Annotated in this window: 107 protein-coding genes and 1 pseudogene; 56 read left to right on the top strand and 52 right to left on the bottom strand. The window is 66.7% G+C overall.

The genetic code is table 11. The features are described from left to right. On the bottom strand, positions 1-461 hold a 461-nt coding region (locus ACFOJE_RS05785), incomplete at its 3' end, for a MauE/DoxX family redox-associated membrane protein (protein WP_377813342.1). 2 nt (positions 462-463) lie between these two features. Next, positions 464-1,609: an amine dehydrogenase large subunit gene (locus tag ACFOJE_RS05780; protein ID WP_377813341.1), complete on the bottom strand. Its 1,146-nt coding sequence runs from the start codon at positions 1,607-1,609 to the stop codon at positions 464-466. 301 nt (positions 1,610-1,910) lie between these two features. Here ACFOJE_RS05780 and tsaD point away from each other — a divergent pair, with 301 nt between their 5' ends. Beyond that, positions 1,911-2,936, top strand: a complete 1,026-nt coding sequence (tsaD, locus tag ACFOJE_RS05775) for a tRNA (adenosine(37)-N6)-threonylcarbamoyltransferase complex transferase subunit TsaD (protein WP_377813340.1) — start codon at positions 1,911-1,913, stop codon at positions 2,934-2,936. A 59-nt stretch (positions 2,937-2,995) separates the two neighbouring features. Here the strand turns inward: tsaD and plsY are convergent, their stop codons facing one another. Then, a complete protein-coding gene (gene plsY / locus ACFOJE_RS05770) occupies positions 2,996-3,565 on the bottom strand; it encodes a glycerol-3-phosphate 1-O-acyltransferase PlsY (RefSeq protein WP_377813339.1) in 570 nt (189 codons plus the stop codon). Positions 3,566-3,728: 163 nt separating this feature from the next. On the opposite strand from plsY, the gene folB reads away from it, so the two are divergent. Together folB and folK are read left to right on the top strand one after the other, a co-directional pair. Further along, entirely contained in the window at positions 3,729-4,082 is a 354-nt protein-coding gene (gene folB / locus ACFOJE_RS05765) for a dihydroneopterin aldolase (RefSeq protein ID WP_377813338.1), read from the top strand. After that, positions 4,073-4,621 carry a 2-amino-4-hydroxy-6-hydroxymethyldihydropteridine diphosphokinase gene (gene folK / locus ACFOJE_RS05760; protein WP_377813337.1) on the top strand — a complete coding sequence of 183 codons (549 nt, stop codon included), beginning with the start codon at positions 4,073-4,075 and terminating at the stop codon, positions 4,619-4,621. The genes folB and folK overlap by 10 nt, the downstream gene beginning before the upstream one ends. A gap of 11 nt (positions 4,622-4,632) precedes the next feature. Here folK and ACFOJE_RS05755 read toward each other — a convergent pair whose 3' ends face one another. From ACFOJE_RS05755 to ACFOJE_RS05690, 14 genes are all read right to left on the bottom strand, one after another. Next, positions 4,633-6,435, bottom strand: a complete 1,803-nt coding sequence (locus ACFOJE_RS05755) for a SulP family inorganic anion transporter (RefSeq protein ID WP_377813336.1) — start codon at positions 6,433-6,435, stop codon at positions 4,633-4,635. Next, on the bottom strand, positions 6,429-8,135 hold the full coding sequence (locus tag ACFOJE_RS05750) for a TIGR01244 family sulfur transferase (protein ID WP_377813335.1): 1,707 nt from the start codon (positions 8,133-8,135) through the stop codon (positions 6,429-6,431). The genes ACFOJE_RS05755 and ACFOJE_RS05750 overlap by 7 nt, the downstream gene beginning before the upstream one ends. A gap of 23 nt (positions 8,136-8,158) precedes the next feature. After that, positions 8,159-9,025, bottom strand: coding sequence for an MBL fold metallo-hydrolase (locus ACFOJE_RS05745; protein WP_377813334.1), 867 nt, complete (start codon positions 9,023-9,025; stop codon positions 8,159-8,161). Between the two features lie 113 nt (positions 9,026-9,138). After that, positions 9,139-10,422 carry a multifunctional CCA addition/repair protein gene (locus ACFOJE_RS05740; protein ID WP_377813333.1) on the bottom strand — a complete coding sequence of 428 codons (1,284 nt, stop codon included), beginning with the start codon at positions 10,420-10,422 and terminating at the stop codon, positions 9,139-9,141. A gap of 112 nt (positions 10,423-10,534) precedes the next feature. Further along, complete coding sequence (locus ACFOJE_RS05735; protein ID WP_377813332.1) at positions 10,535-12,100, bottom strand: SpoVR family protein; 1,566 nt, start codon at positions 12,098-12,100, stop codon at positions 10,535-10,537. Next, the gene (locus tag ACFOJE_RS05730) at positions 12,097-13,371 is read right to left on the bottom strand and encodes a YeaH/YhbH family protein (protein ID WP_377813331.1); all 1,275 of its coding nucleotides are present in this window, start codon (positions 13,369-13,371) and stop codon (positions 12,097-12,099) included. Before ACFOJE_RS05730 ends, ACFOJE_RS05735 begins: the two co-directional genes overlap by 4 nt. 97 nt (positions 13,372-13,468) lie before the next feature. After that, positions 13,469-15,391: a PrkA family serine protein kinase gene (locus ACFOJE_RS05725; RefSeq protein WP_377813330.1), complete on the bottom strand. Its 1,923-nt coding sequence runs from the start codon at positions 15,389-15,391 to the stop codon at positions 13,469-13,471. 296 nt (positions 15,392-15,687) lie between these two features. After that, positions 15,688-16,014: a thiosulfate sulfurtransferase GlpE gene (gene glpE / locus ACFOJE_RS05720; protein ID WP_377813329.1), complete on the bottom strand. Its 327-nt coding sequence runs from the start codon at positions 16,012-16,014 to the stop codon at positions 15,688-15,690. A 101-nt stretch (positions 16,015-16,115) separates the two neighbouring features. After that, positions 16,116-16,946 carry a symmetrical bis(5'-nucleosyl)-tetraphosphatase gene (locus ACFOJE_RS05715; protein ID WP_377813328.1) on the bottom strand — a complete coding sequence of 277 codons (831 nt, stop codon included), beginning with the start codon at positions 16,944-16,946 and terminating at the stop codon, positions 16,116-16,118. Then, the gene (gene apaG / locus ACFOJE_RS05710; RefSeq protein ID WP_377813327.1) at positions 16,946-17,326 is read right to left on the bottom strand and encodes a Co2+/Mg2+ efflux protein ApaG; all 381 of its coding nucleotides are present in this window, start codon (positions 17,324-17,326) and stop codon (positions 16,946-16,948) included. The genes ACFOJE_RS05715 and apaG overlap by 1 nt, the downstream gene beginning before the upstream one ends. Positions 17,327-17,367: 41 nt before the next feature. Further along, positions 17,368-18,198: a 16S rRNA (adenine(1518)-N(6)/adenine(1519)-N(6))-dimethyltransferase RsmA gene (gene rsmA, locus ACFOJE_RS05705; protein ID WP_377813326.1), complete on the bottom strand. Its 831-nt coding sequence runs from the start codon at positions 18,196-18,198 to the stop codon at positions 17,368-17,370. A 148-nt stretch (positions 18,199-18,346) separates the two neighbouring features. Further along, positions 18,347-19,351, bottom strand: coding sequence for a 4-hydroxythreonine-4-phosphate dehydrogenase PdxA (gene pdxA / locus ACFOJE_RS05700; RefSeq protein ID WP_377813325.1), 1,005 nt, complete (start codon positions 19,349-19,351; stop codon positions 18,347-18,349). Then, positions 19,348-20,643: a peptidylprolyl isomerase gene (locus tag ACFOJE_RS05695; RefSeq protein WP_377813324.1), complete on the bottom strand. Its 1,296-nt coding sequence runs from the start codon at positions 20,641-20,643 to the stop codon at positions 19,348-19,350. The genes pdxA and ACFOJE_RS05695 overlap by 4 nt, the downstream gene beginning before the upstream one ends. Continuing rightward, entirely contained in the window at positions 20,624-23,356 is a 2,733-nt protein-coding gene (locus ACFOJE_RS05690; protein WP_377813323.1) for an LPS-assembly protein LptD, read from the bottom strand. The genes ACFOJE_RS05695 and ACFOJE_RS05690 overlap by 20 nt, the downstream gene beginning before the upstream one ends. A 129-nt stretch (positions 23,357-23,485) precedes the next feature. Here ACFOJE_RS05690 and ACFOJE_RS05685 point away from each other — a divergent pair, with 129 nt between their 5' ends. The 6 genes from ACFOJE_RS05685 (at position 23,486) to trpE (ending at position 29,094) form a co-directional block, all read left to right on the top strand. After that, positions 23,486-24,508, top strand: coding sequence for an aminoglycoside phosphotransferase family protein (locus tag ACFOJE_RS05685; protein WP_377813322.1), 1,023 nt, complete (start codon positions 23,486-23,488; stop codon positions 24,506-24,508). Next, positions 24,505-25,179 (top strand): N-acetylmuramate alpha-1-phosphate uridylyltransferase MurU, encoded by a 675-nt coding sequence (gene murU, locus ACFOJE_RS05680; RefSeq protein ID WP_377813321.1) that lies wholly within the window; start codon positions 24,505-24,507, stop codon positions 25,177-25,179. The genes ACFOJE_RS05685 and murU overlap by 4 nt, the downstream gene beginning before the upstream one ends. A gap of 1 nt (position 25,180) precedes the next feature. Continuing rightward, the gene (locus tag ACFOJE_RS05675) at positions 25,181-25,930 is read left to right on the top strand and encodes a molecular chaperone DjlA (protein WP_377813351.1); all 750 of its coding nucleotides are present in this window, start codon (positions 25,181-25,183) and stop codon (positions 25,928-25,930) included. Positions 25,931-26,064: 134 nt separating this feature from the next. Further along, positions 26,065-26,739: a ribulose-phosphate 3-epimerase gene (rpe, locus tag ACFOJE_RS05670; RefSeq protein ID WP_377813320.1), complete on the top strand. Its 675-nt coding sequence runs from the start codon at positions 26,065-26,067 to the stop codon at positions 26,737-26,739. Continuing rightward, positions 26,736-27,437, top strand: a complete 702-nt coding sequence (locus tag ACFOJE_RS05665; protein ID WP_377813319.1) for a phosphoglycolate phosphatase — start codon at positions 26,736-26,738, stop codon at positions 27,435-27,437. Before rpe ends, ACFOJE_RS05665 begins: the two co-directional genes overlap by 4 nt. 181 nt (positions 27,438-27,618) lie before the next feature. Then, entirely contained in the window at positions 27,619-29,094 is a 1,476-nt protein-coding gene (gene trpE, locus ACFOJE_RS05660; RefSeq protein ID WP_377813318.1) for an anthranilate synthase component I, read from the top strand. A gap of 43 nt (positions 29,095-29,137) precedes the next feature. Here the strand turns inward: trpE and ACFOJE_RS05655 are convergent, their stop codons facing one another. From ACFOJE_RS05655 to ACFOJE_RS05610, 10 genes are all read right to left on the bottom strand, one after another. Continuing rightward, positions 29,138-29,740: a hypothetical protein gene (locus tag ACFOJE_RS05655; protein WP_377813317.1), complete on the bottom strand. Its 603-nt coding sequence runs from the start codon at positions 29,738-29,740 to the stop codon at positions 29,138-29,140. A gap of 214 nt (positions 29,741-29,954) precedes the next feature. Then, on the bottom strand, positions 29,955-30,350 hold the full coding sequence (locus ACFOJE_RS05650) for a GNAT family N-acetyltransferase (protein WP_377813316.1): 396 nt from the start codon (positions 30,348-30,350) through the stop codon (positions 29,955-29,957). 79 nt (positions 30,351-30,429) lie between these two features. Next, entirely contained in the window at positions 30,430-31,212 is a 783-nt protein-coding gene (locus tag ACFOJE_RS05645; protein WP_377813315.1) for an IclR family transcriptional regulator, read from the bottom strand. Between the two features lie 85 nt (positions 31,213-31,297). Beyond that, positions 31,298-31,978, bottom strand: coding sequence for a sarcosine oxidase subunit gamma (locus tag ACFOJE_RS05640; RefSeq protein ID WP_377813314.1), 681 nt, complete (start codon positions 31,976-31,978; stop codon positions 31,298-31,300). 2 nt (positions 31,979-31,980) lie between these two features. Continuing rightward, positions 31,981-34,887: a 2Fe-2S iron-sulfur cluster-binding protein gene (locus ACFOJE_RS05635; RefSeq protein WP_377813313.1), complete on the bottom strand. Its 2,907-nt coding sequence runs from the start codon at positions 34,885-34,887 to the stop codon at positions 31,981-31,983. Beyond that, positions 34,884-35,192 carry a sarcosine oxidase subunit delta gene (locus ACFOJE_RS05630; RefSeq protein ID WP_377813312.1) on the bottom strand — a complete coding sequence of 103 codons (309 nt, stop codon included), beginning with the start codon at positions 35,190-35,192 and terminating at the stop codon, positions 34,884-34,886. The genes ACFOJE_RS05635 and ACFOJE_RS05630 overlap by 4 nt, the downstream gene beginning before the upstream one ends. A gap of 10 nt (positions 35,193-35,202) precedes the next feature. Next, positions 35,203-36,444: an FAD-dependent oxidoreductase gene (locus ACFOJE_RS05625; protein ID WP_377813311.1), complete on the bottom strand. Its 1,242-nt coding sequence runs from the start codon at positions 36,442-36,444 to the stop codon at positions 35,203-35,205. Positions 36,445-36,480: 36 nt separating this feature from the next. Beyond that, positions 36,481-37,386 (bottom strand): bifunctional methylenetetrahydrofolate dehydrogenase/methenyltetrahydrofolate cyclohydrolase FolD, encoded by a 906-nt coding sequence (gene folD / locus ACFOJE_RS05620; protein WP_377813310.1) that lies wholly within the window; start codon positions 37,384-37,386, stop codon positions 36,481-36,483. Continuing rightward, a complete protein-coding gene (purU, locus tag ACFOJE_RS05615; protein ID WP_377813309.1) occupies positions 37,383-38,249 on the bottom strand; it encodes a formyltetrahydrofolate deformylase in 867 nt (288 codons plus the stop codon). Before purU ends, folD begins: the two co-directional genes overlap by 4 nt. Positions 38,250-38,552: 303 nt before the next feature. After that, positions 38,553-39,851: an NAD(P)/FAD-dependent oxidoreductase gene (locus tag ACFOJE_RS05610; RefSeq protein WP_377813307.1), complete on the bottom strand. Its 1,299-nt coding sequence runs from the start codon at positions 39,849-39,851 to the stop codon at positions 38,553-38,555. A 130-nt stretch (positions 39,852-39,981) separates the two neighbouring features. On the opposite strand from ACFOJE_RS05610, the gene ACFOJE_RS05605 reads away from it, so the two are divergent. After that, positions 39,982-40,803, top strand: coding sequence for an IclR family transcriptional regulator (locus ACFOJE_RS05605; protein ID WP_377813306.1), 822 nt, complete (start codon positions 39,982-39,984; stop codon positions 40,801-40,803). Positions 40,804-40,816: 13 nt separating this feature from the next. On the opposite strand, the gene ACFOJE_RS05600 is transcribed toward ACFOJE_RS05605, so the two are convergent. Next, a complete protein-coding gene (locus ACFOJE_RS05600) occupies positions 40,817-41,692 on the bottom strand; it encodes an NAD(P)-dependent oxidoreductase (protein ID WP_377813305.1) in 876 nt (291 codons plus the stop codon). Between the two features lie 415 nt (positions 41,693-42,107). After that, positions 42,108-43,040, bottom strand: a complete 933-nt coding sequence (locus tag ACFOJE_RS05595; protein WP_377813304.1) for a LysR family transcriptional regulator — start codon at positions 43,038-43,040, stop codon at positions 42,108-42,110. Positions 43,041-43,159: 119 nt separating this feature from the next. Between ACFOJE_RS05595 and ACFOJE_RS05590 the strand changes: the two genes are divergently transcribed. The 9 genes and pseudogenes from ACFOJE_RS05590 (at position 43,160) to ACFOJE_RS05550 (ending at position 50,377) form a co-directional block, all read left to right on the top strand. After that, the gene (locus tag ACFOJE_RS05590; RefSeq protein ID WP_377813303.1) at positions 43,160-43,342 is read left to right on the top strand and encodes a hypothetical protein; all 183 of its coding nucleotides are present in this window, start codon (positions 43,160-43,162) and stop codon (positions 43,340-43,342) included. 14 nt (positions 43,343-43,356) lie between these two features. Next, positions 43,357-43,911: a pyridoxamine 5'-phosphate oxidase family protein gene (locus ACFOJE_RS05585; protein ID WP_377813302.1), complete on the top strand. Its 555-nt coding sequence runs from the start codon at positions 43,357-43,359 to the stop codon at positions 43,909-43,911. Next, positions 43,911-44,529, top strand: a pseudogene (locus tag ACFOJE_RS05580) (glutathione S-transferase family protein). The gene ACFOJE_RS05585 and the pseudogene ACFOJE_RS05580 overlap by 1 nt, the downstream one beginning before the upstream one ends. Next, positions 44,526-45,041, top strand: coding sequence for an HPP family protein (locus ACFOJE_RS05575; protein ID WP_377813301.1), 516 nt, complete (start codon positions 44,526-44,528; stop codon positions 45,039-45,041). The pseudogene ACFOJE_RS05580 and the gene ACFOJE_RS05575 overlap by 4 nt, the downstream one beginning before the upstream one ends. A gap of 108 nt (positions 45,042-45,149) precedes the next feature. Then, a complete protein-coding gene (locus ACFOJE_RS05570; RefSeq protein WP_377813300.1) occupies positions 45,150-45,584 on the top strand; it encodes a YsnF/AvaK domain-containing protein in 435 nt (144 codons plus the stop codon). Positions 45,585-45,643: 59 nt separating this feature from the next. Then, positions 45,644-46,507 (top strand): YsnF/AvaK domain-containing protein, encoded by an 864-nt coding sequence (locus ACFOJE_RS05565; RefSeq protein WP_377813299.1) that lies wholly within the window; start codon positions 45,644-45,646, stop codon positions 46,505-46,507. A 114-nt stretch (positions 46,508-46,621) separates the two neighbouring features. Further along, positions 46,622-47,686 carry an alpha/beta fold hydrolase gene (locus ACFOJE_RS05560; protein ID WP_377813298.1) on the top strand — a complete coding sequence of 355 codons (1,065 nt, stop codon included), beginning with the start codon at positions 46,622-46,624 and terminating at the stop codon, positions 47,684-47,686. A gap of 105 nt (positions 47,687-47,791) precedes the next feature. Further along, positions 47,792-49,189, top strand: coding sequence for a cation:proton antiporter (locus ACFOJE_RS05555; RefSeq protein ID WP_377813297.1), 1,398 nt, complete (start codon positions 47,792-47,794; stop codon positions 49,187-49,189). A gap of 468 nt (positions 49,190-49,657) precedes the next feature. Then, positions 49,658-50,377 carry a type 1 glutamine amidotransferase gene (locus ACFOJE_RS05550; protein ID WP_377813296.1) on the top strand — a complete coding sequence of 240 codons (720 nt, stop codon included), beginning with the start codon at positions 49,658-49,660 and terminating at the stop codon, positions 50,375-50,377. 87 nt (positions 50,378-50,464) lie between these two features. Here the strand turns inward: ACFOJE_RS05550 and ACFOJE_RS05545 are convergent, their stop codons facing one another. Further along, entirely contained in the window at positions 50,465-51,064 is a 600-nt protein-coding gene (locus ACFOJE_RS05545) for a helix-turn-helix domain-containing protein (protein ID WP_377813295.1), read from the bottom strand. A gap of 233 nt (positions 51,065-51,297) precedes the next feature. On the opposite strand from ACFOJE_RS05545, the gene glnT reads away from it, so the two are divergent. The 6 genes from glnT to ACFOJE_RS05515 all read left to right on the top strand — a co-directional run bounded on the left by glnT (position 51,298) and on the right by ACFOJE_RS05515 (position 57,694). Next, positions 51,298-52,632 (top strand): type III glutamate--ammonia ligase, encoded by a 1,335-nt coding sequence (gene glnT, locus ACFOJE_RS05540; RefSeq protein ID WP_377813294.1) that lies wholly within the window; start codon positions 51,298-51,300, stop codon positions 52,630-52,632. A 57-nt stretch (positions 52,633-52,689) separates the two neighbouring features. Next, complete coding sequence (locus ACFOJE_RS05535) at positions 52,690-53,595, top strand: class II glutamine amidotransferase (protein ID WP_377813293.1); 906 nt, start codon at positions 52,690-52,692, stop codon at positions 53,593-53,595. An 11-nt stretch (positions 53,596-53,606) separates the two neighbouring features. Next, the gene (locus tag ACFOJE_RS05530; protein ID WP_377813292.1) at positions 53,607-54,290 is read left to right on the top strand and encodes a GltB/FmdC/FwdC-like GXGXG domain-containing protein; all 684 of its coding nucleotides are present in this window, start codon (positions 53,607-53,609) and stop codon (positions 54,288-54,290) included. 61 nt (positions 54,291-54,351) lie between these two features. Continuing rightward, positions 54,352-55,677: an FMN-binding glutamate synthase family protein gene (locus ACFOJE_RS05525; RefSeq protein ID WP_377813291.1), complete on the top strand. Its 1,326-nt coding sequence runs from the start codon at positions 54,352-54,354 to the stop codon at positions 55,675-55,677. Positions 55,678-55,876: 199 nt separating this feature from the next. Then, positions 55,877-57,205: an ammonium transporter gene (locus ACFOJE_RS05520; protein WP_377813290.1), complete on the top strand. Its 1,329-nt coding sequence runs from the start codon at positions 55,877-55,879 to the stop codon at positions 57,203-57,205. 87 nt (positions 57,206-57,292) lie between these two features. Further along, the gene (locus ACFOJE_RS05515) at positions 57,293-57,694 is read left to right on the top strand and encodes a cupin domain-containing protein (protein ID WP_377813289.1); all 402 of its coding nucleotides are present in this window, start codon (positions 57,293-57,295) and stop codon (positions 57,692-57,694) included. 33 nt (positions 57,695-57,727) lie between these two features. On the opposite strand, the gene ACFOJE_RS05510 is transcribed toward ACFOJE_RS05515, so the two are convergent. Beyond that, on the bottom strand, positions 57,728-58,042 hold the full coding sequence (locus ACFOJE_RS05510; RefSeq protein ID WP_377813288.1) for a DUF2845 domain-containing protein: 315 nt from the start codon (positions 58,040-58,042) through the stop codon (positions 57,728-57,730). 225 nt (positions 58,043-58,267) lie between these two features. Further along, positions 58,268-59,647 (bottom strand): hypothetical protein, encoded by a 1,380-nt coding sequence (locus ACFOJE_RS05505; protein ID WP_377813287.1) that lies wholly within the window; start codon positions 59,645-59,647, stop codon positions 58,268-58,270. A gap of 1,007 nt (positions 59,648-60,654) precedes the next feature. Between ACFOJE_RS05505 and ACFOJE_RS05500 the strand changes: the two genes are divergently transcribed. The 7 genes from ACFOJE_RS05500 to ACFOJE_RS05470 all read left to right on the top strand — a co-directional run bounded on the left by ACFOJE_RS05500 (position 60,655) and on the right by ACFOJE_RS05470 (position 67,256). Next, complete coding sequence (locus ACFOJE_RS05500) at positions 60,655-61,203, top strand: dimethylamine monooxygenase subunit DmmA family protein (protein ID WP_377813286.1); 549 nt, start codon at positions 60,655-60,657, stop codon at positions 61,201-61,203. Further along, positions 61,200-62,144, top strand: a complete 945-nt coding sequence (locus ACFOJE_RS05495; RefSeq protein WP_377813285.1) for a PDR/VanB family oxidoreductase — start codon at positions 61,200-61,202, stop codon at positions 62,142-62,144. Before ACFOJE_RS05500 ends, ACFOJE_RS05495 begins: the two co-directional genes overlap by 4 nt. Before the next feature lie 11 nt (positions 62,145-62,155). Then, a complete protein-coding gene (locus ACFOJE_RS05490; protein ID WP_377813284.1) occupies positions 62,156-63,178 on the top strand; it encodes a heme-dependent oxidative N-demethylase family protein in 1,023 nt (340 codons plus the stop codon). A 139-nt stretch (positions 63,179-63,317) separates the two neighbouring features. Then, complete coding sequence (locus tag ACFOJE_RS05485) at positions 63,318-64,451, top strand: aminomethyltransferase family protein (protein ID WP_377813283.1); 1,134 nt, start codon at positions 63,318-63,320, stop codon at positions 64,449-64,451. Positions 64,452-64,653: 202 nt separating this feature from the next. Next, positions 64,654-64,998: a DMT family transporter gene (locus ACFOJE_RS05480; RefSeq protein ID WP_377813282.1), complete on the top strand. Its 345-nt coding sequence runs from the start codon at positions 64,654-64,656 to the stop codon at positions 64,996-64,998. Positions 64,999-65,109: 111 nt separating this feature from the next. Next, a complete protein-coding gene (locus ACFOJE_RS05475) occupies positions 65,110-65,970 on the top strand; it encodes an EamA family transporter (protein ID WP_377813281.1) in 861 nt (286 codons plus the stop codon). Positions 65,971-66,131: 161 nt separating this feature from the next. Beyond that, entirely contained in the window at positions 66,132-67,256 is a 1,125-nt protein-coding gene (locus ACFOJE_RS05470) for a S1C family serine protease (RefSeq protein WP_377813280.1), read from the top strand. A gap of 21 nt (positions 67,257-67,277) precedes the next feature. Here the strand turns inward: ACFOJE_RS05470 and ACFOJE_RS05465 are convergent, their stop codons facing one another. Next, positions 67,278-67,715: a DUF2267 domain-containing protein gene (locus ACFOJE_RS05465; protein ID WP_377813279.1), complete on the bottom strand. Its 438-nt coding sequence runs from the start codon at positions 67,713-67,715 to the stop codon at positions 67,278-67,280. Between the two features lie 243 nt (positions 67,716-67,958). On the opposite strand from ACFOJE_RS05465, the gene ACFOJE_RS05460 reads away from it, so the two are divergent. Together ACFOJE_RS05460 and ACFOJE_RS05455 are read left to right on the top strand one after the other, a co-directional pair. Then, positions 67,959-69,128, top strand: a complete 1,170-nt coding sequence (locus tag ACFOJE_RS05460) for a zinc-dependent alcohol dehydrogenase (RefSeq protein ID WP_377813278.1) — start codon at positions 67,959-67,961, stop codon at positions 69,126-69,128. A gap of 10 nt (positions 69,129-69,138) precedes the next feature. Further along, positions 69,139-69,666, top strand: a complete 528-nt coding sequence (locus ACFOJE_RS05455) for a hypothetical protein (RefSeq protein ID WP_377813276.1) — start codon at positions 69,139-69,141, stop codon at positions 69,664-69,666. A gap of 132 nt (positions 69,667-69,798) precedes the next feature. Here ACFOJE_RS05455 and ACFOJE_RS05450 read toward each other — a convergent pair whose 3' ends face one another. Next, positions 69,799-70,218, bottom strand: coding sequence for a hypothetical protein (locus tag ACFOJE_RS05450; protein ID WP_377813275.1), 420 nt, complete (start codon positions 70,216-70,218; stop codon positions 69,799-69,801). Between the two features lie 553 nt (positions 70,219-70,771). Here ACFOJE_RS05450 and ACFOJE_RS05445 point away from each other — a divergent pair. Further along, positions 70,772-71,644: a hypothetical protein gene (locus tag ACFOJE_RS05445; protein ID WP_377813274.1), complete on the top strand. Its 873-nt coding sequence runs from the start codon at positions 70,772-70,774 to the stop codon at positions 71,642-71,644. A 229-nt stretch (positions 71,645-71,873) separates the two neighbouring features. Then, positions 71,874-72,494, top strand: a complete 621-nt coding sequence (locus ACFOJE_RS05440) for a nucleoside triphosphate hydrolase (protein ID WP_377813273.1) — start codon at positions 71,874-71,876, stop codon at positions 72,492-72,494. Between the two features lie 265 nt (positions 72,495-72,759). On the opposite strand, the gene ACFOJE_RS05435 is transcribed toward ACFOJE_RS05440, so the two are convergent. Both ACFOJE_RS05435 and norV read right to left on the bottom strand, forming a co-directional pair. After that, on the bottom strand, positions 72,760-73,878 hold the full coding sequence (locus ACFOJE_RS05435) for an FAD-dependent oxidoreductase (protein ID WP_377813272.1): 1,119 nt from the start codon (positions 73,876-73,878) through the stop codon (positions 72,760-72,762). A gap of 24 nt (positions 73,879-73,902) precedes the next feature. Next, the gene (gene norV, locus ACFOJE_RS05430; RefSeq protein ID WP_377813271.1) at positions 73,903-75,297 is read right to left on the bottom strand and encodes an anaerobic nitric oxide reductase flavorubredoxin; all 1,395 of its coding nucleotides are present in this window, start codon (positions 75,295-75,297) and stop codon (positions 73,903-73,905) included. A gap of 367 nt (positions 75,298-75,664) precedes the next feature. Between norV and ACFOJE_RS05425 the strand changes: the two genes are divergently transcribed. From ACFOJE_RS05425 to ACFOJE_RS05395, 7 genes are all read left to right on the top strand, one after another. Next, positions 75,665-76,117, top strand: a complete 453-nt coding sequence (locus ACFOJE_RS05425) for an RrF2 family transcriptional regulator (protein WP_377813270.1) — start codon at positions 75,665-75,667, stop codon at positions 76,115-76,117. Positions 76,118-76,420: 303 nt separating this feature from the next. Then, positions 76,421-76,834, top strand: a complete 414-nt coding sequence (locus tag ACFOJE_RS05420; protein WP_377813269.1) for an archease — start codon at positions 76,421-76,423, stop codon at positions 76,832-76,834. Between the two features lie 118 nt (positions 76,835-76,952). Then, the gene (acsA, locus tag ACFOJE_RS05415) at positions 76,953-78,710 is read left to right on the top strand and encodes an acetate--CoA ligase (RefSeq protein ID WP_377813268.1); all 1,758 of its coding nucleotides are present in this window, start codon (positions 76,953-76,955) and stop codon (positions 78,708-78,710) included. Then, entirely contained in the window at positions 78,710-79,687 is a 978-nt protein-coding gene (pdhA, locus tag ACFOJE_RS05410; protein WP_377813267.1) for a pyruvate dehydrogenase (acetyl-transferring) E1 component subunit alpha, read from the top strand. Before acsA ends, pdhA begins: the two co-directional genes overlap by 1 nt. Further along, positions 79,684-80,661 (top strand): alpha-ketoacid dehydrogenase subunit beta, encoded by a 978-nt coding sequence (locus tag ACFOJE_RS05405; RefSeq protein ID WP_377813266.1) that lies wholly within the window; start codon positions 79,684-79,686, stop codon positions 80,659-80,661. Before pdhA ends, ACFOJE_RS05405 begins: the two co-directional genes overlap by 4 nt. A gap of 103 nt (positions 80,662-80,764) precedes the next feature. Beyond that, entirely contained in the window at positions 80,765-81,925 is a 1,161-nt protein-coding gene (locus ACFOJE_RS05400; protein WP_377813265.1) for a dihydrolipoamide acetyltransferase family protein, read from the top strand. A 10-nt stretch (positions 81,926-81,935) separates the two neighbouring features. Then, positions 81,936-82,184 (top strand): acyl carrier protein, encoded by a 249-nt coding sequence (locus tag ACFOJE_RS05395; protein WP_377813264.1) that lies wholly within the window; start codon positions 81,936-81,938, stop codon positions 82,182-82,184. Here ACFOJE_RS05395 and ACFOJE_RS05390 read toward each other — a convergent pair. Next, entirely contained in the window at positions 82,181-83,170 is a 990-nt protein-coding gene (locus ACFOJE_RS05390) for an aldo/keto reductase (protein WP_377813263.1), read from the bottom strand. The two genes, ACFOJE_RS05395 and ACFOJE_RS05390, sit on opposite strands and share 4 nt — an antisense overlap. A gap of 152 nt (positions 83,171-83,322) precedes the next feature. On the opposite strand from ACFOJE_RS05390, the gene ACFOJE_RS05385 reads away from it, so the two are divergent. After that, positions 83,323-84,252, top strand: coding sequence for a ZIP family metal transporter (locus tag ACFOJE_RS05385; RefSeq protein WP_377813262.1), 930 nt, complete (start codon positions 83,323-83,325; stop codon positions 84,250-84,252). Positions 84,253-84,344: 92 nt separating this feature from the next. Continuing rightward, a complete protein-coding gene (locus ACFOJE_RS05380) occupies positions 84,345-85,775 on the top strand; it encodes an RtcB family protein (RefSeq protein WP_377813261.1) in 1,431 nt (476 codons plus the stop codon). Here ACFOJE_RS05380 and ACFOJE_RS05375 read toward each other — a convergent pair. From ACFOJE_RS05375 to ACFOJE_RS05345, 7 genes are all read right to left on the bottom strand, one after another. After that, complete coding sequence (locus tag ACFOJE_RS05375) at positions 85,765-86,091, bottom strand: hypothetical protein (protein WP_377813260.1); 327 nt, start codon at positions 86,089-86,091, stop codon at positions 85,765-85,767. The genes ACFOJE_RS05380 and ACFOJE_RS05375 overlap by 11 nt on opposite strands. A gap of 90 nt (positions 86,092-86,181) precedes the next feature. Next, positions 86,182-86,613, bottom strand: coding sequence for a GNAT family N-acetyltransferase (locus ACFOJE_RS05370; protein ID WP_377813259.1), 432 nt, complete (start codon positions 86,611-86,613; stop codon positions 86,182-86,184). 237 nt (positions 86,614-86,850) lie between these two features. Then, positions 86,851-87,183, bottom strand: coding sequence for a hypothetical protein (locus ACFOJE_RS05365; protein WP_377813258.1), 333 nt, complete (start codon positions 87,181-87,183; stop codon positions 86,851-86,853). 116 nt (positions 87,184-87,299) lie between these two features. After that, on the bottom strand, positions 87,300-87,887 hold the full coding sequence (locus ACFOJE_RS05360; protein WP_377813257.1) for an NAD(P)H-dependent oxidoreductase: 588 nt from the start codon (positions 87,885-87,887) through the stop codon (positions 87,300-87,302). Positions 87,888-88,192: 305 nt separating this feature from the next. Then, on the bottom strand, positions 88,193-89,512 hold the full coding sequence (locus ACFOJE_RS05355; RefSeq protein WP_377813256.1) for an ammonium transporter: 1,320 nt from the start codon (positions 89,510-89,512) through the stop codon (positions 88,193-88,195). Between the two features lie 106 nt (positions 89,513-89,618). After that, a complete protein-coding gene (locus ACFOJE_RS05350; RefSeq protein WP_377813255.1) occupies positions 89,619-91,961 on the bottom strand; it encodes a DUF1989 domain-containing protein in 2,343 nt (780 codons plus the stop codon). A 174-nt stretch (positions 91,962-92,135) separates the two neighbouring features. Beyond that, positions 92,136-93,506 carry an NAD(P)-binding domain-containing protein gene (locus tag ACFOJE_RS05345; protein ID WP_377813254.1) on the bottom strand — a complete coding sequence of 457 codons (1,371 nt, stop codon included), beginning with the start codon at positions 93,504-93,506 and terminating at the stop codon, positions 92,136-92,138. A 332-nt stretch (positions 93,507-93,838) separates the two neighbouring features. Between ACFOJE_RS05345 and ACFOJE_RS05340 the strand changes: the two genes are divergently transcribed. The 6 genes from ACFOJE_RS05340 to trpC all read left to right on the top strand — a co-directional run bounded on the left by ACFOJE_RS05340 (position 93,839) and on the right by trpC (position 99,173). After that, on the top strand, positions 93,839-94,960 hold the full coding sequence (locus ACFOJE_RS05340) for an ATP-binding protein (RefSeq protein WP_377813253.1): 1,122 nt from the start codon (positions 93,839-93,841) through the stop codon (positions 94,958-94,960). Then, a complete protein-coding gene (locus tag ACFOJE_RS05335; RefSeq protein WP_377813252.1) occupies positions 94,957-95,634 on the top strand; it encodes a response regulator in 678 nt (225 codons plus the stop codon). The genes ACFOJE_RS05340 and ACFOJE_RS05335 overlap by 4 nt, the downstream gene beginning before the upstream one ends. After that, positions 95,631-96,437, top strand: coding sequence for a PAS domain-containing protein (locus ACFOJE_RS05330; protein WP_377813251.1), 807 nt, complete (start codon positions 95,631-95,633; stop codon positions 96,435-96,437). Before ACFOJE_RS05335 ends, ACFOJE_RS05330 begins: the two co-directional genes overlap by 4 nt. A 299-nt stretch (positions 96,438-96,736) precedes the next feature. Then, positions 96,737-97,330 carry an aminodeoxychorismate/anthranilate synthase component II gene (locus ACFOJE_RS05325; RefSeq protein WP_377813250.1) on the top strand — a complete coding sequence of 198 codons (594 nt, stop codon included), beginning with the start codon at positions 96,737-96,739 and terminating at the stop codon, positions 97,328-97,330. Next, positions 97,330-98,376, top strand: a complete 1,047-nt coding sequence (gene trpD, locus ACFOJE_RS05320; RefSeq protein WP_377813249.1) for an anthranilate phosphoribosyltransferase — start codon at positions 97,330-97,332, stop codon at positions 98,374-98,376. The genes ACFOJE_RS05325 and trpD overlap by 1 nt, the downstream gene beginning before the upstream one ends. Then, positions 98,373-99,173 (top strand): indole-3-glycerol phosphate synthase TrpC, encoded by an 801-nt coding sequence (gene trpC / locus ACFOJE_RS05315; RefSeq protein ID WP_377813248.1) that lies wholly within the window; start codon positions 98,373-98,375, stop codon positions 99,171-99,173. Before trpD ends, trpC begins: the two co-directional genes overlap by 4 nt. Positions 99,174-99,318: 145 nt before the next feature. On the opposite strand, the gene crp is transcribed toward trpC, so the two are convergent. Then, positions 99,319-99,963, bottom strand: coding sequence for a cAMP-activated global transcriptional regulator CRP (gene crp / locus ACFOJE_RS05310; RefSeq protein WP_377813247.1), 645 nt, complete (start codon positions 99,961-99,963; stop codon positions 99,319-99,321). A gap of 237 nt (positions 99,964-100,200) precedes the next feature. Between crp and ACFOJE_RS05305 the strand changes: the two genes are divergently transcribed. Further along, on the top strand, positions 100,201-100,623 hold the full coding sequence (locus tag ACFOJE_RS05305; protein ID WP_377813246.1) for an OsmC family protein: 423 nt from the start codon (positions 100,201-100,203) through the stop codon (positions 100,621-100,623). A gap of 224 nt (positions 100,624-100,847) precedes the next feature. After that, entirely contained in the window at positions 100,848-101,636 is a 789-nt protein-coding gene (gene speD / locus ACFOJE_RS05300) for an adenosylmethionine decarboxylase (RefSeq protein WP_377813245.1), read from the top strand. Positions 101,637-101,711: 75 nt separating this feature from the next. On the opposite strand, the gene coq7 is transcribed toward speD, so the two are convergent. The 5 genes from coq7 to hemJ all read right to left on the bottom strand — a co-directional run bounded on the left by coq7 (position 101,712) and on the right by hemJ (position 105,260). Beyond that, positions 101,712-102,359, bottom strand: coding sequence for a 2-polyprenyl-3-methyl-6-methoxy-1,4-benzoquinone monooxygenase (coq7, locus tag ACFOJE_RS05295; RefSeq protein ID WP_377813244.1), 648 nt, complete (start codon positions 102,357-102,359; stop codon positions 101,712-101,714). Between the two features lie 139 nt (positions 102,360-102,498). Beyond that, a complete protein-coding gene (locus ACFOJE_RS05290) occupies positions 102,499-102,837 on the bottom strand; it encodes a histidine triad nucleotide-binding protein (RefSeq protein ID WP_377813242.1) in 339 nt (112 codons plus the stop codon). Positions 102,838-102,903: 66 nt separating this feature from the next. After that, the gene (locus tag ACFOJE_RS05285; RefSeq protein ID WP_377813241.1) at positions 102,904-103,692 is read right to left on the bottom strand and encodes an SDR family NAD(P)-dependent oxidoreductase; all 789 of its coding nucleotides are present in this window, start codon (positions 103,690-103,692) and stop codon (positions 102,904-102,906) included. 109 nt (positions 103,693-103,801) lie between these two features. Beyond that, complete coding sequence (locus tag ACFOJE_RS05280; RefSeq protein ID WP_377813240.1) at positions 103,802-104,716, bottom strand: DUF805 domain-containing protein; 915 nt, start codon at positions 104,714-104,716, stop codon at positions 103,802-103,804. A 115-nt stretch (positions 104,717-104,831) separates the two neighbouring features. Beyond that, positions 104,832-105,260 (bottom strand): protoporphyrinogen oxidase HemJ, encoded by a 429-nt coding sequence (hemJ, locus tag ACFOJE_RS05275; protein ID WP_377813239.1) that lies wholly within the window; start codon positions 105,258-105,260, stop codon positions 104,832-104,834. Between the two features lie 132 nt (positions 105,261-105,392). On the opposite strand from hemJ, the gene argC reads away from it, so the two are divergent. Together argC and erpA are read left to right on the top strand one after the other, a co-directional pair. After that, the gene (gene argC, locus ACFOJE_RS05270) at positions 105,393-106,427 is read left to right on the top strand and encodes an N-acetyl-gamma-glutamyl-phosphate reductase (protein ID WP_377813238.1); all 1,035 of its coding nucleotides are present in this window, start codon (positions 105,393-105,395) and stop codon (positions 106,425-106,427) included. Positions 106,428-106,885: 458 nt separating this feature from the next. Next, a complete protein-coding gene (gene erpA / locus ACFOJE_RS05265; protein WP_377813237.1) occupies positions 106,886-107,236 on the top strand; it encodes an iron-sulfur cluster insertion protein ErpA in 351 nt (116 codons plus the stop codon). A 76-nt stretch (positions 107,237-107,312) separates the two neighbouring features. Here erpA and ACFOJE_RS05260 read toward each other — a convergent pair whose 3' ends face one another. Both ACFOJE_RS05260 and ACFOJE_RS05255 read right to left on the bottom strand, forming a co-directional pair. Next, entirely contained in the window at positions 107,313-108,404 is a 1,092-nt protein-coding gene (locus ACFOJE_RS05260) for an anhydro-N-acetylmuramic acid kinase (RefSeq protein ID WP_377813236.1), read from the bottom strand. 2 nt (positions 108,405-108,406) lie between these two features. Next, complete coding sequence (locus ACFOJE_RS05255) at positions 108,407-109,825, bottom strand: peptidoglycan DD-metalloendopeptidase family protein (protein ID WP_377813235.1); 1,419 nt, start codon at positions 109,823-109,825, stop codon at positions 108,407-108,409. A 227-nt stretch (positions 109,826-110,052) separates the two neighbouring features. Here ACFOJE_RS05255 and tyrS point away from each other — a divergent pair, with 227 nt between their 5' ends. After that, complete coding sequence (gene tyrS, locus ACFOJE_RS05250; RefSeq protein ID WP_377813234.1) at positions 110,053-111,252, top strand: tyrosine--tRNA ligase; 1,200 nt, start codon at positions 110,053-110,055, stop codon at positions 111,250-111,252. Positions 111,253-111,359: the final 107 nt, after the last annotated feature.

The following is a 111,359-nucleotide window of genomic DNA, read 5'->3' as shown; positions in this document are numbered from 1 at the left end:
AGGACGCCGGCGAACACGGCGGCCGCCGCGGCGTAGGCGCCCAGCAGCCGGCTGCCGCCGGCGGCGGCCAGCAGCGCCAGCGCCGCCAGCAGCGCATTGCGGATCACCAGGCTCCAGGACAGGCTCTGGGCGGTGCCGCCGCAGCCGCAGTCGATCCTGCGCCGGCCACGGGCGACGTTGACGCCGATGGCCAGGGCGTAGAGCGACAGCAGCGCGGCGGCCGCGGCGGCGCCCAGGGCGGACTGGCTGGGCCAGGCCAGCAGGGCGACCACGGCGAACTCGGCACCGATCAGCAGGCGGGCGACGGGCTCGACCAGGCGTTCCGGCAGCAGCCGGTAATCGGCGACGAAGCCGAGGAAGCGCCCGTAGTCGGCGACCTTGTGCCAGCCGGCGCGCAGGAACAGGAGGATCAGGAAGACCGTCGCGGCCAGCGCCGCCATGCTCCAGAGACTGTCCTGCATGATCATTCGCTCGTTGAACCGAGAAGGGTGAACTCGCCGATCTCCTCGACCTTGTCGGTCAGCTTGGCGGCGAACTTGGCGTCGGGATCGATCTCGAAGCGCTGCACTAGGCCTTCTTCGTTCATGCCGAACAGCACCGGCTGCTCGCCCTCGGTGACGGTGATGGAGATCACCTTCTCGACGGTGGAGCGGTACAGCACCTTCTTCGCCTTGAGGTCCACGGCCCAGATTTCCTCGGCCTCGTTCTTGTGGCTGCCGTCCTCGGCGTCCGGGTGCATGGCCACGAAGAGCACGTTGTGCGCCGGGTTGTAGGCGGTGACCTCGAAGCCGCCGGGGGCCCAGTTGCCTTCGATGCCCTTGGTGAAGGAGAACTTGTCCTTCAGCTTCGGCGCTTCGCCGGCGTCCGAGACGCGATAGAGGTTGCCGTTGTAGGAGGTGAACAGCAGGTCTTTGCCGACCCGCTCGGCGTGGATGAACAGGGGATCGGCGTCCACGTCGAAGATCTTCTCGCTGCGCTTGCCCGGGGTGAACCGGCCGTCGGCCTCGAAGGTGTAGGTGGTGGCGGCGCCGTCGCCGCACAGGCTGCTGAACTTGTTGCCCTTGGGCGCCGGATAGATGCCCCAGCAGCCGGGGGTGGGGATCTCGCTGATGGCCTTGCCGCGGATCAGGTCGACCACGGTGACCGAGCTGGCCGGGGTCGCGTTCTGGACCAGGGCGTAGCGCTCGTCCGCGGTGAGCTGCAGCAGGCTGGAGTAGGGCGCGATCTGGGCCATCTTGCTGGAGACGGGGATTTCCCGCTTCACGCTCAGGGTATCGACGTCGAACTCCTGCAGCACCGCTTCGGTCGGTCCGTACATGATGCGCTTGGCATAGGCCGAGGCGGTGTAGGCGGTCTTGCGGTCCTTGGTCAGCTTGAACTGGCTGATCAGGCCGACGCTCAGGATGCCCTTGTGCGACAGATCGTCCGCCGACAGCACGTTGACCCGGCTGGGGCCCTTCCAGTTCTGGTCGAGGATGAAGACATTGGCCCCCGGCTTGATGGTTTTTTCCACGGTCAGGGTTTCGGGAACGAGACTGCTCTCGGCATGGGCCATGCTCATGGCCAGGAGGCCTGCTACGGTCCCTAGGGTGACGCCTAACACTCGCATGTTGATCTCCACTCGTAAGGCTCGGCCACAGTGTGTTGGTCGAGCGGTCTGGGTCTGGGAGAGACCAAGCAATGCTTATGCCATATAAAATATGGCTTTATAGGTTAAATGTGTTGCGGCGCGCACCTTTGTTGGGCATGGCATTGTGCTATGGCGCTAAAAATGGGCGAGCCCGTGCCCGCGGGGTGCGCATGTCGGTGCACCGGATGCTCCGGCGGGCGAGCGAAAAGCGCTGGCCGGGGTGGCGGGCTGACGCTTATCATGCGCGCCTTTCAACATGCCTAGGCTGAGGGCCGGACCCATGCTTGTACTGGGGTTGGAAACCTCCTGCGACGAAACCGGCGTCGCCCTTTACGACAGCGAACGCGGCCTGCTGGCCGACGCGCTGTTCAGTCAGATCGACCTGCATCGCATCTACGGCGGCGTCGTCCCCGAACTGGCTTCGCGCGATCACGTCAAGCGCATGCTGCCGCTGATCCGTCAGGTGCTGGATGAGTCCGGCTGCAAGCCCGGGGAAATCGACGCGGTCGCCTATACCGCCGGCCCCGGGCTGGTCGGCGCCCTGCTGGTCGGCGCCTCCTGCGCCCAGGCATTGGCGTTCGCCTGGGGCGTCCCGGCGCTCGGCATCCACCATATGGAAGGCCATCTGCTGGCGCCCATGCTGGAGGAGCAGCCGCCGGAGTTCCCCTTCGTCGCCCTGCTGGTTTCCGGCGGCCACACGCAACTGGTGCGGGTCGACGGCATCGGCCGCTACCAGCTGCTCGGCGAGTCCCTGGACGATGCCGCCGGCGAAGCCTTCGACAAGACCGCCAAGCTGATCGGCCTGGGCTATCCGGGCGGGCCGGAGATCGCCCGGCTGGCGCAGGGCGGCACCCCGGGCCGCTTCGTCTTCCCGCGGCCGATGACCGACCGGCCGGGACTGGATTTCAGCTTCAGCGGTCTGAAGACCTTCGCCCTGAATACCTGGCAGCAGTGCCGCGAGAGCGGCGACGACACCGACCAGTCGCGCTGCGACGTCGCCCTGGCCTTCCAGCAGGCGGTGGTGGAAACGCTGACCATCAAGTGCCGGCGCGCCCTCAAGCAGACCGGCCTGAAACGCCTGGTGATCGCCGGTGGGGTGAGCGCCAACCAGGCCCTGCGCCAGTCCCTGGAGAAGATGCTCGGCGAGCTGAAGGGACAAGTTTTTTACGCCCGTCCACGTTTCTGCACCGATAACGGCGCGATGATTGCTTATGCCGGTTGTCAGCGTTTGCAGGTGGGCCAGCAGGACGGTCCGTCCATCCAGGTGCATCCGCGCTGGTCGATGGAGTCCCTGCTGCCGGTCTAGGGCCGGGAAGGCGGATCGCCCGGTTGGCCGCTATCGTCTAGCAGGTGGTCGTTGGCCCGCTAGAAGCGTCTTTCCTTGCCGGCCCACAGATCGCGCATGTTCTGGCGATGCCGCCAGAGGATCAGCGCGGTGAGGATGGCCAGGGGCATCAGCGCCTTGGGCAGTTGCCAGGCCATCAGCGGCAGGCAGAGCGGGGTGGCGATCAGGGCGGCCACCGAGCTGGTGCGGGTGAGGAGGAGGACCAGCAGCCAGCTGCTGATGGAGATCAGGGCGGCGCCCGGATAGACCCCCAGCAGCACGCCGGCGGCAGTGGCCACGCCCTTGCCTCCGCGGAAGTGGAAGTACAGCGGATACATGTGGCCGATGACCGCAGCCAGGCCGATCCAGGCCTGCTGCTCGGCCTTGAAGCCGGCCAGGTTGGCGAGCACCACCGGGATCAGTCCCTTGGTCAGGTCGCCGAGCAGGGTGAGAATCGCCAGTCGCTTGCCGGCGCCGCGGAGCATGTTGCTGGCGCCGGGGTTGCCGGAGCCGAAGGTGCGGGGGTCCGGCCCGCCGGCCAGGCGGCTGATCAGGATGGCGAAGGGCAATGAGCCGAGCAGATAGGCGAAAACCGCCAGTAGCCAGAACATGGGGTCCATTCCGGGGCAGGTTGGCCTCAGATTCTAGCGGGGGTATGGGGGTTGGCACCAATTTTTTCGCATTGCAGCATGGCCTGCGTTGTCGCAGGCCGATTGGTGGCGTCTATGACAATAATCAATGATGACGGGCGCAGGGTCTGTCGCGAGGTCGATCGTGGATAAAGTGTTTATCGAGGGCCTGGAGGTCGACACCGTGATCGGTGTCTACGACTGGGAGCGCGGCATTCGCCAGTGCCTGCGTCTGGATCTGCAGCTCGGCTGGGATACTCGGGCACCGGCTGCCGAGGACGACGTCGCCAAGGCTCTCGACTATGCCGCCGTATCGGCGCGAATCCAGGCCTTCGCCGGGGAGGCGAGCTTCTTCCTGGTGGAAACCTTCGCCGAGCGCCTGGCCGAGGTGCTGATGGCCGAGTTCGGGATTCCCTGGCTGCGCCTCAAGCTGACCAAGCCGGGCGCCGTCCCGGCGGCCAGCGGGGTGGGAGTGGAGATCGAGCGCGGATGTCGCTGACCCCTGTGCTGCTCGGGCTCGGCAGCAATATCGAGCGCGTCGCCCATCTCACCTCCGGTCTCGACACGCTGGCCGGCCTGCTGCAGGACATGCGGTGTTCGCCGGTGTTCGAGAGTCTGCCGGTGGGCATCAAGAGCGGGTGCTTCTATAACCTGGTGGTGGCCGGCCTGACCGAGCTGCCGTTGACCGAGCTGGATCGCCGGCTCAAGTTCATCGAGGCCGACAACGGCCGCTATGCGCCGGACCGCAAGGGTCTGCCGCTGGATGTCGACGTGCTGATGTACGACCAACTGGTGGGCAATTTCCACGGCTTGGTGCTGCCGCGGGCGGAGATCCTGAAGAACGCCTTCGTGCTCTGGCCGCTGTCCCTCCTGGTGCCGCAGCGGGTCCACCCCGGCGTCGGCCGCACCTTCGCCGAGCTCTGGCGCGAGGCGCGGATCGAGCAGAGGCTGTGGCCGGTTCCCTTCCAGTGGCGCGGCGTCGAGCTGACCCCGGCCGAACTCCTCGAGGCCTTTCCCACCCCGAGGCTCGAGCCCTAGGGCGGGGCGCTTCACCCCCGTTTGCCGCTTTCGCCCGGCACCGCCGACTGACGGGGCAGCGGGCCGGCCGGGCGGCGCAGGCCGATGGCCTGCCGGGTGGTCTGCGGATCGAGGGTGGCCAGGGCCTCGAACTGGCTGAGGAACACCTGGCCGCCGAAATGCTCGAGGAAGGCCGAGCACTTCAGCTGGTCCATCACCGGCCCCTTCACCTCCGAGAGATGCAACTGGATGCCCGCGGCTCGCAGGCGTTCGCCGATCGCTTCGAGGCTCTCTAGGGCGCTGGCGTCGATCAGGTTGACCCCCGGGCACATCAGTACCAGATGCTCGATCCGCGGTCGCTGGCCGACCAGCTCGGCGATGCGGTCTTCCAGATAGCGCGCGTTGGGGAAGTACAGGCTCTCGTCGACGCGGACCGACAGCACCGTCGGGCTCTCCACCACGGCAAAGCGTTCGACGTTGCGGAAATGCTCGCTGCCCGGCAACTGGCCGACCACGGCGATATGCGGCTGGCTGGTACGCCAGAGGAACAGCAGCAGGGACAGGCCGACGCCCAGCAGGATACCGGTCTCCACGCCGACCAGCAGCACGCCGAGGATGGTGGTCGCCATGGCCGACGCATCCTGCTTCGAGTAGCGCCAGGTGCGCCGGAGCGCGCCGAGATCCACCAGGGCCAGCACGGCGACGATGATGGTGGCGGCCAGCACCGCATGGGGCAGGTTGCGGAACAGCGGGGTGAAGAACAGTACGGTGACGGCGATGCCCCCGGCAGTCAAGGCCCCGGCCAGCGGGGTCTGCGCGCCGGCGTCGAAGTTGACCACCGAGCGCGAGAAGCCGCCGGTGACCGGCAGGCCGCCGCTCAGCGCCGCGGCCAGGTTGGCCGTGCCGAGGCCGACCAGTTCCTGGTTCGGGTCGATGCGCTGGCGGCGCTTGGCGGCCAGGGTCTGCGCCACCGACACCGATTCGACGAAACCGATCAGGCTGATCAGCAGCGCCGCCGGCAGCAGCTTCAGCGTCAGTGCGAGATCCGCTGGCGGCAGGTCGAGCGACGGCAGGCCCCGGGGAATCTGCCCGACCACGCGCACCCCGGCGGCGGACAGGTCGAGCAGCCAGACGGCCAGCGCGGCGAGCAGCAGCGCCGCCACCGGGGCGGTCCGGGTCAGGGTGCCGGCGACCTTCGGCGTGCAGCCGAGGGCGCGCAGCCAGCCGTTGAGCCGGCTACGCGCCAGCTGCAGGAAGACCAGGCTGGCGGCGCCGATGGCCAGGGTCGGCAGATGGGTCTGCGGCAGGTCGGCGGCCAGGGCGCCGAGCAGTTCGACGGCATTCTCGCCGTCGGCCCGGATGCCGAGGATGTGTTTGAGCTGGCCGAGGGTGATGAGAAGGCCCGAAGCGCTCATGAAGCCGGAAATCACCGGGTGGCTGAGGAAGTTGGCGAGAAAGCCCAGGCGCAGCACCGCCATCGCCAGCAGGATCAGCCCGGAGAGCAGCGCCAGGAGCAGGGCGGCCGCCTCGTACTCGGCGCTGCTGGCGGCGAACAGCGGGCCGAGCACTGCGGCGGTCAGCAGCGAGACCACCGCCGTCGGGCCGACCGCCAGGCTGCTGCTGGTGCCGAACAGGGTGTAGGCCACCAGCGGCAGGATGCTGGCGTAGAGGCCGGTGACCGGCGGCAGGCCGGCGAGCATGGCATAGGCCAGGCTCTGCGGAATCAGCATCAGGGTCACGATCACCGCAGCCATGGCGTCCTTGCCCGCGGCCTCGCGGTCGTACCGGCGTGCCCAGACCAGGCATGGCAGGTGGCGGGCTAGGCGTGTCAGCATCCCTTCTTCTCCCGGACCAGATCGCAGTCCGCCGGGAGCTGCAGGCGGTCCGGCCGCCTGGGGCCGGCCAGCCACTCATGGCCCTTGAGCATCAGATCGAAGTAGATGGACGGCAGCCCCCTGGTCTTCAGTTCCCAGGCCAGGCGACGCGGCACCCGCGGGTCCCAGGGAAGGCTGGGCAGCAGTTTGCCGCAGTAGCCGAATTCGGCGAGGATCACCTTGCCGCGCTCGACGGTCAGCGGACAGGAGCCGTAGCCGTCGTAGGCCGCCCGCGGAGCGCGGCCGACGAGCTGGGCGATGAGGTTTTCGGCCACCACCGGCGCCTGCTTGCGCACCGCTGCGGCGGTCTTGGCGTTGGGCGCGGAGCAGACGTCGCCGAGGCTGAAGATGTCGGGGTAGCGTGGATGGCGCAGGGTCGCGTGATCCACCTCGAGCCAGCCCTCGGCATTGGCCAGGGGGCTCTGGCGGACGAATGCCGGGGCCCGTTGCGGCGGCACCAGGTGCAGGAAGTCGAACTCGCGCTCCTCCGTGCGGGTCGTGCCGTCGGCATCGGTGACCGCGAACCAGGCCTTGTGCGCCTCGCCGTCGACCTTGATCAGGTTGTGGCTGAAGGCGAGCCGGGCGTCGTAGCGCGCGACGTAGCGCATCAGCGGCGGCACGAAGTCGGCGACACCGAACAGCGTCGCGGCGGCCGAGCAGAACTCCACCTGGATGTCGGGCAGCACGCCCTGCCTGAGCCAGTGGTTGCAGGACAGGTACATGGCCTTCTGCGGCGCGCCGGCGCACTTGATCGGTAGCGGCGGCTGGGTGAACAGTGCCCGGCCGCGACGCAGGGCCTGTACCTGCCGCCAGGTGTAGGGCGCCAGCTCGAACAGGTAGTTGCTGGTCACGCCGTTGCGGCCCAGGGTTTCCCGGGCGCCTTCGATGGCGTCCCAGTCGAGGACGAGGCCCGGGCAGACGACCAGGGCGCGGTAACCGAGGCGGCTGCCGTCTTCCAGCACCACCTGCTGCCGCTCCGGTTCGAAGGCGGCGGCGGCGGCGCGGATCCACTGGACTCCTCTCGGGATGCAGCGGGCCATGGCGCGCTCGGTGCGTGCGCAGTCGAACACGCCGGCGCCGACCAGGGTCCAGCCCGGCTGGTAGTAGTGCCGCTCGCTCGGCTCGACCACGGCGATGCGCAGATCGGGGGCGCGCTTGAGCAGGCTGGCGCTGACCGCGCAGCCGGCGGCGCCGCCGCCGATCACCAGCACGTCGTAGCGGGGCGCCTCGGGCTGGCTCCGCCAGCGCTGCTCCAGACGTGGCAGCAGGGCGCCGAGGTCGTAGCTGGCGGCCCGGGCGGTCTGCAGCAGGCTGTCCGGGGCGAGGTGATGGGCCTCGGCCAGCGCCCACAGGCCGGCGGAGCGGGTTCCGCTGCGGCTGAAGGCCAGGACCGGGCCCTTGACCCGTTCGAGCAGGCGGCGGAAGGCGGCCGCCTCGGCGTCGCCGATCTGGCCGGAAACCACCGGCAGGGAGTGGTAGTCGAGGCCGGCGGCCTCGGCGGCACGGCGCAGGTCGTCGTCGCCCGGCTGCGCTTGCTCCTCGTCGTCCGGGCAGTTGTTGATCAGGCAGCGGAAGCCGCCGGCGGCTACGGCGCCCATGTCCGCAGGCTCGAGCTGGCCGGTCACGGCGATGAACGGGGTCAGACGCTTGATCGGTTGCATCTTCCTGGCCTCCCGGCGAAGTTTCAGAGCACGTCGAGCGGGATCTTCAGGTAGCGGGTGCCATTGTCCTCGGCCGGCGGCAGCTCGCCGGCGCGCATGTTGATCTGCACCGCGGGGAGGATCAGGGCCGGCATGCCGAGGGTGGCGTCGCGGGTCTGGCGCATGGCGACGAACTCCTCCTCGCCGATGCCTTCGTGGATGTGCACGTTGTGCGTGCGTTCGGCGCCGATGGTCGTCTCGTACAGGTAGTGCTCGCGGCCCGGTGCTTTGTAGTCATGGCACATGAACACGCGGGTCGAGTCCGGCAGGGCGAACAGCCGGGAGCGGATGGAGCGGTACAGGGTGCGCGCGTCGCCGCCGGGAAAGTCGCAGCGGGCAGTGCCGTAGTCGGGCATGAACAGGGTGTCGCCGACGAAGGCGGCGTCGCCGATCAGGTAGGTCATGCAGGCAGGGGTGTGACCGGGGGTGTGGATGGCACGGGCCTCTATGCCGCCGACGGCGAACATTTCACCGTCGCGGAACAGGTGGTCGAACTGGCGGCCATCGGTGGCGAATTCCGGCCCGGCATTGAACAGCTTGCCGAAAGTGTTCTGTACCACGGTGATGCGGTCGCCGATGCCCAGTTGGCCGCCGAGCCGTTCCTTCAGGTAATGGCCGGCGCTGAGATGGTCGGCATGCACGTGGGTGTCGAGAATCCACTGCACCGTCAGGCCCTGCTCGCGTACATGGGCGATCAGGCGGTCGGCGTTGCCGTGCGAGGTACGGCCGGCGGCCGGGTCGTAGTCCAGTACGGGGTCGATCAGGGCGCACTGGCGACTCTGCGGATCGCTCACCACATAACTGTAGGTGAAGGTGGCGAGATCGAAGAAGGCTTCGACTTGGGCATTCATAAGGCAGTTCTCCGCGCATGCCTGGCTGGGGACCGGCGATCCCTCATAGTACCATTGGCTCTATGTATATATTCTTATCTCATAAGAAGAGCCCCCCTCCCTGACAGACAGCGTCAACCCGGGGATTGCTCCGTCAGGTCGGTCGTCTCGTCCTCAGCCAGCCTAGGGGCGGGCTCCCGGCTCGCCTTGTAGGCCTCGAGCGCCCGGAGCCGCTCGCGCTTCAGCGCTTCGCCCAGGGCCGCGCCGGCAAGGCCCTGTTCCAGCAGCGGTTGCACCGCCACCGCCCGCGCCGCGGCGGCGGCGCCACGTAGGTAATCGGCCTGTGGATAATTCCGTCGCTCCTGGTCCTGGCGACCACGGGCGTCCATTTCGCAGGCCTGGATGAATTCTTCGAAGCGCTGCGGTCGGCGGTAGATGTCGAAGTGCTGGAGCAGGTCGAGCAGGGTCGAGGGACGCAGTTCCAGGGCGCGATGGGCGTGGCTGTGGTATTCGCCGACCAGCAGGGCTAGCTCCTGACACTCGCGCGGCGCCTTGCAGCGGGCGTTCACCGCGCGGATCAGCTTCAGGCCCCGGTGCTCGTGGGCGACGTGCTGCGGCCATTCGCCCGCCGGCGTCGTGCCCTTGCCCAGGTCGTGCAGCAGGCAGGCCCAGCGCACGCTCAGCGGCTGGTCGTGCCCGGCGCACTGGCGCAGCACGGCGAGGACGTGCTCGCCGGTGTCGATCTCCGGGTGATGGGCCGCCGGCTGCGGCACGCCGAACAGGGCGTCGACCTCCGGCAGCAGTTCGCGCAGGGCGCCGCAGTCGCGCAGTACCCGGATGAACACATCCGGGCGCGGTTCCATGAGGGCGCGGGAGATCTCCTTCCAGCTGCGTTCGGGGGTGAGCGCCTGCAGTTCGCCGGATTCGCTGAGCGCTCGCATCAGGGCCTGGGTTTCCGGGGCGATGCGAAAGCCCAGCGGTGCATAGCGGGCGGCGAAGCGGGCCACGCGCAGGACCCGCAGCGGGTCCTCGGCGAAGGCGGGGGAGACGTGGCGCAGCCACTTCTGCTCGAGATCGCGCTGGCCATGGTAGGGATCGATCAGCCGACCCTGCTCGTCCTCGGCCATGGCGTTGATGGTCAGGTCGCGGCGGATCAGGTCCTCTTCCAGCGTTACCTCTGGGCTGGCGTAGAAGGTAAAGCCGCCGTAGCCGCGCCCGCTTTTCCGTTCGGTGCGGGCGAGGGCGTATTCCTCGCCGGTTCTGGGGTGGAGAAAAACCGGGAAGTCCGCGCCGACCGGGCGGAACCCTTGGGCCTGCATCTCTTCGGCGCTGGAGCCGACCACCACCCAATCGACCTCGGTCACCGGTCGTCCCAACAGGCGATCGCGCACGGCACCGCCCACTTTGTAGATCTGCATAGATACCTCCGTGGGCGGGAGGATAAGGGAAAAGCGACGCGCTACCCGGAAAAAAGAAGCCCCGTGCGGTTTTTTGCCTCGCACGGGACTTCGGGTGGCGCCGGTCGGCCCTTCAGATCGGCGGAATCGCCAGATCCAGGCGCGGGTAGTTCTCCTCGTAGTCGCCGTCCCCTTTCGGCGGCACGTGGTAGGTGCCGACGATGCGGTCGCCCTGCAGCGATTCCAGGTGGATGTCGAATCCCCACAGCCGGTGCAGGTGCTTGAGCACCTCCTCGGTCGACTCGCCCAGCGGCTTGCGGTCGTGCTGCTGGTGGCGCAGGGTCAGGGAGCGGTCGCCGCGGCGGTCGACGCTCCAGATCTGCACGTTGGGCTCGCGGTTGCCCAGGTTGTACTGGGCGGCGAGCTGCTCGCGCACGAGGCGGTAGCCGGCGTCGTCGTGGATCGCCGCCACCAGCAGCTCGTCCTTCTGGTCGTCGTCGACGATGCTGAACAGCTTGAGGTCGCGGATCACCTTGGGCGAGAGGAACTGCAGGATGAAGCTCTCGTCCTTGAAGGTCTGCATGGCGAACTTCAGCGTGCTCAGCCAGTCGCTGCCGGCGATGTCGGGGAACCAGCGCTTGTCCTCCTCGGTCGGGTTCTCGCAGATCCGGCGGATGTCGCGGTACATGGCGAAACCCAGCGCATAGGGGTTGATGCCGCTGTAGTAGGGGCTGTCGAACGACGGCTGGTAGATCACGCTGGTGTGCGACTGGAGAAACTCCATCATGAAGCCGTCGGTGACCAGGCCCTCGTCGTAGAGGTCGTTGAGCAGGGTGTAGTGCCAGAAGGTGGCCCAGCCCTCGTTCATCACCTGGGTCTGCCGCTGCGGGTAGAAGTACTGGGCGATCTTGCGCACGATGCGCACGACTTCGCGCTGCCAGGGCTCCAGCAGCGGTGCGTGTTTCTCGATGAAGTAGAGGATGTTCTCCTGCGGCTCGGCGGGCCAGCGGCTCTGCTCCTTCTCGTTGTCCTTGCCCGGGGCCTTGGGAATGGTTCGCCAGAGGTCGTTGATCTGCCGCTGCAGGTGCTCCTCGCGGTCCTTCTGCCGGCGCTTCTCCTCCTCAGCGGAGATCGGGTAGGGCCGCTTGTAGCGGTCGACGCCGTAGTTCATCAGGGCGTGGCAGGAGTCGAGCAACTCCTCCACGGCGTCGATGCCGTGGCGTTCCTCGCATTGCATGATGTACTGCTTGGCGAACACCAGGTAGTCGATGATGGAGCTGGCGTCGGTCCAGCTGCGGAACAGGTAGTTGCCCTTGAAGAAGCTGTTGTGCCCGTAGCAGGCGTGCGCCACCACCAGTGCCTGCATGCACATGGTGTTCTCTTCCATCAGGTAGGCGATGCACGGATCGGAGTTGATCACGATCTCGTAGGCCAGCCCCATCTGGCCGCGCTTGTAGCCCTTCTCGGTGGACAGGAAGTGCTTGCCGTAGGACCAATGGTGATAGCCGATGGGCATGCCGACCGAGGCGTAGGCATCCATCATCTGCTCGGCGGTGATCACCTCGATCTGGTTCGGATAGGTATCCAGCGCATAGCGCTCGGCGATGCGGCTGATTTCCTTGTCGTAGGCCCGGATCAGCTCGAAGGTCCACTCCGAGCCGGTGGAAATCGGCTGGCCTTTTCTCTCTCTGGGGATCATGTCGCAATCCTCCGCTGGAAGAGTTCGCGGAACACCGGATAAATGTCGGCGGCGGACACTATCTGCTGTTGGGCGAAGGACTCGGGAAACGCCTCGCGCACGTTATCGTACTCGTACCAGAGGGCCTGGTGCTCGCGGGGCGTGATCTCGACGTAGCTGTAGTACTGGACGAAGGGCATGATCTGCTTCATCAGGATGTCCCGGCAGAGCGGCGAATCGTCGTTCCAGTTGTCCCCGTCCGACGCCTGGGCGCCGTAGATGTTCCATTCGTTGACCGGGTAGCGCTCGGCCATCACCTCCTGCATCAGCTTCAGAGCACTGGAGACGATGGTGCCGCCGGTTTCCCGGGAATAGAAGAACTCTTCCTCGTCCACCTCCTTCGCGCTGGTGTGGTGGCGGATGAACACCACGTCGATCCTGTCGTAGCTGCGCTTGAGGAACAGGTACAGGAGGATGAAGAAGCGCTTGGCGATGTCCTTGGTCGCCTGGGTCATGGAGCCGGACACGTCCATCAGGCAGAACATCACGGCCTTGGAGCTGGGGTTGGGCTGCTTGACCAGCAGGTTGTACTTGAGGTCGAAGGTGTCGAGGAAGGGAATGCGCTCGATGCGCGCGCGCAGACGGGCGATTTCCGCTTCCAGTTTCCGGATGTCGCCGAAATTGTCCGGCTCCTCCAGCTTCAGGCGCGCCAGTTCGGCCTTGGCCTGGCGCAGCTTGGTGCGGCTGCTGCCGGACAGGGCGATGCGCCGGGCGTGGGCCGAGCGCAGGGTGCGGATGATGTTGATCCGCGACGGGTTGCCCTCGCTGCTGATGCCGGCACGGACGGTCTTGAAGGTGTCTGCACCGGTGATATGGCGCTTGATCAGGTTGGGCAGCTCCAGATCCTCGAACATGAAGTCGAGGAACTCCTCCTGGGTGATCTGGAAGACGAAGTCGTCCATGCCCTCGCCGTTGTTGCTGGCCTTGCCGGAGCCGCTGCCGCCGCCCCCGCCGCCGGACGGACGGGGGATGCGCTCGCCGGCGGTGAATTCCTTGTTGCCCGGATGGACGATGGTCTGCTTGCCGCCGCGCCCATGGTGCAGGACGGGTTCGTCGATGTCGCGTCCGGGAATGCTGATCTGCTCGCCATGCTCCATATCGGTGATGGAACGCCGGCTGACGGCTTCTTCAACCGCCTTCTTGATGTGGTCACGGTAACGGCGCAGGAAGCGCTGACGGTTCACCGTGCTCTTGTTCTTGCCGTTCAGGCGTCGGTCGATAACGTAGCTCATATGGGCCCTCCGGGCGCTGCAGGCTTCGAGCTGAATGCCGCAGGCCGGAGCCGGCAGGCGGTGGCCTGCCGCGCTCGGCGTGCAGCCTGGGCCCGCGTTACTGCGATTTCCTTACGCGCAGGTACCACTCTGACAGCAAGCGGACCTGTTTCTCCGTGTAGCCGCGCTCGACCATGCGTTTGACGAAGTCGTTGTGCTTCTGCTGGTCTTCCTTGCTCGCCTTGGCGTTGAAGCTGATGACCGGCAGCAGGTCCTCGGTGTTGGAGAACATCTTCTTCTCGATCACCACCCGCAGCTTCTCGTAGCTGAGCCAGGTCGGGTTCTTGCCGTTGTTGTTGGCCCGGGCCCGCAGCACGAAGTTGACGATCTCGTTGCGGAAGTCCTTCGGGTTGCTGATGCCGGCCGGCTTCTCGATCTTCTCCAGCTCCTCGTTGAGGGCCATGCGGTTGAGGATCTCGCCGGTTTCCGGATCGCGGTATTCCTGGTCCTGGATCCAGAAGTCGGCGTACAGCACGTAGCGGTCGAAGATGTTCTGCCCGTACTCGCTGTAGGATTCGAGATAGGCGGTCTGGATCTCCTTGCCGATGAAGTCGATGTAGCGCGGCGCCAGGTATTCCTTGATGAAGCGCAGGTAGCGCTCGCGGGTTTCCGGCGGGAACTGCTCCTGCTCGATCTGCTGCTCCAGCACGTAGAGCAGATGCACCGGGTTGGCGGCGACCTCATGGGGATCGAAGTTGAACACCTTGGAGAGGATCTTGAAGGCGAAGCGGGTCGACAGGCCGTTCATGCCTTCGTCCACCCCGGCGGCGTCGCGGTATTCCTGGATCGACTTGGCCTTGGGATCGGTGTCCTTGAGGTTTTCGCCGTCGTAGACGCGCATCTTCGAGTAGATGTTCGAGTTTTCCGGCTCCTTCAAGCGCGAGAGCACGGAGAACTGGGCGAGCATCTTCAGGGTGTCCGGAGCGCAGTGGGCCTTGGCCAGCGAGCTGTTATCCAGCAGCTTGTCGTAGATCTTGATCTCGTCGGTGACGCGCAGGCAGTACGGCACCTTGACGATGTAGATGCGGTCGATGAAGGCCTCGTTGTTCTTGTTGTTGCGGAAGCTGTGCCACTCGGACTCGTTGGAGTGGGCGAGGATGATGCCGCTGTAGGGAATCGCGCCGAGGCCTTCGGTGCTGTTGTAGTTGCCTTCCTGGGTGGCGGTCAGCAGCGGGTGCAGCACCTTGATCGGCGCCTTGAACATCTCGACGAATTCCATGATGCCCTGGTTGGCGCGGCACAGGGCGCCGGAGTAGCTGTAGGCATCGGCGTCGTTCTGCGGGAATTCCTCCAGCTTGCGGATATCCACCTTGCCGACCAGGGCGGAGATGTCCTGGTTGTTCTCGTCGCCCGGCTCGGTCTTGGCCACGGCGATCTGGTTGAGGATCGAGGGGTAAAGCTTGACCACGCGGAACTGGCTGATGTCGCCGCCGAACTCGTTCAGTCGCTTGGTCGCCCAGGGCGACATGATAGTCGAGAGATAGCGCCGCGGGATGCCGAAGTCCTCTTCCAGGATGGCGCCGTCCTCGTTGGCGTTGAACAGGCCGAGGGGCGATTCGAACACCGGCGAGCCCTTGATGGCGTAGAAGGGGATTTTCTCCATCAGCTGCTTGAGCTTCTCCGCCAGCGACGACTTGCCGCCGCCGACCGGGCCGAGGAGGTAGAGGATCTGCTTCTTCTCTTCCAGCCCCTGGGCAGCGTGGCGGAAGTAGGAAACGATCTGCTCGATGCAGTCCTCCATGCCGTGGAAGTCGGCGAAGGCCGGGTAGCGACGGATCACCTTGTTGGAGAATATCCGCGACAGACGGGGATCCGTGGAGGTATCCAGCAGTTCCGGGTCGCCGATCGCCATCAGCATCCGTTCGGCAGCCGTGGCGTAGGCACTACGATCCTTCTTGCAGAGCTCAAGGTACTCCTGCAGGGAGTACTCCTCTTGACGCGTCGTTTCAAATCGGTTCTGGAAATGGCTGAAGATACTCATGACGTCACCTCGGTCGATGCTCGGATCCGGCTTTGATTGAGTCGTGCGGGTGTTGGCGGTTCGCTGAATAGTCAGCCGATGAAATCCCCCATGCCCGAAGTCAATTACCCCGTGGCTGCAAGCCCGTTAGGGCCTGCCAGTTTGGATGGCCTAAAGTCAAGAATAGTTCGGTTTCGACAGTAGCACGGTTGCTCGGGGGGATGGCAAGAGGCAGGAACGACGGGCTTTTCAGGCGAGGCGGCGGGCCGCTCGGGGAAGAGCGGCGCGGTGAAACTTCCGATCTTATAGCAGGTCCTTCATGGATTGTCCGATTCGATTTCTTCGGGAAAAGTCGCACGCCAGAGTTCGAATCCGCCGTCCAGGCTGTACACCTCGGAGAACCCCTGATGGGCCAGATAGGCCGCAGCGGCCTGGCTGGAGTTGCCGTGGTAGCAGGAAACGATCAGCGGCTTGTCGAAATCCGCCTGGGCGATGAAATCGGCCAGGGAGTGATTGTCCAGATGGCGTGACCCGGCGATGTGGCCTAGGGCGTAGCTCTGCGCGTCGCGGATGTCCACCACGACGGCGCCCTGCTCGCGCAGGGTCTGGGCTTGCTGGGGGGGAATGCGTTGGAATTCGCTCATGGGAACCTCGGGGTCAGGATGTCTGGTGGGGTCACCGGGAAAGGCATGGCCGGATAGGTGGCCGGCGTGCGGGAATGTCGCGTGGCCGCCAAGGCCTGATGTCACTCGGTGCGCGGCTCGTCATTGCAATCACAGTGCAGGTACTCGCCGGTTTCGAGGTTTAGCATCCGCAAGCGGTTCCCCCAGACGCAGCCGGTATCCAGGGCGAACACGTTGGGTTCGTCGCAGCGGCCTTCGAGGGCCGCCCAGTGACCGAAGATGATCTTCTGGCCGCGGGTCTTGCGCTTGGGGTGACTGAACCAGGGGGCGAAGCCGTCAGGTGCGCTGCCCACGCCTTCCTTGGATTTCAGGTCGAGAGTGCCATCGGCGGTGCAGAAGCGCATCCGCGTGAAGTAGTTGGTAATTACCCGCAGGCGCTTGATGCCACGCAGGTTGCCGTTCCAGCGGGCCGGCTCGTTGCCGTACATGCCGTCGAGATACTGCAGCAGGCGGTCGTCGTCGCGCAGCACTTCCTCGACTTCCGCGGCCAGGCTCAAGGCCTTCTTCAGGGACCATTGCGGCGGAATGCCGGCGTGCACCATGGCGATGTCGCGGTCGGCGTCGTAGTGCACGAGCTTCTGCTGGCGTAGCCAGTCGATCAGCACGTCGCGGTCCGGCGCCTCGATGATCTCGCGCAGGGTGTCGCTCTTCTTCAGCCGCTCGATGTCATAGGCCACGGCCAGCAGATGCAGGTCGTGGTTGCCGAGCACGGTGACTACGGAGTCGCGCAGGGAAAACAGGAAGCGTAGGGTTTCCAGCGACTGCGGGCCGCGATTAACCAGGTCGCCCACCAGCCACAGACGATCCTTGCTCGGATCGAAGGAGACCCTGTCCAACAGGCATTTCAGGGGAGTCAGGCAACCCTGCAGATCCCCGACGGCATAGATCGCCATCAGTGCAGTACCCCAGGAACCGCCAGGCGGAAGGGGGCGATCGGTGCGTCGAACGAATGGCCGTCCTCGGCCAGCATCTGGTAGCTGCCCTGCATGGTGCCGACCTGGGTCGAAAGCAGCGTGCCGCTGTCGTAGCTGTGGCTCTGGCCGGGCTCGATCAGCGGTTGCTTGCCGATCACGCCGGGCCCGCGGACTTCCTGGACATGGCCGTCGCCGTCGGTGATCAGCCAGTGACGCGACAGCAGCTGCGCCGGCAGCAGGCCGTTGTTCTGGATGGTCACGCTGTAGGCGAAAGCGTAGCGGTTCTTTTCCGGCTGCGACTGCTCCGGCAGATAGCGGGAAACGACACTGACATCGATCTGGTAGCGGGAATCTGACATGCGCGGGCCTTGATATCGGTTCGCTTGAGGAAGTTATGACTTCAGTCGGCGGCGATTTGCTCGGAAGTCTGCTTGTGCAACTGCTCGTGCAGGCGGTCGGCCAGCCGGACGAAGGCGGCCAGGTCCAACTGTTCGGGGCGCAGGCTGCCATCGACGCGGGCGGCTTCGATGGACTCGGCATCGAGCAGACCCTTGAGGGTGTTGCGCAGGGTCTTGCGCCGCTGGTTGAAGGCCTCGCGGACGATACGCTCGAGCAGTGCCGGGTCCTTGGCCGGATGCGGCAGGCTGGCGTGGGGCACCAGGCGGACGATCGCCGATTCGACCTTGGGCGGCGGGTTGAAGGCGCCCGGGCCGACGTTGAACAGGTGTTCGACCTGGCAGTGGTATTGCACCATGATCGACAGTCGCCCCCAGTCGCCGCCGCCAGGCTGGGCGGCCAGGCGCTCCACGACTTCCTTCTGCAGCATGAAGTGCATGTCGCGGATCAGCGCCGAGTATTCCAGCAGGTGGAAGATCAGCGGCGTCGAGATGTTGTAGGGCAGGTTGCCGACGATGCGCAGGCTGTGCGGCTCTTCGCTCAGTTGGGCGAAATCGAACTTCATGGCGTCGCCCTGGTGCAGGGTGAACTGCGGGTCGAGGCCGAACTTCAGCTTGAGCAGGGGGATCAGGTCGAGGTCCAGTTCGATCACGTCGAGCTTGGCGCCGCTGCCGATCAGTCCCTCGGTCAGCGCCCCTTGGCCCGGGCCGATTTCCACCAGGCGCTCGCCCGAGCGCGGGTGGATGGCGCGCAGGATGCGGTGGATCACTCCGGCATCGTGCAGGAAGTTCTGGCCGAAGCGCTTGCGGGCGCGGTGTTGGTAAGGCTCGGACATCGACGAAGGCTCCAGGCTTCGAGCCGCGGGCGACGGGCACCGGGCCGAAGCGAAATTGCAAAGGGGCGCAGTTTAGCAGTGAAAGGGCGCCAGGCCCCAATCATCGGCCGCGGGGCCGGCTCCGGTGGGGGAGAGCGAGGCGTTGGAGTTAGGCGACGGCCGTCTGCCCGCTGGCTTCAGCCATCTGATAGGCGGTTTCCAGCGCCACCTGCAGGCTGCCGATGTCGACGTTGCCGCTGCCGGCCAGGTCCAGGGCGGTGCCGTGGTCGACCGAGGTGCGGATGATCGGCAAGCCCAGGGTGACGTTGACCGCGGCGCCGAATCCCTTGTACTTGAGAACCGGCAGGCCCTGGTCGTGGTACATCGACAGGACGGCGTCGCAGTGCTCCAGGTGCTTGGGCGTGAACAGGGTGTCGGCCGGCAGCGGGCCGACCAGGTTCATCCCCTCGCTGCGCAGGCGCACCAGGGTCGGCTCGATCACCTCGATCTCCTCACGGCCGAGATGGCCGCCTTCCCCGGCGTGGGGGTTGAGTCCGCAGACCAGGATGCGCGGAGCGGCGAGGCCGAACTTGGCGACCAGATCGGCATGCAGGATGCGTGCGACCCGCTCCAGGCGCTCGGTGGTGATCGCCGCGGCGACGTCCTTGAGCGGCAGATGGGTCGTCACCAGCGCCACGCGCAGGCCGCGGGTGGCCAGCATCATCACCACCTGCTGGGTGGCGGTCAGCTCGGCGAGGAACTCGGTGTGCCCGGAAAAGGGAATGCCGGCTTCGTTGATCACGCCCTTGTGCACTGGGGCGGTGATCATCCCGGCGAAGTGCCCGTCGAGGCAGCTCTGGCCGGCGCGGGTCAGGGTTTCCAGCACGTAGGCGGCGTTCGCCGGATCGAGCGCCCCGGCCCGGACCGGCGCCCGCAGCGGGGTGTCCCAGACGTACAGGGCACCGGCCGGAGCGGGCATGGTCGGCCAGGCGGCCGGTGCCACGGGGCGAAGGTCGATGGCGAGGCCGAGCTCGCCGGCACGCTGCTCGAGCAGCGCACGGCTGGCGATGGCGATCAGGATGTGGGGCTGTGCCTGCCGGGCGAGCAGCAGGCACAGATCGGGACCGATGCCGGCCGGCTCGCCCGGCGTCAGAGCGAAGCGCCGGGGACTCACTGCTTGATTTCCACGTAAGCCTCGTCGCGGATCTGGCGCAGCCAGGCCTGCAGTTCCTCGTCGTACTTGCGGTTGCGCAGCATGTTGCGGGCCTGTTGCTCGCGCGACTGCTCGCTGCTGTCGGTGGCGCGGCGACCGAGGACCTCCAGGATGTGCCAGCCGAAGGGGCTGCGGAACGGCCGGGACAACTGGCCGCTGGGGGTGTTTTCCATCACTTCGCGGAATTCCGGGACCAGCGCGTTGGGGTCCACCCAGTTCAGATCGCCGCCGTTGAGCGCCGAGCCGGGATCTTCGGAGAAGCTCTTCGCCATTTCGCCGAAGTCCTCTCCTGCGCGAAGACGGTCGTAGATGCGCTCGATAAGCCGTTTGGTTTCCGCTTCGTTGCGGATCTCGCTGGGCTTGATCAGGATGTGGCGGACGTGCACTTCGTCGCGTATCTGGGCGCCGCTGCCGCCGCGCTTTTCGAGCACCTTGATGATCATGAATCCGCCCGGGGTCCGCACGGGTTCGCTGATCCCGCCGGTCGGCAGGCGGCCGAGCATCTCGGCGAAGGCGGGCGGCAGCTGGGCTGCTTTGCGCCAGCCGATCTCGCCGCCTTCCAGGGCGGTCTCGCCGGCCGAGCGACTCATCGCCAGCTCGGTGAAGTCGGCACCGGAACGCAGTTGCTGGTAGATCTGCCGGGTCTGGCGCTCGGCGGTCTGGATCTCCTCGGGAGAGGCGCCGTCGCTCAGGGGAATCACGATACTGGCCAGACGAAACTCTTCCGACAGCTGAAGCTTGCCCAGGTCCGAGGCGAGGAAGTTCCGGACTTCCTGATCGGATACTTGAATGCGCTCGGCCACCCGGCGCTGGCGCACCCGGCTGATGACCATCTCGCGGCGGATCTGGTCGCGGGCGTCCTCGTAGGACAGGCCGTCGCGGGCCAGGGCTGCGCGGAACTGGTCGGGGGTCAGGTTGTTGCGCTGGGCGATGGTGGCCATCGCCTGGTTGAGCTCCTCGTCGCCGATGCGGATGCCGGAGCGTTCGCCGAGCTGCAGCTGGATGTCCTCGAGGATCAGGCGCTCCAGTACCTGCCGCTGGATCTCCTGTTGCGGCGGCATCTGGGCGCCGCGCTTGGCGATGGTCTGCTCGACTTCGCGCAGGCGCCGGTCGAACTGGCTCTGCATGATCACGTCGTTGTCGACGATGGCCACGACCCGATCCAGCGGCTGCACCTGGGCGTGAACCGCACCGCCGAGAAGAAGGGCGCCCAGCAGCAGAGGGCGTAGACGATTAGTGAGCTTGCTCTTCACGCGCGGTGTACCCTTCGATGCCTTGCTGGAGGAAAGACTCCACCCGGTTGCCCATCACGTCGCCCAGGCCCTTGAGAACGATCTGGAAGAAGACGCCGTTGTTGGTCCGGTCGTTGAGGTTCGGGTTGAGGCCGTATTCGGTGTAGTTCATCCAGTAGCGGTTGATCACGCGCAGTTTCCAGCAGCAGCTGTCGTACTCGAAGCCGCCGAAGGCTTCGAGGGTGCGGTTGCGCGCGTAGTCGTACTGCCAGCGGGCGATGGCGTTCCACTGCGGCACGATCGGCCAGATGATCGACATGTCGTGCTGCTGGACCTTGTAGTAGTCCTTGATGCAGCTAGCGGGATTGGTTTTGCAATTGCCGTAGTCGCTGCTGTACTGCCACGTACCCGTGGTGGGGTCGTAGCGTACCGTGTCGTTGCGATAGCGATAGCCCAGGTTGAGGATCTTGTTCGGGTTGTCCGACGCCTGGTAGTGGAACATCGCGCTGCCGGAGCGGGTCGTCTTCAGTTCCGGATCCCAGTTGAGATCGGCGGTCAGGCGCCACTCGTGGTTGAAGCGGAACAGGTAGTCGAAGGCGATGGGCGATACCGTGGACATGGCGTCCTTGCGGTCTCGATAGTCCATGCCCGGCATCTGCACCTTGCGGTCGCGGAAGTAGACGATCTCGCCGAGGCTGATGCGCTGGCGCTCGAAGCCGTTGGCCTGGATCCAGCGGCTGGTCACGCCGAACGACATCTGGTTGGCGTCGCCGATGCGGTCCTTGCTGGAGAAGCGGTTGTCGCGCCACAGCGTGCCGTAGCTGAAGGGGTTCTCGCCGGTGTCGAAGACCGGGATGTCCTTCTGGTTGTTGTAAGGCACGTAGAGGTAGTACAGGCGCGGCTCCAGGGTCTGGCGGATGGGCTTGCCGAACCAGTTGGTGTCGCGGTCGAAATAGAGCCCGCCGTCGAGACTGGCGATCGGCAGGCCGCGATTCGGCGAGTTGTCGTAGTTCTGGTTATGCAGAGCCATGTATTCCTTGCCGGTGTTGTCCAGGCTCAGGGCGTACTGGGTGTAGGCGTACTTGAGCGACGGCTTGAGGTAGCCCCAGGTCCAGTTCAGCGGCAGGCTGGCGCTGGGCTCCAGGTGCGCCCGCTGGCCGTCGGCGCGATCCAGGCCCTTGATGTTGTTGTCGTACCAGGGCTGGGACTGGTCATACCGGTTGGTGAAGTCGCCGTTCTTCAGGCTGCGCTGGAAGTAGACGTACTCGGTGGCGTAGTTGAACTGCATGCCGCCGGGCTGGAACGGCAAGGCGCCATCCACCGTGAGCTGCGGCAGGCGGTCGTAGGGGGTGATGTCCGCCACCGCGGTACGCTGCAGGGCATGGACATTGAGGCGGGCGTTGAAGGTGTCGCCGCGCCAGGTCAGGGTGCCGCGCTGGTTGAGGTAGTTCGGCCGGTTGGTCCCCATGCTGTTGCCCAGGTCCTGGAAGTAGTAGGGGTCGCTGATGTCGGTGTAGTCGACCTCGGCCAACAGCCGCGAGCTCAGCCCGCCGATGTGCTGCCAGTTGTACATCCAGCGGGTCTTCTCGTAGCCCGTCTGGTTCTTGCGCTTGTCGTTCTGGTCCTCCAGCCAGGCGGCCCCCATCTGTCCCTCGCTGCTCTTGGTCAGATAGCGGCCTTCGCCCGCCAGCAACAAGCCGCGGCTGGTCATGATGGTCGGGTAGAGGGTCGCGTCGTAGTTCGGCGCCAGGTTGAAGTAGTAGGGGGCCTGCACCGTGAAGCCGCTGCTGTTGCCGCCGGAACGGAAAGTGGGCGTCAGGAAGCCTGACTGCCGCCGATCGTCGATGGGGAAGCGGATCCTCGGGGTGTAGAACACCGGTACGTCCTTCACCCGTATGGTCACGTTCTTGCCGGTGCCGAAGCCCTCATCAGGGTTCAGCACCACGTCCTTGCCCACCAGGGTCCAGGTGTTGCTGTTCGGCTCGCAACGGGTGTAGGTGCCGTCCTTGAGGCGGATGATGCCGCTTTCCTCGCGATGGGCGTTCAGTGCGCTGCCGCGCGTCTGGCCGCGGTGCATGACGAACTCGGCGTTGTCCATCGTCGCCTCGCCGGTGTCCAGCTGCACGGTGGCGCTATCGCCGACCACCAGCGAGCCGTTGTCACGTACCTTGACGTTGCCTTTCAGATCGGCCCGGTTGTCCTGCTGATGCAGGCTCGCTTCGTCGGCCTCCACCTGCATGCTGCCCTGGCGCACGACCACGTTGCCGGCGACGGTGACGATCTCCCGTTCCTGGTCGTAGCGGGTCACGTCCGATGCCACGTGGGTCGGCTCCTCGCCCTTGGGCGTCTTGTCGTCCATCCCCGGGCGGATCGGCTCGATGTAGGCGCCCGAGCAGTAAGGGGCGGTCTCGGCGAGCTGCGCCGGGGTGAGCCTGTCCCGCGGAACCCAGTCGAGGTGGCTGAAATCGGCGCTGCGCACAGCTAGGGCGCGTCCTTCGGTCTGGGTGACCAGAGCCGCCTCCGGCCCCTGCGTGGGGGTGCCTACCTCTCCCGGGCGCGGCAGTGCCTTGGCGACGGTCCTCGGGGTGCAGGCCCATCCGCCGCTGGACGAAGCGGCGCAGTCGTACTGCTCGGCAGCCAACAGCGGGGTGGAGCCCAGGATGAGCAGACTGCCAGTGACGAGAAGCGGAAACTTTCTGCGGAAGAGGGAAAAAGGAGGAGGAGTCAGTGCCATCAGTGTTATATCCGGGCTTCCTGTGCGCCAACAGCCGGAGCGGCAGAACGCCTGCGATGGGCTGGGGTAAGATCGCCCATAATAGATCAATGCATCAGGCAACGGCTAGGGCCGGAGGAGAGCGGGGGAATGTCCGTGGATGTTCGATTGGAAAAACTTCAGCACTGGCTGGATGGGTGTCTGCCGGAGCTGTTCGCGGCCCGGGGTTGGGGGGCTCCGGGCACGGCTCGTTTGACCCCGGCGAGCAGCGACGCCAGCTTCCGGCGCTACTTCCGCTGGCAGGACGGCGAGCGCAGCCTGATCGTGATGGACGCGCCGCCGCCTCAGGAGGACTGCCGGCCGTTCGTCAAGGTCGCCGGCCTTCTGGCCGGCGCCGGAGTGCTGGTGCCGGAGATCCTCGCCGGCGACCTCGAGCAGGGCTTCCTGCTGCTGAGCGATCTCGGTCGGCAGACCTATCTGGAGGTGATCGACGAGGCCAACGCCGACGCCCTGTTCGCGGATGCCCTCGAGGCCCTGCTGGCCTTCCAGCGCCTGCCGCTGGGTGCCGACCTGCCGAGCTACGACGACGCCCTGCTGCGCCGGGAGCTGCAGCTGTTCCCCGACTGGTACCTGCAGCGTCACCTCGGCGTCACCCTGGACGGTGCGCAACTGGAGGCCTGGCAAGGCGTCTGCGATCTCTTGGTGAATAGCGCCCTGGCGCAGCCGAAGGTGCTGGTGCATCGCGACTACATGCCGCGCAACCTGATGCTCAGCGAGCCGAACCCCGGCGTGCTGGACTTCCAGGATGCGGTCTACGGTCCTGTCACCTACGACGTCACCTGCCTGTTCAAGGATGCCTTCCTCAGTTGGCCGGAGGCGCGCGTGCGTGCCTGGTTGGAGCGCTACTGGACCCTGGCCCACGACGCCGGCGTCCCGGTCCATGGCGAGCTTGAGGACTTCCTGCGCGCCAGCGACCTGATGGGCGTGCAGCGCCACCTCAAGGTGATCGGCATCTTCGCGCGCATTCGCCATCGCGACGGCAAGCCCAAGTACCTCACCGACGTGCCGCGCTTCTTCGGCTACATCGAGGCGGTGGTGTCGCGCCGGCCGGAGCTGGCCGCGCTGGGCGAGTTGCTCGCTGGCCTGCCGCAAGCCGAGGAGCTGCCGGCATGAAGGCGATGATCCTCGCCGCCGGCAAGGGCGAGCGCCTGCGGCCCCTGACCCTGCACACGCCCAAGCCGCTGGTGCGCGCCGCCGGCGTGCCGCTGATCGAGTACCACGTGCGCGCCCTGGCCGCGGCCGGTTTCCGCGAGCTGGTCGTCAACCACGCCTGGCTCGGTGCGCAGATCGAGGATTACCTCGGCGACGGCGAACGCTTCGGCGTGAGCATCGCCTACTCGGCCGAAGGCGAGCCACTGGAGACCGGCGGCGGCATCTTCCGTGCGCTGCCGCTCTTGGGCGACGAGCCTTTCCTGGTGGTCAACGGCGACATCTGGACCGACTACCCCTTCGCCGGCCTGTGCCGGCCATTAGCGGGATTGGCCCATCTGGTGCTGGTGGACAACCCGGCGCACCACCCGGCGGGGGATTTCCGTCTTCTGGAGGATGGCCGGATCACGGATGCCGCGGACGGACTCGACAGCCTGACCTATAGCGGCATCGCCGTGCTCGCGCCGGCGCTGTTCGCCGGCTGCCGGCCGGGGGCCTTCAAGCTGGCACCGCTGCTGCGCCAGGCGATGGTCGACGGACGCGTGGGCGGCGAACGCTTCGCCGGACGCTGGGTGGACGTGGGTACCCATGAGCGCCTGGCCGAAGTCGAACGCCTGCTGCAAGGGGCGCGCTGAGGTGGTCTGGCCGCTCACCCTGCTGGGTGCACTCGTCGGTCTGCTGCTGGCCAGCATTCCCTGCGCGCTGCTCGGGGTGCTGCTCGGCCAGATGCTGGATCGCTGCCTCGAACTGGAATCCTGGGCCAGCCTGGGCGAACGCCTGGGGCTGCGCGAGGCGTATGGCGAGGCCGAGCTGCTGTTCCACCTGCTCGGCTGCCTGGCGCGCAGCGGGGGGGCGATGGCCGACGTGCACTGGCGCCAGGCCCGGGGCGAGATGGAGCGCCTCTGCCTGGATGCCGTCGCCCGGCGCCGCGCCGACGCCGCCTTCGCTCACGGCCGGCTGGAGCACGAGCGGCTGCGGCGTACGCTGCGCCGTCTCGGTGCACGGGGAGAGGCCCTGCTGCGCGCCTGCTGGCGCATGGCCTGGGTCGATGGCCGGGTGAGCGCCGGCGAGCGCGAGCTGATCCTGCTCTGGGGGCGCTGGCTGGGGCTGGACGTGGCCCGGGTCGAGGCGCTCGGTCGCGATTACGAGCCGGCCCCGGCGCAGCCCGACGATCCCGATTACCGCCGCGCCCTGGCGCTGCTCGGAGTCGGCGCCGACAGCGAACCGGCGGCCATTCGGCGCGCCTACCGTCGGCTGCTCAGCCGGCATCATCCGGACAAGCTGTGCGGCGCCGGCGCCAGTGCGGCGAAGATCGCAGAGGCCACCGCGCTGACCGGCGAGCTGCACGCGGCCTATGCGCTGGTCCGCCAGCGGCGCGGCTTCTAGGTTCCGTACGGAAAGCGCCCGCGCTCGGCTGACTTTGCATGCAGGCCTTGGTTCGCCGGCCGCACCGCCCTTGCCGCGCCGGCGTCGAAGCGGGAAACTTCCGCCTTTTCGCCGTCAGCCGTTCCGAGGTGCCCATGCAACCCTTCGCCATCGCCCCGTCGATCCTCTCCGCCGACTTCGCCCGGCTGGGCGAGGAAGTCGACCGTGTTCTCGCCGCCGGTGCGGACATCGTCCACTTCGACGTGATGGACAACCACTACGTGCCCAACCTGACCATCGGTCCGATGGTCTGCTCGGCGCTGCGCAAGTACGGCATCCAGGCGCCGATCGACGTGCACCTGATGGTCAAGCCGGTTGACCGCCTCATCGGCGACTTCCTCGAGGCCGGCGCCAGCTACATCACCTTCCACCCGGAGGCCTCGGAGCACATCGACCGCTCCCTGCAGCTGATCAAGGACGGCGGCGCCAAGGCCGGCCTGGTGTTCAACCCGGCGACCCCGCTGGACGTGCTGAAGTACGTGATGGACAAGGTCGACATGGTCCTCTTGATGAGCGTCAACCCCGGCTTCGGCGGGCAGAAGTTCATCCCCGGTACGCTGGACAAGCTGCGCGAGGCGCGCGCTCTGATCGACGCCAGCGGCCGCGACATCCGCCTGGAAATCGACGGCGGCGTGAACGTGAAGAACATCGGCGAGATCGCCGCCGCCGGCGCCGATACCTTCGTCGCCGGTTCGGCCATCTTCAACGCCCCGGATTACGCTGAGGTGATCGCCGCGATGCGCGCCGAACTGGCTCGGGTGCGCCCGTGACGCCGCTCGAGCGCCTGTTCGACGGCGCCCTGCCGGCGCTGGTGATGTTCGACCTGGACGGCACCCTGATGGACTCGGTGCCGGACCTGGCGGCTGCGGTGGACAGCATGCTGGCCCGGCTCGGCCGCGCGCCGGCCGGCGTCGAGCGGGTGCGCCTGTGGGTCGGCAACGGCTCGCGAGTGCTGGTGCGCCGCGCCCTGGCCGGCGGCCTCGAGCATGCCGGGGTGAGCGACGCCGAGACCGACGCGGCGCTGGCGCTGTTCATGCAGGCCTACGCCGACAGCCACGACCGCACCACCGTCTACCCCGGCGTGCGCGAATGCCTGGACTGGCTCGCCGCGCGCCAGATTCCCCTGGGCCTGATCACCAACAAGCCGTCGCAGTTCGTCGCTCCGCTGCTGGCCGAGAAGGGGCTGGACGGCTACTTCAGCTGGATCGTCGGCGGCGACACCCTGCCGCAGCAGAAGCCCGACCCGGCGGCGCTGTTCTGGGTGATGGAACGGGCTGGCGCCACACCGGAGCGTTCCCTGTTCGTCGGCGACTCGCGCAACGACGTGCTCGCCGCCCGCGCCGCCGGCGTGCCCTGCGTGGCGCTCTCCTACGGTTACAACCACGGCCGGCCGATCGCCGAGGAGCGCCCGGCCCTGGTGCTCGACGATCTCTCTCTGTTGGTTGCTTCGACTCCGGGGCTGCGCTAGTGTGGCTGCAGCTCCCCTCCGTTCCCGCCCCAAGAGAGCCGATCGTGGTGGTCACCCGCAAACTCTGGATGAAGGTCATCAAGGCCCTGGCCCGCTGGCGCTGGCGCGCCTGACGTCTTCGGCCGGCCTGCCGGCGCGTTTGCCCATCGACCGTTATCACCGCCCCCCACGAGGCTGATTCATGACCCGCGAAGAATTCCTGCGTTTGGCCGCCGAAGGCTACAACCGCATTCCGCTCGCCTGCGAAGTCCTGGCCGACTTCGACACCCCGCTGTCGATCTACCTGAAGCTCGCCGATGCGCCCAACTCCTACCTGCTCGAATCCGTCCAGGGCGGCGAGAAGTGGGGCCGCTACTCGATCATCGGCCTGCCGGCCCGTACCGTGCTGCGCGCCCAGGGGCAGCAGATCGCTATCAGCGTCGACGGGGTCGAGGTGGAGCGCTACGAGAGCGAAGACCCGCTGGCCTTCGTCGAGCAGTTCAAGACCCGCTACCGGGTGCCGGATCAGCCGGGGCTGCCGCGCTTCAACGGCGGCCTGGTCGGCTACTTCGGCTACGACAGCGTGCGCTACGTGGAGAAGCGCCTGGCCCGTTGCCCGAATCCCGACACCATCGGCACTCCCGACATCTTGCTGATGGTCTCGGACCAGGTGGTGGTGTTCGACAACCTGGCCGGCAAGATGCATCTGATCGTGCTCGCCGACCCGAGCCAGGCGGACGCCTACGAGCAGGCCCAGGCCCGCCTGCAGGCGCTGCGCCAGGCCCTGCGTCAGCCCATGGCGCCGCGCCAGGGCATCGATCTGGACGCTCCGAGCGGACCCGAGCCGGCCTTCCGCTCCAGCTTCGGCCGCGAGGACTTCGAGGCGGCGGTGTCGCGCATCCGGGAATACATCCTGGCCGGCGACTGCATGCAGGTGGTGATCTCCCAGCGCATGTCGATTCCCTTCCAGGCCGCGCCGATCGACCTGTACCGGGCGCTGCGCTGCTTCAACCCGACGCCCTACATGTACTTCTTCAATTTCGGCGACTTCCATGTGGTGGGCAGCTCGCCGGAGGTGCTGGTGCGGGTCGAGGACGGCCTGGTCACCGTGCGTCCCATCGCCGGTACCCGTCCGCGCGGCGCCAGCGAGGAGGCCGATCTGGCCCTGGAGCAGGACCTGCTGTCCGACGCCAAGGAACTGGCCGAGCACCTGATGCTGATCGACCTGGGCCGCAACGACGTCGGCCGGGTGGCCGACACCGGCTCGGTGCGGCTCACCGAGAAGATGGTGATAGAGCGCTACTCCAACGTGATGCACATCGTTTCCAACGTCACCGGCCAGCTCAAGCCGGAACTCTCCGCGATGGACGCCCTGCGCGCCATCCTGCCGGCCGGCACCCTGTCCGGCGCGCCGAAGATCCGCGCCATGGAGATCATCGACGAGCTGGAGCCGGTCAAGCGCGGCGTCTACGGCGGCGCCGTCGGCTACTGGGCGTGGAACGGCAACATGGACACCGCCATCGCCATCCGCACCGCGGTGATCAAGGACGGCGAGCTGCACGTGCAGGCCGGCGCCGGCATCGTCATGGACTCGGTGCCGGAGCTGGAGTGGGAGGAAACCCTGAACAAGCGCCGCGCCATGTTCCGCGCCGTGGCCCTGGCCGAGCAGGGCCGCTGAGTCCGCCCGGCGGCAGGCCCCCGGCGCGGGGGCTGCCGGCGCGCTACTTGCGCCAGGCCAGCTGGGCGTTGCGGGTGCCCAGCCAGTGGTCGAAGGCGACGTAGTGCACGCTGTCCTTGTGCACCCATAGCGTGTCCTGTCCCGACTGGTTCTGCTCCCGCAGGCAGTAGGGGTAGATGCTCAGATAGCCGCCGACGTCGAAGGCATCGGTCACGTAGTCCTTCACCGGCAGGATGGCGACCTTCTCCCGCAACCCCTCGAAGTAACCGAGTTCCCAGGGCAGCCAGCAGGATGGGCGGAACGCGCCGCCGGCGACGTAGAGCAGCGAACGGGCCGTTTGCAGCTGGGCGCGGCGCCGCTCCGCGCTCTCCGGGGTGACCGCGGCCGGCCCCGGCTCGGCTTCCTCGTCCCAGTCGATGTAGGGGGTGTAGCCCAGATCCTCGAGAACGCCCCGGATGCCCAGGAGCAGATCGGCGTCGCCGGTGCTGTGGCAGACGAAGATGTCGTACTGGGTTTTCGGGGCGCCGGCCAGGTCGCGGAGGATTTCCCGGCTGTCGCGGGGGAGGCAGGCCTTGCGCTGGACCTGGTCGGAGCGGAGCGCCCGGCGCGCGCGCTCGCGGACGTCCTGTTCGGTGAGGATAGGCATGGATCATCTTCCCTGATGCATGACCACCCGGAATGGGTGGCGGATAACCTTCCTTGCCATCCTGCAGGCCCGAATCATCTCGAATGCCGGGAAAACGCGAGAACCACCGAGAGCCGCCCGACGGCAAGCCCGTGCGGCCGGCGGTCTCGCCGGCGCTCCCGAGACCATACCCATTTGCCCCCGCCGGTGTCCACCGCGGCGGCCGGCCGTGCGCTCAGCGCTGGCGGCGGATGAGGAAGCCGTTGTCGACTGGCTCGAAGCCGAGCCGGGGGTAATAGTCCATCGCCTCAGGCGCCGCCAGCAGCAGCAGCGAGACTTCCCGGCCGATCGCCTGGCGTACCCGCTCGACCAGCGTGCGGCCGATGCCGCGGTGCTGGTAGGCGCGGTCCACCGCCAGGTCGGACAGGTAGCAGCAGTAGCTGAAGTCGGTCAGCGCCCGGCAGACGCCGACCAGCCGCTGGCCGTGCCAGGCCGAGAACACCAGATCGGCATTGGCGAACATCCGCTCGATCCGCGCCAGATCGTCGCTGGGACGGCGGATGCCGGAGGCGTCGAACACCCGGGCCACTTCGGCGGCGGGGAGGGGGGCATTGCGGCGATAGTCGATCACGCGGGCGTTCCTCGTGCGGGTGGTCGGTTGGCGTCAGTATCACACGCCCCGCTCCGGGCGTTTCGCTCGGTCGTCGCCTTCACCGGCCCAGCTCGGCGGAGATCCGCTCCGCGGTTTGCAGCAGGGCCGCCAGGTAACGGGCCTGGGACTCCGGGCTGTCCATCACCGCGTCCGGGCCGGAGAGGTTGATCGCGGCGACGATCTCGCCCAGGTGGTTGCGGACCCCGGCGGCGATGGCGGTGGAGTAGTCGGAGCGGTGCAGCACCCAGCCGCGCTCGCGGTCCCCGTCCACCAGCTGCTGCAGTTCGGGCAGGGTCTTGGGCGCTGGCGGCGGGTAGTCGTCCAGGCGCACGTGCTGGTACAGGACGTCCAGCTCCTCCGCCGTCAGGCCGCTGAGCAGGATGCGGCCCATGGCCGTGCAGTGGCAGGGGATGCGCGTGCCGATGGGAATGTTCACCGACAGGCGCTGGGCGGCGAAGGCGCGATACAGGTAGAGGCTGTCGGTCTGCTCGCGGATGGTCAGGTGGCAGGACAGCGAGGTGCGGTCGCGCAGGGCGTTGAGATGGGGCAGGGCGAGGTCCACGATGTCGCGGCTGGCCAGGTAGCTGAAGCCGTCCGAGACCACCTGGGGTCCCAGTTCGTAGGTGTTCTTCGCCAGTTTGCGCAGGTAGCCCATCTCGCTCAGGGTATGGACGATCCGGTAGATCGCCGAGACGCTGACCCCCAGGCGCTCGGCGATGTCGCTGGTGCCGAGGGTGCGCTGGCGGGCGTTGAACATCTGCAGGATGGAGAGGCCGCGCTGCAGGGCGGGAACCGTGTAGTCGGTTTCCCGACCGGTTTCGAGTTCTTCGTAGGCGCTCATGGTCGGGGTTCCGGGGCAGGGTTGGGTCGGGAGAGGGTTCCCACGCTCCCGCGTGGGAACCTTTACTCGGTGCCGGCGCGATGGCTCACAGCAGCACGTCGATTCCCGCCGGCTTGCCGCCGAACTCGGCCATGGCGTCCAGCATCGCGTCCCAGAAGTAGCTGACCGAGGCGCGGTCGCAGAGGATCTGGAAGCAGGGCAGTTCGCCCAGGCCGAGGTTGATGACGATGACGTTGATCCGCGCCGCCGAGGTCTGCGCCACCGAGCCTTGCGGGAAGGCCTCGGGACTCAGGTCGACGCCGCACAGCTTGGCCATCACGTCGCTGACGTGCTCGCCGGTGAGCAGCAGCCAGGCGTGGCTGTCCTGGCGCGGCAGCAGGTAGTTGGCCGCTTCGCCGAACTCCCAGTTGCGCTCTTCCTGGGCGACGCGCCGGCCGGCGTCGCGCAGACTGCCGAGCAGCAGGTACTCGGTCTGCGACAGGCGCGCGACGTGGCTGCCGTCGTCCTGGGTCAGCGCCCGGTTGGGCGCCTCCGGGAGCGCGTAGCCGCGCTCCTTCAGGTACTCGGCGGACTCGGCGCCACGAAAGCCGACCCGTGCCAGGTTGGTCAGGTCGATCAGCGCGCAGCGGGCGAGCTGCGCGCTCTCGTCGTGCTCGCCGTAGTGGGCGACGATCACGCTGTCGCCCAGCCGGCCGAGAGTGGCGCCGGCCTGTTTGCGGTACAGCGGGCTGCGTTCGATGAAATCCTGGGCTTGCAGAGTGGCCATGATCACAGCTCCTGGCGTTTGGTTTCGGGATCGTAGAAGGGCAGCTTGACCACCTTGGCGTAGACCACCATGCCGCCTTCGACGCGGATCGGGATCTGGTCGCCCGGGACGCTCTGCTCGGCGGCGCAGTAGGCCAGGCCGATGATCTGGCCGAGGGTCTCGCTGTACTCGCAGGAGGTCACGTTGCCGCTGATGTCCGGCCCGTTCAGCACCAGGTGGCCTTCCAGCGGCTTCATCGAGGTGGCCGGCAGGGTGAAGCCGACCAGCTTGCGCTTGAGCGGCTGGGCCTCGAGGATCTCCACCGAGCGCTTGCCGACGAAGAACGGCTTGCTGCGGGTGACGGCCCAGCCCATGTCGATCTCGGACGGGTGGGACATGCCGTCGGTGTCCTGGCTGATGATCACGTGGCCCTTCTCCAGACGCAGCAGGCGCTGGGTCTCGACGCCGAACGGACGCAGGTCGAACTCCTTGCCCGCTTCCATCAGCGCGTCCCACAGCGCCTCGCCGTAGCGCGCCGGGACGTGGATCTCGTAGCCCAGTTCGCCGACGAAGCCGACCCGCAGCAGGCGCGCCGGGATGCCGGCCACCGTGCCCAGGCGCACGCCCAGGTAGGGGAAGCCTTCGGCGGAGAGGTCGATGTCCTTGCAGACCTTCTCCAGCACCTTGCGCGAATCCGGACCGGCCACGTTGACCGCGGCCAGCGCGGCGGTGACGTTGGTGACGTCCACGTTCAGGCGCCACTGGGCGTTCCACTTGAGCATCTGCTGGTAGATGCGGTCCACGCCGCTGGTGGTGGCGGTGACGTAGAAGTGGTTGTCGGCGAAGCGCGCGCAGACGCCGTCGTCGATCACCACACCGTGCTCGTTGGTCATCAGCGCGTAGCGCGAGCGGCCCACCGGCTGCTTGGTGAAGGTGAAGGTGTACAGGCGGTTGAGGAACTCGGCGGCGTCCGGGCCGCGCACGTCCAGACCGCCCAGGGTGGAGACGTCGATGATGCCGACCTTCTGGCGCACGTGGCGGGCCTCGGCCTGCATGCAGGCGTCGCGGTTCTCCGGCCGGCCGTAGTAGGCCGGACGCTGCCAGACGCCGGCGGGCATCATCTTCGCGCCCAGCTCCAGGTGGCGCTGGTGCATGGCGGTCTGCCGGTACGGATCGAAGCCGCGGCCGGCCACGTGGGCCAGTTTCTCCGCGACGAACGGCGGACGCGCGGTGGTCACGCCGGTCTCGCTGACGCTGCGCTTGGTGGCCTGGGCCACCAGGCGTGCGGTCGGCAGCGCCGAATGACGGCCCTGGGACGGCCCCATGCCGACGGTGGAGAAGCGCTTGACCAGCTGCACGTCGCGGTAGCCGTGGCGGGTGGCGTTGACGATGTCGCGCACCTGCAGGTCCTCGTCGAAGTCGACGAAGTCCTTGCCGTCCGGGTGCGGGAAGATCGGCCAGTCGAAGTTGACCCGCGGCTCGAAGGTGTAGTGGGCCGGCGCCGGGGCGGCCTGCAGGCCGAGAGTGGCGCAGGCGGCGCCGGCGACCTGGGCGGCTTCCAGCAGGACGTTGTCCAGGGCGTTGCGGCCGTTGACCGAACCGGCGACGGTGAGGTTCTTCGGCAGACCGCTCAGGCTGAAGGCGGCCTGGGCGTCGTCGTAGGCCAGCTTGCCGCCGGCCTGGCAGAGCAGCTGGTACACCGGCATGTAACCGGCGGACATGCACAGCAGGTCGCAGTCGATGCGCTGGCCGCTGCCGGTCACCTGGCCCTTGCCGGTGATGTGGCGCACGTCGACCCCGGTGATGTGGCGCATGCCCTTGCCGTGCAGCGCCTCGTACACGGTGCTGCCGGTCTGCATCGGGATGCCGCGCTGCTGCAGGGCCGTGGCCAGACGCTGGTCGGCCGGCGCGTTGCGCATGTCCACCACCGCGGCTACGGTCACGCCCGCGTCAGCCAGGTCGAGGGCGGCCAGGTAGCCGTCGTCGTTGCCGGTCAGGACCACCGCCCGGCTGCCCGGCTTGACCGCGTAGAGCTTCATCAGGCGCTGGGCGGCGCTGGTCAGCATGACGCCCGGCAGGTCGTTGTTGCGGAACACCACCGGCTGGTCGAAGGCGCCGGCGGCGTTGATGCACTGCTTGGCGCGCACCTTGTAGAGACGGTTGGCGTGGATCACCGGCAGGTAGTTGTCGGCGAACCAGGCGTTGCAGGTGGCGTCCTTGAGGATGCGGATGTTCGGATGGCTTTCCACCGCGTCCACCAGCTCGCGGCGCAGGGCGTCGGCGCGCTTGCCCTCGATGTCGAAGCGCGCCCAGGCCAGGGCGCCGCCGAGGTAGGACTGCTGCTCGATCAGCAGGACCTTGGCCCCGGCCTTGGCGGCGGTGAGGGCGGCGGTCAGGCCGGCGGGGCCGGCGCCGATCACGGCGACGTCGGTGAACAGGAAGGCCTTGTCGTGGTACTCGGGCTGGAACTTCAGGTCCAGCACGCCGAGACCGGCCTTCTTGCGGATGATCGGCTCCCAGACCTTCCAGATGCCCTTGGGCTTGTAGAAGGAGCGGTAGTAGAAGCCGACCGGCATGAACTTGGAGAACTTGCCGAGGAAGGCGTCGCGGTCGCCGTCCAGGGAGCCGGAATAGTTCTGGCCGGTGACCGACAGACCGGCGCTCAGCGGCTGCAGGTCGGCCAGCACGTTGGGCTCGCTGGGCAGCTGCACCAGGGTGTTGGCGTCCTGCCCGGCCATGGTCAGCGGGCCGCGCGGGCGGTGGTACTTGAACGAGCGCGAGAGCAGCCAGCGGCCGTTGGCGACCAGAGCGCTGGCGATGCTGTCGCCGGCGTAGCCCTGGTAGGCGGTGCCGTCGAAATCGAAGGTGATCGGCCGGTTGCGGTCGATGAGCAGGCCCATGGGAGCGGGCAGGCGGCTGAAAGCGGTCATGCGACGACCTCCTTGGACGAAGCCTTCGCCGCGAAGTCGACGCGGCTGGTGAAGATCTCCTTCGGATCGAAGGTGCGGATGATCTCGTCGGTCACGGTGTGGCGCTCGGCGAGGAACCAGTAGCTGCTGGCGTTGTGCATCCACCACTCGGTGACCACGCCGGCGCGGTTCTCGCAGTTGAACACGTAGTCGGCCCATTCGGCGTCGCTGCAGGTGGCCGGATCGGGCATCTGCTTGAGTTCGCCGCCGTAGGTGAATTCGTTGATGTTGCGGGGTCCGTTCAGGGGGCAGGGCATGATTTTCATCGGACGTTCCTCAGTGACTGGCCGCGGTGGCGCCCATCTCGTTGACCTGCTGGAAGGTCGAGAAGCGTTCCAGGGCGAAGGGCGCGATCAGCGCCGGGGTCTTGCCGCCGCTGGCCACCAGTTCGGCCATGGTCTTGCCGCAGATCGGCGTGGACTTGAAGCCCCAGGTGCCCCAGCCGGCATCCAGGTAGTAGTTGTCGATGGGCGAGCGGCCCATGATCGGGCTGTAGTCCGGGGTCATGTCGGTCATCCCCGCCCACTGGCGCATCAGCCTGGCGTTGGCCAGGAAGGGGAACATCTCGATGGCGTGGGCCAGCAGGCCTTCCTTCAGTTCCAGGGTGGAGCGGGTGTTGTACAGCGGATAGGGGTCGGAGCCGCCGCCGATCACCACCTCGCCGCGGCCGGTCTGCTGCACGTAGCAGTGCAGGGCCGAGGAGCTGACCAGCGGGTCGAGGAACGGCTTGAACGGCTGGGTCACCATCGCCTGCAGCGGGTAGGTGTGGATCGGCGCGCGGATGCCGAGCTTGTTCATCAAGAGCGAACTGGCGCCGGCGATGGCCTGCACCGCGCAGCCGCACTGCACGGTGCCGCGGTTGGTCTTCACCGCCTTGATGCGGCCGTTCTCCACCACGAAGTCCTGCACTTCGGTGAGCTGGTGGATCTCCACCCCGCGCTTGGCCGCCTGCTTGGCGTAGCCCCAGGCCACGGCGTCGTGGCGCGCGGTGGCGCCGTCGATGTGCCAGAGGCCGGCGAGCACCGGCAGGTGGCCGGGGTCCATGTTGAGGGTCGGGACCAGCTCGCGGATCTGCTGGCGGTCGATCATTTCGGTGCGGCCGCCGAAGTGCTTGTTCACTTCGGCGCGCTGGCGGAAGGCGCGCACCGTGGCATCGGTATGCGCCAGGGTCAGCTGGCCGCGTTCGGAGTACATGATGTTGAAGTCGAACTCGTTGGACAGCTCCTTGAACATCCGCACCGACTCGGCGTAGAACTTCACGCCTTCGGAAGTGAGGTAGTTCGAGCGGATCACCGCGGTGTTGCGCGCGGTGTTGCCGCCGCCGAGGTACGACTTCTCCAGCACCGCCACGTTGGTGACGCCGTGGTACTTGGACAGGTAGTAGGCGGTGGCCAGTCCGTGGCCGCCACCGCCGATGATCACCACGTCATAGGACGGCTTGAGGTCCTTCGGCGCCGGCAGATCGACCTCTGCCGGGTACTCCGAGGACAGGCCGTATTTAAGAAGACTGAAAGGCATTTTGCCTCCTCACTGGCCTTGCCGGCCGTTGAAAAACTACTGCGCCTGCGTCGGCTTGCCGTGCTGCTGGCGCGCAGCCGTCACGGTGTTCTGCATCAGCAGGGCGATGGTCATGGGACCGACGCCGCCCGGCACCGGGGTGATGGCCGAAGCCAGCGGCAGCACGCTGGCGAAGTCGACGTCGCCGACCAGCCGGCTCTTGCCGTCTTCCTCGATGCGGTTGATGCCCACGTCGATCACCACCGCGCCGGGCTTGATCCACTCGGCGTCGATCATCCGCGGGCGGCCCACCGCGGCGACCACGATGTCGGCCTGGCGGGACAGCGCCTGCGGGTTCTTGCTGCGCGAGTGCAGCACGGTCACGGTGCAGTCGGCGGCCAGCAGCAGGGCGGCCATCGGCTTGCCGACGATGTTCGAGCGGCCGACCACCACCGCATGCTTGCCGGAGAGGTCACCCAGGGTCTGCTTGAGCAGACGCATGCAGCCGGCCGGGGTGCAGGGGGTCAGCACGTCGCGGCCCTGGCTGAGGCCGCCGACGTTCTCGCTGTGGAAGCCGTCGACGTCCTTGATCGGGTCGATGGCCTGCAGCACGGCGGTCTCGTTGATGTGCCAGGGCAGCGGCAGCTGCACCAGGATGCCGTTGACGCTGGCGTCGCGGTTCAGCTCGTCGATCAGCGCCAGGACCTCGTCCTGGGTGCTGGTCGCCGGCAGGCGATGCTCCAGCGAACGGATGCCCACTTCGCCGGCGCGCAGCACCTTGTTGCGCACGTAGACCTGGCTGGCCGGGTCTTCGCCGACCAGCACCACGGCCAGCGCCGGCTCGATGCCTTCGGCCTTGAGCGCGGCGACGTCGGCGGTCACTTCGGCGAGCACCTGGGCGGAGACCGCCTTGCCGTCGATCAGCTTGCTCTCGACGGCCTTGTTGGCTACTGCGCTGCTCATCGGAAGATCACCGTCTTGTCGTGGTTGAGGAAGACGCGGTGCTGGGTGTGGTACTTGACCGCCTTGGAGAGCGCCACGGTCTCGGTGTCACGGCCGACGGTGACCAGATCCTCGGGTGCGTAGGTATGGTCCACGCGCTGCACTTCCTGCTCGATGATGGGGCCTTCGTCCAGGTCGGCGGTGACGTAGTGGGCGGTGGCGCCGATCAGCTTCACGCCGCGCTCGTAGGCCTGGTGGTAGGGCTTGGCGCCCTTGAAGCCCGGCAGGAACGAGTGGTGGATGTTGATGGCACGGCCCGAGAGTTGCTTGCACAGATCGTCCGAGAGGATCTGCATGTAGCGCGCCAGCACCACCAGCTCGGTCTTGGTCTCGTCGACGATCTTCATCAGCTCGGCTTCCTGCTGGGCCTTGGTGTCCTTGGTCACCGGCAGGTAGATGAAGCGGATGCCCTCGCGCTCGGCCATCGGACGCAGGTCGAGGTGGTTGGAGACCACGGCGGTGATTTCCATGTCCAGCTCGCCCTTCTGGCGGCGGTACAGCAGGTCGGTGAAGCAGTGGTCGTACTTGCTGACCATCAGCAGCACGCGCATCGGACGGGCCGAGTCGTGCAGTTCCCAGGTCATGTCGAATTTGCCGGCGATGTCGACGAAGCCCTGCTCGATCGCCGCGATGTCGCCGGCGAAGCCTTCGTTGAAGCGGAACACGGCGCGCATGAAGAAGGTGCCGCTGACCTCGTCGTCGAACTGTGCCATCTCGCTGATGTAGCAGTGGTGGTCGGCCAGGAAGGACGTGACCGAGGCGACGATGCCGGACGTGGCCGGGCAGCTGATCTTGATGATGTACTGGTTTTTATCGTGTTGCATGTCGGTTCCTCTGAGGATGGAGGCGGCAGGCGTTGAGCAAAGGATTCGGTGGTAAAAACAGTTTTCGTCCGTGAATATTTTTAACTGCTGCGAATATAATTTTCGTGTGGGTGTTTTTATAAGCGAACAGAGAGTTCGCGTCCATACCCCATAGGGAATATTTTTATCCTGTGAGGAAAGCGTGCCGACACCTTCGCCGTGGAGGCGAGCCGGCTCCGCAGGGCGGGCGGCGTGCCTGATAAGGAGAGAGCGGGCGGGGGGCGGCCATCGCCGCACAGGGGCGACGGCCGAGGGGAAGAGGGCTCAGCCCAGGCGGGCGAAGCGGAACGGGCGCGGGTCGACCAGGGGCGCGACGCCCTGGATCAGGTCGGCCATCAGGTGCCCGGCGCCGGGGGCGATGCCGAAACCGTGGCCGGAGTAGCCGGTGGAGAGGAACAGGCCGGGCAGCTGCGGCACCTCGCCGATCACCGGGATCGCATCCGGCGTCACGTCCATCACCCCGGCCCAGGTCTGGGCGATGCGCATCTCGCGGAAGAACGGATAGACCTCGCACAGCGCCGTGCGCGCCTCCTCGAGGATCGCCGGGGAGGGCGCGGGGTCGAGCACGCGGCAGCGCTCGAACGGGCTGGTCCGGTCCAGCGACCAGCGGCTCGGCAGGCGCCACTCGTCGAGGAAGGTGCGGTTCAGGCGCACCCGCACTTCGCGGTACTGCTTGCTGAGGGCCGGCAGGAAGTCGCCCAGGTAGCGGAAGCTGTCCGGGGTGACCGGCGCGATGTTGCCGTTGCGCTGGGCGATGGTGTAACCGCCGTCCTGGCGCTTGCGGAAGGCGTAGCGGCTGGCGCCCAGCGCCTGTTCCGGGCCGCCCGGCATGGGCTGGGTGCGCAGCACCGAGGCCACCACCTTGAGCTGCGGCAGGCGGATGCCGAGGTTCTTGCAGAACAGCGAGGACCAGGCGCCGCCGGCCAGCACCACGGTGGAGCAGCGCAGCTCGCCGCGCTCGGTGACCACCGCGGCGACCCGGCCGGCCTCGGTGGTCAGGCCGCGCACCGCGCAGCGGGTCAGCAGGCGGGCGCCCAGCCGGTGTGCCGCACGGGCGATCGCCGCACTGGCGAGGTGCGGCTCGGCGCGGCCGTCGTGGGGCGCGAAGAGGGCGCCGGACCAGCCGCTCCGCGCGCCTTCCGGCAGCGTCCGGCGCAGCTCGGTGCCCTCCAGCAGACGGGCTTCGGCGCCGAAGGCGCTGGCGCCGCGCAGCCAGGTCGCCTGGTCGGCCAGCTGGCGCGGGTTCTCGCAGGCATAGTAGATGCCGGTGCGGCGGAAGCCGGTGTCCTCGCCCAGGCGTTCGCGCCAGGCGTCCCACAGGCCCAGGCTGGCCAGCGCCAGGGGGATCTCCGCCAGGTCGCGGCCCATGCTGCGGCACCAGCCCCAGTTGCGCGACGACTGCTCGGCGCCGATCTCGCCCTTTTCCAGCAGAGTCACGGCGATGCCGCGGGCGGCGAGGAAATAGGCCGTGGCTACGCCGATGATGCCGCCGCCGATGATCGCCACATCGGTGCGGGAGGGAAGCTGCGGGTCGCCGTCGACGGTCTGGATCTGCGGATACATGGGAGCACCTCGCTCGCGGGATCGGGAATGACGCCGATCCTGCCCGCGGCCCGGCGGCGCGCAACTTGCATCGTTTGCCGCAGCACGTCTTTCCCACCATGCGGGAATCGCCCGCCGGACCCACACCGACATGACCGCTGTTCTCACCCCTGCCAATCCTGCCCAGATACCGGGCACCCAGAGCCTCGAACGGGCCTTCGCCCTGCTGCGCGCCATCGCCGCCGCCGGCGAGGAGGGCGCGACCCTCGCCGACCTGTGCAACACCTGCGGCGGCACCCGGACCACCACCTACCGCCTGCTCCAGGCCCTGCGCCAGCAGGGGTTCGTCCGTCCCGCCCGGCAGCGCGGCCGGCACCTGCTAGGCTTCGAGCTGTTCGCCCTCGGCGCCCGCGCCGGCAATCCCGGCGGCCTGCGCGATCTGGCGCGGCCGGCGCTGCTGCGGCTGGCCGCGCGTTTCGGCGACAGCTTCTTCCTGCTGGTGCCGGACGGCCACGCGGTGCTCTGCCTGGAAATGCAGGGCGGCCAACAGCCGGTGCGCAGCTACAGCCAGGCGGTGGGCGGGCGCATCCCCATGGGCGTCGGCCAGGGTTCCCAGGTGCTGCTGGCGCACATGAGCCGCGCCGAGCGCCGCGACATCCTGCGGCACAACGCGGCGGTGCTGCGTCTGGACTACGGGCTGGATGCCGAGGTGGTCGCCGCCACCCTGGACAGCGTGCGTCGCCTCGGCTTTGCCTGCGGCCTGCCGGATCGCCGCCTGCCGGGCTACACCGGCCTGGCCGTGCCCATCGTCGGCGCCGGCGGCCAGGTGCTCGGCGCCCTCAGCTGCGCCCTGTCGCGCCCGCGGATGACCGCCGAGCGGCGGCAGGCGCTGGCCACTGCGATGGCCGAGGAGGTGGATGCGATGCTGCGCAAGGTGCAGGGCCCGCCGCGGACGATGTCGGCGGCGGGCTAGACCGACGCGGCGTTCAGTCCTGCCCCGCGCGGCGGCGCGCCACGTCGGCCAGCGCGGTCCAGTCGCGCTCGCCCTCGCCGTGGGCCATGGCCTCCAGCAGGTTGTCGCGCAGCACGCTGGCGAAGGGCAGCGGCACCTGCCGGCTCTGCCCGGCGGACAGCGCCAGGCCCACGTCCTTCAGGCCCAGCCGCAGGCGGAAGGCGGCCGGCTCGTAGCGTCGCTCGGCGATCATCCCGCCGTAGTTGCGGTACACCGGGCAGGCGAACAGGGTGCCGGTGAGAATCTCCAGCAGCCGGCCGGGCTCCACGCCGAAGCCTTGGGCCAGGGCGGCGCTCTCGCCCATGGCCTCGATGGCGCTGGCGATCATGAAGTTGCCGGCGATCTTCACCGCCGCGGCGTGCAGCGGGTCTTCGCCCAGCGGCCAGGTCCTGCCGCCCAGCACGTCGAGCAGCGGCTGCACCCGGGCGACGGCCTCGGCCGGGCCCGCGGCGAGGATGTTCAGCTGGCCGGCGGCGGCCACGTCGGGCCGGCCGAACACCGGCGCGGCGACGTAGGCGATGCCGTGGTGCCGGTGCCGTTCCAGCAGCTCGCCGACGAAGTCGGTGGACAGCGTGGCCATGCCCAGGTGCACCAGGCCCGGCCGCGCCGCGGCCAGGGCGCCGCTGTCGAGGATCACTGCGCGGGTCGCGGCGTCGTCGGCGAGCATGGAGATCGCCACCTCGCCGGCGAAGGCCTCGGCCGGCTCGCGGGCCACCGCGGCGCCCTGCGCGCGCAGTTCCTCGGCAGCCTCCGGCGAGCGGTTCCAGACCGTCAGCCGGTGCCCGGCCTTGAGAAGGTTGTCGGCCAGGGCCTTGCCCATGTGGCCCAGTCCGATGAAGCCGATCTGCATGGGAGTTCTCCTCGCGTTTTCTCTGGCTGCCGAGCCGGGAGGTTAAGTCCCGTCGCCTGCTGGCAGTCAAGCGCCCGGCTCGGGGGGGCAGGCGGTGTGCCGTTCGTCCGGCTAATGCGCGATTTTTAGATACAGTTCGCATAAGTCAGGAACTTTCGCCGACGAAGTCGTACTAAAGTGCCAATCCTATGGCGATGGAGTGGCATGGGGCTGTCAGGAAGACGGCAGCGAGGAGGCCATCGCAAGGCGGCGATGGATCAGGAGGATGTACCCAGGGACAGGGCCCGCGGCCACGGAGCGGTCCGGGCGTCAGGGAGGGCGGTCAGGGAGCGTGGATCGCAGGACGGCGATCGGTCAGGGAAGATGCCCGAGGGACCCGAAAACGGCGAGATAAGTGTTCTTATCCCGCCGTTTTTTATTGCCCGGCCGCCGCGGTTTCCGCCGCGCCCGGGTTCAGTTCGGGATTGCCGCGCAGCGCCGCGGCGATGAAGTCGACGAAGGAGCGCACCTTGGCCGAGGTGCGCCGGCCCTCCTGGTGAACGATGTGGATCGGCAGCGGCGGCGGCTCGAAGTCGTCCAGCACCGTCCGCAGCTGCCCGGAGCCGAGCAGGCCGGCGACCTGGTACGAGAGCCGCCGGGTCAGCCCCCAGCCGGCGCTGGCGGCGCGGATCGCCGCTTCGTTGGTGTTGACCACGAACTGCGGGCGCAGCGCCACCGCCAGCGGCTCGCCGCGCTCCTGGAAACGCCACTCGGACGACTGCGGCCCGCCGCTGGCGGTCACCAGCCGGTGCCCGCTCAGCTCCGCCGGGTGGCGTGGCGTGCCGTGGCGTTCGAGATACGCCGGCGCGGCGCAGACCAGCCGCCGCACCTGGCCGACGCGCAGGGCCATCAGCGAGGAGTCCGGCAGTTCGCCGATGCGGATGCCGACGTCCAGCCCCTCGTCGATCAGGCTCGCCACCCGGTCGATGAACAGCGCGCGGATGCGCACCTCCGGATAGCGCTCCATGAAGCGCAGCAGGATGGGGGAGACGTGCAGGTGGCCGAACATCACCGGCGCGGTGATGCTGAGCAGCCCGCGCGGCGTGGCGTGGCTGCCGGCGGCGGCCTCCTCGGCCTCCTGCAGGTCGGCGAGGATGCGCCGGCAATCCAGCAGGTAACGCTCGCCGGCCTCGGTCAGGCGCACCCGGCGCGTGGTGCGCACCAGCAGGCGCACGCCGAGCAGCTCCTCCAGCGCGGCGATGGTGCGGGTCACCGCCGGTGCGGAAAGTCCCTGCCGGCGCGCTGCGGCGGAGAAGCTCTGGGCTTCGGCCACGGCGGCGAACAGGCGCATGGCCTCGAAACGGTCCATCGATTGTTGCTCCTTTTTGAATTATCAATTGGATTCTGCGCAGATTCTTATTGAAGGCAAGGGGGGATCAGTATGCCGGGCAACGGAGCCATCCCGGTTCCGCTCCCAGGAGATCGACCATGAGCCGAATCGCCCCTCTCGCCGTGGAGTGCGCCGACGCCGCGCAGCATGCCCTGCTCGAAGCCGTGCAGACCAGCCTCGGGCAGACCAGCCTCGGCAGGCTGCCCGACATCCTCGGCAAGGCCCGCCGGGCCGGGATCGACTTTCCCCGGTTCGCGCCGCGCGCCGCCGGACCGGCCTGAAGGGGAGCACGAACATGCGAGCCTTTGCCGAAATCGCCTTCACCCCCTCGGTGAAGGCGGCCCAGACCCGCTACGCCAGCCGCGAGGCGAACCTGGCCTTCGAACGGGCGGACGATCGCCGCGACCGTCTCGGCGAGCGCGAAGCCCGCTTCATCGCCGCCCGCGACAGCTTCTACCAGGCCACGGTCGGCGAGAACGGCTGGCCCTACGTGCAGCACCGCGGCGGCCCGCCGGGCTTTCTCAAGGTGCTGGACGAACGCACCCTCGGCTATCCGGACTTCCGCGGCAACCGCCAGTACCTGAGCGTGGGCAACCTGCTGGCGGACGGGCGGATCAGCCTGATCCTGATGGACTACGCCGCCCGTCAGCGGCTCAAGCTCTGGGGCCGGGCGCGGTTGATCCACGAAGCGGACGCGCCGCAACTGATGGCGCGCCTGGCGCTGCCCGACTACCGGGCGCAGGTGGAGCGGGGCGTGCTGATCGAGATCGCCGCCATCGAGTGGAACTGCCCGCAGCACATCACCCCGCGCTACAGCGCACCTCGTCCGAATCAAGGAGGCGAACGATGATCGAGCTCTACGAATTTCCCCTGTCCGGCAACTGCCACAAGGTGCGCCTGCTGCTCTCGCTGCTCGGCCTCGACTACCGCAGCCATGTGCTCAACGGCGCCGAGCGCGAGCAGAAGACGCCGGCCTTCTTGGCGCTCAACCCGTTCGGCCAGGTGCCGGTGCTTGCGGACGGCGGGACCGTGCTGCGCGACAGCCAGGCGATCCTCGTCTACCTGGCCCGGCGCTACGGCGGCCCGGACTGGTGGCCGGACGACCCGGCCGCCCTGGCCGGCACGGTCGCCTGGCTATCCGTCGCGGCCAACGAAGTGGCCCATGGGCCGAACGCGCTGCGTCTGCATCACCGTTTCGGCCGCCCGCTCGACGTGCCGGCCGCCGAGGCCTCCTGCGCGGCGCTGCTGGCGGTGCTGGAAGCCCATCTCGGGCGACACGGCTGGTTCGGGGCGGGGCGGCTGGGCATCGCCGATCTGGCCCTCTATCCCTACATCGCCGGCGCCGGAAGGGCGGGTGGATCTGGCGCCCTGGCCGGCGATCCGCGCCTGGCTCGCGCGCATCCAGCGCCTGCCGGGACATGTGGCGATGCCCGGGCTGTTCGATGCCCTGGCGGAGGTGGTCCGATGAGCGTTTTGCGGCGTTACCTCGCACGGATGAAGGGCGGCGGCCGGGCGCCCGCACGACCGCCGCGGCGGGACCTGCTGCTGGCCGGGACCGGCGGCTGCCTGGCGATCGCCGCGGTCGCCTGGCTGAGCCTGCGCGCCGGGGTGCCTGCCCTGATGGCGCCGCTCGGCGCCTCCTGCTTCCTCGCCTTCGCCGTGCCGGACAGCCCGCTGGCCCAGCCGCGGCACATCGTCGGCGGCCATCTGGTCGCCTCCGCCGTCGGTCTGGCGGTACTGCAGGTCTGCGGCGGGGCCTGGTGGGCCCAGGCTCTGGCGGTCGGCCTGGCGATCAGCGCCATGCTGGCGACCCGCACCGGGCATCCGCCGGCCGGCGCCGATCCGCTTCTGGTGTTCGCCCTGCAGCCGGGCTGGGACTTCCTGCTCGCGCCCGTGCTGCCGGGCTCGCTGGTGGTGGCGCTGGTGGCCCTGGCGTTCAACAACCTGCGACCGCAGGCGGCCTATCCGAAGTACTGGTAGGCCGGGGCGGACGACCTGTCGTCGATAGCGGGTCGTGGATTCCTGAACTAAAGGAATCCCTGCGAGTTCTAGTCCTGTGGAAGGCATGAAACGCCGGTCCGGCGAAGGGTGGGAAAGAGGATGCCTGACGACGAATCCACGCAGCAGTCGAGCCAGACGATTCCCGTCGTGGCGGAGGAGGCCGTCCTGCACAAGCGGCAGGTCGAGACCGGTCGCGTGCGCATCAGCAAGTCCGTGCGGACGGAGCACCACGAGGTGTCGGACTCCCTGCGCTACGAGGAGGCGGTGATCGAGCGGGTCCCCTGCGGGACGCCGGTCGATCCGGCCGACCCGCCGCAGGTCCGCGAGGAGGGGGACGTCACCATCGTCCCGGTGCTCGAGGAGGTCCTGGTCGTGGAGAAGCGCCTGATGCTGAAGGAGGAGCTGCACGTGCGGCGAGTCGCGCGCGAGGTGCGCAAGAGCGTGCCGGTCAGCCTGCAGCGGGAGGAGGTGAACGTCGAGCGCAGCGGTCCGGGAGAGCCGCCCCCCGCCGGCAAGGGATAGCTGCCTGCCATCGCTCTTGTATCGCAGCCGAGGCTGCCGAACAGCCGTAGAGGTGAATCATGGGACACATTCTGGTTGCTGCTTTCGATCACTACAACGAAGCCGAGCAGGTCAGGCGCGAGCTGATCAGCAACGGCGTGGCGCAAACGAACATCCAACTGGCCGCCGCCAACGACATCGAGGCCGGCGAGGCCACCGCGGTCAGGGCCGACTCGACCCGGGACGAATCCGTCGGCGAGCGGATCAGCCACTTCTTCCACTCCATCTTCAGCGACGAGGACGAGACCAGCCGGCACTATGCCGAGACCTATCCGGAAGCGGTCCGCCGCGGCTCCACGGTGGTGACCGTCGACGTGGACGACGAGGCGCAGGAGTCGCTGGTCGAGGCGATCATGGAGCGCAACGGCGCCATCGACATCGACGAGCGCAGCGCCGCTTGGAGCGGCCCGGACACCGCGACGACCGTCGCACCCGTTGCGACGGCCGAGACCGCGGCCATTCCGGTGGTGGAGGAGGAGCTGAAGGTCGGCAAGCGCGAGCGCATGATGGGCCGCGTACGCATCGTTTCCCGGATGACCGAGCGCCCGGTCGAGGAGACCGTGAACCTGACCGAGGAGCATGCCCGCATCGAGCGCCGTCCGGCCGACCGTCCGGCCTCGCCGGAGGAGCTGGCCGGTTTCCGCGAGGGTACGGTGGAGATCCGCGAGACCGCCGAGGAACCCGTGGTCGCCAAGACCGCGCGGGTGGTCGAGGAGGTGGTGGTGGGCAAGGAGACCACTCAGCGCCAGGAGACGGTGCGCGACACGGTGCGCCGTACCGACGTGGACATCGAGCGCAGCGCCGGCGCCACCCCGTCCGGGGCTGGCGATCTCGATGCCGACAACCTGCCCGATCCGGACCTCCAGACCCGCGATCGGCGTTAGGGGTAGGATAGTCCCGGCGGAGGCCTTCCCGCGCTCTGCCGGTCCGTCTCGGCGGACCCGATTCCCCGGCGCAGTCCGCGACTGTGCTGCAACCGACTCACGGGAGAGACGCCGATGAACGATCCGAGTCATCTCGCCGCGACTCTGGCCCTGATCCTGCTGGTTCTGGCGCTCATGGTCCTGTGCAACATCTACCTGACGCGCCGGACCGAGCGCGAACACCCCGCCAGAGGGCTGTTCGTCATGGTCGGCGGCGTGCGCCTGCATTATCTGGACGTGGGCCAGGGGCCGCCGGTGGTGCTCCTGCACGGCAACCTGGTCACCGCCGAGGACTATCTCCAGAGCGGCGTGCTGGAGCGGATCGCCGAGCGGCACCGGGTCATCGCCTTCGACCGCCCCGGCTACGGCTACAGCGACCGCCCGCACGGCGTGCTGTGGACCGCCGCCCGCCAGGCCGAGCTGCTGCACCAGGCGCTGGTGCAGATTGGGGTGGTGCGTCCGGTGGTCGTCGGCCATTCCTGGGGAACGCTGGTGGCCCTGAAGATGGCGTTGAACCATCAGGAGGACGTGGCCGGCCTGGTGCTGCTGGCGGGCTATTACACGCCGACCCCGCGCCTCGACGTACTGCTGGCCACCCCGCCGGCGATTCCCCTGATCGGCGGTCTGCTGCGCTATACCCTGTCGCCGCTCATGGGCTGGGCCCTGCTGCCGCTGACGCTCAAGGCCATGTTCTCCCCGCTGGCCGTTTCGCCGCGCCTCAAGCGCGGTTACCCCTACTTCTTCCTGGTCAGGCCGTCGCAGATCCGCGCCGAGTCCCAGGACGGCGCGATCATGGTGCCGACCGTCATGAGGATGCACGACCGCTATCGCGAGCTGCGCCTGCCGATCTTCGTCATGGCTGGCACCGAGGACAAGGTGGTCAGCCACAAGCGGCACGCCGTCTGGTTCCACGAGCAGCTCCCGGCCAGCCATCTGCAGCTGGTGCCGGGGGCCGGGCACATGGTGCATTACGCCGCTCCGGAGCGGGTCGCCGAAGCCGTCGAGCGGATAGAGGCCGAGGCGCCGGTCGGCACGCGGGCGACGCTGGAAGCCGAGGCGCGGCCCGGCATGGCGCCCCGGCCGATGGGTGAGCGGGAGCCGCTCGCCAGGCCGGCGCCGCCGGGGCGGGACAGGGCCTAGCCGGCCGCGCCGTCCGCAACCGCCTGCCGGCTCGCCACGGGCCGAACCGGCAGGCGGTCGTTCCCCTCGAACCGGTGATGCCTGCCGTCAAGAAGCCGCACACCCATGAGTTTTCTCGACTGGACCGCGGTACTCAGCTCGCTCCTGCTCATCCTCGCCCTGGGCTCGGCCTACCTGCGCTGGCTGCCGGTATCCACCTCGGTGGTCTGTCTCGCCTTCGGCCTGGCGATCGGGCCGCTGGGGCTCGGTCTGTGGCACCAGGGCTTCGAGGAGGTCGCGCCGTGGATGGAGCATCTGACGGAAGTCGCCGTGCTGGTCTCGCTGTTCGTCACCGGCCTCAAGCTGCGCCTGCCGCTCGCGGACCCGGCCTGGCGCAACGCCTATCTGCTGGCCGGGCCGGTGATGCTGCTGTGCATCGCCGGCACCGCCCTGGCCGGCCGCTGGCTGTTCGGCCTGGACTGGGGCGTCGCGCTGCTGATCGGCGCCGTGCTGGCGCCCACCGATCCGGTGCTGGCCGGACTGGTCCAGGTGGTCCACGCCCGCGACTTCGACCGGGTGCGCTACGCTCTGTCGGGCGAAGCCGGGCTCAACGACGGCACGGCCTTCCCCTTCGTGATCTTCGCCCTGTCGTTCATGCAGTACGGTGGGGCGCAGGCCGAGTGGCTCGGCGCCTGGGCGCTGCACCGGCTGCTGTGGGCGGTCCCCGCCGGGCTGCTGATCGGCTATTACCTGGGCCGGCTGATCGGCCGCCTGTCCATCTATCTGCGGGCCAAGCACAGCGACAGTACCCTCTCGCCCAACGATTTCCTCGCCCTGGCCCTGATCGGCATGGCCTACGTGCTGGCCGACCTGGTCGGCGCCTGGGGATTCCTCGCGGTCTTCGCCGCCGGGGTCGGGCTGCGCCGCGCGGAGTTCTCCTCCTCCCAGCACGCGAAGATTCCGGCCGAGGAGAAGGCCCTGCCGGTGATCGGCCACATGAGCGCTCCGGTGGCCGCGACCGGCAAAGCGGACCGGAGCAAGCTGTCCAACCCGACCTTCGCGGCGGGCGTGCTGATGGGGGACATGCTGGCCTTCGGCAACCTGGTCGAGCGCTCGCTGGAAGTGCTGCTGGTGACTCTGCTGGGCGTTCTGCTCTCGTCGCACTGGGACGCGCGGGCGCTCGGCCTGGGTCTGGTCCTGTTCGTCCTCGTCCGCCCCCTGAGCGTCCGCCTGCTGCTGGGACGGCACTGGGTCAGCGCGGCCCAGGACCGGCTGATCGGCTGGTTCGGCATCCGCGGCATCGGCAGCCTCTACTACCTGGCCTATGCGCTGAATCACGGCCTGGCGCCGGAGGCGACGGGCGACTGCGTCGATATCACGCTGTCCGTGATCGCCCTGAGCATCCTGATCCACGGCGTCACCACCCAGCCGCTGCTGGACCGCTACGAGCGCAGCAATCCGGCGAGCCGGCGGGAGGCGCCGGACGTCCCCGAAAAAACCAAGCCCCGCTCGAAAGCGGGGTGAGTCGGTCGGCGGCCGCCCGATCCTCCCGAGCGTTCGGAAAAATCTGCGCGCATCCCCACATCCGGATTGGCAGCCGGCCCGGAGCGGCGCTTTTTTCCGGACGAAGCGCTGTAAGCCGTGCGTGTAAGTCATCGCTTACGCCAACTGGCGCCATCGGCCACTTACCCGTCCGAACGACGCCTCTTAATATTCACCCCGTGCCGACGGATCGGCACAGGCCGGCAAGGATGGCCAGCCAGGAAATCGCAGGATCGCGATGTATCAGGACGATGACCAACGGAAACGGAAGGGTTTCTGAGAAAAAACGGCGCCTCGATGGCGCCGTTTTTTTTCGCCTGCCAGAAAGGGCTCCCCAGCCCGGGGTTCGCTCCGCTATCGGTCGGCAGGAAGTGTGCATGGCGGGATCGCCGCCAGGCGCTCCGGGCGCCGGCCGGCATGCATCGAACTTCTTCGCCACAGGAACCCCCAATGAAAGTGCACGTACTGCAGCACGTCCCCTTCGAAGGCATCGGCCACATGCAGGCATGGCTGACGGCGCGCGGCGCCGAGATCGAGGTCACCCGCTTCTATCTGCCCGACGCGCGGCTGCCCGATCCCGCGGCCTGCGACTTGGTGATCGCCATGGGCGGGCCGATGAGCGTCAACGACGAGGCCGAACTGCCCTGGCTGGTCGAGGAGAAGGGGTTCATCCGCGCGGCGATCGCCACCGGCGTGCCGGTGCTGGGCATCTGCCTGGGCGCGCAGCTGATCGCCAGCGCCCTGGGCGCCCGGGTGTACGGCAACGGCCAGGCCGAGATCGGCTGGTTCCCGCTCGAGGCCATTGCCCAGCCCGAGTCTGACGACTGCTTCCGCTTCCCCGCGCATTTCAGCGCCCTGCACTGGCACGGGGAAACCTTCGAGCTGCCGGCCGGCGCCCGCCATCTGGCGGCCAGCGCGGCCTGCCGCAACCAGGCGTTCCAGCTCGGGCGGCGGGTGATCGGCCTGCAGTTCCACCCGGAGATCACCCGGGCGATCGTCGCCGAGCTGCTGGAGGAATGCGCGGGTGAACTGGTGCCCGGGCCCTACGTGCAGAGCCCGGCGCAACTGGCCGCCATCCCGGAGGAGGCCTACCGCGAAGGCCACCGGCTGATCGAGGCCCTGCTCGCCTATCTGCTGGAGCCTGCGCCGGTCGAGGCGCCGGCCGGCTGAGGAGCGCCGCGGCCGCTTCGCGCGGCGGCGCCGGAGGAGGGGCCGATCGGGCATGCCGCCCGCTCGGCCCTCCTTCTATCTATACGGTCACTCCTTCCCGTAGTTCACCACCGACAGCAGCTTGATCGGCACCTTCATCAGCTGCTCGGGCCCGTGCGGCACCTCGCCGTCGAAGGTCAGGCTGTCGCCGGGCTGCATGTGGTAGACCTGGTTGCCGTGGCGGTAGGCCAGCTCGCCTTCCAGCAGATGGAGGAATTCGGTGCCGGGGTGGGAGAAGGTCGGGAATTCCTCGCTGGCGTCGCCCATCTCCACCAGGTAGGCCTCGAAGTTCTTCTTCGGGCCGCGCACGTGGTTGAGCAGGTGGTAGGTGTGGCCCTTCTCGGTGCCGCGACGGACCACCTCCATGCCTTCGCCGGCCTTCACCAGCAGGGCGCTGCTGCCCTGCTGGTCGTACTGGCTGAACAGCTTGGACATGGGCATGCCGAGCACGTCGCAGAGGCGGCTCAGGGTGTCGAGGCTGGTGGAGACCTGGGCGTTCTCGATCTTGCTGAGCATGCCCTGGCTGATGCCGGCGATGCGTGCGACGTCGGCGATTTTCAGTTCCTGGGCCTGGCGCTGGCGCTTGAGCTGCATGCCCAGGTACTGCTCCAGCTTGAGGCGGGGCGTGGGGTCGGTCGATTTGTCCATGCGGCTCCTGCACTTTTTCAGTTCAAGAATAAAAAATTCGCACTAAGAATGTGCTAATTTGGCCGTGCGAGTTTCACTGCATGAAAACATTTTTCCTGCTGATAGAGAAGAGCAGCGAGTTCTCGCGGGGCTTTCGGGGCCTCATGGCAAGTTGGCAAGGCCCTTGCATTTCCTTTTGCGAAACTTAATTTCCTTTCCGGAATAAAGGGCCGGAGGGACAAGGAGCCAACCCCATGTTGCCAAGCGAAACCCAGCGAATCATCGAAGAGCACGGCATTAAGTACGTGCTGGCGCAGTTTGTCGATATCCATGGCGCCGCCAAGACCAAGTCGGTACCGGTCTGCGGTCTTGAGGCCGTCGCGGAAAGCGGCGCCGGCTTTGCCGGCTTCGCCATCTGCGGCATGGGCATGCAGCCCCATGGCCCGGACTTCATGGCCGTGGGCGACCTGGCCACCCTGACCCCGGTACCCTGGCAGCCGGGTTACGGCCGGGTGCTGTGCATCGGCCACGTCGAGGGCAAGCCGTGGCCCTACGACACCCGCTACGTGCTGCAGCAGCAGGTGCAGCGCCTGACCGACCGCGGCTGGACCCTGAACACCGGCCTGGAGCCCGAGTTCAGCCTGTTCCGCCGCGACGGGGCGGGCAAGCTGCAGCTGGTGGACGCCAGCGACAACCTGGACAAGCCCTGCTACGACTACAAGGGCCTGTCGCGTTCCCGCGAATTCCTCGAGAAGCTGACCGAGGCTCTGCAGCCGGTCGGTTTCGAGATCTACCAGATCGACCACGAGGACGCCAACGGCCAGTTCGAGATCAACTACACCTACAGCGACGCCATGACCTCGGCGGATCGCTTCACCTTCTTCCGCATGGCCGCGGGGGAGATCGCCAACGACCTGGGCATGATCTGCTCGTTCATGCCCAAGCCCGATCCGAAGCGCGCCGGCAACGGCATGCACTTCCACCTGTCGATCTCAAGCGCCACCAGCAAGAACCTGTTCCACGACGCCAGCGACCCGAGCGGCATGGGCCTGTCGAAGATGGCCTACCACTTCATGGCCGGCCTGCTGGCCCATGGGCCTGCGCTGTGCGCTTTCGCCGCGCCGACGGTGAACTCCTACAAGCGTCTGGTGGTGGGCCGCTCGCTGTCCGGCGCGACCTGGGCACCGGCGTTCATCACCTACGGCGCCAACAACCGCTCGGCGATGGTGCGCATCCCCTACGGGCGCATTGAGTTCCGCCTGCCGGACGCCGGCTGCAACCCCTACCTGGTGACCGCCGCGATCATCGCCGCCGGCCTCGACGGCATCGACCGTCAGCTCGAGCCGGGCAAGGTGTGCAACGAGAACCTCTACAACCTGAGTCTCGAAGAGATCGCCGCACGCGGCATCAAGACCCTGCCGCAGAGCCTCAAGGAAGCCTGCGACGCCCTGGAAGCCGATCCGCTGTTCCGCGAGGTGCTGGGCGCCGAGATCGTCGACGAGTTCATCAAGTACAAGCGCATGGAGTGGGTGGAATACAGCCGCCACGTCTCCGACTGGGAAGTCCAGCGCTACACCGAGTTCTTCTAACCCGCTTCGGGCTGCCGCCCGGTGGCGGCAGTCGACTGCCTCCGAAGGAGAGTAAACATGTGTGGAATCGTAGGTCTTTACCTTAAAAACCCGGCGCTGGAATCCCAGATCGGCAAGCTGTTCGAGCCGATGCTGCTGGCCATGACCGATCGCGGTCCGGACAGCGCGGGCTTCGCCATCTACGGCGACGAGGTGAAGGATGGCTGGGTCAAGTTGACCCTGCAGAGCGTCGACGTCGACTATGACTGGAAGACCCTGATGGGCGAGCTGGAAGGCCGCCTGGGCTGCTCCCTGGAGTGGTTCCAGAACGCCAGCGCCGCTGTGCTCAAGGTCAACGCCGACGAGGCCGCGGTACGCGCCGCCCTCGTCGAGCTGGCGCCCGAGGTGCGCATCATGAGCGCCGGTCAGAGCATCGAGATCCTCAAGGGCATGGGCCTGCCGGTGGAAATCGCCGAGCGCTTCTCCCTGTCCAAGATGAAGGGCAGCCACATCATCGGCCATACCCGCATGGCCACCGAGAGCGCGGTGACCATGGAAGGCAGCCACCCGTTCTCCACCGGCGCCGACCTCTGCCTGGTGCACAACGGCTCGCTGTCCAACCACAGCCGCCTGCGCCAGGAGCTCAAGCGCAAGGGCATCACCTTCGAAACCCTGAACGACACCGAAGTGGCCGCCGGCTACCTGACCTGGCGCCTGCGCGAAGGCGACAGCCTCAAGGAAGCGCTGGACCACGCGCTGGAAGACCTGGACGGCTTCTACACCTTCGCCATCGGCACCCGCGACGGCTTCGCCGTGATCCGCGACCCGATCGCCTGCAAGCCGGCGATCCTCGCCGAGACCGACGACTACGTGGCCATGGCCTCCGAATACCAGGCGCTGGCCAGCCTGCCGGGCATCGACAAGGCCAAGGTCTGGGAACCCGAACCGGCCACCATGTACATCTGGGAACGCAAGTCCGCCTGAGGAGCGCACACATGAAAACCATCGATCTTTCCACTGCCGAAGTGCGCGAACTGAACCAGGCCCTGCACGACCAGGCGAAAACCCTCGAAGAGCGCGAGTGGGTGGTGAACAACCCCGCCGGCAAGCACAACCTCGCCGTGGGCGTGAACGAAGCCCTGACCATCGATATCCAGGGCCACGCCGGCTACTACTGCGCCGGCATGAACCAGAAGGCCACCATCACCGTGCACGGTAACGTCGGCGTCGGCGTGGCCGAGAACATGATGTCCGGCGTGGTGCGGGTGAAGGGCAGCGCCTCCCAGGCCGCCGGCGCCACCGCCCACGGCGGTCTGCTGGTGATCGAGGGCGATGCCGGCGCGCGCTGCGGCATCTCCATGAAGGGCGTCGACATCGTGGTCGGCGGCAGCATCGGCCACATGAGCTGCTTCATGGGCCAGGCCGGCCGTCTGGTGGTCTGCGGCGACGCCGGCGACGCGCTGGGCGACTCGCTGTACGAGACCCGCATCTACGTCAAGGGCACGGTCAAGTCCCTGGGCTCCGACTGCATCGAGAAGGAGATGCGCGCCGAGCACCTGGAGGAGCTGAAGGAGCTGCTCAACCGCGCCGGCTTCGCCGAGGACCCGGCCAGCTTCAAGCGCTACGGCTCGGCCCGCCAGCTCTACAACTTCAAGGTCGACAACGCGTCCGCCTACTGATCATCACCGATTCAGGTCCGGATGGCGCACAGACAGCCATCCGGCCACGAGGAGTACAGACATGAGCGAAAAATTACCTCCGGTGCTGCGCGAATCCGCCACCTTCGATCGCCTGACCATCCAGGAAATCCAGCGCGCCGCCGAAACCGGCATCTATGACATCCGCGGCGGCGGCACCAAGCGCAAGCTGCCGCACTTCGACGACCTGCTGCTGCTCGGCGCCAGCATGTCCCGCTACCCGCTGGAAGGCTACCGCGAGAAGTGCGGCACCGAAGTGGTGCTCGGCACCCGCTTCGCCAAGAAGCCGATCCACCTGAAGATTCCGGTCACCATCGCCGGCATGAGCTTCGGCGCCCTGTCGGCCAACGCCAAGGAAGCCCTCGGCCGTGGCGCCAGCATCGCCGGCACCAGCACCACCACCGGCGACGGCGGCATGACCCCGGAAGAGCGCGGCCAGTCCAAGCACCTGGTCTACCAGTACCTGCCGTCGCGCTACGGCATGAACCCGGACGACCTGCGCAAGGCCGACGCCATCGAAGTGGTGCTGGGCCAGGGCGCCAAGCCGGGCGGCGGCGGCATGCTGCTGGGCATGAAGGTCACCGAGCGCGTCGCCGGCATGCGCTGCCTGCCGATCGGCGTCGACCAGCGTAGCGCCTGCCGTCACCCGGACTGGACCGGTCCGGACGACCTGGCGATCAAGATCGCCGAGATCCGCGAGATCACCGACTGGGAAAAACCGATCTACGTGAAGATCGGCGCCAGCCGCCCGTACTACGACGTCAAGCTGGCGGTGAAGGCCGGCGCCGACGTGATCGTCCTCGACGGCATGCAGGGCGGCACCGCGGCCACCCAGGAAGTGTTCATCGAGCACGTGGGTATCCCGATCCTCTCCGCCATCCCGCAGGCCGTGCAGGCCCTGCAGGAAATGGACATGCACCGCAAGGTCCAGCTGATCGTCTCCGGCGGCATCCGCACCGGCGCCGACGTGGCCAAGGCCATGGCCCTGGGCGCCGACGCGGTGGCGATCGGTACCGCGGCGCTGATCGCCCTGGGCGACAACCACCCGCGCCTGGACGACGAACTGAAGAAGATCGGTTCGGCCGCCGGCTACTACGACGACTGGCAGAACGGCCGCGACCCGGCCGGCATCACCACCCAGGATCCGGAGCTGTCCAAGCGCCTCGATCCGGTGGAGGGCGGTCGCCGTCTGGCCAACTACCTGCGCGTGCTGGTGCTGGAAGCCCAGACCATGGCCCGCGCCTGCGGCAAGTCGCACCTGCACAACCTCGATCCGGAAGACCTGGTGGCGCTGACCGTCGAGGCGGCGGCCATGGCCCGCGTACCGCTGGCCGGCACCGGCTGGGTCCCGGGTCAGGGTACCTACTAAGCGGGACGGACGGCGGCCGACAGGCTCCGTGCACCGGGGGAGGGTGCCGGCCGCCGTTCCGATAGATTCCTCGGGCGATGGATGGAGAAAGAAGAGGCCCGAGCCGAGGTTTCGGCGACCAGGGTCCGGGTCCATCGCTTACCGAATGCAACACTCGAAAGCTGCCAACAAGATTTCCCCACGCTTCAGGAGCTATACGATGTTGATCACTCCATTACGCCGCACGCTCGGTCGTGCATTGCCACTGCTCTTGACGGTGTTCGCCCCCCTGGCGTACGCCGAGGAGCAAACCCTGGATACCGGCGTGAGCGCCTGGATGATGACCGCGACCGCGCTGGTGATCTGCATGTGCCTGCCCGGCCTGGCACTGTTCTACGGCGGCATGTTGCGGGCCAAGAACATGCTCTCGGTGTTCACCCAGTGCCTGGGTGCCGCCGGCGTGATCGGCGTGCTCTGGGTGATCTACGGCTATAGCCTGGTGATCGACACGACCGGCATGGTCGCCGGTGAATTCAACCTGCACAGTTTCGTCGGCGGGCTCGAGCGCGTGATGCTCGCCGGCCTCAAGGCCGACAGCCTGGTGCTGGGCATGCCGGAAGGGGTGTTCATCACCTTCCAGCTCAGCTTCGCCATCATCACGCCGGCGCTGATCGCCGGCGCCTTCGCCGAGCGCATGAAGTTCGTCGCCGCGGTGGTGTTCATGGCCCTGTGGTTCACCTTCGTCTACGCGCCCATGGCGCACATGGTCTGGGGCGGCCCGGGTGCGCTGATGCACAACTGGGGCGCGCTGGACTTCGCTGGCGGCACCGCGGTGCACATCAACTCGGGCGTCGCCGCCCTGGCTGCCTGCGTGATGCTGGGCAAGCGCAAGGGCTATCCGCATACCGCCATGAAACCGCACAACCTGCCGCTGGCCATGACCGGCGCCGCGCTGCTGTGGGTCGGCTGGTTCGGCTTCAACGTCGGCTCGGTGGCTGGGGTCAGCAACCTCTCCGGGGTGACCATGCTGGCTACCCAGCTCGGCGCCTGCGCCGGCATCGTCGGCTGGATGCTGATCGAGATGATCAAGACCGGCCGCGCCAGCGCCCTGGGTCTGGCCTCCGGCGCCCTGGCCGGCCTGGTCGGCATCACCCCGGCCTGCGCCTACGTCGGCCCGGGCGGCGCCCTTGCCATCGGCCTGCTGACCGGCATGGGCTGCTTCCTCGCCGTGACCCATCTCAAGCAGCGCCTGGGCTACGACGACAGCCTGGACGTGTTCGGCCTGCACGGCGTGGGCGGCATCATCGGTGCCATCCTCACCGGCGTGTTCTGCGCGCCGAGCCTGGGCGGCTACGTGGAGGGCTCCGAGGTCGTGACCCAGGTCTGGGCCCAGATCAAGAGCGTGGCCTTCACCTTCGTCTACTGCTTCGCGGTCAGCTGGGTGATCCTCAAGGTGGTCGACCTGATCATCGGCCTGCGCGTGGCCGAGGAGGATGAGGAGATCGGCCTCGACCTGGCGGAGCACAACGAGCGGGCCTACAGTGTCTGAGTAGCACGCAGTGACAACGGAACGCCGGGCATTGCCCGGCGTTTTGCTTTGTGCGGGGAAAAACGGTTCGACGGCGGAGGTGAGGCCATGGGCGGGGATCTGGTCACGGTACGGCCCGAGGCGAGCTCGGAAACGCTGCAGCGGCTGCCGACCTTCTTCGGCATCTCCGGGCGCAACGCCGGCGCCACCGGCATCTGCATGCACCGGGTGGTGATCCCGCCGGGGGCGCAGGCCGAGCCGCACTATCACCAGGGCTTCGAAACGGCCATCTACCTGCTCCAGGGCCGGGTGGAAACCCGCTACGGCGAGGGCCTGGAGAAGTCGGTGGTGAACGAGGCGGGCGACTTCCTCTTCATTCCCGCCGGCGTGCCGCACCAGCCGCGCAATCTGAGCCAGACGGAAAGCGCCGTTGCCATCATCGCCCGCAACGATCCCAACGAGCAGGAGAACGTGCGCCTGTACCGGCCGGAGACTTCCGCCCGTCAGTAGGCGGACCTGCTTTTTCCCGTCGGGGACGGCGACTCAGTCGTCGCGCTTGTTCCTGGTCTCCACCAGCCGCCCGTCGATGAAGCGCAGGTACTGGTACATGCCGTTGTGCGGGCCGTAGACCCAGTGCTCGATGGTGGCCGAGCCGCGCACGGGATATCCGCGGTTGTCGAGGGCCGGACCTATCACTTCGCGGTCGTCCGGCTCGCCGCACTTGCGCAGCACCTCGGCGCTGAGATCGCCCTCGTCGACCAGTCCGTCGGAGCAGCGCAGTGTGGTGGCCCGTGCTCCGGCGCTCGCCGCCGTCAGCAGGGCGGCGCCCATCAGGTAGGCGATCAAGGTACGGCTCATGGACATATCCCCCGGTATTCGCGGGGATGCTACCACTCGTCGGGAAATGCCGGGGGAAGGGAGCGTGTTTTCGTCGCGGCGCCGGGCTGCGGGAGATTGCGGGCGGTATCCGGGCGTCGTCCGTCCGGAAAAAAAGAAAGGTGCAGATGGCTGCACCTTTGGAAAGGGCGAATCCGGAAGAGGCCCCGGGTTCGCTCCGGCTGTGGCTTACGGGCTGACTGTCGCTTAGAAGTACAGGCCGACGATCATCTGCAGGTAGACGTTCAGGTTGTTGTCGCCGTTCTGGGTACCGCCGTGGGCACGGTCATGATGCGGCTTGTAGAGGCCCAGGAGCGGGGCGACGTAATAGGTCGGGGTCGGCGCCCATTCCATGTACAGGTCCAGTTCGTCGCCGGACGCGTTGACGTTGTTGCCAGCGTATTTCTGGTGGCTGTCGATGGTGTGGAAGTGGTAGGCGTTGGCACCGAGGGTCACGGTTTCGTGCGGGTGCAGCAACAGGCTCAGCTGGTGGATATCGCTGTTCATGTTGTACGGGCCGGAGTAGTCGCCGGCGACCTCGCCCTGCCACCAGGTACCGTAGCGCTGGTAGCCGAAGAACAGTGCGTCGTAGTGCTTGGAGAAGCGCGAGTAGCGGTAGCTCAGGCGCGGGGTCCAGGCCACGTCGGCGAAGTCGTAGGCCGCTGCCGCATAGCCGGCGAAGCCGTCGCTGACCTTGTCCTCGTAGACCAGTTCCATGTCGAGGGTCAGGTTCTCGATGCCGGCGTTGGTGCTGCCGCGCAGGTTGTACAGGTCCATGCCGTCCCGCTCGGCGAAGTAGTCGGCAAACTCGCGCGCGGCTCTCTGGCTGACGTCGATACCCTTCAAGTACATGAAGGCCACGGAACTGTTTTCGGCGTTGTACTCCAGGTTGGCCAAGGCGAATTCCATGGCGCCCTGGCCCATGTTGTCGGACTTGACCCAGGCGAACTCGCCGCGCGGACCGCTGGCTCCGCCCACGCGCACCACGGCGGTCTTGTCGAACGCCGAACGGCCGGAGAGGTAGTACATGCCGCCGCGGTCGTACGATTTGCCGAAGGTGTCGCCGTACTGGAACATGTCGTTGTTGATGATGAAGCCCTTGCCGATCACCAGGTTCTGGCTACCACCGGAGATGTCCAGACCGTTCTCGCCGAGGAAGGGGAAGAGATTGCCGGATTTCCAGCCGCCGTAGGTTTCTTCGAAGGCGGTGCGGTATTCGTGACCGCTACTGAAGCCGCCGGCGTCGCCGTCGCCCCAGGTGCCGCTGGAAATGGCGGATAGGCCGCCGTAGATGGTGCTGCCGGCCGGCAGGCCGAAGCCGGTTTCGCCGTACACGCCGTACTTTGCATAGCCTTCGTGCCAGTTGGTCCGGCCATGGTGCTGCTGGCCCTGAGCGAAGCCGTTGTAGCTCTTCTGGCTGCTGAAGAAGCCGTACACAGCGCTGAGTTTGGCGTCCAGCTTGGTCTTGCTTTCCTCGTCGGAGTAAACCTCGAAGGCATGGGCTGCCGTGCCGCCCATCAGCTGCAACCCTGCGACCAGCGCGCCGGCGGAGGCCAGCCTGGTTATCGGGCGGATACTTCCTGCCATTGTTTTATCTCCCCTCAGTCTCTAATTCGTTCGATACATGCGCTCGATGTTCGATCGGAACTGTTAGCAGTTGCCTGGCTATCCATTTCCGGCGGCTTCCGAAGTTGTTCTTCGTTTCATCGAGAGCAAGAGTCAAAGTTGTGTGCGGCGTGTCAGCGCTTATTTGCTTTTACGCTAGCTCGGGAACCTCCTAAGCACATGCCTTGCCAACTTGTGAAAAATCCATGGAAACGAGGGAAATGGCCGTGGCAGCGGGCCATGACGGGTAGAAATGCATCAAGGAAGTGCATTGCATGAAGGTTGGTGCACTGCTTTGGGTGTTTCCGGTTGCAATTGGATGAAGAACAGGTCCCAAGGCCCCGCCAATACGTGTGCCCCGTTTTGGTTTGTTATCAGGCGAGATGCACTGAAATGGGATTATTTATTTTCCGGTCGGTGTTCGGTGCGGGCGGCGAATATAGCGGGCGTGTCGTTAGTTGCGGAATCGGAACTTTCCGAGTTCCGCTCGGAATACGCGAGAGTGTTCGGGTTGACTCTTTCGGCAATAGAAGAAAGTTGCTTTTAGTTAGTGGTCGGGATTGTTTCCGGGTAGGGTCGAGCAATGGCCTTACTGAATATAAGGCTATTGCGGCGAGGTGCCTCTTCCCTAATTAACGGCGGTCCGTCGATAACCACGGTTCACGGGTTCGGCCAGTCTTGGCGGACTCTTTCTTTCCCCGCAAAAGGCTCATGGGCATCGCCGCACGTCCGGGGATTTTTCTCCCCGGCTGCATCCAAATGGCGCCTTTTCGGGCGTCCGCGATCAAGGGTTGTGCACGAATCGGCGCTCCGTCAGCGCTGAAATCCACGCTTTTCGTGTTCAAACAAATAAAAGCCCTTGTAAATCATGCAGTTACTAAATCCTGGCATGCATGATGCTTTCCTGTGATGAACAAAATGTTCTTCTCGATAATTTTTTCGGCTCCAGGACAGCGCCCTGATCGGCCGAATTGCGCGAGGGTCACACGATGAGTCACGAAGCTGCCGGAACCATGGCCAGCAAGCCGGTGTACGCGCCGTTACCAGAAACGATCTTGCCCGCCAGTCGGCGCCTGCTGGTCGTGCAGAACGCGACCCTGCAGGCCGCCGCCGATCTGCACGAGCGCCTGCAGTCCGCCGGGCAGCCGCTGACGATGCTCAGCCTGCAGGGCGATGCCGGGCAGGGCTGCAACGATCCGCAGATGCTCGAAACCAAGTTGCGCGATCTGCTGTCCTGGTCGCCGGTGGGCACCCGTCTGTACGTCTGCGGCGACGAGAGCTTCCTCTGGCAGGTCAGCGCCTTGGCGCGCAACGCCGGCCTCCTGGGCGAGGAAATCGAACTGATTAAGACCGGCGAGCGCCGCGAGATGTACTGCGTGCATTGCTCGACCCGGCAGAGCATCGGCGCCGAAGGGGAGACGGTCTGCACCGGCTGCGGTGTGCACCTGCTGGTGCGCGATCACTTCTCCCAGCGTCTCGGCGCCTACATGGGCGTCTGCATCGATCCGGACCATCCGCACGGGGAGGACAAGGCATGAACCCGCTGCTCGACGTCGAAGTCAAGACCATCCGCCAGCTGACGCCGCTGGTGCGCGAATTCACCTTTGCCGCCGTCGACGGCAAGCTGCCGCGCTTCTCCGCCGGCAGCCACGTGCAGGTGCACCTGCCGGTGCCCGGCCGCGCCCTGCGCAACGCCTATTCGCTGCTCGGCGACCCGTCCGAGCCTTCGAGCTACCGTATCGCCGTGCGCCTGCAGGACGACTCCCGCGGCGGTTCGCGCTTCCTGCACGAGCAGGTCAAGGAGGGCGACCGCCTGCAGCTCTCGCCGCCGGCCAACCTGTTCGCGCCGAGCTCCCAGGCCCGCCATCACGTGCTGGTGGCCGGCGGGATCGGCATCACCCCGTTCCTCGCCTACATCGCCGAACTGGAGCGCCGCGGCGCCAGCTTCGAGCTGCACTACGCCTGCCGCGGCGGCCTGACCGACGCCTACCGCGCCGAGCTGGCCGAGCGCCTGGGCGAGCGCTTCCACGCCTACGACGCCGCCGCCGGGCGGCGCCTAGACCTGGGCGAGGCGCTGGCCGAGCGGCCGCTGGGCAGCCATGTCTACGTCTGCGGACCGCAGGCCCTGATCGACGACGTACGTGAAACCGCCGCCCGCCTGGGCTGGGCCGACAAGCGGGTGCACTGGGAAGCCTTCGCCGCGGCCGAGCCCGGCTCGCCTTTCGTCGCCGAACTGGCCTCCAGCGGCAAGCGCATCGAGGTCCCCGGCGACACCAGCCTGCTCGAAGCGCTGGAGCAGGCCGGGGTGGAAGTTCCCAACCTGTGCCGCGGCGGCGTCTGCGGCCAGTGCACGACCCCCTTCCTGAAGGGCGACGTGGAGCACCGCGACAGCTACCTCAGCGAGGAAGAGCGCGCCACCGCCCTGATGCCCTGTGTCTCCCGCGGCCGTTGTGGCAGCACCCTTACGCTCGACTTATAGGAGGAGTCTCCATGCCGGTCACCCTGAAACCCCTGGAAAGCTACCGGGACGATTTCACCTTCCGTAACAGCCCCGAGGCCATCGCCCGCTTTCCCTTCCCGTTCCCCGAAGACCAGTACATGTATTCGGTGAACATCGAGCCGGCCACGCCCGGCGCGCCGGGCTCGATCTACGAGCACTGGTTCGACATCGACGAGCACTACCGCTCGGAGACCACCGAGCGCGCCAAGGTGCTGCAGAAGGACCCGCAGCGCTGCATCGTCATGCCGCACATGCACGAGGCCTGCTGGGACACCCTGGAAGTCATCATGACCCACCTGGCCGCCGACTATCCGGAGCTGTTCCGCCTGACCCGTGACGGCGACCAGTGGACCTGGGAAAACCACGTCCAGGACATCCGCCAAAGCTTCACCTTCGGCGACGCCGACACCCTGCCGTACGAGCCGCTGGAGTACATCGGCCGCCAGGTGCAGGGCGACTTCGCCCTGCTCGATCAGCGCGACAACGACCTGTTCATGGATGCCGGCATCGTCACCGGCCCCGCCGACTGGTCGCTGGCCTTCGACGCCGGCATGAGCTTCAAGCAGTGGCACTCGCCGGTGCCCATGGCCCACGAGCTGGGCGTGTTCGACCGCGCCCTGAAGTACCTGCTGAACATCCAGGTGGACCGCCCGGTGCGCCGCCTGAACTGGACCATGACCATCAACCCGCGGCTGGACACCTCCTCCGAGACCTTCCACGAGTGGGGCCGCGAGCGCGGCATGGTGACCCCGGAGAACGTCGGCCGCCTGGTGCACCTGCGCGTCGAGTTGCAGTTCATGGCCCGTCTGGCGCGCAGCAACGCGCTGATGTTCAGCATCCGGACCTACCTGATCAGCCTCGAGGAGCTGGTTACAAACCCGGCCTGGGCCCAGCGTCTGCACCGCGTGCTGCGCGACCTGCCGCAGGCGCTGGCCGACTACAAGGGCCTCTCCCGCTACCGGCAGACGGTGGTGGACTGGCTGCGCCAGTACGACCCCGAAGCCGCGGCGTAGCCGACGGGCGGGCAGGCTCCGGCGCTGCCCGCAGAACCAGCGATTTCCACGGGCGGGCGGCCGCAGCGGTCCGCCCCGCGACAACCCTTGCGTGCGCCGGAAGGCCCGGCGCCGCCCAGAAGACTCAAGGAGAATCAACATGGCCAATTCCTGGCGCATTTCCGCCCTCGGCGAACGTCACCGCGCCCTAGGCTCGAAGCTCGAAGACTGGAACGGCATGGGCACCGCCTGGACCTACGAGTCCGTCGACCTGGCCGACGCCCACGAGGCGATCCGCACCCGCGCCGGTCTGATGGACGTATCAGGCCTGAAGAAGGTGCACTACGTCGGCCCGCACGCCGAATCCCTGCTGGAGTACGCCACCAGCCGCGACGTCTCCAAGCTGTACCCGGGCAAGTCGGTCTACGCCACCATGCTCAACGAGCAGGGCAAGTTCGTCGACGACTGCGTGATCTACCGCACCGGCCCGAACGCCTTCATGGTGGTGCACGGCGCCGGCAGTGGCCACGAGATGCTGGTCCGCTCGGCCCAGGGCCGCCAGGTCGCCGTGCTGTTCGACGACGACCTGCACGACCTGTCCCTGCAGGGCCCGCTGGCGGTGGACTTCCTCGCCGAGCACGTGCCGGGCATCCGCGACCTGCCGTACTTCCACCACATGCAGACCAAGCTGTTCGGCTGCCCGGTGATGATCTCCCGCACCGGCTACACCGGCGAGCGCGGCTACGAGATCTTCTGCAAGGCCGCCGACGCGCCGCTGATCTGGGACACCATCCTGGAGCAGGGCAAGTCCATGGGCATCATTCCCTGCCCGTTCACCGCGCTGGACTGGCTGCGGGTGGAGAGCTACCTGCTGTTCTTCCCCTACGACAACTCCGAGATGTATCCCTTCGCCGACCAGGCGGCCGGCGACACCCTCTGGGAGCTGGGGCTGGACTTCACCGTGTCGCCGACCAAGGGCGAGTTCCGCGGTGGCCTGGAACATGCAAGGCTCAAGGGCAAGGAGCGCTTCAAGATCTTCGGCGTGCTGCTGGAAGGCCAGCAGGCGGCGGCCGGCGGCGACACCCTGTGGGCCGACGGCAAGCAGGTGGGCCTGATCACCGCGGGCGTCTACTCGCGCCTGACCGGCAAGTCCATGGCCATCGCCCGGATGGACGTGGCCTACGCCGAGCAGGGCACCGCCCTGGAAGTGCGCGGCAGCCTGAACGTCAAGGCCATCGCCCACACCATGCCGTTCGACGATCCGGAGAAGAAGAAGCGCACCGCCAAGGGTTGAGGTTTTCGGAGCCGGTCCGCCGCCCCGTGACCCGTCACGGGGCTCCGGCCGGTTCGTAGCAGCGTTCCTGGGGCAAGGGAACAGGGCGGCTTCACGGCTTGTCTGTGCGGCCGCCCATCTTTTTCCGGCGCCTGCCCGGGGCATCGGGCAGGCGCACGATTCCGGGCGCGGCGGCTTGCCTCCGCGCCACGAGGAGGCATGAATGTTCGGTGGTTCCAGTGCCGGCTGGTGGCTGCTCCTGTGCGCCGGCCTCAGCGAGATCTGCTACGCCGCGGTGATCCCCAGGACCCAGGGCTTCACCCGGCCGTGGCCGACCCTCTACTGCGTCTTCTTCATCGGCCTCAGCCTCTACCTGCTGTCCCTGGCCACCCGCACCCTGCCGGTCGGCACCGCCTACGCGGTGTGGGTCGGCATCGGCGCGGTGGGCACCGCCGTCTACGGCATCGCCTTCCTCGGCGAGCCGGCCAACCTGGGGCGCATCGCCTGCCTGATGCTGATCGTCGGCGGGGTGGCGGGCCTGAAGCTGTTCTCGCCCCACGCAGGCTGAGGCGGATCTTCGGGAGCGGCCGGCGCCTGCCGTAGTGGCGCGGCGCCGGTGCCGGTCCGCTGGCACAGCGGCTAGACTGGACGGAAAACGGACCCTACGAAGGGACGCCCCATGCCTGTCCGCACCCTGCTGGCGACCGCCCTGGCCATGCTGGCCTTCGCCGGCAATTCGCTGCTCTGCCGTCTCGCCCTGCGGGACACCGCCCTCGATCCGGCCAGCTTCACCGGCGTGCGCCTCCTCGCCGGCGCGCTGACCCTCTGGCTGCTGCTGCGTCTGGGATCGCAGCCGGCGAAGAAGGGCGGCAGCTGGGCCGGCGCCTGCGCGCTGTTCGTCTACGCCGCCGGCTTCTCCTTCGCCTATCGGCAGCTGGATACCGGCGTTGGCGCGCTGCTGCTGTTCGGCGCGGTGCAGCTCGGCATGCTCCTGCATGGTCTGCGCCGCGGCGAGCGCCTGGGCGCCTGGGGTTGCGGCGGGCTGCTGCTGGCCCTCGGCGGACTGGTCGCCCTGCTGCTGCCGGGCGCCGGTGCTCCGGCTCCGGGCGGGGCCGTGTTGATGCTGCTGGCCGGCCTGGCCTGGGCGGTCTACTCGCTGCTCGGGCGCGGTGCCGCCGATCCGCTGGCCGCCACCGCCGGCAACTTTCTCCGGGCCATCCCGCTGACCCTGCTGCTCAGCCTGGCGCTCGCGGCGCACAGCCAGCCGGACCCGCTTGGGCTGTGTTACGCGCTGCTCTCCGGCGCGCTGACCTCGGGGCTCGGCTACGCCGTCTGGTACAGCGCCCTGCGCGGGCTGGGCTCCCTGCAGGCGGCGACCGTGCAGCTCAGCGTGCCGATTCTCGCCGCCTTGGCCGGTGCCCTGCTGCTCGGCGAGGCCCTGAGCCTGCGCCTGGCCCTCGCCGCCGTGGCCGTGCTCGGCGGCATCGCCCTGGTGCTGGGCACGGAGCGGGCCGTGCCGGTCGCGGCGCGGGAGGCCTGAGAACGCTCTTCGCAGGCGATCCGCGATCCGGCCGGACGCGGTAAAGTAGGACTGGGTACTGGCCATGGGCCGCTACCGCGCCTCTCCGGCCGGCGAGTCGGAGGAGGGCACCCGGTCCAGGTCCGGCCTCGTTCATCGGCACATCCAGCAGGAGTTGTTTCATGCGCGACCGTTTCCTCGCCCGTCTGTTCGGCGTCACGCTGGCCGCCGGCGTGCTGACCGTGCTCTGGCGCGGGCTGCCGGATCTCCCCCTGTGGCTCGGCACCACCACCGATGCCGCGCCGCGCGTGGTCCAGGCCCGGGGCGATCTGGCGGCCGACGAGAAGTCCACCATCGAGCTGTTCGAGAAGGCCCGGCATTCCGTGGTGTTCATCACCACCCGGGCGCAGGTGGTGGATTTCTGGACCCGCAACGTGTTCTCGGTGCCGCGGGGCACCGGCTCGGGCTTCATCTGGGACGACGAGGGCCACGTGGTCACCAACTACCATGTGGTGGAAGGTGCCAGCGAGGCGCTGGTCAAGCTGGCCGACGGGCGCAGCTTCAAGGCCGCCCTGGTCGGCACCTCGCCCGAGCACGACATCGCCGTGCTGCGCATCGGCGTGGGCTTCAAGCGGCCGCCGCCGGTGCCGCTGGGCACCAGCAGCGATCTGAGGGTGGGCCAGAAGGTCTTCGCCATCGGCAACCCCTTCGGCCTCGACTGGACCCTGACCACCGGCATCGTCTCGGCTCTGGACCGCAGCCTGGCGGGCGACGGCGGCCCCTCCATCAACCATCTGATCCAGACGGACGCCGCGATCAACCCGGGCAACTCCGGCGGACCGCTGCTGGACTCGGCCGGCCGCCTGATCGGCATCAACACCGCGATCTACAGCCCCAGCGGCGCTTCCGCCGGAATCGGCTTCGCCGTGCCGGTGGACTCGGTCAACCGCGTGGTGCCGCAGATCATCAAGACCGGGAAGTACCTGCAGCCGGTCCTGGGCATCGAGGTGGACACCGGCGCCAACCAGCGCCTCACCGAGCTGACCGGCGTCGAGGGCGTCTTCGTCCTCGGCGTGCCCCGCGGCTCGGCCGCCGAGGCGGCGGGGCTCAAGGGCGTGGGCTTCGCCCGCGACGGCAGCGTCGTGCCCGGCGACGTCATCACCGCGGTGGAGGGCCAGGAGGTCAAGACGGTCGAGCAACTGCTGGCGACCCTCGACGACTACCGGATCGGCGATCAGGTGCGGCTCTCCGTGACCCGCGGCGACCAGCAGCGCGAGGTCCGGGTGACCCTGCAGCCCGGTTCCTGAGACCTCGGCCGGCGGTTGGCTTCAGGGCCGCCGCTCGCCGTCGGGCCACAGGTCGCGCAGCTCGGCCGGGAACAGGTCGGCCACCTTGGCCGCTTCGTTCGGGTCGATGTGGCGCGCCATCACCGCCAGCACCGCTCGGGTCGCCTGCTCGGGTTCGACGCCGAGGTGGGTCACCGCCCCGCGCACCTTGGCCAGGAAGGCCTCGCGGGTGCGCTCCTTGCTCGGCTCGGCCGCCGGGCGGAAGCCGTCGTAGAAGATTCCCCGGATCAGCACCGGCAACTGCGCCGCCAGATGCGCTGCGTTGTCCGGGCCGATCCGTTCGCGCACCGACATCAACACGGCGCGCAGCGCCTGCATAGCCGTTTCCCGGTCCTCGGTCTCCAGCCGTTCGCTCACTTCGTCGAGCCAGAGACTGCTCTGCCGGACCGCCTTGCCCAGTACATCGGCCTGCCTGGTCATGGCTCTACCTCCGCTGCGGGGTGGATGGATAAACGAATGGACCCGGCGGCCCGCGCGTCGTCCCGGCGGGACGCGGGCGACCCGATGAGTTGCGGGGGCCGCGCCGCTGAACCTTTTGCCGCTTTCCCGCTGTCCCACCCTGTAACGTCGTCGAGGATGCGGCGATGCCCGAGGCCCGGCCAGGCCGTCGCGCGAGGGGATGCCGCGTGCGCTGCCGGGAAGCCATCCACAGGGGAGGCATCCATGAAGGCGCTCTGCTGGCACGGCAAGAACGACATCCGCTACGACACGGTCCCCGACCCGAGCATCGAAGACCCCCGCGACGCCATCGTCAAAGTCTCCAGCTGCGCCATCTGCGGCTCCGACCTGCACCTCTACGACCACTTCATCCCCGGTATGGAAAGCGGCGACGTGATGGGCCACGAGTTCATGGGCGAGGTGGTGGAGGTCGGCGCGGATGTCCACCGGCTCAGGCCGGGCGACCGCGTGGTGGTGCCCTTCACCATCTTCTGCGGCGAGTGCGAGCAGTGCCTGCGCGGCAACTATTCGGTCTGCGAGCGCAGCAACCGCAACCGGGAGCTGGGCGACAAGGCCTTCGGCCACGCCACCGCCGGCCTCTTCGGCTACAGCCACCTGACCGGCGGCTACGCAGGCGGGCAGGCCGAGTACGTGCGGGTGCCCTTCGCCGACACCACTCACATCAAGGTGCCGGACAGCCTCAGCGACGAGCAGGTGCTGTTCCTCGGCGACATCTTCCCCACCGGCTGGCAGGCCGTGGTGCAGTGCGACGTGCAGTCCGGCGACACCGTGGCCATCTGGGGCGCCGGGCCGGTCGGCCAGTTCTGCGTGCGCAGCGCGGTGCTGCTCGGCGCCCGTCAGGTGATCTGCATCGACCGGGTGCCGGAGCGCCTGTCCATGGCCGAGGCCGGCGGGGCCATCGCCATCAACTCCGACGAGGAGAGCGTGCTCGAGCGGCTCAACGAGCTGACCCGCGGCAAGGGCCCGGAGAAGTGCATCGACGCCGTCGGCCTGGAAGCCCATGCCACACGCTCCCTAGATTCGGTGTACGACCGCGCCAAGCAGGCGGTGATGCTGGAGACCGATCGCCCCCACGTGCTGCGCGAGATGATCTACGTCTGCCGCCCGGCCGGGGTGCTGTCGATCCCCGGCGTCTACGGCGGGCTGGTGGACAAGCTGCCGATGGGCCCGCTGATGAACAAGGGCCTGACCGTGCGCACCGGGCAGACCCACGTCAACCGCTGGACCGACGACCTGCTGCGGCGCATCGAGGCGGGGCAGATCGATCCGTCCTTCGTCATCACCCACCAGGTGGGGCTGGAGCAGGGCCCGGACATGTACCGGGTGTTCCGCGACAAGCTCGACAACTGCATCAAGGTGGTGCTCAAGCCCTGAGGAGAACGCCATGAATTCCCTGCAAAGCCTTGCCACCTCATCCCTGGCCCCTTCCGACCGGCTCGCCCGCGGCCTCGGCTACTTCGCCCTGGGCATCGGGCTCCTGCAACTCCTCGCCCCGCGCCGGATCACCCGTCCCCTGGGGCTGGAGGGCCGCGAAACGCTGGTGCGTGCCTGCGGTGCGGGAAAGATGCTCAACGGGATAGGTGCGCTGAGCGACAACCCGACACCGGCCATCCGCACCCGCTTCGCCGGCAACGCCCTGGATCTGGCCTTGCTGGCGCCGGGCCTGTCCACCGACAACCCCAAGCGCGACAACGTCAGGCTGGTCATGGCCCTGCTGCTCGGCTGCACGCTGCTGGAAGCCCTCACGGCCCGCTCCCTGAGCGAGCGGCACGTTCGTCCGCGCGATATGCACGTCGCCGACTACGGCCAGCGCAGCGGCTTTCCCCGCCCGGCCGAGGCCATGCGCGGCGCGGCCGGCGATTTCCGGACACCGGCGGACATGCGGGCGGAGATCGGCGTCGGGCCGGCGTGAGCGAGGCGGGGGGCGTGAGGGAGGGCGTGGGCCTGTGCACCGGTAGCGCCCATCGGGACTGGTCCGGGCCGGTCGATGCCCCGGAGCGGTGCCGGGCGGGCGCCCGGCCTGGGCCACTCCGGGGCCGTCGGTTCACTTCTGGGTGCAGGACTCGATGCCGTAGTTCCCGCCCTTGTATTCCGGCTGGTAGTAGTACTTGGTGAAGGCCCACTTGCCCGCCGGGTTCTTGCCGAACGAGGCGATGCCGGTGCCGTAGTCCTTCTGCGACTGATCGGTATTGGCGAAATGCACGGCCATCTGCTGGCCCTGCACGGCGGCATGGCCCGGGTATGCACCGAAACCGGGCACTTCCAGCTTGAAGCGGTAGGCGCCGTACTCGCCCGCGCTCTGCGCGCGGACCAGATCGAGGGTGACGGTGCCGGTGTATTTCCCCTCATGGTGGTCGTCGCCGGTGCAATCGTAGACGCCGCTGTAGTCCGTGCCGGTGAAGGACGGCTGGGCATAGGCGCTGCAGCAGGCGAGGCCGAGTGCGAGAAGGGCGAAACGCTTCATCAAGAGACTCCTGATTGTTTTTGGGGGGTGAATGGGGTGAATGGCCGTCGATCGCCTGGCGGCAGAGCACGGGATGCGCCGCGACCGAACCAGCCGGGCGGCTCGCTCATGCAAGGGCGATGCCTGGGAAAGGCGCCCAGCAGGGCGGACTTCATCATGGGCACGTCGAGCGCGAAATATCGGCCTGGCTCGCTGACCGATCCGATTGCTTTGGGGCAGATCCATGCCCGCCCTTGTATCCCGGTCCGGCGGGGGCTGGAGCCCGAGTCCGCGGGTCGCACTCGCGGGCACAGTAGGCGTCGAGGGGGATGGCGAGCAGCACGTTCGCGAACTCGCGCAGGCCGGCATCGGCCTGCTATGCGTCCCTGGGGAAGGGCTTTTTATCGGGGCTCGCTGTTTTAGCGACGCGAAACTCACGTATACTGTCGATACAATATTTTTGATTTTAACGCAAATTTAACATATGGATTACTGGGTTGCATAAAGTTAAAAGGGTTAACCCACAAGGCAACCAGACAAATTATTATTTTAAGCAGGCAGGCAGCGTTTTCTAATGCCGAGTTCTTCTTTTTCTCTTGAGTCTCCAAAAGTCACCGAAGCCCAACTCAAGGCTTTGATGCAGAATATTTCGGACAACGACGTGATTACTCTCGATGCATGTTGTCCGAGAAAGCCCGAGCCGGATTTTACAGTAGTAGAACTGGCTAATTGTTACCGTCTTGCTTGGCAACTTCTGGTCTCCGGTGTGAATGTGTCTTATACACGCCGCCTTGTCGCCGCCATCACCTTCCATCGCTCGGCTACGCCCGAACAAACCACTAGCTTCAAGCTCATCCGCGCACGTTTCAAACAGATCCGTTTTGCCTGTGCCAACTATAGTGAGCAGCACTCGTACCCCGAGAGACTTCATACCATCACTCGGCTCATGGGGGGCTTCCAGGATTCCTTCAAGAACGGCCAGAAGCTGCGCACTCTCTGGCGAGGTATCAAACTGTGGTGCCGACTTCGTCCTGGTTTCTTCGGGGAGTTGCATGAAAGCCTCGTGAAGGCTCAGCTCTCTACCCTCGAAAGTTTCCAGCGCTATATCGCGACAGAGAATCAGCAGCTTGCCGATGCCGTGGGAGAAGAAACATATCTTACCGCTCGGCAGTTTCACGAGTTACGTAAAATCGTGAGTCGTCGCATAGCGCTGAACGATACACGCCGCACGCTATATCCATCTCCCGAACTCGATGAACTCTCTCTTTTCCTCGCCACCATAAATGGACTCATGGGGAAAATGCATGATGAGCTGGTTCTGCAGGAAATGCGCAAAGAACTCGATTATGAAAAGCAGAAGTTCAAACTGCCGGATGAGATCGCCAGCAGGATCCGGGCTTTGGTAATGACCCAGAAAGGTCTGCACAGATCCGTGGCTGAAGTATAGGCACTCGTCTGATGGTGGTAGAGCTGGCTCCGATTGCCGATCACCCGACAGACATATTGCGGACTCGAAAACATTCAACACCGGACTTCACCGCTGCCACGGAATACGTGGTTGGGCGATGAGGTATCCATAATTGGTGAGCCATAAACACATGCATTTTAGTAGGGTGCCGGGGCGAAAGGCCCCAATCATCGCGATCGTCGGGTCGGATGGCAGCGGGAAATCGACCGTGAGCCAGGAAATACTGAGCTTCATGTCGGGTTATAGGCCCACGACGCTGTGCCACCTCGGGAAACAGACGGGCAATCTGCGCCGAGCCATGCGCAAACATTCTTCCCTGGGCAAGAAAGTCGATAACGGCATCAGCAAAGTGGGCGCATCCGCCCGCCAGAAGGGCATATCTTTTCCGGTCGCTCTGGTCATGTTCATAGCGTCCATGAGGCGCGTGGTCCGCTTCACGAGAATGTCTTTCTTTCACTGTCTGGGGCGCGCGATTCTGACGGATCGATATCCGCAGATAGTCGTGCCCGGGGAAATGGATGGCCCCCATTTGACCGATCGGAAACTCTCGGACTTCGGAGCGAAGATGCTCATGCATCTGGAGTCCTGGCTTTACAAGAGGATGGCGGCGGTTCGCCCCGATGTCGTGCTGCGACTGAACGTCGATCTGGAAACTGCCTTTAAACGAAAGCCCGACCACCGGCTTGCTGCCCTAGAGAAGAAGATCAACGTCGTGCCGAAATTGTCTTTCAATGGTGCTCCGATCGTTGATCTCGATTCGACAGAGCCTTTGGAAAAGGTTCTCGAACAGGCACGAGAGGTCGTTAGTGCCGTCATGAAGTGTTATTGACTTGGCATGACCTCCATCTGCCCGATGCTGCCGACGCCTATCAAGGTCTTGGCGGCAGCGAGCCGATCGAACGAAGTCCACATGCTTGCCCAGCAGCGCCAGTGCATCGGCCCAGACTGTCCAGTTTCGCCTCACGTACCTGATCGGCAAACGGACCGAGCATGGGCAGGGCTCGGAGAACCCAGGCGGAGCCGATTTTACCGTGGGGCGGCAAGCTGTTAGCGCCGCCCCATAGGGTGCTTATTCAATGATCTCGAATGGCCGTTTATCGGCGTACGAGCTGGGGTAGCAGACTGAATCCGTTACGGGTGCCGGTGGTCACGTAGCCGACCAGTTGGTTGCCGTGATGGGCGAGGGCGGTTAGCCCGTCTTCTCCTTCACTGATCTGCCAGTCGAGAGTGTTGCCTTGTGTGACCCCGGCGAGCTGGATAGGGTAACGCGGTGTTTTCACCGCCACCGGCAGCGGGCCAAAGCGGACCGCCGTGAGATCGCCAGCCAGCGTTTTGGCCAAGGCATTGGCCGACAGCGTGATCGGTTGCAGGAAGGGCAGGATCTGCCCTTCGATTTCCGCACAATCTCCCAGGGCGTACACATGCGGGGCCGAAGTGCGTAAATAGGCATCGACGACGATCCCGCGCCCTGTCTTCAGCCCGGTTGCCAGTCCAAGCCGGGGTTTCAGGCCGGCGGCGCAGACCACGGCATCCACCGCCAGCGTTTCGCCTCCGGCAAGCGTCACGAGGTATCCCCTTGCTGCTCGGTTGACCTGTTTGACCTCGGTCCCCAAATGCAGTGTCACCGAGCCAATGGCACTGTGCAGACGCTGGCTGACCACCTCGGGCACCAGACGCTCCAGAAGGCGGGTGCCAGGGTCGACTAGGGTGACCTGTTTATAAAGGGAGATATCGTGGGCGATTTCGGTACCGATCAGGCCGCCCCCGATGACCAGTACGCGTTCACTCTGATTGAGCTTGTCGAGATAACGCCGGTACTGCTCCAGATTGTTCAAGGTCAGGATGTCCTGCGCGCCATCGCCGTCGATGGGCGGCACGAACGGCTCGGCGCCGACTGCCAGGACAAGGTTGCTGTACGGGATCTGTGCCTCTCCCGCCGAGACCTTCTGGGCGGCGAAGTCAATCGCGCTGACCCGGGTATGCGGTCTCACCATGATCTTCAGCTCGGCGGCCATGCCGGTGGCACTGTTCTGGACCAGTTGCTCAACACTGGCCTGATGGCCAAATCCGTGGCTCAGCTGCGGCTTGGGATAGTACTCGCCTCCATCCTCGGTGAGGACGACGACCGGTGTGGTGGTGTCGTGTTGGCGGAACGCCCTGGCCAGCGTGTAGCCGGCATGGCCGCTGCCGATGATGACGAGAGGCTTTTTCATCGCATTTTCTCCGGGAGCGGTCGGTTACGCAGGGACGAAGTCGCTTTTACCCATGAAGCACACTGGGCAGAGGAAGGTCTCCGCAACGTCCTGCCAGGCTGTGCCGGCGGCAACACCCTGGGTGGCTTCCCCCTGTTGCGGGTCATAAGTCCACGAGCAGGTCTGGCAGCGCATCTTGCCGCTGTCCGCGCAGGTTGCCAGGTCGCCCGCCGTGTTCTGCCCGGTCTTGCCCAGTTGTTCGATAAACGCCTCGCCAAAACTCACCCCCTGGGCGAGGGCGTCGTCGGTTGGGCGCCATTCGGCGGTGAGGCCGGGGTTGAGTACGCGGAAACCGGCGTCGTCCAGGCGCTTGGTGATGCGTTCCACCGCCCCGCCGCTCCAGCCGTGGGTGCCGAAGGCGGCGGCCGCCTTGTTCTTGAAACGCAAGCCGGTCATTTCCTCGAGCAGGGCGGCAACGTGCGGCAACATCACGTTGTTGACGGTCGGGCTGCCGACCAGAATGGCCTTGGACCTGAACACGTGGGTCAGGACGTCGTTCTTGTCGGTGTTGGACAGGTTGAACAGCTTGATCACGACATCCCGGTCGGCCTTGCGGATGCCTTCGGCAATCGCCTCGGCCATCATGCGGGTGCCGTTCCACATGGTGTCGTAGACCAGGGTGATCTGGTTCTCCTGATAATTGTCGGCCCATTTCAGGTACTGCTCGACAATCTGGGTCGGCTTGTCGCGCCAGATGATGCCGTGACTGGTGGCGATCATATCGATCGGCAGGTTCAGCGCCAGAACCTCGTGAATCTTCTGGGTGACCAGCGGGCTGAAGGGCGTCAGGATGTTGGCGTAATACTTGATGCACTCCTCCTGCAGTTCGACTGGATCGCACAGGTCGTTGAACATCTGGGCACTGGCATAGTGCTGGCCGAAGGCATCGTTGCTGAACAGCACGGCGTCGCCGGTCAGGTAGGTGGCCATGCTGTCCGGCCAGTGCAGCATCGGCATCTCGACGAAGACCAGTTGCTTGCCGTTGCCGAGATCGAGACTGTCCCCGGTTTTGACGATCCGGAAATTCCAGTCCTGGTGATAATGGCCGCGCAGCGATTTGGCGCCGTTGGCGGTGCAGTAGATCGGGGTGTCCGGGATGCGCGCCATCAGCGCCGGCAAGGCGCCACTGTGATCGATCTCGCCATGGTTGGCGATGATGTAGTCGATAGCGCCGAGGTCGATCTCCTTGGCCAGATTGGCGACGAATTCTTCGGCGTAAGGCGCCCAGACGGTATCGATGAGCGCGATTTTTTCTTCCTTGATCAGATAGCTGTTATAGCTGGAGCCCCGATGGGTGCTGTATTCGCTACCGTGGAACTCGCGCAATTCCCAATCTTGTTTGCCAACCCAGCGGATGTTGTTTTTGACGGTGAATGCCATGAATGAAAACCTCCTCAGGCCTTAAGATTCATTTGCGATGAATCTTAAGGCGGATAACATTCACCGTAAATGAATGTTATTGGGCGAGATGAGTTTTATTGATCCTCATCAAGCGAGGTGACTCTCCGTGATGTCGGTTGGAATGCCGGGCGCCTCTTGGTCCCAGTGCGTCCATGAGCCAAGCAGATACTCGGGTCAGTGGGTGGAGCGGTAGCGGGGGAGAATGCGGGGGCATGCGGCGGGTCCGCCCCGAAGTGCCTGGAGCGCTCGGCATCACTTATGCGGCAGTGCCCGCTAAGCGAGCCTGTAATACACATTTATAATGTACATTACAGGCTCGCCTGGTCCCCACTGGAGTCCTATGCCTATGCAACTCACTCGTTTCACCGACCTGGGGTTGCGCGTCATGATCTATCTGACCTATCAGGACCGCACCCTCCCCGTTACCATCGGCGAAATCGCCCGGCAGTTCGATGTGCCACACAGCAACCTGTCCAAGGTCGTCAGCCGCATGGCGAACCTGGGCTGGGTGCAATCGGTGCGTGGACGCAATGGCGGCCTGGGGCTGGCGCCCGAGGCCCAGCACTTGCGCCTGGGTTTCATCCTGCGCAACCTGGAAGAGACTAGCCAGTTAATCGACTGCGCCGAGCCCGCGTGCGCCCTGAAAGACACCTGCCTACTGAAGGGCGCGCTGGATGCGGGATTGAGGGCGTTCTACGCGAAAATGGACGAATACACACTGGCGGATGTTTGCAAGGCCCGCACCGCGGAAACCGTGATTCGGCTACACCAGCATTTCCTTTCCGGCGACGCACGCTGAGACCGCGGGCCGCTCTCCATTGCCCGGCGGAGATGTCTGCTGGACTTCATCCTCGATCCGACCGAGGCGGTGTTCGCAGAACTGAAAACGCTGCTTCGCAGGATCGCGGCGATACGCTGTGGCCCGAGCGTCGGTGCAGTGTGCGGGGCTTCATGTCGCCGATTGCGAGCGCCCTATGCGTCATTACGGTTATGGCCATTCGGGCTGACAGCGCCTCAGCCTTCTTTGGGCGGCGAGGCCCGATGCTTTCCGGTACTGGCTATTCTTTCCGGTAGACCAGCCAGGCCAGGCTCAATACCAGCCATGCCCCATCAGACCTTCCCCCACGAAGCCGATATCGGCGTGCGCGGCATCGGCGCCACGCCGGCCGCGGCCTTCGCCGAGGCGGCGATGGCGCTGACGTCGGTGATCTGCGATCCGGCCAGGGTGGTGCCGGAGCGGGCGGTGGTCATAGAGTGCTCCGCGCCGGATGCCGAGCTGCTGCTGGTGGACTGGCTGAACGCACTGATCTTCGAGATGGCCACGCGCAGCATGCTGTTCTCCCGCTTCGAGGTGGCGCTGGAGGGCGAGCGGTTGCGCGCCACGGCCTGGGGCGAGGCGGTGGAGGTGGGCCGTCACCGGCCGGCGGCGGAGGTGAAGGGGGCGTCCTTCTGCGAGCTGAAGGTGGCCCGGCAGGCGGATGGCCGGTGGCTGGCGCAGTGCGTGGTGGACGTCTGAGCTGCGAATGCCATGGCGCCTGATCGTAGCCGGCGCCGGATGGCCAGCAGGCCGGTTTCTCGACGGGCTGCTAACCTGATGTGATGGCGCATCCAGTCGTTGCGCCGGGAGATGTTCCATGCGCCCGTCCATCATCGAGAAATCCCCCGCCGACCTGCACCTGACGCCGAACTGGCCGGACACCGCCGAGGCCCGCGTCGCCTTTTCCTGGGCGGCGGCGATGGACGGACTCAGCGGCCTGCCCGGCGGTGGGCTGAACCTGGCCTACGAAGCGGTGGACCGCCATGCCGAAGGGCCACGGCGCGGGCGCGTGGCCCTGCGCCTGCTGGGGCGGGAGGGGCGCCGCCGCGAGGTGAGCTTCTCCGAACTCAGCCGGCTGACCAACCGCTTCGCCAACCTGCTGGCCGGGCTCGGCGTCCGGGCCGGCACGCGACTGTTCGTGCTGTGCAACCGCGGCATCGAGCTGTACCTGGGCGTGCTCGGCGGGCTCAAGTGCGGCTGCGTGGTGTCGCCGCTGTTTCCGGCCTTCGGCCCGGAGCCGTTGGAGACCCGCCTGCGCCTGGGCGAAGGCGAGGTGCTGCTGACCAGCGAGTCGCTCTATCTGCGCAAGGTGGCGCCGATCCGAGACCGGCTGCCGCGGCTCAGGCACGTTCTGGTCTATCGGGAGGAGGGCGGGCCGGTCGAGCTGAAGGGCACCGAGGACCTGCACTGCCTGCTCGGCGAGTCGGCGGACAGCTTCGAGATCGCGCCGACCACGGCGGACAGTCCCTCGCTGCTGCACTTCACCAGCGGTACCACCGGCACCCCGAAGGGCGCGCTGCACGTGCACGGTGCGGCGCTGACCCACTACGTCACCGGCAAGTACGCCCTCGATCTGCACGCGGAGGACATCTTCTGGTGCACCGCCGACCCCGGCTGGGTCACCGGGATCTCCTACGGCGTGCTCACTCCGCTGCTGCTCGGCGTCACCTCGGTGGTGGACTGCGCCGACTTCGACGCCGAGCGCTGGTACTCCATCCTCGAGCGCGAGCGGATCAGCGTCTGGTACACCGCGCCCACCGCCATCCGCCTGCTGATGAGGGCCGGCGTCGAGCTGGCGCGCGGGCATTCCTTCCCGGCGCTGCGCTTCGTCGCCAGCGTCGGCGAGCCGCTCAATCCGGAAGCGGTCTGGTGGGGCAAGGAGGTGCTCGGCCTGCCGATCCACGACAACTGGTGGCAGACCGAGACCGGCGGAATCATGCTGGCCAACACCCCGGCCATGCCGATCAAGCCGGGCTCGATGGGCAAGCCGCTGCCGGGGATCGAGGCGGCCATCGTCCACCGGCGCGAGGAGGGCGGGCTGGACGTGCTGGGCACGGAGGACGTCGGCGAGCTGGCGCTGAAACAGCCGTGGCCGGGCATGTTCCGCGCCTACATCGGCCAGGAGGAGCGCTACCGCGACTGCTTCGTCGGCGACTGGTACCTGAGCGGCGACCTGGCCCGGCGCGACGCCGACGGCTACTACTGGTTCGTCGGCCGCAGCGACGACGTGATCAAGTCCGCCGGCCATTTGATAGGCCCCTTCGAGGTGGAGAGCTCGCTGCTGGAGCACCCGGCGGTGGCCGAAGCGGCGGTGATCGGCAAGCCCGACCCGATCCTCGGCGAGACGGTGAAGGCCTTCGTCTCCCTCAAGGGCGGCTTCGAGCCCAACACGGAACTGCGCGACCAGCTGCTCGGCCACGCGCGCAAGCACCTCGGCGCGGTGGTGGCGCCCAAGGAGCTGGACTTCCTGCCGAGCCTGCCGCGCACCCGCAGCGGCAAGCTGATGCGCCGTCTGCTCAAGGCCCGCGAACTGGGCCTGCCGGAGGGCGATCTGTCGACCCTGGAGAACCCCTGATGGCCGCGCCCGAGCCGCCGGCCTTCGCCCTGACCCTGCTGCGCGACATGCTGCGCATCCGCCGCCTGGAGGAGCGCGCTGCCGAGCTGTACGGCGAGGGGAAGATTCGCGGTTTCCTGCATCTCTACATCGGCGAGGAGGCGGTGGCGGTCGGCGCGCTGCACGCGCTGGCGCCGGGCGATGCGGTGGTCGCCACCTACCGCGAGCACGGCCACGCGCTGGTCCGCGGCATGCCGATGGGCGCGATCATGGCCGAGATGTTCGGCCGGCAGGAGGGCTGCTGCCGCGGGCGCGGCGGCTCCATGCACCTGTTCGACGCCGCCACGCGCTTCTACGGCGGCAACGCCATCGTCGGCGGCGGCATCCCGCTGGCGACGGGGCTGGCCCTGGCCGAGCGCATGCAGGGCGGCTCGCGGGTGATCGCCTGCTTCTTCGGCGAGGGCGCGCTGGCCGAGGGCGCCGCCGCCGAGTCGCTGAACCTGGCGGCGCTGTGGAACCTGCCGGTGCTGTTCTGCTGCGAGAACAACTTCTACGCCATGGGCACCGCCCTGGCGCGCTCCCAGGCGCAGACCGACCTGTGCGCCAAGGCCGAGGCCTTCAAGGTCCCGGCGCGGATGGCCGACGGCATGGACGTGAGCGCCGTGCACGAGGCGACCCGCGCGGCGGTCGAGGCGGTGCGCGCAAGCGGCGGGCCGCAGTTCGTCGAATACCAGACCTACCGCTTCCGCGCCCACTCGATGTTCGATCCCGAGCTGTACCGCGACAAGGCCGAGGTGGAGCGCTGGAAGCAGCGCGACCCGATCCGCACCTACAGCGCGCGGCTGCTGGCCGAGGGGCGGCTCGACCCGCCGGGCCTGGCCGCCCTCGAGGCCGAGGCGGCGGACGAGGTGGAAGCCGCCGTGGCCTTCGCCGAGGCCGGGACGCCCGAGGCGGTGGCGGCGCTCGAGCGCGACGTCTACACCCCGGAGGCGCGGTGAGCCGCACCACCTACCGCGAGGCGCTGCGCCAGGGGCTGCGCGAGGCGCTGGCGCGCGATCCGCGGGTGTTCCTGATGGGCGAGGACGTCGGCCGCTACGGCGGCACCTTCGCCGTGAGCAAGGGCCTGCTCGACGAGTTCGGCGAGGCGCGCATCCGCGACACGCCGCTGTCCGAACTGGCCTTCGTCGCCGCCGGCATCGGCGCGGCGCTGGGCGGCATGCGGCCGATCGTCGAGGTGATGACGGTGAACTTCTGCCTGCTGGCCCTGGACCCGCTGATGAACACCGCCGCGGCCCTGCGCCACATGTCCGGCGGGCAGTTCTCGGTGCCGCTGGTGGTGCGCATGACCACCGGTGCCGGGCGCCAGTTGGCGGCGCAGCACTCGCATAGCCTGGAGGGCTGGCTGGCGCACATTCCGGGGCTGAAGATCCTCGCCCCGGCCACCCTGGAGGACGCCCGCGGCATGCTCTGGCCGGCGCTGCAGGACCCCGACCCGGTGCTGCTGTTCGAGCAGGGCGCGCTGTACAACGTCGAAGGCGAGCTGGACGAGGGCGAGGCGGTGGACATCCGCTCGGCGCGGGTGCGCCGCGAGGGCTCGGACCTCAGCCTGATCGCCTACGGCGGCACCCTCGGCAAGGCGCTGGCGGCGTCCGAGCAATTGGCCGGGGAGGGGATCTCCGCCGAGGTCGTCGACCTGCGCGTGCTGCGTCCGCTGGACGACGCCACCGTCCTCGCCTCGGTGCGCAAGACCCGCCGCGCCTTGGTGGTGGACGAGGGCTGGCGCAGCGGCAGCCTGGCCGCCGAGGTCATGGCGCGCATCGTCGAGCAGGGTTTCTACGAGCTGGATGCGCCGCCGGCGCGGGTGTGCAGCGCGGAAGTGCCGATCCCCTACGCCCGCCACCTGGAGGAGGCGACCCTGCCGCAGGTGCCGGGCATCGTCGCGGCGGCGAAGGGCCTGCTCGGCCGGATCTGAAGCGTAGGGAGGAATACGCGCGCAGCGATTTTCCACGGGGTGGCCATCCCCCGGCGATGGTGGGTAACGCTGCGCGGTACGCACCACCACCCACGGAGGAGCGATGATCGAATTCCGCATGCCCTCCCTCGGCGCCGACATGGACGAGGGCACGCTGCTCGAATGGCAGGTGGCGCCGGGCGATGCGGTGCGTCGCGGCCAGGTGGTCGCCCTGGTCGACACCGCCAAGGCGGCGGTGGAGATCGAGTGCTGGCAGGCGGGCCGGGTGTTCGAGCTGCTGATCCGGCCCGGCGACAAGGTGCCGGTGGGCACGCCCATCGCCACCCTGCTGGAGGCCGGGGAAAGCCCGGAAACGGCGCCGCGCCACCCGCTCGCGATCATCGCGCAACGAGCGGCCACGCCACCGACGCCGATGCTCGCACCCGCCGCCGCTCCGGCAACGGCAGGCCCGCACGGTCGCCCGCGCATCTCCCCCGCCGCGCGCAAGCGCGCCGCCGAGCTGGGCATCGACCCCGCCGCCCTGACCGGCACCGGCCCCCAGGGCGCGGTGGGCCTGGAGGACGTCGAGGCCGCAGCGAAGCGGGCCGCGCCAATCGACCGTCAGGCCGCCATGCGCCAGGCCATCGCCGCCGCCATGAGCCGCTCCAAGCGCGAGATTCCGCACTATTACCTGGGCGAGACGGTGCCGCTGGCCGCGGCCATGGCCTGGCTGGTGGCGCGCAACGCCGGGCGGCCGCCGGAGGCGCGGCTGCTGCCCGGCGTGCTGGTGCTCAAGGCCATTGCCCTGGCCCTGCGCGAGTATCCGCAGCTCAACGGCTACTGGGTCGACGGCGCCTTCCGGCCCGGTCCCGGCATCCACCTCGGCGTGGCCGTCGCCCTGCGCCGGGGCGGGCTGATCGCCCCGGCCCTGCACGACGTGGCGGACAAGCCGCTGGAGCAGCTGATGGGCGAGATGGGCGATCTGGTGCAGCGCGCCCGCAGCGGCTCGCTGCGCAGCTCCGAGCTGGCGGACGCCACCCTCACCGTGACCCAGCTCGGCGACCAGGGCGTGGACAGCGTGTTCGGCGTGATCTACCCGCCGCAGGTGGCGCTGGTCGGCGTCGGGCGCATCGCCGAGCGGCCCTGGGTGGAAGAGGGCAGGCTCTGCGCCGTGCCCTGCGCGGTATTCAGTCTGGCCGCCGATCACCGGGTCAGCGACGGCCACTACGGGGCGCGCTTCCTCGCCGAGGTGCGCCGCCGCCTGCAGACCCCGGACGACCTCTGAGGAAACGACGATGGACGAATCCACGCTCCGCCGGCAGGTGCTCGAAGCCCTGCAGGGCATCGCCCCGGAAGTCGAGCCCGCCACCCTGCGCGGCGACCGCCCGCTGCGCGACGAGGTGGACTTGGACTCCATGGACTGGCTGCGCTTCCTCGGCGCCTTGCACCAGCGCCTCGGGGTGGACATCCCCGAGGCCGACTACCAGAAGCTGACCACCCTGGATGCGCTGATCGCCTACCTGCGGCAGCGGATTCCGGCCTAGGCCCGGCGGCTCGGCGGCGCCATGAACTCGGGGCCGACTGGGTCCTCGATCCGCTCGGCGAGGATGGCGTCGATGCGCCGCATGGCCTCGGCGTCCAGGCTCCAGCCGAAGGCTTCGTCGATGCCCTGCAGCTGCTCCGGCCGGCGCGCGCCCCACAGGGCGATGGTCGGGCCGCGGTCGAGGATCCAGCGGATCGCCAGGGCGAGCAGCGATTTGCCATAGCGCTCGCGGGCCAGTTCCGTCAGGGCCTCGGCCGCCGACAGGTACTGGGCGAAGCGCGGCGGCTGGAACTTGGGATCGGCCTTGCGCAGGTCGTCGCCCTCGAAGGTCCGCTCGGCCGTCATGCGCCCGGAGAGCAGGCCGCGGCACAGCGCGCCGTAGGCCAGCAGCACCAGGCCGTGGCGCCGGGCGTAGGGCAGCACGTCGGCGTCGATGGCGCGTTCGAACAGGTTGTACGGCGGCTGCACGCTGGCGAGCGGGGCGAAGGCGCGGAACTCGTCCATCTGCGCCGGGGAATAGTTGCTCACGCCGATGGCGAGGATCTTGCCCTCGCTGCGCAGTCGCTCCAGCTCGCGGGCGGTCTCCTCCTGGGGCACCAGCGGGTCGGGCCAGTGGACCTGGTAGAGGTCGATGCGGTCGGTTCGCAGGCGCCGCAGGGAGTCTTCGATCTCCCGGCGGATGCGCGCCGCCGAGGCGTTGCGGAACGGCCCGGAGTCGTCCCAGTCCAGCGCCACCTTGGTCGCCAGCACCACCCGGTCGCGCAGGCCGGCCAGGGCCTTGCCCACCAGCTCCTCGGAATGGCCGAAGCCGTACACCGGGGCGGTGTCGATCAGGTTGATGCCGGATTCCACCGCCTTGCGGATGGTTGCCACCGCGTCGTCGTCGTGGGCACCGCCCCACATCCAGCCGCCGATGGCCCAGGTGCCGAGGCCGATGCGCGAGACCGGCTGGCCGATGCCCGGGATTCGGATGGTTTCAACGCTCATGGGATCGCTCCTTCTGTTCGGGATAGCCGCTTACTCTAGATCAGCCGGGGGCGCGGGGGAGGCAGGGGGAGCGTTGCGCGGCCCGTGACGGATAGTGGCACCCGGAGCCGGCCAACTACTCTAAAAGTAACCCCGCTGCCGGTGCCCGAGCCATGAGCGATACCCGCGTCCTTCCCGCCGAACTGCGCAACGCCTGGCTGCTCCAGGCGCGCAGCCATCCGCTGATCGCCGGCGGCCTGCTCGCTGCGGGCCTGGCGGTGGCCGCCCTGCTGCTGACCGGCGTGGTCAACGCCTTCAGCGGCACCGCGCCGCTCAACCTCGCCCGGGCGCTGCTCGGCGGCACGGCCGGCTTCGTCGCCACCGGCGGCGGCGCGCTGCTGGCCGTCGCCCTCGGCCGGATGACCATCCGCAGCCACGACTGCATGCTCGGCTTCACCGCCGGGATGATGCTGGCGGCCAGCTCCTTCTCGCTGATCCTGCCCGGCCTGGCCGCCGGCCGGGAGATCCTCGGCAACAGCCCGGGCGCGGCGCTGGTGGTGGCCTTCGGCCTGGGCCTGGGCGTGCTCCTGATGCTCGGCCTGGACTACTTCACCCCACACGCCCACGAGACCAGCGGCGCCTGCGGCCCGGGCGCGGAGCGGCTGAGTCGGGTCTGGCTGTTCGTCCTGGCGATCACCCTGCACAACCTGCCGGAGGGCATGGCCATCGGCGTCGGCTTCTCCGGCGGCGACCTGGGGGTCGCCCTGCCGCTGACCAGCGCCATCGTCATCCAGGACATTCCCGAGGGCCTGGCTGTGGCCCTGGCATTGCGCGGCACCGGCCAGGCGGCGCCGCTGGCGGTACTGACGGCCGCCGCTTCCGGGCTGATGGAGCCGTTCGGCGCGCTGGTCGGCGTCGGCCTGTCCAGCGGCTTCGCCCTGGCCTACCCGGTCGGCCTCGGCCTGGCCGCCGGGGCGATGGTCTTCGTGGTCTCCCACGAGGTGATCCCGGAAACCCACCGCAACGGCCACCAGACCCCGGCGACCCTCGGCCTGATGGGCGGCTTCGCGGTGATGATGTTCCTCGACAACGCCTTCGGCTGAGGCCGCGGACGGCAGGTCAGGCCCGCGCTCCGGGCGCCGGCTCTTCACAATAGTTTGCGCAGGCTCCGTCCGGGAGCCGGCAGGAGAGTGCCATGAACCTTTCGCAGTTCCGCCAGCGTGGCCCCTTCGAGTGGGAGCTGCCGGCCCGTGGTTCGATGCGCGTGCCGGGGGTGATCTTCGCCTCCCGGGCGTTGATCGAGGCGATGGACGACAAGGTCGGCGAGCAGGTGGCCAACGTCGCCAGCCTGCCGGGGATCGTCGCGGCCTCCTACGCCATGCCCGACGCCCACTGGGGCTACGGTTTCCCCATCGGCGGGGTGGCGGCCTTCGACGCCGAGGAGGGCGGGGTGGTCTCCGCCGGCGGCGTCGGCTTCGACATCTCCTGCGGCGTGCGCAGCCTGCACACCGGGCTCAAGCTGGCCGAACTGGAGCCGGTGAAGCCGCGCCTGGCCGATGTGCTGTTCCGGCGCATCCCGGCCGGGCTCGGCAGCACCGGCGCCCTGCGTCTGAAGGCCCTGGAGATGACCGCCATGCTCAAGGGCGGCGCCGGCTGGGCGGTGGAGGAAGGCTTCGGCCACCCGGAGGATCTGGCGCGCATCGAGGAGCGCGGCTGCGTGGCCGGCGCCGATCCCTCCGCCGTGTCCGAGCAGGCCAGGCACCGCCAGCGCGACGAGATGGGCACCCTCGGCTCGGGCAACCACTATCTGGAGGTGCAGGTGGTGGACGAACTGTTCGACCGGAAAGCGGCGCAGGCCTACGGCCTGGCCGAGGGCGACGTGCTGGTCACCCTCCATTGCGGCTCGCGGGGCATGGGCCATCAGATCGGCACCGACTACCTGCGCGCCATGGTCATCGCCGCGCCCCGGGCCGGCATCCAGCTGGCGGACCGCGAGCTGGCCTGCGCGCCGCTCAAGTCCGAGCTCGGCCAGCGCTATCTCGGCGCCATGCGCGCGGCCATCAACTGCGCTTTGGCCAACCGGCAGATCCTCACTTTCCTGACCCGCGAGGCCTTCGCCGAGGTCTTTCCCGGCATCCGCCTGCCGCTGCTCTACGACGTGTCGCACAACACCTGCAAGGAGGAGCGCCACGTCCTTGACGGGCAGAAGCGTCGGCTGTTCGTCCACCGCAAGGGGGCGACCCGGGCCTTCGGCGCGGGGCATGCGGAGCTGCCGGCGGAGTATCGCGAGGTCGGCCAGCCGGTGCTGATCGGCGGCAGCATGGGCACCTCGTCCTGGGTCCTGGCCGGCGCCGGCGGCGCCGAGGAGCGCGCCTTCGCCTCCGCCTGCCACGGTGCCGGCCGGGCCATGAGCCGCCACGAGGCGCTGCGCCGCTGGCAGGGCCGCAGCGTGGTGGACGAGCTGGCCGCCCGCGGCATCCTGATCCGCAGCCCGAGCCTGCGCGGCGTGGCCGAGGAGGCGCCGCTGGCCTACAAGGACGTCGGCGCGGTGGTCGAGGCGGCCGAGCAGGCCGGGCTGGCACGGCGGGTGGCGCGGCTGCGGCCGCTGGTGTGCATCAAGGGCTGAGCGAGCCGGCCGCGGCGGCGGTCAGGCCGAGGAATCTCAGCGCCGCCTGGTAGATCTTCTCGCTGCTGCACAGCACCACCAGCGAGGCGCCGTCCCCGGCCCGGCCGAGCAGATTGGTCAGGTGGCCGATCACCTGGAACGGATTCTCCAGGGTGGTCACCAGCACCTCGTCGCCTTGCGGAATCGCCTTGCCGTCGGCGAGCACCTCCGGTTTCTTCGATACCGTGACCTTGAGGGCCTTGCCGGCGAACCGGGTATCGAGCATTTCGGTTCCGGACAGGCGCGGCCCGGCGCTCCTGCAACTGACTGGCTTCATGGCGTGCACCTCGTCTGGGGGATGGCGGGACACTACCAGAGGTGGGGCTGGCGCATAAGACCCTTATCGTCGTGTGGTCTATGCCGGGGCTCAGTCCTTCTCGATCAGCCCCTGTTCGAGGGCGTGGGCCTCGTCGGCGAAGATGGCCATGGCCGTGGTCATGCGCCGGAAGCCGGCCTTGCGGTACAGCGGCCCCTTGCCGGGCGAGGTGTAGAGGATGATCTTCCGGTGCCCGGCCGACAGGGCGACCAGTTCGTTCACCAGCGCCGTCCCCAGGCCATGGCCCTGGTAGTCCGGATGCACGGCGATGTCGCAGAGGTACGAGCAGTCGACCCCGTCCGCCAAGGCCCGTCCCGCGCCGATCAGGCGCTCGCCGTCGTAGACGAAGCACGCAAACCGGCTGTTGGCGAAGGCGGCTCTCAGATCGTCGGGCGCCTTCTCGCCCAGCGGCGCCACCCGGTACAGGGCGGACAGCTCGTCCCAGTCCACGGCGGCGTGCGAGCGAATCCAGGTGAAGGGCATGGAGGACCTCCTGCTGGCGTCCGGGCTTGAGGCGAGGGGTGGCACTGACGGGGGAACGACTCGGCCTGTGTTCAGGCTAGCGCAGGATGGCGGGAGGCGGAGGAGCGGGAAATCGGTGCTCGGCGCAATGGCGAGGAAGAAGCTTCGCGAGGGCTGCCTGATCGAATCATAGGCCGGGCGGGCAAAGCCTTGCCCGTCCGGCCGGCGCCTTGCGGCGCGGTCACGAATGACCGGGGATCAGTTGTTGTGGCCGCGGGCCATGCCTTCGTGACGGCGCTGCTGGGCGTGCTCGTTGCGGTCGTCGGAGTGCCAGCGCTGATCGCTGTGCTGGTCCGCGTGCTCGTTGCGGCGTTCGCGCTGGTTGTCGTGGCCGTCGCGGCGCTCATCGCGGTAGTCGCGGCGGTCGTCACGTTCGGCACGGCGCTCGTCGCGACGGTCGTCGTCACGCACGTCGCGCTGGTGTGCCTGCTTCCCGCCCTGATGGCCGTCGTGATCGCGGGGTTCGGCGAAGGCCGGGGCGGTGCTCATGAGGATCAGGGCCGCGGCGGCCAGCGTTTTGAATGGACGCATCTGTGGTCTCTCTCGGGTGGATGAAACTGGTCCGGATCATACAGAACCTTCGTACCAGCGGTGGAAGACTGTCGCAAATCCTAACAATTGAGGCGTCTTCCGCCTGCCGGCGCCGTTCAGCGGGCGCTGCCGAAGATCTCCGCCAGATGGGCCTGGTAGAAGGAGATGTCGCGCTCGACGTCCGGCGACTTGATCACGTCGCAGGCGATGAAGGTGGGCAGGGCCTTGAGGCCGACGAACTCCTGGGCCTTGTGGAAGGGGAAGTAGACGCCGTCGACGCCGCGCCCCTCGAAGAACTCGTCCGGCTCGTCGAAGGCCTCCCGCGGGGCGTTCCAGGTCAGCGACAGCATGTAGTGGCGGCCTTGAAGCAGGCCGCCGCTGCCGTAGTTGCGGCTCGGGTCCTGGCGGCTGCGGCCGTCGCTGGCGTAGAGCGCGCCGTGACCGGCGGTGAACACCTCGTCGACGTATTTCTTCACGGTCCAGGGCGCCCCCATCCACCAGCCGGGCATCTGATAGATGATGGCATCGGCCCAGAGAATCTTGCTGACTTCCTCCTCGGGGCTGTAGCCGGACTCGATGCGCGTCTCCCTGACCTCGTGACCCAGCTCGCTGAGCAGGCTGCGCGCCGCCTCGTGCAGGGTGTCGTTGAGACGGCCGCCGGAATGGGCGAATGCCTTGCCGCCGTTGAGTAGCAAAATCTTCATCTTGATTCTCTATAAAGGTCGGTTTGGCCGTGAAAAAGCGGGCCGCCGAAACGCGGGCGAGTATCGGGGAAAGCGACGGCGGCGTTAAGGCGAAAAGTTACAAAAAATTTTTGACTTGCAGTCAAGGATGCGAGGCCTACGGCCATCGGCCGGTCGGACTATGAGGCGTCAGCCGCTCCGCGGGGGGCGGTGCGCCGGAGGAGAATTGCCCGGACTGGCGCCGGGCGATCCTCGCGGGGCGGGGCAGGTCGCCTGCGGAGGCGACCGGAGACGGTGTTGCCCGCCGAGGCCGGCGGGCAGGGGTGTCAGCTGGAGTACTTGTAGCCGGTCTCGCCGTGGGAGGAGAGGTCCAGACCGGTCAGCTCGGACTCTTCGTCCACGCGCAGGCCACCGCAGAGCGCGGCGGCGATCTTGTAGGCCACCCAGCTGGTCACGGCCGAGAAGATCACGCTAAACAGGATCGCGCCGCCGTTGACCGCCAGCTGCCCGACCAGGGTGCGTCCTTCGCTGAAGCCCAAGCCGCCCAGGGAGGTCTGGGCGAACACCGGGGTCAGCAGGCCGCCGAGGATGCCGGCCACGCCGTGCACGCCGAACACGTCGAAGGCATCGTCGAGGCCGATGGCCGGCTTGAGCTTGTCCACCGCCCAGACGCAGACCGGCGCGGCGATCAGGCCCAGGAGGATCGCCCCCATCGGGCCGATGAAGCCGCAGGCCGGGGTCACGGCGACCAGGCCGGCGATGGCGCCGGAGACGGCACCGAACATGCTGGCCTTGCCGCGATGCTTCCACTCGACCAGCATCCAGGCGATGGCGCCGCTGCAGCCGGCGAGCATGGTGTTGACCATGATCAGCATGGCGAAGCCGCTGGCGGCCAGGGCGCAACCGCCGCAGAAGCCCAGCCAGCCGACCCACAGCAGGCAGCCGCCGGTGACGGTCATGGTCATGTTGTGCGGCGCCAGGCTCGGGGTACCGAAGCCGCGGCGCCGGCCGATCAGGTAGGCGCCGACCAGGGCGGCGATGCCGACGTTGATGTGCACCACGTTGCCGCCGGCGAAGTCCTGCACGCCCAGTCCCATCACCCAGCCGCCGCCCCAGGCCATGTGGGCCATGGGTACGTAGTTGATGGTCACCCAGATCGCCAGGAACACCATCACCGCGGAGAATTTCACTCGCTCGGCGAAGCCGCCGACGATGATCGGCGGGGTGATGGCGGCGAACAACAGCATGAAGAAGAAGTACAGCAGCTCGGGAATGCTGCCCTGCATGGAATCGGCGGTCACGCCCTTGAGGAAGAGCTTGTCGGTGCCGCCGATCAGGGATTGCAGGCTGCCGCCGTCGGTGAAGGTCAGGCTGTAGCCGTAGATGGCGAACAGCAGGGACATCAGCGCCGCGCCGGCGAACACCTGCATCAGCACCGAGAGCACGTTCTTGCTGCGCGCCATGCCGCCGTAGAAGAGTCCCAGACCCGGTATCGTCATCAGCAGCACGACCAGCGCGCATACCGTCACGAAGGCCGTGTCCCCGCTGTTCAAGGCGGGTTGCGTGTCGTCCGCCCAGGCGCTCAGGGAGCCCGCGAGCAGAAGGGTACCGGTGAAGCCGCGACGTAGGAGTCCCAACCGCTTCATTGTCTGATCCTCTCTAATATGAATTGTTAGCTCGTTAACTAGGCGGCAGTAGCAAGACCTTTCGAGTGCGAAGGCAAATGGTTCTGGCTTTCTTGTAGGTGTCGAATCAGCTGCGTACCCGCGTCTTTTCCGGGTCGTAGAAGCTCAGCGGGACGACCGTGGCGTCGATGCGCTTCTGCTGCCCGTCCAGCTTGCCGATCTGGATGCGCGTGCCCGGCTCGCAGTAGCCGATGTCCAGGCGGCACAGGGCGATGTTCTTGCCCAGCACCGGCGAACGGGTGGCGCTGGTGATCACCCCGACCTGGGCGCGGCCGTCGTGCACGCAGTCGCCGTGGGCCGCGGTCTCGTTGCCGGCGAGTTCCAGGCCGACCAGCTTGCGTTGCGGATGGGCGTTGCGGCGCAGCAGCGCTTCGCGGCCGATGAAGTCGACGTCCTTGCTCTTGAGCGGCACGCAGAAGCCGATGCCGGCCTCGAAGGGGTCGGTCTGGTCGCAGAACTCGTAGCCGGCGAAGATCAGCCCGGCCTCGATGCGCAGCATGTCCAGGGCGTGCAGGCCGAGCGGCACCAGGCCGAGCGGCTCGCCCAGCTGCCACAGGCGGCTCCAGACCTTCTGCGCATCCTGCGGATGGCACCAGATCTCGTAGCCCAGCTCGCCGGTGTAGCCGGTGCGGGAAACCATCAGCGGGCAGCCGTTGTAGTCGTCCAGCCGGCCGACCAGGAAGCGGAACCAGCCCAGTTCCTCCAGTTTCGGCTGGGTGCCGGGGGTCCAGATCATCTGCTTGAGCAGTTCGCGGGACAGCGGGCCCTGCACCGAGAGGTTGTGAATCTGCTCGGAGGCGGACTTGATCCAGACCTTCATGCCGAGTTTCTGCGCCTGCTCGCGCAGCCAGTCGCCGGCGTAGTCCTCGCCGCAGATCCAGCGGAAGCTGTCCGGCCCCAGGCGCAGCAGGGTGCCGTCGTCGAGCATGCCGCCGTGCTCGTAGCACATGGCCGAGTAGACCACCTGGCCGACGGCCAGCTTGCGCACGTCGCGGGTCAGGCAGTAGTTGAGCAGGGCCTCGGCGTCCGGGCCGAGCACCTCGAACTTGCGCAGCGGGGTGAGATCCATCACCGCCACGCGCTCGCGGCAGCCGAAGTATTCCTCGGTGGTGCCGTAGCCGTCGTAGTGGGTGGCGGCCCACCAGCCGCGGTAGTCGACGAAGTGGCGGGTGAGGGCGGAGGTGTTTTCGTGGAAGCCGCTTTCCCGGGTCAGGACCGGGTCGGCATCGGGCGTTTTGCGATTGGCCATGGCGATACTGAAGCGCTCCTTCTCGGAGTAGACGCGGATGTGGATGTCGGTCGGCTGCCAGCCGTTGGCCGGGTCGATGTCGTCGGGGCAGGAGCTGCTGGCGCAGACCAGGTCGGTCATGGCGCGCAGCAGGACGTAGTCGCCCGGACGCGACCAGGGCTCGTCCAGGGTCAGCTGCTGATGGGCGTCGATGCCGGTGTTGAAGAAGAAGTTGATCGCCGGCCAGCCTCGCCGGCCCTCCACGCCGTGGGGGGCGAGCACGCGGCTGATGTTGTCGCTGCAGTTGGCGTGGCCGAAGAAGCCCTGGGATTCGTAGTAGCGCGCGGTGCAGGCCAGGGCGAAGGTGTCGTGGCGACCGACGGTGTCGCGCACCACTTCCAGCATCGGCTGCATGTCGCGGTCGAAGAACTTGCTGAACAGGCCGGGGCCGGGATAGGCGTTGCCGTTCAGGGTGCGCGTCACCGTGGGGTCGAGGTCCAGCTGGCGGCCCCGGTCGAGCCCGCGACGGTCGAAGGCGACGAAGTCCGAGCACTGCCGGCCGGCGACGTCCAGCACCTGGATGTACTGGCCGGCCTTGACCAGGTAGTCGCGGGCGCAGCCGGGGTTGATGGTGAATTCGTCGACCACCTCGCCGAGCGGTGCCGGCAGCGGCGGCGCGAGGACGTTGCGCGGATTGGCGCGGTGGATCATCAGGCGCAGCTCGCTGGCGCGCTGCTGGCTGTCCACCGGGCTCGGCCCGCCGGGCGCGGCGACGATGACCAGGACTTCGCCGGTGGCGGCGAAGTCGCGGCCGAAGCCTGCCGGGGTCTCGCCGTCCCAGAGCAGGGCTGCGTCGGGCAGGCGGCTGCAGTCGATGTTGCGCCGGGCGAGGCCGAGGCGGGTGTGCAGGGATTCGCGACTGTCTTCGGCGATCCGCTCGGCGATGAAGCGGGCTCCGGCGCTGCCGTTCAGGCCGAGGGCGGCGAGGGCTTCCCGGCCCTGGCCGTCGAACGCCAGCAACTGGGCGCTCTGGCAACCTTCGAGGTCGATCACCTCAAGGCGGTCGCCGGGCTCCAGGGCGACTACGGTCAGACCGCCGGGGGCCACCCGGTGGCGCTCCAGCGCCGGGGCGCGGGCGAACAGGGCGGGTTCCTGCGGTCGGGATATGACGGGCATGTGCATGCGGCTCTCCGGCGAATGCGCTGCGGTTCAACCCGGCGCCTCGAATCGGCGCCTGGGTACGTGAGTACTGGCAAGAGGCGTGCCAGCCCCGGTACGAAAAACCGCGACGGGTTTTCCGTACCGGGGCTGGCCGGTGGTGGGTCGCGCTGCGTGGTTACCCACCCGGGGCGCTTCTTAGCTGGCGGCCTTGAGGGAGGCTTCCGGCTTTTCGGCGAGGTAGGCGGCCATCGAGTCGTCCAGCGCTTCCAGCCAGGGGGTGTGGTGCGGGGTGGCCATGGTGCCGGTCATCAGCGAGCGGTGGCACTTGTTGCGGTAGCCCATGATGTCCTCGTACTTGTCGTGCTTCCACTCGAGGAAGGTCTTGTTCACCGCGGCGATGTCGAAGCTCGGGTAGTCGGTGGCGTCGATCAGCTGCTGGATGTACTTGCCCTGGAACTCGAACATCTCCTGGGCGTTCTGCAGGGTTTCCTCCTCGGCGCGCCAGGCCAGGTCTTCGGCGTGCATCTCTTCCTTGCTCGGCAGGGCGATGCGGCCGAGCAGCACGTCGCGTACGTACCAGGCCTGGGCGTCGAACATGTTGAAGCTGTACCACTGGTCCTGCATGCCCAGGTAGATCATCTTCGGGTTGTCTTCCCAGAACACGCCCTTGTACAGGTTCAGCGGCCACAGGCGGTTGTCGGTCTTCAGGCACAGCTCTTCCGGCAGGAAGGTGAAGTGGTGCTTGTAGCCGGTGCAGAGGATCACCGCGTCGATGTGCTTGTGGCTACCGTCGGCGAAGTAGGCGGTGCTGCCTTCGACGCGCTTGAGCAGCGGCTTCTCTTCCCAGTTGGCCGGCCACTTGTAGCCCATCGGTGCATTGCGGTAGCAACTGGTGATGGAGCGGGCGCCGTACTTGTAGCACTGCGAGCCGATGTCCTCGGCGGAGTAGCTGGCGCCGACGATCAGCACGTCCTTGCCCTTGAATTCCAGCGCGTCGCGGAAATCGTGGGCGTGCAGCACGCGCCCGGCGAAGCTCTCGAAACCCGGGAAGTAGGGGACGCTGGGGGTGGAGAAGTGGCCGCTGGCGCAGACCACGTAGTCGAAGGTTTCCGAGTAGGTCTCGTTCTTCGTGTAGTCGTGCACGCTGACGGTGAACAGCTGGCTGGCCGGGTCGAAGCTGACGTGGCGCACGGCGGTGTTGAAGCGGATGTAGTCGCGCACGCCGGCCTTCTCGACGCGGCCCTTGATGTAGTCCCACAGCACTTCGCGGGGCGGGAAGGAGCCCATCGGCCGGCCGAAGTGCTCGTCGAAGGTGTAGTCGGCGAACTCCAGGCATTCCTTGGGTCCGTTCGACCACAGGTAGCGGTACATGCTGCCGTGCACCGGCTCGCCGTTCTCGTCCAGGCCGGTGCGCCAGGTGTAGTTCCACATGCCGCCCCAGTCCTTCTGCTTCTCGAAGCACACCAGTTCGGGGATCTCGGCGCCCTTGGCCTTGGCGGACTGGAAGGCACGCAGCTGGGCCAGACCGCAGGGGCCGGCACCGATGATGGCGATACGGGTGGACATGGTCATTCTCCTAACAATTCTTCGTGGGAAAGAAAATTTCGAGGTGGGAATGACGGTATTACAGCCGCGCGCCGCGGAAACTCTCCTCGAGGAGATACCCCGTTCGGGGTAGCCGCATTTGGGGCGGCTCGGGCACTGGGAAAAGGCATTCGCGGCGGGGAGGGTGGCATCGTGCTGGTGCATGCCGGTCCGATAGTGTGCATCCGTGCGGATTTTATCGCCAGGAAAGTAAGTTTATTTTCCGCTCGCCAGAGCCCGCCGGGCCTGCCCGGGGCAAGGGCATGGAACTTGCTCGTGCTTGCCAAAGACTCATTTTTCGGAGGGGCAATCGCGTGCAGCTGAGCGATCCGAGCACTGGCTGGCAGTGGCCCTGGCGTCGCTTACTGGCACGGGACGTCCGTCAGCGTCTGCTCATGGAGCTGCCGTTGCGCCTGTTGCGCCAGCCGGACAGCGAGGCGCCCCTGCTGGAGCTGCTCACCGCGCTTGAGTGTCAGCTGCCGGCCGAGCGGGCCTGGCTGTTGCTGTCCCGGGGCGAGCCGGGGGCTTACCGCCAGTTGGGCATGCCCGGCGAGTGCCCGGATACTCCCGAGTGCCCGCGGCGCGGCGGCCCCGAGCGATTGCCCGCCGCCGGTTGCCTGATGAACTGCGCCAGCTGCCTGGCCGCCGGACGCAAGCGCCTGATCTGCGGAGTCAGCGGCGGCAACGGCGAGCCCGGCGCGCTGCTGCTGGATTTCCACCGGCCGCCGCGGGCGACCCAGCGCGATACCGTGCGCGAGGTGGGCCGGGTGCTCGGCGAGACCTTCATGGCCCTGGCCGAGAGCCGCCAGCAGCAGCGCCGCGATCTGGCCGCCGAGCGCGGCATGCTGTCCCGCGAGCTGCACGACACCGTGGCCCAGCAGCTCGGCTATCTGCAGATCCGCGCCTGTCGCCTGCAACGGGTGCTCGACGACCCGGCGCAGTCCGGCGAGGCCGCGGCGATGCTCGACGACCTGCGCGCCACCCTGCAGCTGTTGCATCGCCAGGTGCGCGAGCTGATCGCCACGGCGCGTCTGACCATGGACGGCCGCTCCCTGCGCCAGGCGCTGGAGGCCTCGGTGGAGGAATTCGCCCGGCGCAGCGGTTGCGTGTTCGAGCTGGACAACCGCCTCTCCGACGGCGGCCTCGACCCCGAAGCCGAGCTGCAGATCCTTCAGGTGGTGCGCGAGGCGCTGGCCAACGCGGTACGCCATTCCCAGGCGCGGCAGGTGCGCGTGCTCCTGCACGAGCCGGAGGGCGAGGGCGTCGAGGTGCTGGTGGAGGACGACGGCGTCGGCCTGCCGGCACAACTGCCGGAGGACAGCCATTACGGCCTGCGCATCATGCGCGAACGCGCCGCCACCATCGGCGCACGACTAGAGATCGGCGCCGCCGTGCCGCAGGGCACGCGCATCCGCCTGCAATGGAGGGGAGCATGAACGAGACCCGCCTGCTGTTGATCGACGACCACAAGCTGCTGCGGCGCGGCCTGGCCGAGCTGCTCAACGCCGAGGACGGCCTGACCGTGATCGGCCAGGCCAGCAGCGGCCAGGAAGGCATCGAGCTGGCCCGGCAGCTGGCGCCGGATCTGATCCTGCTGGATCTGCACATGCCCGGGCTGAGCGGCCTGGAAACCCTGGCGCGGCTCAAGCCGCTGGTGCCGGACAGCCTGGTGGTGGTGCTCACCGCCTCCGACCGCCAGGACGATCTGCTGGCCGCCCTGCGCGCGGGGGCCGACGGCTACGTGCTGAAGGACAGCGAACCGGAGCAGCTGGTCGGCTATCTGCTCGGCTGCCGCAAGGGGCGGGTGACCCTCGATCCGAGTCTCACCGGCCTGCTCTCCATCGACACTCCACCGCCGCCGCGGCGTCCGGAATGCGACGGCGAGGGCGAACTGACCGAGCGCGAGCGGCAGACCCTGGCGCTGATCGCCGCGGGCCTGAGCAACAAGCTGATCGCCCGCGAGCTGGGCATCAGCGATGGCACCGTGAAAGTGCATGTCCGCCACCTGCTGTGCAAGCTCAATCTGCATTCGCGCCTGGAGCTGGCCGCCTGGGCCCATCGCGGCGGTTTCGTCGAGCGCCGGGCGGGTGCCGCGGAGTCGCTGTCTTGACGCCGTTGCGCCAGTGGTTCCGGGGACTCGGACGGCTCTGCGGGCTGGCCTGCAGCGAGTCGGGGGAGGAGTGCTGGGGCGACAGCCTCGATCAGCTGCCGCTGGCGCTGGTGCGCCTGGACGGTGAGGGCCGCATGAGCCGGCTGAGCGCCGGTTGGGAAACGCTGACCGGCTACCGCACGCGGCAGTGCCTGCAGCGGCCGCACGAGGAATACCTGCACCCCGAGGATCGGCCGCGCTGGCAGCAGTGCCTGCAGGACCTGCGCGGCGTCGCCGAGGTGCAGCCGTGCGTGGAGATCTTCCGCTATCTGGGTCGCGGCGGTGCGCTGCGCTGGGTCGAGGTGCGCCTGCGCCGGCATGGCGAGGGTTTCGTCGCCAGCCTGGGCGATATCAGCGAGCAGATGCAGCACCGCCAGACCCTGCAGGCCAGCCACCGCAGCCTGAGCAACCTGCTCGACGCCCTGCCGGCGATGGTCTATCGCTGCCGCAACAACCGCCTGTGGAACATGGAGTACGTCAGCGCCGGCTGCCTGGAGCTGACCGGCTATCGCGCGGAGGATCTGATCGACAGCCAGCGCCTGAGCTTCCACAGCCTGATCCACCCGGAAGACTGCGAGCACGTCTGGTGCGAGGTGCAGGCCGGGCTGGACGAGCGCCGGCCGTTCGCCTTCGACTATCGCCTGCTCTGCGCCGACGGCAGCCTCAAGCCGGTGCTCGAGCGCGGTTGCGGCATCTTTTCGGAAAGCGGCGAGGTGCTGGGGCTGGAAGGCGTGATCACCGAACGGGCGGTCGGGCGCGCCTGACGGTTCCCGCCCGCCGCGCGGCGGCCTCGGCGTAGTAATATTGCGCGGCAAGCCTGGGCTGGGCTACTGTGCCCCGAGAGCAAAGCGAGACTATCCGTGATTTCCTCCACCCTCCTCATGCGCGTCATCAAGGCACACGCCCGCTGGCGTTGGCGTAGCTGATCCTCCTCTCAACCGGTTTGCCGGACTGCATGCCGCTGTTCTCCGATCGCCGATCGGCGAAGGACCGAGCGGGCGAATAAGCGGTACGAGTCACGCCCTTTATATCCAGGGCAGTCAAATAGAAGGGGTTACGCCTGATGCTGCTGATGATCGACAACTACGATTCCTTTACCTACAACGTGGTGCACTACCTGGGCGAGCTGGGTGCGGACGTCAAGGTGATCCGCAACGACGAGCTGAGCATCGCTGAGATCGAGGCTCTGCGGCCCGAGCGCCTGGTGATCTCGCCCGGCCCCTGCACCCCCAGCGAGGCCGGGGTGTCGCTGGAGGCCATCAAGCATTTCGCCGGCAAGCTGCCGATCCTCGGCGTCTGCCTCGGCCACCAGAGTATCGGTCAGGCCTTCGGCGGCGACGTGGTGCGCGCGCGGGTGGCCATGCACGGCAAGACCAGCCCGGTCTTCCACCGCGACCTGGGCGTGTTCGCCGGGCTTAACAACCCGCTGACCGTGACCCGCTACCACTCCCTGGTGGTCAAGCGCGAAACCCTCCCGGATTGCCTGGAAATCACCGCCTGGACCCAGCTCGAGGACGGTGCGGTGGACGAGATCATGGGGCTGCGGCACAAGACCCTGAACATCGAGGGCGTGCAGTTCCATCCGGAGTCGATCCTGACCGAGCAGGGGCACGAGCTGTTCGCCAACTTCCTCAAGCAGAGCGGAGGCGTGCGCTGATGGAAATCAAGGAAGCCCTCGACCGGGTGGTCAACCACCTCGACCTGACCACCGAGGAGATGCAGGGCGTGATGCGCCGGATCATGACCGGTCAGTGCAGCGATGCGCAGATCGGCGCCTTCCTCATGGGCATGCGCATGAAGAGCGAGAGCATCGACGAGATCGTCGGTGCCGTGCAGGTCATGCGCGAACTGGCCGAGCCGGTGCTCATCGACGCCGAAGGGTTGGTCGACACCTGCGGCACCGGCGGCGACGGCATGAACATCTTCAACGTCTCCAGCGCCGCGGCCTTCGTCGTCGCGGCGGCCGGCGGCAAGGTGGCCAAGCACGGCAACCGCGCGGTCTCCGGCAAGAGCGGCAGCGCCGACCTGCTGGAGGCGGCGGGGGTCTATCTCGACCTGGCGCCGGCCCAGGTCGCGCGCTGCGTCGAGGTGGTGGGGGTCGGCTTCATGTTCGCTCCGGCCCACCACGGAGCCATGCGCCATGCCAGCAACGCCCGCCGCGAGCTGGGGCTGCGCACCCTGTTCAACATGCTCGGCCCGATGTCCAACCCGGCCGGGGTCAGGCGCCAGGTGCTCGGCGTGTTCAGCAAGGCGTTGTGCCGCCCGCTGGCCGAGGTCCTGCAGCGTCTGGGCGGCGTGCATGTGCTGGTGGTGCATGCCCAGGACGGCCTGGACGAGATCAGCCTGGCCGCGCCGACCCATGTCGCCGAACTGAGGAACGGCGAGATCAGCGAATACCTGATCCAGCCGGAGGATTTCGGCATCAAGAGCCAGAGCCTGATCGGCCTCAACGTAGAGGGGCCGCAGGAGTCGCTGGCGCTGATCCGCGATGCCCTCGGCAAGCGCAAGACCGAGGCCGGGCAGAAGGCCGCCGACATGATCATCCTCAATGCCGGCGCCGCGCTCTACGCCGCCGACCGGGCGCGCAGCCTGAAAGAGGGCGTGGCCCTGGCCCATGATGCGCTCTTCAGCGGGTTGGCCCGCGACAAGCTGGAAGAGCTGGTATCCATCACCGCCGTGTTTCGTCAGGAGAATCAAGCGTGAGCCTGCCCACCGTTCTGGAAAAGATCGTCGCCCGCAAGGTCGAGGAAGTCGCCGAGCGCCGTGCCCGCGCGCCCCTCGCCGAGGTCGAGGCCCTGGCGCGTGCCGCCGACGCCCCGCGCGGCTTCGCCCGTGCCCTGCAGGTGCAGGCTGCGCGCAAGCAGGCGGCGGTAATCGCCGAGGTCAAGAAAGCCTCGCCGAGCAAGGGCGTGCTGCGCGAGCACTTCGTTCCCGCCGAGATCGCCAGGAGCTATGAGGAGGGCGGGGCGACCTGCCTGTCGGTGCTGACCGACGTGGACTTCTTCCAGGGCGGCGACGCCTATCTGCAAGAGGCCCGCGCAGCCTGCCAACTGCCGGTGATCCGCAAGGATTTCCTCATCGACCCCTACCAGGTGGTCGAGGCGCGCGCGCTCGGCGCCGACTGTGTGCTACTGATCGCCGCCTGTCTGGAGGACGGACAGATGCGCGAGCTGGCCGCGACGGCCAAGGACATGGGGCTGGACGTGCTGGTCGAGGTGCACGACGGCGCCGAGCTGGAGCGCGCCCTGCAGCTGGAGACGCCGCTGCTCGGCATCAACAATCGCAATCTGCACACCTTCGATGTGAGCCTGGAAACCACCCTCGATCTGCTGCCCAGGGTTCCCAGGGATCGCCTGGTTGTCACCGAGAGCGGCATCCTCACCCGTGCCGACGTGGAGCTGATGGAAATCAGCGGCGTCTACGCTTTCCTGGTCGGCGAAGCATTCATGCGGGCGGAGAATCCGGGCGCCGAGCTGCGCCGGCTGTTCTTTCCCGGCTGAGTTCGTAAGGGGCGACTGCGGGGGCTATTTTGGGGAGGGAACTGCCGGCCGGGACGACCACGAGGCTGAGTCGTCTCCCGGCAGCGGTTCGGGCGCTCGGCGCGGCTTGGGTGCGCAAGGCACGCAGCGCGTCGTGCGGCAATGGCTAGCGGGTGCCGAAGACCACCATGGTCTTGCCCTTGACGTGGACCAGCCCCTGTTCTTCCAGGCTCTTCAATACGCGGCCGACCATTTCCCGCGAGCAGCCGACGATGCGGCCGATTTCCTGGCGGGTGATCTTGATCTGCATGCCGTCGGGATGGGTCATGGCGTCGGGTTGCTTGCACAGGTCCAGCAGGGTGCGTGCCACGCGGCCGGTGACGTCGAGGAAAGCCAGGTCGCCGACCTTGCGGGTGGTGTTGCGCAGGCGGTCGGCCATCTGCCGGCCGAGGGAGTAGAGGATCTCCGGGTCCTGCTGGGCCAGTTCGCGGAATTTCGCGTAGCTGATCTCCGCTACTTCGCATTCGGTCTTGGCCCGGACCCAGGCGCTGCGCTCCTTTTCGCTGCCTTCCTTGTCGAAGAGTCCCATTTCGCCGAAGAAGTCCCCGGCATTCAGGTAGGCGATGATCATCTCGCGGCCATCGTCATCCTCGATCAGGATGGTGACCGAGCCCTTGATGATGAAGAACAGGCTTTCGCACCGATCGCCTGCATAGATGATGGTGCTCTTCGCAGTGTAGCGACGGCGATGGCAGTGGGCCATCAATTTGTCGAGGTTGTTGTGCTTGGGTGTTAGGGTGATAGCAACCACGCCGGTGTCCCCTGAATGGATGAATTTGGTCCCTTGTTCAAGATTGAACGCGTTTCTTGTAATGGGCCCAAGTGTGCCAGTAATCGGGCGGCAGCTTAACAGACGCCCGTGCCATCTTGAGTCCGATTTGTGACGGAACGAACATCTGCCCGGCATCTTTTCCCAAGCCCCCGAGTCCGCGGCCCTGCTGGGTGCGCTGTGATAGAATCCGCGGCATTTTTAGCGGGGAGTCTGGTGATGAAAGCACGTATCCAGTGGGCCGGAGAGGCCCTGTTTATCGGCGAGTCCGGCAGCGGCCATGCCGTGGTCATGGACGGACCGCCCGAGAATGGCGGGCGCAATCTCGGCATCCGGCCGATGGAGATGATGCTGATCGGTCTGGGCGGTTGTTCCAGCTTCGACGTGGTCAGCATCTTGAAGAAGTCGCGCCAGCCGGTAGAGAGTTGTGAGGCCTTCCTCGAGGCCGAGCGTGCCGGCGAGGAGCCCAAGGTGTTCACCAAGATCCACCTGCATTTCGTGGTCAAGGGGCGCGGACTGAAGGAGGCGCAAGTCAAACGTGCGGTGGAATTGTCCGCCGAGAAATATTGCTCCGCTTCCATCATGCTCGGCCGCGCGGGTGTCGAGATCAGCCACGATTACGAAATTGTCGAACTGGGCTGAGGACGCTCCTCGGGAATCTCGGCGAAAACAGCGCAAATGCTGGCATCCCGGCCCATAGCTCTGCATAATTCGCCCCCATTTTCCGGGGCGTCGCATCCCCGAACGGCACAACCACAATCGCCAAAGCGAAGAGGTGTCACTCGTCCTACGCGGATGCCATCCCGGCATCCGACGGGCATGCCCAATCACGCGGCGGGGCCGCATCGACAGAGAGTTTTGAAACGGTGAAAAGCAAACTCAAGCTCCATGGGTTCAACAATCTGACCAAGACCTTGAGCTTCAACATCTACGACATCTGCTACGCGAAAACGCCGGAAGACCAGCAGGCCTACGTCCAGTACATCGACGAAGAGTACGATGCCGAGCGCCTGACCCAGATTCTCACCGATGTTGTCGATATCATTGGCGCCAACGTGCTGAACATTGCCCGGCAGGACTACGATCCGCAGGGCGCCAGCGTGACCATCCTCATCTCCGAGCAGCCGGTCGAGCCGACCGAGAGCCAGATCGAGGAGTCGCCGGGGCCGGAGACCATCCTGGCGCACCTGGACAAGAGCCACATCACCGTGCACACCTACCCGGAAATCCATCCGGTCGACGGCATCGCCACTTTCCGGGTGGATATCGATGTGTCCACCTGTGGCGTGATTTCCCCTCTGAAGGCGCTTAACTACCTGATCCACCAGTTCGATTCGGACATCGTCACCGTCGATTACCGGGTGCGTGGTTTCACCCGCGACGTGGAGGGGCGCAAGCACTTCATCGATCACGAGATCAACTCGATCCAGAAGTACCTGTCTGCCGATACCCGTTCGGCCTACCAGATGACCGACGTGAACGTGTATCAGGAAAACCTGTTCCACACCAAGATGCTGCTCAAGGACTTCGACCTAGATAACTACCTGTTCGGCGACGCCACCCGCAACCTGTCCGCCGAGCAGCGCAAGCAGGTGGAGGAGCGTCTGCGCCACGAGATGCTGGAGATCTTCTACGCGCGGAACATGCCGCACTGAGTTCGGCTGCCTCATGCACGACAAAGGGCGCCTCGGCGCCCTTTGTCGTTTTTGCCCCGAGCCTCCGGGAAGGATTCAGATCCGGTAGGTGGTCTTGGTCATCACCTTCGACAGCAGGCTCATGCCGAACTTCACCGGTGCCGGGAAGCGGATTCCGCCGGCTTCGATGGCGGTGGTGGAGTGCTGCTGCTCGTCGGTGCGCATCTGCTCGAGGATGGCGCGGGACTTCCGGTCCGTCGCAGGCAGCTTGCTCAAGTGCTCGTCCAGGTGCTTGCAGACCTGATCCTCCGTTGCTGCGACGAAGCCCAGGCTGACCCGGTCGCTGATCATCCCGGCTGCCGCGCCCAGGCCGAAGGAGAGCCCATAGAACAGCGGGTTGAGCACACTGGTATGGCTACCGAGCTCGCGGATTCGCTGCTCGCACCAGGCCAGGTGATCGACCTCCTCGTTGGCTGCCTGCTCCATGGCATCACGGACGTGCGGCAACTTGGCGGTCAGCGCCTGCCCTTGATAGAGCGCCTGGGCACAGACCTCGCCGGTGTGATTGACCCGCATGAGACCGGCGACATGGCGGGCTTCATTGGTGCCGAGTTCGGAGTCGGGCTCGGTGACCGCGGGCGAGGGGCGGTACGGCTTGCCGCTGAAGGGCAGCAGGGTGCGCAACGCGGCATCGGCTTGCAGCAGCAGACGATCGGCAGTTGAGTAATGGCGTTCGCTGGCCATGGGACCTCCGGGATGATCATGCGGGCAGTGTAACCCAAACGGGTCGCACCGCTCTTGAGCTGGGGCAGGCGTCGCTGGCGCTGTGCCCCCGGCCGCCATCGCTGGCCGACGGGGAGGCGACGGCGTATGGGCTTTCGGATCAGCCCGGAGGCCAGTGCATCTGGCGCTGACCGAGCACGTGCATGTGGATGTGATGCACGGTCTGCCCGCCTTGGTCGTTGCAGTTCATCACTACACGGAAGCCGGCTTCGCAGCCCTGCTCCAGGGCCAACTGCTGGGCGGTGTAAAGAACGTGTCCGGCCAGAGGCTTGTCCTCTTCGCTCAGGTGGTTGAGCGTGGAGATATGCTTCTTGGGAATGACCAGGAAATGCACCGGCGCCTGGGGGTTGATGTCGTGGAAGGCGACGACCTGCTCATCCTCGTAGAATTTACGCGCGGGGATTTCCCCGGCGACGATCTTGCAAAATAGACAATCCACAGACGGTCTCCTTGCCTGTAATGGACGGCACGAGTGTATCGGTGCCGAAGTGGAGCGGCCAGTCTATCAGTTGCCCGCCATCATCCGGTTGACTCTCGCCGCCACCTTGCGGGTCAGCCAGCGCGGCGCGAAGCCGGGCAGCCGGCTGACCAGCCGATTGCGCCATCCCGGAATGATGATCGCCCGGTTCTTGTCTAGCGCCTTCAGGGTGTACTGGGCGACCGCTTCGGCGCTGAGCATGAACTTGCTGTCGGCCATCTGGCGCACGTCCATTCCCGCCTTGCGGAAGAAGCCGGTATTGGTCGGCCCGGGGCAAAGCACGGAAACCCTCACTCCATGGGGTGCCAGCTCCTCGCGCAGGGCTTCTGAGAAGTGCAGCAGATAGGCCTTGCTGGCGAAGTAATTGCTCATCCAGGGGCCGGGCTGGAAGGCCGCCAGCGAGGAGACATTGAGGATCTGGCCGCCGCCGCGTTGCTGCATGTGCTGTCCCAGGGAGTGGCAGAGCCGGGCGCTGGCGAGGACGCCGACCTCGATCAGCGCCTGTTCCTGGCGCCAGTCCTGCTCCAGGTAGGGGCCGAAGCTGGCGAAGGCGGCGTTGTTGATCAACAGGTCGATATGCAGCCTTCCTTGCTCCAGTTCGTGTAGCAGCCCGGTGAGCTGCAAGGGTTGGCTCAGATCGCAGACGCGGAACAGCGTCTGCACGGCAAAGCGCTGGCTCAGCTCATGGGCGATGCTTTCCAGGGCGGGGCGCTGGCGGGCCACCAGAAGCAGGTTGCGACCACGCCTGGCGAGGGCTTCGGCCAGAGCCAGTCCTATACCGCTGGAAGCGCCAGTGATTAGAGCGAATTTGGGCAATGGGGTTCTCCGGGACCTTGCCGGGCGTTGGACCATGACAGGTGTGACGGGTTGCGAAAAGACGCGGATCTTGCGTGTTTGCCCCGCAACTCTCAAGTCGAATTGCGGCTTAAAACGGCTTCAGCAGCGCTTTGTAAAAATCCGCCTGCAGTCCGACGAGGAACAGGACCGGCCACAGGGGGGCGAGCAGTTTTACCGCCAGGCTGTTCGGAGGTGGGGGAGGGCCATAACGGTTCGCGTCTCGATTGCCGGGAGCTAACGTCAGCAGAAGGGGAATCAGGCTGCCGATGGCCGGGACCAGAGAGAGCAGGAACAGCCAGCCGGACCGGTTCATGTCATGCAGACGCTGGATGCTGATCTGTACGCTGGTGACCGTCAGGGCAATGCCGGTTGCTGCTATCAGTGACAGGCCGAGTAGGGGAGACGATGCGGCGATCACGGCTGCCAAAAAGAATAGCGGCACGGAGAGCAGCACGATCACCAGCTGCCAGGCGAGATAGCGAAGGCGACCGATCCGCCCCTTCGATGTGAATACCTTGAGCGGGCCAACTTCGGGCTCGGGCGCGCCGAGCCTGGACTGAGGCGGGGCATAGGGCGAGCCGACAGTGTCCGTCGGGGCTCCAAGTGGGGCCAGGTCGCTGGCGGCGGCCTGGCGGGCGATGAACTTCTCGATGGCGATACCACAGCTATTGCAGATCTCGGCCTTCCCCTGTTTCACCCCGCACTTCGGGCAGACCATGGACTCGATAGGTACTGGCGTTGCGGTCGGAAGGGGTGCTTGAGCCGGCGGGCGATCCTCGACCTTGTAGGCTTTGGCGCCGGCGCGCTGCAGGGCTCGGAGATAGCGTTCGGCCTCGCTATCCTCAAGGCTTCGCTTGAGTGGCAGAGCCTTGCCGGCGAAGAGGCGCTCTATGTTGCCTTGATCGCTCTTGAACAGCCGGCAAAGGTTGTCCTTGAGGGTCTCCTGCGTCACTCCGGGCAGGGGTTCACCAGCGAACAGGATCTGATAGCGGGCTTCGGTCATGCGGGCTTCCTTGGCATCTTGAGCTGAAGGCAAGAGGAAGCTTAATGGCCATTGGATATCGCGCAAATGATTCCAGGCACGCGATCACGATCAAATGACCTGCTTTCGGCTCGGTTCAGAAGGGCCTTACGACTACCAGAACCACGATGCCCAGCAGGAAGAGTACAGGGATTTCGTTGAACCAGCGATAGAACACGTGGCTGCGAGGCGTCTCGCCGCGGGCGAAGCGTTTGAGCTGGGCGCCGCAGACATGGTGATAGCCGATCAGGAGAACCACAAGCGTGAGCTTGGCGTGCATCCAGCCCTGGCTGAAGTAGTAGCCGGGATTGGTGGTGATCAGGCCGGCGCCGAGCAGCAGCGTGGCGATCATCGAAGGATTCATGATCCCGCGATAGAGCTTGCGCTCCATGGTGCAGAAGCGCTCGCGGCTGGCCTGGTCATCGCTCATGGCGTGGTAGACGAACAGGCGGGGGAGGTAGAAGAGCCCGGCGAACCAGCAGACGACGGCGATGATGTGCAGGGCTTTCAGCCAGAGAAAAAGCATGGATGCATCCTGGTTCCAGAAAATGACGCATGGTAGTGCTTGCGGGGGCGTGACGTCATCTCGGTAGTTGGCCGGTACCGGCCATGGCTTTATCATCGCCGGCTTTCAATGGTTTCTCGCAAGGGGCGATTTATGGTCAAGGTCGGTATTGTCGGCGGCACGGGTTACACCGGGGTCGAGCTGCTGCGTCTATTGGCGCAGCACCCGCAGGCTGAAGTGGTGGTGATCACCTCCCGCTCCGAGGCCGGCGTGAAGGTTGCGGACATGTATCCCAACCTGCGTGGCCACTACGACCAGCTCGCCTTCAGCGTGCCGGACACCGCGACGCTGGGCGCCTGCGACGTGGTCTTCTTCGCCACGCCCCATGGGGTTGCCCATGCCCTGGCCGGCGAGTTGCTGGATGCCGGTACTAAGGTCATCGACTTGTCCGCCGATTTCCGTTTGCAGGATGCCGAGGAATGGGCCAAGTGGTACGGTCAGCCGCACGGGGCTCCTGAGTTATTGCCCGAAGCGGTCTATGGCCTGGCCGAGGTCAATCGCGAGAAGATCAAGGCGGCACGTCTGATCGCCGTGGCCGGTTGCTATCCGACGGCAACCCAGCTGGGCTTCCTGCCGCTTCTGGAGGCCGGATTAGCCGACACGTCTCGTCTGATCGCCGACTGCAAGTCCGGGGTCAGCGGTGCCGGGCGTGGCGCCAAAGTGAGCTCGCTGCTATGCGAGGCAGGCGAGAGCATGATGGCCTATTCGGTGAAGGGGCACCGGCATCTTCCGGAGATCGCCCAAGGGCTGCGCCGCGCCAGCGGTGGGGAGGTGGGGTTGACCTTCGTTCCTCACCTGGCGCCTATGATCCGTGGCATCCACGCTACCTTGTATGCGACCGTGGCCGATCGCTCCGTAGATCTCCAGGCCCTGTACGAGAAACGCTATGCCAGCGAGCCCTTCGTCGACATCATGCCAGCTGGCAGTCATCCGGAAACGCGCAGCGTAAGAGGCGCCAACGTCTGCCGCATTGCTGTGCATCGCCCTCAAGGCGGTGATCTTGTCGTGGTGCTGTCGGTGATCGATAACCTGGTCAAGGGAGCATCGGGGCAGGCGGTACAGTGCATGAACATCCTCTTCGGCCTTGACGAGCGGCTGGGATTGTCCCACCCGGCCATGCTGCCTTGATGGCTGCTTGGTAGCGGATATCGGTTGTTGCGGGAATTCGTAAGAGCCGCGGGCTATCTCTATCTCTGGACTTTGCGCGGACGAAGCCCCTTTCGAAGAGCGAAGGCTTATCGATGAGGCGGGCCTGCTAAGCGCTATGGTTTGAGCGTCTTTGGGCGTTAGTCAGAAAGCCAGAGAAAGATTGCTACGGTTTCGCCGGTAGGTGAGTACGAACGTACAGGGTGACTTGGCACTATCCGCATGATATTGGATGGCGGGATATAACTAGGGAGCAGTGGATGCCGGTCGCAACATGCTTCGATCGGGACGTCTGCCTCGGTGCTTTTCCCTGTATGTTCTGCCGGCTTGTCTTGAGCTGGAGCATTCTAGGATACCGCTTAATAGTTGACCTCTTTTGTAGGGTAAGCGGATAATGATGGTCCTGATAGACGGCGTTTGGCGCCGGGGAGATCAACAGCATGAGCGTCGAAACCTTCACCCCGACACCCTTGCACTTCACGCAGGGTGCAGCTAGCAAGGTGAAGACCCTGATTGATGAGGAGGGCAATCCGCGCCTCAAGCTGCGCGTTTTCGTTACGGGCGGGGGCTGTTCTGGTTTTCAGTATGGCTTCACCTTCGACGAGGATGTCGCCGACGACGATACGGTCGTTGAGCGCGAAGGTGTCAGCTTGGTCGTCGACCCGATGAGTTTCCAGTACCTCGCGGGCGCTGAGGTGGATTATCAGGAAGGGCTGGAGGGTTCGCGTTTCGTGATCAAGAATCCTAATGCTGCCACTACCTGTGGTTGCGGACAGTCCTTCTCCATCTAGATTGATAGTCGTTGTATTTTTGCCAAAAAGCCGCCCATGGGGCGGCTTTTTAGTTTTGCATCCCTATGGGGAAGGGTTAGGCGGGGTAGATGGCGCCTAAGATGCGTAGCCCTTTCGCCCCGGTAACGCTGGGGCAATTGGCTGGAATCCCTTCCAGACAGCAATGGGCCAGCCAAGCGAACGCCATGGCTTCTATCCAGTCCGGCGGCAGCCCATAGGCGGCGGTAGTGGCTACTCTGTCACTGGGGAGTAGCTCGGCCAGACGGTTCATCAGGGCCCTGTTATGTGCTCCGCCGCCGCAGACGAGTAGTTCGTCCGTTTTCTCCTGAGCAGCCCGCAGAGACTCTATGATGCTGCGGGCTGTCAGCTCCAGCAGCGTGGCTTGAACATCTTCTGCGGGCATTTCCGGCAGGCAAGCCAGATGCTGTGCTAACCAGTTCAGGTTGAACAGTTCCCTTCCGGTGCTTTTCGGGCCGTTGGTTTTAAAGAAGGGAGTGTTGAGCAAACTGTCCAGAAGGGCTGGAGCAATCCTGCCTTTCAAGGCCCACTGACCCTCTCGGTCGAAATCAAGCCCTTGCTTACACTGGATCCAGGCATCCATCAGAACATTGCCCGGGCCGCAATCGAATCCACGCACAGGCTGATCAGGTTGAATCAGCGTGAGATTGCTGAAGCCGCCGATATTGAGGATCGCCCGATGAGTCCTTCCATCGTCGAAGAGAGCTTGGTGAAAGGTAGGCACGAGAGGAGCGCCTTGCCCGCCGGCTGCCAGGTCACGGCGCCGGAAATCGCTCACTACAGTAATTCCTGTCCTTTCGGCGAGCAAAGCCGGGTTGCCGATTTGAACGCTAAATCCCCGACTAGGCTCATGGCGCACTGTTTGGCCATGGCTGCCTATGGCGCGAATCTCCGAAGGTTGCAGACTCTCTTGGTGGAGAATGGACAATATGCCCTGGGCGGCGATCTCTACCCACTGCTGTTCGGCGATGGCCGCTCTGGCCAGCTCATCGGGGCCTGATGAGCACAAGGCAAGCAGTTCCGCTCGTAATCCGGCGGGCATGGGGAGGTAGTGGCTAGCAACAAGCGTGGAGCGGGAGTCTTGTTTGATGAGCGCAATGTCTAGGCCATCCAGACTGGTTCCAGACATCACGCCGATATAGAGCCCCATGATCAGGGCTTGTTCATGGCCAACATCGTGGCCTTTTCTTGATCCATCTTTGCCATTAAAGGCCGGCTTGCCTGTAGAAAACGTTGCTTCTCTGCACCTGCGAGCGCGTCAGTCATAGGCAGCTTTTGAGATAGCGGATCCACATGAGTCCCATTGATCTGGAACTCATAGTGCAGGTGGGGGCCCGTAGATAACCCAGTCGTACCGATGTAGCCGATGACTTGGCCCTGCCGCACGTTGCTGCCAGTGCGAATACCCTTGGCGAATCCTTGCATGTGAGCATAGAGAGTCTGGTACCGATTGCCGTGCTGGATTATGACGGTATTACCGTACCCCCCCTTGCGGCCGGCGAGTTCAACGCGACCATCTCCAGCTGCTTTGATTGGGGTTCCCCGGGGGGCAGCATAATCCACGCCTTTATGCGCTCGAATCTTGTTCAGGATGGGATGCAGCCGACCATTGGTGAAGCGTGAGCTGATCCTTGCGAAATCGACTGGTGTGCGGATGAAGGCCTTGCGCATGCTCCTGCCATCCGCTGTGAAATAACTGACTGTCCCCTGCTTGCTGGTGTAACGAACGGCTGTAAACGTTTTTCCGCGATTGGTGAACCGCGCGGCCAGGATGTTCCCGGTGCCGATCGGCTTGCCATCCAGCACTTTCTCTTCATAGATCACTTCGAACTCATCACCATCCCGAAGGTCCTGAGCGAAGTCGATGTCGTAAGCAAAAATATCCGAAAGAGCCACAGTCATTCCGTGTGAAAGCCCGGCCCGCTTGGCTGCCAGGAAAAGAGAGCTGTCGATCACGCCGCGCGCATAGGCCGAGCGAGTTTCGGGCTTGGCCTGCTCATGTTTGCTGGTGAAGCCCTTGTCGGTTTTACTCACCTCAATGCTCTGCAAGGCACCCAACTTGCAGCGCAGGGATTGTAGATCCCCCTCTGGAGATAGCTTGAACTCGAATTGCTGTCCGTTTTGGACCCGGCTGAGTTGCTTGGCTTCCTTGCTACTGCTTAGAACATCATGCAGAACAGAGGTCGGTAGGCCTGCCTTGGCAAAGATGCTTGAGAGAGTGTCTCCGCTATCGGCAGTGATGAGCTTCATTCGAGGCTCTTTGCTCTGGCTGTCGGCCACCTCTGCACGGTCATTGATCTGCTCAGCTTGAGCATTTGTATCTTGGGTGGTCGGAGTGCTTTGGATGTTGACGAAGGGGGATGGGGATTCTTCAACGAACGTCAGTTGCGGCTCGCTCGATGGCAAAGGCGTTGAGACGGTCTCTGGTTCTAGACTGGCGAAGGGCTTTTGGGCTTCGACTTCGCGTGAGGGGAACACCAGCAGGGCCAGGCTGAGCAGCGCAGCTATACCACTAGCGGCCAGGATATGGCCTTTCGGGTACAACGGAGCTTTGGAAATTTTCTGAGTCATGGCAGAGGGTGCATTTAGGCTACATTAACTGCCTAAAGTATAATCAAACACACTGCCTGACAAGCTTCTAAGGGACGCCGTGATGATCTATCTGTCAGGTGGTTGCGACGTGGCATCGCCTCTTGTGAGGTTGAGGAGGACCTGGCGGCTTGAGTTGAGATCTTTTGTCTCGCTCGTGGAATCTTGTATCGTTGCAACCTTTTCGATGTGGAATTAGTGGGTCGTCCATGAAATCGGTTGAAGAGCAGCTGGCGCTGATCAAGCGTGGCGCAGAAGAGATTTTGGTTGAGTCGGAGCTGGTCGAAAAGCTCAAGCGTGGCCAGCCGCTAAGGGTGAAAGCCGGCTTTGATCCTACTGCGCCGGATCTCCATCTTGGGCATACAGTGCTCATCAATAAGCTGCGCCAGTTTCAGGACTTGGGGCATCAGATCATCTTTTTGATTGGTGACTTTACCGGGATGATCGGCGATCCCAGTGGCAAGAGCGCCACGCGTCCCCCGTTGACGCGAGAGCAGGTTTTGCAGAATGCCGAGACCTACAAAGCCCAGGTGTTCAAGATTCTCGACCCCTCCAAGACAGAGGTGGTTTTCAATTCCGCTTGGATTGATCAGCTCTCTCCGGCCGATTTTCTCCGCCTTACCTCGCAATACACTGTGGCGAGAATGCTGGAACGAGAGGATTTCCATAAGCGTTATACCTCCAATCAATCAATATCCATTCATGAGTTTTTATACCCGCTCATGCAGGGGTATGACTCTGTGGCTCTGCGCGCTGATGTGGAATTGGGGGGTACTGATCAGAAGTTCAATCTTCTCATGGGGCGCGAGTTGCAGCGGGCGTACGGGCAGGAGTCTCAATGTGTCGTTACCATGCCTTTGTTGGAGGGGCTGGACGGCATCAAGAAGATGTCCAAGTCGCTAGGTAACTATGTGGGCATCCAAGAGTCGCCGGGGGTCATGTATAGCAAGCTTGTGTCCATGCCTGATTCTCTGATGTGGCGCTATTTTGAGCTTCTGAGTTTTCGCCCGATGTCGGAAGTAGAGGCTTTTAGGCTTGAGGTCGAGCAGGGGGCGAATCCGAGGGATATCAAAATTAAGCTGGCGGAAGAGATTGTCGCTCGTTTCCATGGCCAGGAAGCTGCTGCCAGTGCTCATCGCTCGGCAGGCAATCGTATGAAAGATGGTGAGTTGCCAGAAGATCTTCCGGAGATCGTATTGGTCGGGGTGGAGGATATGCCCATTGCGGCGGTGCTCAATCGGACAGGGCTGGTCAAAAATGCGGCAATGGCGCGAGATCTGCTCGCTTCTGGTGGGGTGCGGGTAGATGGTGTGATTGTGGATCGCGGCTTTATCTTCAGGTGTGGTTCGAGCCATGTCTGCCAGGCGGGGAAGAAGTCCTTTGCTAGGGTCGTTCTGAAAATGCAATAAATTATGGTTGACGCCAGATTTGAGGTCCCTATAATGCGCACCACTTCCGGCGCGGTCCTCACGGAAAACCTCTTTCGAATCAAGGGGTTGGCTAAGAGGGTGGGGTC

The sequence above is a fragment of the Azotobacter bryophylli genome, from assembly GCF_042643485.1.
GTDB classification, from domain to species: Bacteria; Pseudomonadota; Gammaproteobacteria; order Pseudomonadales; family Pseudomonadaceae; genus Azotobacter; species Azotobacter bryophylli.
This window is presented reverse-complemented; position numbering and strand designations above follow the sequence as displayed.

Excerpts from the sequence above, each read along its gene's own strand:
- ACFOJE_RS05780 (WP_377813341.1), bottom strand. The coding sequence starts at position 1,609 with ATGCGAGTGTTAGGCGTCACCCTAGGGACCGTAGCAGGCCTCCTGGCC.
- tsaD (WP_377813340.1), top strand. The coding sequence starts at position 1,911 with ATGCTTGTACTGGGGTTGGAAACCTCCTGCGACGAAACCGGCGTCGCC.
- plsY (WP_377813339.1), bottom strand. The coding sequence starts at position 3,565 with ATGTTCTGGCTACTGGCGGTTTTCGCCTATCTGCTCGGCTCATTGCCC.
- folK (WP_377813337.1), top strand. The coding sequence starts at position 4,073 with ATGTCGCTGACCCCTGTGCTGCTCGGGCTCGGCAGCAATATCGAGCGC.
- ACFOJE_RS05755 (WP_377813336.1), bottom strand. The coding sequence starts at position 6,435 with ATGCTGACACGCCTAGCCCGCCACCTGCCATGCCTGGTCTGGGCACGC.
- ACFOJE_RS05750 (WP_377813335.1), bottom strand. The coding sequence starts at position 8,135 with ATGCAACCGATCAAGCGTCTGACCCCGTTCATCGCCGTGACCGGCCAG.
- ACFOJE_RS05745 (WP_377813334.1), bottom strand. The coding sequence starts at position 9,025 with ATGAATGCCCAAGTCGAAGCCTTCTTCGATCTCGCCACCTTCACCTAC.
- ACFOJE_RS05740 (WP_377813333.1), bottom strand. The coding sequence starts at position 10,422 with ATGCAGATCTACAAAGTGGGCGGTGCCGTGCGCGATCGCCTGTTGGGA.
- ACFOJE_RS05735 (WP_377813332.1), bottom strand. The coding sequence starts at position 12,100 with ATGATCCCCAGAGAGAGAAAAGGCCAGCCGATTTCCACCGGCTCGGAG.
- ACFOJE_RS05730 (WP_377813331.1), bottom strand. The coding sequence starts at position 13,371 with ATGAGCTACGTTATCGACCGACGCCTGAACGGCAAGAACAAGAGCACG.
- ACFOJE_RS05725 (WP_377813330.1), bottom strand. The coding sequence starts at position 15,391 with ATGAGTATCTTCAGCCATTTCCAGAACCGATTTGAAACGACGCGTCAA.
- glpE (WP_377813329.1), bottom strand. The coding sequence starts at position 16,014 with ATGAGCGAATTCCAACGCATTCCCCCCCAGCAAGCCCAGACCCTGCGC.
- ACFOJE_RS05715 (WP_377813328.1), bottom strand. The coding sequence starts at position 16,946 with ATGGCGATCTATGCCGTCGGGGATCTGCAGGGTTGCCTGACTCCCCTG.
- apaG (WP_377813327.1), bottom strand. The coding sequence starts at position 17,326 with ATGTCAGATTCCCGCTACCAGATCGATGTCAGTGTCGTTTCCCGCTAT.
- rsmA (WP_377813326.1), bottom strand. The coding sequence starts at position 18,198 with ATGTCCGAGCCTTACCAACACCGCGCCCGCAAGCGCTTCGGCCAGAAC.
- ACFOJE_RS05690 (WP_377813323.1), bottom strand. The coding sequence starts at position 23,356 with ATGGCACTGACTCCTCCTCCTTTTTCCCTCTTCCGCAGAAAGTTTCCG.
- ACFOJE_RS05685 (WP_377813322.1), top strand. The coding sequence starts at position 23,486 with ATGTCCGTGGATGTTCGATTGGAAAAACTTCAGCACTGGCTGGATGGG.
- murU (WP_377813321.1), top strand. The coding sequence starts at position 24,505 with ATGAAGGCGATGATCCTCGCCGCCGGCAAGGGCGAGCGCCTGCGGCCC.
- rpe (WP_377813320.1), top strand. The coding sequence starts at position 26,065 with ATGCAACCCTTCGCCATCGCCCCGTCGATCCTCTCCGCCGACTTCGCC.
- trpE (WP_377813318.1), top strand. The coding sequence starts at position 27,619 with ATGACCCGCGAAGAATTCCTGCGTTTGGCCGCCGAAGGCTACAACCGC.
- ACFOJE_RS05655 (WP_377813317.1), bottom strand. The coding sequence starts at position 29,740 with ATGCCTATCCTCACCGAACAGGACGTCCGCGAGCGCGCGCGCCGGGCG.
- ACFOJE_RS05645 (WP_377813315.1), bottom strand. The coding sequence starts at position 31,212 with ATGAGCGCCTACGAAGAACTCGAAACCGGTCGGGAAACCGACTACACG.
- ACFOJE_RS05640 (WP_377813314.1), bottom strand. The coding sequence starts at position 31,978 with ATGGCCACTCTGCAAGCCCAGGATTTCATCGAACGCAGCCCGCTGTAC.
- ACFOJE_RS05635 (WP_377813313.1), bottom strand. The coding sequence starts at position 34,887 with ATGACCGCTTTCAGCCGCCTGCCCGCTCCCATGGGCCTGCTCATCGAC.
- ACFOJE_RS05630 (WP_377813312.1), bottom strand. The coding sequence starts at position 35,192 with ATGAAAATCATGCCCTGCCCCCTGAACGGACCCCGCAACATCAACGAA.
- ACFOJE_RS05625 (WP_377813311.1), bottom strand. The coding sequence starts at position 36,444 with ATGCCTTTCAGTCTTCTTAAATACGGCCTGTCCTCGGAGTACCCGGCA.
- folD (WP_377813310.1), bottom strand. The coding sequence starts at position 37,386 with ATGAGCAGCGCAGTAGCCAACAAGGCCGTCGAGAGCAAGCTGATCGAC.
- purU (WP_377813309.1), bottom strand. The coding sequence starts at position 38,249 with ATGCAACACGATAAAAACCAGTACATCATCAAGATCAGCTGCCCGGCC.
- ACFOJE_RS05610 (WP_377813307.1), bottom strand. The coding sequence starts at position 39,851 with ATGTATCCGCAGATCCAGACCGTCGACGGCGACCCGCAGCTTCCCTCC.
- ACFOJE_RS05605 (WP_377813306.1), top strand. The coding sequence starts at position 39,982 with ATGACCGCTGTTCTCACCCCTGCCAATCCTGCCCAGATACCGGGCACC.
- ACFOJE_RS05600 (WP_377813305.1), bottom strand. The coding sequence starts at position 41,692 with ATGCAGATCGGCTTCATCGGACTGGGCCACATGGGCAAGGCCCTGGCC.
- ACFOJE_RS05595 (WP_377813304.1), bottom strand. The coding sequence starts at position 43,040 with ATGGACCGTTTCGAGGCCATGCGCCTGTTCGCCGCCGTGGCCGAAGCC.
- ACFOJE_RS05590 (WP_377813303.1), top strand. The coding sequence starts at position 43,160 with ATGAGCCGAATCGCCCCTCTCGCCGTGGAGTGCGCCGACGCCGCGCAG.
- ACFOJE_RS05585 (WP_377813302.1), top strand. The coding sequence starts at position 43,357 with ATGCGAGCCTTTGCCGAAATCGCCTTCACCCCCTCGGTGAAGGCGGCC.
- ACFOJE_RS05575 (WP_377813301.1), top strand. The coding sequence starts at position 44,526 with ATGAGCGTTTTGCGGCGTTACCTCGCACGGATGAAGGGCGGCGGCCGG.
- ACFOJE_RS05565 (WP_377813299.1), top strand. The coding sequence starts at position 45,644 with ATGGGACACATTCTGGTTGCTGCTTTCGATCACTACAACGAAGCCGAG.
- ACFOJE_RS05560 (WP_377813298.1), top strand. The coding sequence starts at position 46,622 with ATGAACGATCCGAGTCATCTCGCCGCGACTCTGGCCCTGATCCTGCTG.
- ACFOJE_RS05555 (WP_377813297.1), top strand. The coding sequence starts at position 47,792 with ATGAGTTTTCTCGACTGGACCGCGGTACTCAGCTCGCTCCTGCTCATC.
- ACFOJE_RS05550 (WP_377813296.1), top strand. The coding sequence starts at position 49,658 with ATGAAAGTGCACGTACTGCAGCACGTCCCCTTCGAAGGCATCGGCCAC.
- ACFOJE_RS05545 (WP_377813295.1), bottom strand. The coding sequence starts at position 51,064 with ATGGACAAATCGACCGACCCCACGCCCCGCCTCAAGCTGGAGCAGTAC.
- glnT (WP_377813294.1), top strand. The coding sequence starts at position 51,298 with ATGTTGCCAAGCGAAACCCAGCGAATCATCGAAGAGCACGGCATTAAG.
- ACFOJE_RS05535 (WP_377813293.1), top strand. The coding sequence starts at position 52,690 with ATGTGTGGAATCGTAGGTCTTTACCTTAAAAACCCGGCGCTGGAATCC.
- ACFOJE_RS05530 (WP_377813292.1), top strand. The coding sequence starts at position 53,607 with ATGAAAACCATCGATCTTTCCACTGCCGAAGTGCGCGAACTGAACCAG.
- ACFOJE_RS05525 (WP_377813291.1), top strand. The coding sequence starts at position 54,352 with ATGAGCGAAAAATTACCTCCGGTGCTGCGCGAATCCGCCACCTTCGAT.
- ACFOJE_RS05520 (WP_377813290.1), top strand. The coding sequence starts at position 55,877 with ATGTTGATCACTCCATTACGCCGCACGCTCGGTCGTGCATTGCCACTG.
- ACFOJE_RS05515 (WP_377813289.1), top strand. The coding sequence starts at position 57,293 with ATGGGCGGGGATCTGGTCACGGTACGGCCCGAGGCGAGCTCGGAAACG.
- ACFOJE_RS05510 (WP_377813288.1), bottom strand. The coding sequence starts at position 58,042 with ATGAGCCGTACCTTGATCGCCTACCTGATGGGCGCCGCCCTGCTGACG.
- ACFOJE_RS05505 (WP_377813287.1), bottom strand. The coding sequence starts at position 59,647 with ATGGCAGGAAGTATCCGCCCGATAACCAGGCTGGCCTCCGCCGGCGCG.
- ACFOJE_RS05500 (WP_377813286.1), top strand. The coding sequence starts at position 60,655 with ATGAGTCACGAAGCTGCCGGAACCATGGCCAGCAAGCCGGTGTACGCG.
- ACFOJE_RS05495 (WP_377813285.1), top strand. The coding sequence starts at position 61,200 with ATGAACCCGCTGCTCGACGTCGAAGTCAAGACCATCCGCCAGCTGACG.
- ACFOJE_RS05490 (WP_377813284.1), top strand. The coding sequence starts at position 62,156 with ATGCCGGTCACCCTGAAACCCCTGGAAAGCTACCGGGACGATTTCACC.
- ACFOJE_RS05485 (WP_377813283.1), top strand. The coding sequence starts at position 63,318 with ATGGCCAATTCCTGGCGCATTTCCGCCCTCGGCGAACGTCACCGCGCC.
- ACFOJE_RS05480 (WP_377813282.1), top strand. The coding sequence starts at position 64,654 with ATGTTCGGTGGTTCCAGTGCCGGCTGGTGGCTGCTCCTGTGCGCCGGC.
- ACFOJE_RS05475 (WP_377813281.1), top strand. The coding sequence starts at position 65,110 with ATGCCTGTCCGCACCCTGCTGGCGACCGCCCTGGCCATGCTGGCCTTC.
- ACFOJE_RS05470 (WP_377813280.1), top strand. The coding sequence starts at position 66,132 with ATGCGCGACCGTTTCCTCGCCCGTCTGTTCGGCGTCACGCTGGCCGCC.
- ACFOJE_RS05465 (WP_377813279.1), bottom strand. The coding sequence starts at position 67,715 with ATGACCAGGCAGGCCGATGTACTGGGCAAGGCGGTCCGGCAGAGCAGT.
- ACFOJE_RS05460 (WP_377813278.1), top strand. The coding sequence starts at position 67,959 with ATGAAGGCGCTCTGCTGGCACGGCAAGAACGACATCCGCTACGACACG.
- ACFOJE_RS05455 (WP_377813276.1), top strand. The coding sequence starts at position 69,139 with ATGAATTCCCTGCAAAGCCTTGCCACCTCATCCCTGGCCCCTTCCGAC.
- ACFOJE_RS05450 (WP_377813275.1), bottom strand. The coding sequence starts at position 70,218 with ATGAAGCGTTTCGCCCTTCTCGCACTCGGCCTCGCCTGCTGCAGCGCC.
- ACFOJE_RS05445 (WP_377813274.1), top strand. The coding sequence starts at position 70,772 with ATGCCGAGTTCTTCTTTTTCTCTTGAGTCTCCAAAAGTCACCGAAGCC.
- ACFOJE_RS05435 (WP_377813272.1), bottom strand. The coding sequence starts at position 73,878 with ATGAAAAAGCCTCTCGTCATCATCGGCAGCGGCCATGCCGGCTACACG.
- norV (WP_377813271.1), bottom strand. The coding sequence starts at position 75,297 with ATGGCATTCACCGTCAAAAACAACATCCGCTGGGTTGGCAAACAAGAT.
- ACFOJE_RS05425 (WP_377813270.1), top strand. The coding sequence starts at position 75,665 with ATGCAACTCACTCGTTTCACCGACCTGGGGTTGCGCGTCATGATCTAT.
- ACFOJE_RS05420 (WP_377813269.1), top strand. The coding sequence starts at position 76,421 with ATGCCCCATCAGACCTTCCCCCACGAAGCCGATATCGGCGTGCGCGGC.
- acsA (WP_377813268.1), top strand. The coding sequence starts at position 76,953 with ATGCGCCCGTCCATCATCGAGAAATCCCCCGCCGACCTGCACCTGACG.
- pdhA (WP_377813267.1), top strand. The coding sequence starts at position 78,710 with ATGGCCGCGCCCGAGCCGCCGGCCTTCGCCCTGACCCTGCTGCGCGAC.
- ACFOJE_RS05400 (WP_377813265.1), top strand. The coding sequence starts at position 80,765 with ATGATCGAATTCCGCATGCCCTCCCTCGGCGCCGACATGGACGAGGGC.
- ACFOJE_RS05395 (WP_377813264.1), top strand. The coding sequence starts at position 81,936 with ATGGACGAATCCACGCTCCGCCGGCAGGTGCTCGAAGCCCTGCAGGGC.
- ACFOJE_RS05390 (WP_377813263.1), bottom strand. The coding sequence starts at position 83,170 with ATGAGCGTTGAAACCATCCGAATCCCGGGCATCGGCCAGCCGGTCTCG.
- ACFOJE_RS05385 (WP_377813262.1), top strand. The coding sequence starts at position 83,323 with ATGAGCGATACCCGCGTCCTTCCCGCCGAACTGCGCAACGCCTGGCTG.
- ACFOJE_RS05380 (WP_377813261.1), top strand. The coding sequence starts at position 84,345 with ATGAACCTTTCGCAGTTCCGCCAGCGTGGCCCCTTCGAGTGGGAGCTG.
- ACFOJE_RS05375 (WP_377813260.1), bottom strand. The coding sequence starts at position 86,091 with ATGAAGCCAGTCAGTTGCAGGAGCGCCGGGCCGCGCCTGTCCGGAACC.
- ACFOJE_RS05370 (WP_377813259.1), bottom strand. The coding sequence starts at position 86,613 with ATGCCCTTCACCTGGATTCGCTCGCACGCCGCCGTGGACTGGGACGAG.
- ACFOJE_RS05365 (WP_377813258.1), bottom strand. The coding sequence starts at position 87,183 with ATGCGTCCATTCAAAACGCTGGCCGCCGCGGCCCTGATCCTCATGAGC.
- ACFOJE_RS05360 (WP_377813257.1), bottom strand. The coding sequence starts at position 87,887 with ATGAAGATTTTGCTACTCAACGGCGGCAAGGCATTCGCCCATTCCGGC.
- ACFOJE_RS05355 (WP_377813256.1), bottom strand. The coding sequence starts at position 89,512 with ATGAAGCGGTTGGGACTCCTACGTCGCGGCTTCACCGGTACCCTTCTG.
- ACFOJE_RS05350 (WP_377813255.1), bottom strand. The coding sequence starts at position 91,961 with ATGCACATGCCCGTCATATCCCGACCGCAGGAACCCGCCCTGTTCGCC.
- ACFOJE_RS05345 (WP_377813254.1), bottom strand. The coding sequence starts at position 93,506 with ATGTCCACCCGTATCGCCATCATCGGTGCCGGCCCCTGCGGTCTGGCC.
- ACFOJE_RS05335 (WP_377813252.1), top strand. The coding sequence starts at position 94,957 with ATGAACGAGACCCGCCTGCTGTTGATCGACGACCACAAGCTGCTGCGG.
- ACFOJE_RS05325 (WP_377813250.1), top strand. The coding sequence starts at position 96,737 with ATGCTGCTGATGATCGACAACTACGATTCCTTTACCTACAACGTGGTG.
- trpD (WP_377813249.1), top strand. The coding sequence starts at position 97,330 with ATGGAAATCAAGGAAGCCCTCGACCGGGTGGTCAACCACCTCGACCTG.
- ACFOJE_RS05305 (WP_377813246.1), top strand. The coding sequence starts at position 100,201 with ATGAAAGCACGTATCCAGTGGGCCGGAGAGGCCCTGTTTATCGGCGAG.
- coq7 (WP_377813244.1), bottom strand. The coding sequence starts at position 102,359 with ATGGCCAGCGAACGCCATTACTCAACTGCCGATCGTCTGCTGCTGCAA.
- ACFOJE_RS05280 (WP_377813240.1), bottom strand. The coding sequence starts at position 104,716 with ATGACCGAAGCCCGCTATCAGATCCTGTTCGCTGGTGAACCCCTGCCC.
- hemJ (WP_377813239.1), bottom strand. The coding sequence starts at position 105,260 with ATGCTTTTTCTCTGGCTGAAAGCCCTGCACATCATCGCCGTCGTCTGC.
- argC (WP_377813238.1), top strand. The coding sequence starts at position 105,393 with ATGGTCAAGGTCGGTATTGTCGGCGGCACGGGTTACACCGGGGTCGAG.
- erpA (WP_377813237.1), top strand. The coding sequence starts at position 106,886 with ATGAGCGTCGAAACCTTCACCCCGACACCCTTGCACTTCACGCAGGGT.
- ACFOJE_RS05260 (WP_377813236.1), bottom strand. The coding sequence starts at position 108,404 with ATGGGGCTCTATATCGGCGTGATGTCTGGAACCAGTCTGGATGGCCTA.
- ACFOJE_RS05255 (WP_377813235.1), bottom strand. The coding sequence starts at position 109,825 with ATGACTCAGAAAATTTCCAAAGCTCCGTTGTACCCGAAAGGCCATATC.
- tyrS (WP_377813234.1), top strand. The coding sequence starts at position 110,053 with ATGAAATCGGTTGAAGAGCAGCTGGCGCTGATCAAGCGTGGCGCAGAA.